Here is a 114746-nt window from a genome sequence, read left to right as displayed (position 1 = left end):
CGGCGACGGCGAGGGCCGCGGCGCGCAGGGCCGGACCGCGCTCCCCCTCGGGCCGGTCGCGGTCGCCGCTGCGCCAGGCGCGGAGCAGGGCTGGCACCGCCGCGGCGAGCAGCGTGCCCATCAGGGCCACCGTGAAGCTCACCAGCGGCACGCCGCCGTAGGCGGCCAGCGACAGCAGTGGCCCCTCGGTCTGGCTGAAGCCGAGCCGCCCCCACGGGAAGCCCCCGAGCGGGAAGCGGCCGCGCAGCGCCTCGTCGGCGACCCACAGTGCGGCGCCCCAGAGCGGCCACAGCGGCAGCCGGGAGGTGGCGGCGAGGGCGGCTCCCAGGAGGCCGATGTTCAGCGCCTCGAAGACGGCGAGCGCCAGCCACGGGAAGGGGCCGACGTAGATGCCGGTCCAGGACAACAGCGGAACGAAGAAGGCCAGCCCGAACACCAGGCCCAGCCACAGCCCGGAGCGCGCCTGTTCTCCGCGGACGGCGATCGACAGCAGCGCCGGGCCCAGGAACGCGAGCGCGGGCAGGTCGTGGCCGGGAAAGGCGAGGACGAGGGCGAGCCCGCCGAGGATCGCCAGCGCTGTGCGCCAGGGCAGCCGACGGCCCGGCCGACGCGACGGCAGAGTGCCCGAGGCCGCATCTCCGGCAGCGGTCGCCCTCGGCAGGGTGCCCGTTCCCGGCCCGCTCTCGCCTGCAGGCACGCACTGCCTCCCGGATGCTGCCGCCCCGGCAGGAGCGGATCGTCCCCGCACCGCTCGGGCGGGGTCCGGACCGCCGGTGGTGCGCGGTCCCGACCCAGCATCCCATTCCGTCCCGCCGGACGGTCGGCCGTACGCCGACGTCGCCCGCACGGGTTGCGGACCTCCTGCTGGACGGCGCCGGCGAAGGCCCTGCGTGGTCGGCGCGCCTTCGGGCCGGACGGCCGCTCACCGGGTGCGAGCGGCGCGACCGTTGTCTGATGGCGCGGGTCCACGTGGGCTCCGCCGGGGGCTCGCGGCCTTCTCCTCCGGGAACCCGCCGCTCCTCCTCGGCCCGGTTCGCCACGGGCGGCCGGAGCCGCGCCGCATCGACCGGGAGGATCGACGCGCCCGCCGGAGAAGCACGGTGCGGTGCTTCCGGTCAGGAACTCCAGGGACTGTAAGAAGTGCGCGCCGCGGAATCGAGACCCGGGAGGGCTGCGAGCCGGAGTGTGATCGGATCGTTACTGATCGTTTCCGTCACCCGAGCTGAACGCCGTCCACCACCAGCAGCCGGCACTCCGGCCGTGCCCGGTCGGCCAGGATCCGGGACAGCCCGTCCGGCGTCGCCCAGAGCGCCAGGTCCGCGGGCGCCCCCGCGGCCAGCGGACCGGCGGGATGCTCGGCCCGGGCGGCGTACCAGCCGCCGTGCGTGGCGGCGTCGAAGGCGTCGAACGGGCGCAGGCCCGAGCCCGGGGTCCGGTGGTCGACGGCGGCGTGCACCCCGCCCCAGGGGTCCAGCGGGGTCACGGGGACGTCGCTGCCCAGGGCCAGGACGACGGCGCCGTCGGCGAGGTCGGCGAACGGGTTGCACGCCAGGGCCCGGGGCACCCCCAGCCGCTCGGCGTACATCCCGGCGTCGCCGCCCCAGAACGCGTCGAACGCCGGCTGCACGCTCGCCACCATGTCCCAGGCCCGCATGCGGTCGATCACCTCGTCGGACACCATCTCCAGGTGCTCGAGCCGGTGCCGGCAGGCCCGGACGGCGGCGACCCCCAGCTCCTCGACCACGACCGCTACCGCGCCCAGAACCTGGTCGACGGCGGCGTCGCCGATGCAGTGGAAGCCGGCCTGGACGCCGGCCAGGGTGCACGCGCGGACGTGCTCGACGACGGAGACGGTGTCGAACCGCAGCTCCCCGGACGTCTCGGGCCGGTCGCTGTAGGGAGTGCTCAGGGCCGCGGTATGCGAGCCGAGGGCGCCGTCGCCGAAGAGGTCTCCTCCGGCGCCGGCCAGGCCGAGCTCGCGCACCAGGTCCAGCCCGCCGCGCTCGGAGAGCTCGCCCCAGTAGCCCAGCACGCGCGGTCCCGGTGCGGCGGCAGCGAGGGCGAGCAGTTCCCGCAGGTCGTCGGCCGAGGAGACCTCGGGTCCGGCCATCTCGTGCAGGCTCCCGATCCCCAGCGTGGCCGCCGTGCGCAGCGTCGCCTGCTGCGCGGACCTGCGCTGGACGCCGTCGACCGCGCCGTAGGCCGCCTGCCGGGCGGCGTGGTGCGCGTCGATCCGCAGGCGCCCGTCCGGCGAGAAGCCGGGGAGCTCCGCGATGCCGGGGATGCGGTCGAGCAGCGCCGTGGAGACCGTCGCCGAGTGGACGTCGACCCGCGCCAGGTAGGCGGGCCGGTCGCCGACCACCGCGTCGAGGTCGGCGCGGGTGAGGCCACGTCCCTCGGGCCAGGCGGTCTCGTCCCACCCCGTGCCCAGGACGATGCCGTCCCCGGACCGGGTGACGTGGGCCTGCAGGGCGGCGACGGCGTCGGCAACGCTCAGGCTCGAGTGGAGGTCGAGGCCGGTCAGCGCGAGGCCGGCTGCGGTCGCGTGCACGTGCGCATCCACGAAGGCCGGGGTGAGCAGCGCCCCCTCCCCCGCGATCACGCGGTCCGCACGGGGGGCGTCGGCGGCGTCCCCGAGCCAGGTGATGCGGCCGTCCTCGACGTGCACCGCCCGGCCGGGACGGTCGCCGACCGTGACGTCGGTGACGAGCAGGCTCATGCGTCGGGTTCCTCCGGTGCGGTGGGAGCTGGCTCCGAGAAGCAGACCACGGCGCCTTCCCCCGTTCCCTCCCAGCCCGTCGGGCGGCATCCTTCGCCCCATGGGCAGCGTGGTGGTTCACATGGGCGTATCGCTCGACGGCTTCATGTCCGATCCCGACGGCGGGCTGGACTGGTCGGTGATCGACGACGAGCTGCACCGGTACATGAACGCGGAGCTGAGCCGGTCGGCCGCCTTCTTCGAGGGCCGGGTCGTCTACGAGCTGATGGAGAACTACTGGCCGACCGCGGACGAGGATGCCGACGCCCCCGCGAGTCAGCGGGAGTTCGCCCCCATCTGGCGGGACACCCCCAAGGTGGTCTTCTCCCGGACCCTCGAGCGGGTGGGGCCGAACGCGGAGCTGGTGCGGGAGGTGGTCCCCGAGGAGATCCGGACGCGGGTGGCCGGGCTCTCCGGGCCGGTGGTCGTCGGCGGCGCGATCCTGGCGGCCGCCTTCGCCGAGCACGACCTCGTCGACGAGTACCGCACCTTCGTCCACCCGGTGCTGATCGGCCGCGGCCGACCGGCGTTCCCTCCCGTGGACCGGCACACCTCGCTGCGGCTGCTGGAGACCCGCAGCTTCGGCAACGGCGTCGTCCTCCTGAGGCACGGCCGCGCCTGATGTTTGTCGGGCCGGCGCGGCGGTAGCCATCGGCGATGGGTCGCGGAGGTGAGCTGCTGTGCACCGAGCGGCTGCGCCTGCGGCCGTGGACCACCGCCCCCGACGACCTCGCCCGGCTCGATGACCTGTACGGCCGCGAGGAGGTCACCTCCTGGCTCGGCGGCCCGCCGACGGTGTCGATGGCGGAGCTCGTGGGCCGCTGGCACGCCGTCCACGAAGCGGACGCCTGCTATGGCTGCTGGGCGGTCGAGCGCCCGGACGGGCTCCCAGCGGGCACGCTGCTGCTCAAGCCGCTCCCCCGCGGCGTCGGCGAGGTCGAGGTCGGCTGGCACCTGCACCCGGACTCGTGGGGTCACGGCTACGCCACGGAGGCCGCCCGTGCGGTGATCAACCGCGCGTTCGGGCTCGGGCTGCCCGAGGTCTACGCCGTCGTCCGCCCGGGCAACGACCGGTCACTGGCGGTGTGCCGCCGGCTGGGCATGGTCCCGCTCGGCCGGGTGCGGCACTGGTACGAGGTGGAGCTCGAGGCGTTCCGCCTGATGGCCCCCGTCGTCGTCGACTGACCGGTCAGCGGCGGCGCAGACGGCCGGTGAGCCTGGCCAGCGGCGACTTCTTCGGCGCCTTGACCTCCTTGCCGGCGGCCCGGATGGCGGCGGCCGACGCGGCCTCGGCCGGTGTGGGAGCGGTGCCGCCCAGGTGCGCGGGGAGCCACCAGCGGTCGTCGTCGCCGGCCGGCTGGTCGGGGTAGCTGCGCTGCGCCTCGTCGAGGAGCGCCTCCATGGCGACCCGGGTGCGCTGCATGAGCGCCGAGACCTGCTCCCCCGGCGCGGGCACGATCGGCTCGCCGAGGACGACGGTCACGGGGACGCCGCGGCGCAGCTCCACCTTGTGGCCACGGGTCGCCACCCGGTGCCCGCCCCACACCGCGGCGGGGATGATCGGGACGCCGGAGTCGATGGCCATGCGCGCGGCGCCGGCCTTGAGGTCCTTGACGGTGAAGCTGGTGCTGATCGTGGCCTCGGGGAAGATGCCGACGACCTCGCCGTCCTTGAGCGCGCGGACCGCGGCCTCGAACGCGGAGGAGCCGGCCCTCCGGTCGACCGGGATGTGCTTCATGGCTCGCATGGCGGGCCCGGCGACCTTGTTGTCGAACACGGCCTTCTTCGCCATGAACCGCACCAGCCGCTGCTGCGGGAGCGCGCCCAGGCCCAGGAAGGTGAAGTCGAAGTAGCTGACGTGGTTGCTGCAGATGATCGCGCCGCCGGTGGCCGGCACGTGCTCGGAGCCGCGGACGTCGAACCGGAAGCGGAACAGGTGGAACACGACGAGGGCGATCCGGATGATCGACCGGTACGGCCTGTCCCTCGGGTCCGGTGCGGCACCGAACAGCTTCGGACGGACCACGTCACGCCAGCTCACCGTGTCCATGCGCGGGAATCTAGCCCGTGGCCCCAACGGTCGCCCGGGCGGCGTCCTCGCCGTTCGTGACCGCCACCGCAGCGCGCACCACGGCGGTGAGGTCGCCCGTCTCCTGGTGCACCCGGCGCTGCAGGTCCGCTCCGGTGCCGCGACGCAGGAGGTTCTGCACGCCGTCGGCGACCGTCTGCTCGTCGCCGGCGTCGGCCAGGGCCGGGCGGACGGAGTCGACCAGGTCGGCGAGCACGTCGGCGGCAGGCGCGGGCCGACCGGTGAGCGGGTGGACCAGATCGCCGGTCAGCCCCGACCGCCCGGCCCGCCAGCCGGCCAGGCGCAGGACCTCGGGACGCATCTCGGGCACCGCCCTCCCGGCGCGCGCGTCGCGGGCGGCGGTCTCCACCAGCCCGCGGACCAGGCCGGCCAGCGTGACGGCGTCCTCGACGCGCAGCGCCACGTCCGCGGTGCGGACCTCGACCGTCGGCCACTTCGCCGAGATCCGGGCGTCGAAGTAGACCATCCCGGTGTCCAGGACGGTCTCGGTGGCCAGCACCTCGTCGACGAGCCGGTGGTAGTCCGCGGCGCCGGTGAAGGGGCCGTTGGGGCCGGCCGAGGGCCAGCGGTGCCACACCTGCGACCGGAAGCTCGAATATGCGGTGTCGCGCCCGCGCCAGAACGGGGAGTTGGCGGTCATCGCGGTGAGGACCGGCAGCCAGACCCGGATGCGGTTGAGCACCGCCACGCCCTCCTCGTCGTCCTCGACCGAGACGTGCACGTGGCATCCGCAGGTCAGCACGTCCCAGGCCGTCAGGCCGAAGGCCTCGTTCAGCCGCTCGTACCGCTCCCCCTCGGTGGGCACCGGCTCGACGGCCACGGGCGAGGTGGCGAGCGCCGCCACCCGGGCGCCTACGGCCGAGGCCGCGGCGTCCGCGCGGCCCCTCCAGTGCCGCAGCTCGCGGCGGACCTCGTCGAGGGTGCTGCAGACCGGAGTGCCCAGTTCGAGCTGCTGGGCCTTGAGCTCGGGCATGAGGTGCGCGGTCTCCGGGGTCTGCGCGGCGCCGCGCTCCGCCCGGTCGTGCTGCTCGACGTCCTCGCCCTCACCGTCGCGGGCGGCCACGGCCAAAGCCTCGGGCCCCTTGGGCACAGGGTTGCCGGTCGCGTCCACGACCAGCAGCTCTTCCTCGACGCCCACGGTTCTCACCGCTCCATGATCGAGACTCCGGAGCCCGGAAGCAGGGCCCTGGCGGACGGCGTCACCCCCATGGGCACTGTGACGGCCGTCTATCCCGGGTGCTGGGCAGCCGTCGAACGGGCTCCTGGGCGGCTCGTCCCTCTCCACGTTGGTGATGCGGCGCCCGCAGGGTGCCGTGACCTTGCTCTCGGCAGGTGACGACAACCAGAAGTCGTACTGTTGTTGGGGATAACGGTAGTATTCGTTCATGTCCCGTGCGTGGCAGCAGCCGCTGCCCGACATGCCCGCACCTCCCCCGCCCACGGCATGGGGGCGGATCGCCGTGCCGCGCGGCTACGAGCCGCAGTGGCGTCGGCTGATCGATGCCGCGCTCGAACTCGATCTCGGCCCCGACGACCTGGCCGCTCAGGGGCTGGACGCCCTCGCCCGGGCGCGGGACTGGAAGCCGGCCACTGTCGCGCTGTACAGCAAGGTCGCCCGTTACGGCGGCCTCGCGCTGCCGATCGCACCGACGCCGGAGCCCGATCCGCAGCAGCTGGACCTCCGGCCGCTGACGCAGCTGCGCGGCGAGGACCCGGAGCACCTCCGCTCGGTCGCGTGGTGCGCGCTGGCGCTGGGGTGGCCGGCGCCGGTCTCGGCGTTCCGCTCGCTGCGGCGCGAGCAGGTGCGCGTCACGGCCCGGCGGCTGCTCATCTCGACCGACGACGGCGAGTGGTCGGTGCCCGGCGCCCTGACGGCGTGGCACGCCTGGGAGGCATCCCGGAACCGCTTCCCCGCGCTGGCCGCGAGCCCGTGGGTGTTGCCGGCCCTGCGCCGAGGCCCGGGGCTGGACTCGCGGATCGGCGGCCGGCTCTCCACCCAGGCGCTGCAGACCACCTTCACCAAGCACGCCCGGAACACCGTGCGGCACCTCCGGGCGACGGTCGCCCCGTCCCGCCGCGAGGCGGTCGAGGAACTGGCCACGGCATACCGGGGCCTCTCCTACGACTCCTACCGGCGGCTGGCCCTGGCAGCGGGGGCTCCCCCGGTGTCGGCGCGAGGCGTCGTGCGGGCCGCACGCACGGTGCACCGGTCGACCGCTCGCGCCGCGCGGCTCGCGAGCTGACCGCCGGCGGTCACAGCAGGGTCAGCTGCTCCGCGGCCGGCTCCTCCGTGGGTACCGGTGACGGCGTCTCCCACGGCGGTCGCACGCCGGGCAGGCCCCCGGTCGGCAGGCCGGCCGTGGGAAGGCTGCCCTCGGGGAAGCCGACCTCCTCGTCGCCGGGAACGCCCGTCGCCACGGCTCCGTCGACCTGACGGGCGGCGCCGCCGGACTGCCGGTCGAGCCCGTGCCGCGCGAGCAGCGGAGCCACCCGCGCGGACAGCCAGGTGCGGTACTCGGCGGAGACGTAGGCCCGCCGGGCGTACATCCGCTCGTAGCGCGGCACGAGTTCGGGGCGCGCCTGCCGGAGCCAGGCCATGAACCACTCGCGGGCCCCGGGCCGCAGGTGCAACGGGATGACGGTGATGCCCGTCGCGCCGGCCGTCGCGATCGCGCCGATGGCCGCGTCCAGGCTCTCCTCGTCGTCGGTCAGGCCCGGCAGGACGGGGGCGAGGAAGACGCCGCACGGCAGGCCCGCATCGGTCAGCGAGCGGACCAGGTCCAGCCGGGCCCGCGGTGACGGCACACCGGGCTCGAGCGCGGCGTGCAGGTCGTCGTCCCAGATGGCCATGGATACGCCCAGGCCCAATGGCACCTGCTGCGCCGCCTCCACCAGCAGCGGCACGTCGCGGCGCAGCAGCGTGCCCTTGGTGAGGATCGAGAACGGCGTGCCGGAGTCGGCCAGAGCCCGGATCACGCCGGGCATGAGCTTGTAGCGCCCCTCGGCCCGCTGGTACGGGTCGGTGTTGGTGCCCAGGGCGACGTGCTCCCGGGTCCACGACGGGCGGGCGAGCTCCTTGCGTAGCACGTCGACCAGGTTGGTCTTCACCACCACCTGGGTGTCGAAGTCGCGGCCGGAGTCGAATTCGAGCCACTCGTGCGTGCGCCGGGCGAAGCAGTAGCGGCATGCATGCGAGCAGCCACGGAGAGTGTTGATCGTGTACGGAAATGGCATCGACGAGTCGCCGGGCACGGCGTTGAGGGCACTGCGCGCCCGCACCTCGTGGAACGTCAGCCCCGGGAACTCCGGCACCTGCACGCTGCGCAGCAGGCCGCGGATGCTCGGCATGCCGGGCAGCGAGCCGTCGTCGACATCCAGCCGTTGGGCGTCCCACCGCATGGCACCGATCCGAACACACGTTCGAACGGATGTCCAGTGCGGGCGCACGTCGTGCGCCCGCGAGCCTTAGCCGGGGAGTTCGACGAGCTCCCGCGGGCCGTTGTTGAGAACACGGACTCCGTCGTCGGTGCAGACCACGATGTCCTCGATGCGGGCGCCCACGCGGCCAGGAAGGTAGATGCCCGGCTCGACGGAGAACGCCATGCCCGGCTCGAGCGGCAGGTCGTTTCCGGCCACCATGTACGGCGCCTCGTGGGTGTCCAGGCCGATCCCGTGGCCGGTGCGGTGGATGAAGTACTCGCCCCAGCCGGCGTCGTCGATGACCTGGCGCGCGGCGGCGTCGATCTGCTCGCAGGTGACCCCGGGCCGGACCGCGGCGGTGGCCGCCAGCTGGGCGGCGTGCAGCACGTCGTACCACTCGGTGACCTCGGGGTCGGCCGAGCCGCCGACCACGTAGGTGCGGGTGCAGTCCGACCGGTAGCCCGTCGCCGTCTCGCCGCCGATGTCGACGACGACGACGTCACCGGCCTCCACCGTGCGGCCGGAGAGCTCGTGGTGCGGGCTCGCGCCGTTGGGGCCGGAGCCGACGATCGTGAAGTCCACGCCGACGTGGCCGTCGGCGAGGATCGCGGCGGCGATGTCGGCGCCCACCTCGGCCTCGGTGCGCCCGACCCGCAGCCACTCCCCCATGCGGGCGTGCACCCGGTCGATGGCTGCGCCGGCCAGCGCCAGCTCCTCGACCTCGGCCGGGGTCTTGACCATGCGCAGGCGGTCGATGACGGGGCTGGCCAGTTCCAGCGCGGAGCCCGGCAGCGCCCGCTGCACACCGAGGGCGTGCTCGGCCCAGGTGCGCGAGCCCACGCCCACGCGGGTGGGAGCCGAGCCGAGCCGGGCGGTGGCGGCGGCGGCGAGCACGGAGAACGCGTCGTCGGTCTCGTCCCAGGCCAGCAGTTCCAGGCCGAGCGCACCGGCGGGGCTGGCGTCGACCATCGGCGCCTCCAGCCGCGGCACCACGAGGAACGGCTCACCGGTCCGCGGCACCGCGAGGGCGGTCAGCCGCTCCATGGCGTGTGCGTCGTATCCGCAGAGGTAGCGCAGATCGGCGCCCGGGGTGACGACGAGGAGGTCGACGCCGGTCTCCGCGGCGATCGCCCGCGCGGCGTGCACGCGCTCGATGGTGACCAGCGGGCCGGCGGAGTCGCTCTGGGTTGCCACGTCGAAAGGGTAGCCAGCGACCCCGGCGTTCCCCGCGCGCGTGCCGGGGCGGCTAGCGTCCGCCGTCGTGACGACGATGCTCCTGGACGCGGCCAGCCTCTACTTCCGGGCCTTCTACGGTGTGCCCACCAGCGTCACCACTCCGGACGGCCGGCCGATCAACGCCGTCCGCGGCTTCCTCGACATGTCCGCGCGGCTGATCGCCACGCACGGGCCCGACCGGTTCGTCGCCTGCTGGGACGACGACTGGCGTCCGGCGTTCCGCACGGAGGCGCTGCCGTCCTACAAGGCGCACCGGGTGGCGCAGGAGGGCGGCGAGGAGGTGCCCGACGAGCTCGGGCCGCAGGTGCCGATCCTGGTCGACGTGCTCGCCGCGGCCGGTATCGCCCGGGTCGGGGCGCCCGGCTACGAGGCCGACGACGTCATCGGCACGCTGGCCACCCGCGCCCGCGGGCCGGTCGACGTCGTCACCGGCGACCGCGACCTGTTCCAGCTGGTCGACGACGCCCGGGGCGTGCGGATCCTCTACACGGCCCGCGGCATCTCCGACCTCGACTTCGTCGACGAGGCCGCCGTCGCCGAGAAGTACGGCATCCCGGGCCGCTCCTACGCGGACTTCGCCGTCCTGCGCGGCGACCCGAGCGACGGGCTGCCCGGCGTCTCCGGGGTGGGCGCCAAGACCGCTGCGGCGCTGATCAACGAGTTCGGCGACCTGGCCGGGATCCGGGCGGCCGTGGAGCGCACCGTCGTGCCGAAGCCGCCGCTGACCGCGGCGGTGCTGAAGAAGATGCACGCTGCCGCGGACTACCTGGACGCCGCGCCGGTGGTGGTCGCCGTCGCCCGGGACATCGACATGCCGGCCGTCGAGGGGACGCTCCCCCGCTCCCCCGCCGACCCGGACGCCCTCGCCGCCCTCGCCGAGCAGCACGGGCTGCAGAACTCGGTCAGCCGCCTGGGCGCGGTGCTGGGATGGCCTTCACGCTGACGCCGCTTGCTACTCGCCCCAGGTGTAGGAGCCGTCCAGCCGGTCGTCGATCTGGATCCACACGCTGATCTGCTCGCCCTCGGCCGTGACGCCGCGGCAGGAGTAGCCCTCCCCGGAAGCGACAGGCATGTCCCGCGGACAGTCGAGGTCCAGGGCGACGTTCCGCCGCTCCTCGTACTCGGCAGCGATGTCGCGCTCGACGACCTCGGGGTCCAGGGGGTCCACCTCCAGGCTCTGGACCAGCAGCGAACACCCGACGACCCCGCCGAACAGGACCGCGGCGAGCGCCCAGAGAACCCCCGTGCGAGGCCGGCGGGGCACGGTGGTCACTACTCCGTCCACGTGTAGCGGGCCTCCTCCGCGTCGGTGATCCGGATCTGGAGGGTGACCTGCTCGTCGTCGGCGGTCACGCCCGCGCACTCGTAGGTGGCGCCGTCGGTGACGGTCATCTCCTCGGCGCAGTCCAGGTCGACGGCGACGCCCTCGCGCTCCTCGAACTGCCTGGCCACGTCGCGTTCCACGGCGCTGCGGGACAGCACCGTGGACCCGGTGGTCGTCGCCATCGCCACCCCGCCCACGAGCAGGACGGCGGCGAGCAGGAGGAGCGCGACGAGCCGTCCCCGTCGCTTCCGAGGTGCCGGCTGGGGCGGCCCGTACGGGGGCTGGCCGTACGGGGGCTGGCCGTACGGGGGCTGGCCGTAGGGGGGCTGGCCGTACGGGGGCTGGCCGTAGGGGGGCTGGCCGTAGGGGGGCGGGCCGTACTGGGGCTGGCCGTATCCCGGCACCCCGTAGCCGGGGACGCCGTGCTGCGGCTGCTGGCCACCGAACTGCGGCGCCGGCTGTCCGAAGGGCTGCTGTCCGTACGGCTGCTGTCCGTACCCGGGCGGCCCGAACGGCGGCTGCTGCCCGTACCCCTGGGGCGGACCGCCCCACGGTGGCTGCGGCGTGCCCGGGGGCGACCAGGGCTGCTGCGGGCGGTCGCCCGCGGGGGGCTCGCCCTCGGGTCGCGCGCCTCGCGGTTCGCCGTCGTTCGGCGGGTTCGTCACGCGGGGAATTCTGCCCCACCCGGAGCCTCGGCGGCGTGCAGCGAACCGCTGGTCAGCCGCCGACGGCGACTGCCACGACGCCGCGCCGGATCCGCTCCACGGCGCTCCGCGCGGTGCGCGCCACGGCGTCGTCGGCGACCTTGCCCAGCTGGTCGAGGAGGTCGATCAGCTGTCGGGTCCAGCGGACGAAGTCTCCGCCGGAGAGCTCCGTGCCCGCCTGCTCGGCGCCGGCGAGCACGCGGTCCAGGCTCTGCCCGTCGGCCCAGCGGTAGGCGGCCCACGCGAAGCCGAGGTCCAAGTCGCGGGTGGCCCGCACGCCGTGGTGCAGCTCGACGTCCTGCAGCCGGGAGCGGATGCCGCGCATCATGCCGATCGCGGCCGCCACCTTGCCCGCCGGGACGGCGGGCAGGCTGGGCGTGTCCCGGCGCGCCTCGAACACCAGCGTCGACACCGCGGCGGCCAGCTCGGAGGCGTTGAGCCCGCGCCAGACGCCGGCCCGCAGCGACTCCGCGACCAGCAGGTCGGCCTCGGACCAGACCCGGGCCAGCCGGCGTCCGTCGTCGGTGACCCGGGCCTCGCCCTCGGCCGCTCCCTCGATGTCGGGCACCTCCGGCACCAGGTAGCCGAGCTCCTCGAGGACGTCGCAGGTGGCGTCGAACTGGCGGGCGAGCGAGCCGGTGCGGTCGGTCATCTTCCGGTGCAGCGACTCGGCCTCGTGCAGCGCGCGCAGCCACCGCTCAGCGGCGCGGACCCGCTCCTCGCGATCGGGCAGCTGGTGCACGGGGTGGTTGCGCAGCGCCTGGCGGAGGTCGGCGAGCACCGGGTCGTCGGCGGCGGCGGACCGGCCCTTCTTGACCCGGCGCGCGCCCAGGTCGTTCTCCACCCGGGCGCTCCGCAGCGTCGAGGCGAGGTCGCGACGGGCGTGCGGGCTGCGGTGGTTGAAGTTCTTCGGCACCCGCACCCGGGCCAGCGCCTCCACCGGCGTCGGGAAGTCCCCCGAGCCCAGCCGGCCGGCCCACTTGTCCTCGGTGAGCACCAGCGGGCGGGGGTCGTCCAGGTCGGAGACGCCGGGATCCAGCACCACGGCGAGGCCCTGGCGACGGCCCGTGGGCACCCGGATGACGTCACCGGGGCGCAGGGCGGCGAGGGTGTCGGCGGCCTCCATCCGGCGCTTGGCCTGGGAGTCGCGGGACAGCTCCTTCTCCCGGTCGGAGATGTCCCTGCGCAGCCGCGCGTAGCCGGCGACGTCACCGCGGTCGGTGCTCATCTCGGCGGCCAGCTGCTCGGCGTCCCGCTCGTGCTTGGCAGCGGCCCGGGCCAGGCCGACGACGGAGCGGTCGGCCTGGAACTGGGCGAAGGAGCTCGCCAGCAGCTCCCGGGCGCGGGCCCGGCCGAACGAGCTGACCAGGTTGACGGCCATGTTGTAGCTCGGCCGGAACGACGACTTCAGCGGATAGGTGCGGGTGCTGGCGAGCCCGGCGACGACCGACGGGTCCATGCCCGGCGCCCAGACGACGACGGCGTGCCCCTCGACGTCGATGCCACGGCGCCCGGCCCGACCGGTCAGCTGGGTGTACTCCCCCGGCGTGACGTCGACGTGCGCCTCGCCGTTCCACTTCACCAGCCGCTCGAGGACGACGGTGCGCGCCGGCATGTTGATCCCGAGCGCGAGGGTCTCGGTCGCGAAGACGGCCTTCACCAGTCCGCGGACGAAGCACTCCTCGACCGTCTCCTTGAACGCGGGGACGAGGCCCGCGTGGTGGGCGGCCAGCCCGGCGAGCAGGCTCTCCCGCCACTCCCAGAACCCCAGGACGTGCAGGTCCTCCTCGGGCAGCGAGCCGGTGCGCTCGTCGATGATCTGCGCGATCTCGGCGCGCTCGGTCTCGTCGGTCAGCCGCAGCCCGCTCGCCAGGCACTGGGCGACGGCGGCGTCGCAGCCGTTGCGGCTGAAGACGAAGGTGATCGCCGGGAGCAGCCCGGCCTTGTCCAGCCTCTCGATGACGTCGGAGCGCGGCGGCGGCCGGAAGCGAGGCTTGTGCCAGCTCTCCCCGCGCTTGCCGCTCCCCCAGCCCTCGATCCGCCGTTCGTGCTCGCGGACGAAGCGCACCAGCTCAGGGTCGACCACCGAGGCGCCGCGCTCACGGGTGGAGAGGCCGCGCGGCGTCTCCTCGTGCTCGCCGGCGTGGGCGGCCGGGCGCAGGGAGAACAGGTCGAAGACCCGGTTGCTGACCAGCATGTGCTGCCAGAGCGGAATGGGGCGGACCTCGCTGACCACCACCTCGGTGTCGCCCCGGACGGTGACCAGCCAGTCGCCGAACTCCTCGGCGTTGCTGACGGTGGCCGACAGCGAGACGAGGGTGACCGACTGCGGGAGGTGGATGATCACCTCCTCCCAGACGGCGCCGCGGAAGCGGTCGGCGAGGTAGTGCACCTCGTCCATGACCACGTAGCCGAGCCCGCGGATCGCCGGGGACTCGGCGTAGAGCATGTTGCGCAGCACCTCGGTGGTCATCACGACCACCGGGGCGTCGCCGTTGACGGCGTTGTCGCCGGTCAGCAGCCCGACCCGGTCGGCGCCGTACCGCTCGACCAGGTCGTTGTACTTCTGGTTCGACAGCGCCTTGATCGGCGTCGTGTAGAACGCCTTCCGCCCCTCGGCGAGCGCCTTGTGCACGGCGAACTCGCCCACCACGGTCTTGCCGGCGCCGGTCGGCGCGCAGACCAGCACCCCGGAGCCGCGCTCCAGCGCCTCGCAGGCCTCGACCTGGAACGGGTCCAGCGAGAAGCCCAGTTCGGCGGTGAAGTCGGCCAGGGTCGGGTGGGAGGTCCGCCTCCGGGCAGCGGCGTACCGCTCAGCGGGGCTGGACATGCCTCCACGTTAGGCGTTCGAACCGACCCTGACTCGGCGGCCGCTGATGATCAGGAGAGCTGATCATCAGGCGTCCTGGCTCAGCACCGGTGGTGAGCCAGGACGCTCAACGATCAGGTCTGCTGATCAACAAGGGACGTCGGAGGCGCCGACGACGCGCACGGCGCCGGGGACGCAATCCGTCACCGCCGGCAGGACCGCCACCGGCTCGCCGTCGGCGTAGGTCGTGACGCCCTCGCAGGCGAGCTCGACCCGCGCCGCCCGGTGCACCGACACCGACGGGTGGTCGACGTGGGTGCCATCGGCCAGTCGCGGCTTCGCGCGGATCAGCTCCAGCCGCGAGCCGGCCGCCACCACGGTGACGTCGAGCAGCCCGTCGGCGAGGTCGGCCTCCGGGCAGATCTTCATGCCGCCGCCGTACCAGGGCGTGTTGCCCACGGCGATCATCGTCGCGGCCAGCGTCCGGCTCTCGCCGTCCAGCGTGAGCGTCACCTCGTAGGGGCGCAGCCGCGCCAGCTCGACCAGGACGGCGACGTCGTACCGGCGCCGTCCGCGCGGCCACCGCAGCCGGTTGGCGCGGTCGGTGACGGCGGAGTCGAAGCCGCAGCAGAGCACCGTCGCCCACCAGCGCCCGTCGGTGCGGCCGGCATCGATCGCCCCGCTGCGCCCGGCGAGGAGGTCCGCCGCCGCCGCCCGGGCCGCCGCGACGGGGTCGGCGGGCAGACCGAGCGCCAGTGCCAGGTCGTTGCCCGTTCCGGCCGGGACGACCGCCAGCGGGACGTCCGTGCCCGCGACCGCCTGGAGCGCCGCGTGCGCCGTCCCGTCCCCACCGACCGCGACGACGGCGGCGGTGCCTCCCGCGACCGCCGCGGCAGCTTGCGCCTCGGCCTCCGCGCCGGTCGTCGCGGGCAGCACGTGCGGCGTCAGCCCGGCCTCCCGGAGAGCTGCCACGACGGCGTCGGAGCGCGACCGCGCCCGTCCGCGTCCGGCGGCGGGGCTGACGAGGACGGCGACGTCCACCCGGTCAGCCGCGGCGCGACGTCGGGGAGTCCGCCGGCGCGTCCAGCGCGGAGGGCTGCACGTCCAGCGGGGAGGGGGCCGCGTCCAGCGGGGACGCCGCGTCGTCGTCGACCTCGTGGAAGGACTCCACGGCCTCGCGGCGGGCCCGGCGGCGGTCGACGAGCCGGGTCACCTGGATGGCGATCTCGAAGAGCACGATCATCGGCCCGGCCATGAGCAGCATGGTGAACGGGTCCTGCGTCGGCGTGACGAACGCGGCGAAGACGATGGTGAGGAAGAAGATCCAGCGCCGGCCCTTGGCCAGCACCTCGTGGCTGAGCACTCCGACGAGGTTGAGCGCGACGGCGATGAGCGGGACCTCGAAGCTGACCCCGAAGGCGATCAGCAGCGAGAGCAGGAAACCGATGTAGTCCGGCGCGGTGAGCGCCACGACCACGCCGTCGCCGGCCAGGGAGAGCAGCAGCTCCAGGCCCTTGGACAGCGAGACGTAGGCGAGCACGGCGCCGAGGACGAACAGCGTGGTGGAGACGAGGACGAACGCGACGCCGTAGCGCTTCTCGTTGCGCTTCAGCCCCGGGGTGATGAAGGCCCACAGCTGGTAGAGCCAGAAGGGCGCGGACAGCACCGCCCCGGCCAGCAGCGACACCTTGAGGCGAATGAACACGCCGCCGAAGACGTCCAGGATCAGCAGGCCGCACCCGGTGTCGGAGTCGCCGTAGCGGAGGTCGGGCTCGAGGTTGCAGTACGGCGCCCGGATGAAGTCGCCGAGCCCGTGCTCGTACCACCAGAAGGAGACGGCGGTCCCGATGAAGAGGAACAGCAGCGCCTTGCCGATGCGGTTGCGCAGCTCCGCGAGGTGGGAGACGAGGGTCATCGTCGCCTGCGGATCGCGCGGAGCGCGCCGCCGCCGTCCGCCCCGGGTCGCCTCGCTCACCGCCGTCCTGCCGGGTACGGGGTGGGTCAGCGGGAGCCGTCGGCCGAGCGCGCCTGCTCGGCCCGGGCCCGCAGCTCGGCGGCGCGCAGCTCGGCCTCGCGGGCCTCGGCGTGCAGCTCGGCGCTCAGGTCACCTGACGCCGACGTCGTCGTCGCGGGCGGCAGCACGTCACCGCGGAGCGGCGAGCTCGTCTTGGCGGCGTCCTTGGTGCGGAGTCCCCCGCCCACGGAGTCGTCGTCCTTCATGCCCTTCATCTCGCCCTTGAAGATGCGGAGCGAGCGGCCGAGGGAGCGCGAGGCGTCCGGCAGCTTCTTGTAACCGAAGAGCAGCAGGATGGCCAGGATGATCAGGCCGATCTCCAGCGGGCCCAGGGAACCCATGGCACGTCCTCCAGATGTCGAGACTTTCGACGATGCTACGCCGGAAGGGATTCGGTTCCTGACCGTCGATCGGTTCGCCGACCGGTGTTCACCAATCGTTCGCGCGGGCCTGCCTGTCCGCCTTGGTCTGCTCGGCGACGGCGACGGTGGTCTGCACCTGCTCGAGAACCGGGCGCAGGTCCCGCGCACCTGCGTCCAGCTCGCGGCGCAGCCGACCGAGGCCACCGAGGACGCCGTGCACGAGCACGGCGAGGGCGACGAGCGCGACGACGGCCACGGCGAGAGCGATCCAGAGCACCACGGGACCGACCCTAGCCGTCGGCCGACGGGGCCTGGACGCCGTAGCGGCGCAGCGCCTCCCGGGCCTCCGCCGCGACCTGCGCGCCGAGCTCGGCCGGCTCGTCGACGACGGCGTTGCCGCCCAGGGTCGCCACCAGCCGCCGCGCCCAGGCGAGGTCGGCGGTGCGCACGGTGACGGCGAGGCCGCCGTGGGGCTCCTCGACCGGGACGACGTCCTCGACCGGGTAGTAGTCGGCGACCCAGCGCGCGGCGCGGGCCAGCCGCAACCGGACGGCGGGCGCGCCCCCGTCGGGCCGGTAGACGCCGTCGTCGAGGTTCCGGGTGGTCGCTTCCGCCGGCGCGGCGGCGGGCTCGTCCAGGACTCCGACGTCGTCCACCCGGTCCAGCCGGAACAGCCGCACGCCCTCGGCCCGGCGGCACCAGGCCTCCAGGTACCAGCGGCCGTCGACCAGCAGCAGCTGCATCGGGTCGACGGTCCGCTCGGTGCGCTCGTCGCGGGTCGGCACGTAGTAGTGCAGGTGCAGCGCGCGGCCCTGCTCGAGCGCCGACCGGACGACGGTCAGGGTCTCCTCGCGGGCATCGACGCTCACCGCGACCGGGGTGGCCCGCTCGGCGGCGTCGCCGGTGGCCGCCGAGACCTTGGCCAGGGCCCGGCTCACGGCATCCCGCTCGGCCAGCCCGGGCAGCTCCAGCAGCGTGCGCAGGGCCACGACCAGCGCCACGGCCTCGTCGGTCGTCAGGCGCAGCGGCCGCACCATGCCGGCGCTGAAGGTGACCGTGACGCGGTCGGCCTCGAACGAGACGTCGATCAGGTCGCCGGGGCCGTAGCCGGGCAGCCCGCACATCCACAGCAGCTCGAGGTCGCTGCGCACCTGGCGCTCGGTGACGCCGAAGTCCCGCGCCGCCTCCGACAGCGGGACGCCGCCGGGCCGGGCCGACAGGTACGGGACGAGGGCCAGCAGCCGGGTCATCCGGTCGGTGGTGCTCACGCGGTCTCCCCCATCGCGGCGAGGCGGGTGAGCCGCTCGACGACCGCGTTCCGCATCTCCGTCGGTCCCTCGACGACGACGTCCGCGCCGTAGGCGGTCAGCTCGTCGGCCAGCGCCCACGGCTCGGTTGTGCGCAGCTCCAGCCGGTCGTCGCCGTCGTCGGCGGGGCCCAGCGAGGTGGCCCTGCGGCGCAGCCCGACGGCGGTGCCGGGGCGGGCCCGGACCACCACGAGGTGCTCCTCTCCCCCGACCTGCCCGGCGACGACGGAGGTGAGGTCGAGGTCGGCGGGCGGGGTGAAGGCGTCGGCGGGCCCGGTGGCCTTGGGCGTGCCGACGACCCGCGACAGCCGGAAGACCCGGTCGGCCTTGCGGTCGAGGTCGTGGCCCACGAGGTACCAGCGGCCGTGCCAGGCGACGACGCCCCACGGCTGGACGTGCCGGCGGACGGCGGCGTCCTCGTCGGGACGGCGGTAGTCGAACTGCAGGAGCCGGCGGTCGCGGGCGGCGGCGTAGCAGGGCTCGAACGCCGCCTCACCGCGGTCCAGGCGCGGCTGGATGGGCAGCGACCGGTTGGTGTCGACGTCGACCCCGGCGGCCTTGAGCTTCACCAGGGCGCTCTGCGCCGCGCCGGCCAGCTGCGCGGACTCCCAGAGGCGCAGCGCCAGGCCGACGGCGGCCGCCTCCTCGCCGGTGAGATGGATCTCGGGGAGCTCGTAGTCGGCCCGCGCGATGCGGTAGCCGTCCTCGGTGTCGAAGACGCTGGTGCGGCCGGTCTCCAGCGGCACGCCCATCTCGCGGAGGTCGGCCTTGTCGCGCTCGAACATCCGCTTGAACGCCTCGTCGGCGCGGTCGCTGCCGTCGTCGGCCTCGTATCCGGGAACGGTGGCGCGGATGCGCGCGGCGGTGACGAACTGCCGGGTGCTGAGCAGCGCGATGACCAGGTTGACCAGTCGCTCCGCACGCTTGGCCGCCATGTCCCACAGGCTAGAGGAAGGACCCCCTGCCCCCCGCCACTCGCATGCTCGCCGCGGGCCCCTGCAGGGGGCCTGTCGCCCGGCCGCGCGGCGGGACGCTCGTTAGCCTGCCGGTATGAGCAGTTCTCCCGCCGCCGCGCCCGTCTCCCGCATCCGCTGGCGACGCGGGAAGGTGACCGCAATCGGGCGTTCGTGGCGCGACGCGCTGGAGCTGACCGTGGAGGTCGACGGTGACGGCGAGCTCTCCGCGCTGGCCTACCCCTCGCTGGTCGGCGTCCCCGAGGTCGGCGACGAGGTGCTGCTGAACACGACGGCGCTGGCAAGGGGCCTCGGCACCGGCGGCTACGCGATCGTCGTCGCCGTCCCCGACCGGCTGCCCGCGGACCCGGAGGGGCCGGGGCACCTGGTGAAGGCGCGGTACACGCCGCTGCAGGTGCTCGTGCAGGGCGTGGACGAGCAGGAGACCGAGCACCACGAGACGATCGCCGCCGCCGAGGACCTGGCCAGCATGCCGGTCGTCGTCGCCGACCTGCACTCGGCGCTGCCCGCGATCCTCATCGGGATGCTGGCCACCGACCCCGACCTCAAGGTCGCCTACGTCATGACCGACGGTGGAGCACTGCCCGCAGCGTTCTCCCGGACGGTGACGGCGCTGAAGTCGTCGCTCGCCGGCGTGGTGACCGTGGGCCAGGCCTACGGCGGCGACCTCGAGGCCGTCACGCTGCACACCGGGCTGCTGGCCGCCAAGCACGTGCTGGGCGCGGATCTCGCGATCGTCACCCAGGGCCCGGGCAACCTCGGCACCGGAACGCCGTGGGGCTTCTCGGGGGTCGCCGCGGGCGAGGCCTGCAACGCGATCTCCGTGCTGGGCGGGCTGCCGGTGGGTGCGCTGCGGATCTCCGACGCCGATCCCCGCCCGCGTCACCGCGGCGTCTCCCACCACTCGCTGACGGCGTTCGGCCGGGTCGCGCTGGGCGGCGTGGCGCTGGTCGCGCCGCGCGGGCTCTCCTCCGAGCTCGGCGGGCAGGTGGGCGAGGACCTGGCAAGCCAGCCGGAGCGCAACGTCGTCGTCTGGGTGGACACCGACGGGCTGGACGTCGCGCTCGGCCTCTCCCCCGTGCCGCTGCGCACGATGGGGCGCGGACTCGAGGAGGAGCGCGCCTACTTCCTGGCGGCCGCTGCGGCCGGTCGGTACGCCGCGCTTCAGGTGCCGGTTCTGGAGGACGCCGTGGGCGACGAGACCGGCACCGAGACCGCGCCGGCCGACGCCTCGCCGGACGAGCCCTCCGCCTGACCGCTCAGCCGACCGGATCCCACCGGTCGTCGGTACGTCGCCAGTCGGTCGGCGCCCCAGGACCGGGGACGACGTCGGTCAGCCACCAGGTGGTGCCTGGGTCCCAGCCGGTCCGGGATCGCCCACCCCCGGTTCCAGCCGGTGACCCGCCACCACTCGTGCCGCCGGGACGCGGTGACGACGAGCGGGAAGCGCTCGACCAGGTCCACCCAGCCGGCCGGGTCGGTGACCTCCAGGACCCGGGCTCCCGGCGGCGGCTCGGCCGGCCAGGATCGGCCGCTCTCCCAGCCGAAGCCGTCCTCGACCCAGCTCAGCGCCTCCGGCAGCGGCCCGGTGACGACCAGGCCGGAGAGGTGCGGCAACGACCACCAGGGGCCGCCCCAGTTCGCCCGGGGATCCACTGGGAGCTCCCGGGAGGCTCGTCGCTCGTCCTCCAGCGTCTCCTCCCGCCACGCGCTGAGGCCGGGCCGCCTGCGGAAGAGCCGAGGTGTCGCGAGCACGCCGTCGGAATCGGGCCAGGCGACGACGTGCTGCGCGCGGGCGTCGTAGGGGCTCGGTCCACCACCGGGTCGCCGGCGCGTCGGCGGCCGCCACCGCCAGCGGGAGGAGTTCGCCGGCGACCTCGTCGTCGGCGAGCACCGTGTCGACGTCGTCCGGCTCCTGCCAGTAGGCGGACCGGTCGACCGCCTCGGTCACCGCAGTGGCCAGTCGGCCCTCCTGGACCGCGGCCTCCAGGTCGGTGGCCGCCACCCGGCGCCGCACCTCGGCCCGCCAGTCGACCGTGCGCTCGGGATGGACGAACAGCGGGTCGTCGAGGATTTCGGCGACGAACCGCCGACCACGCGGCCCGGAGAGCAGTCGTCGCGCGCGGTCGTCGTCCACCGGCGCAGTGTGCCCCGGAGGGTCACATGCTGGCGATCAACTTCTCCACCCGCTCGTCGACGGCCTTGAACGGGTCCTTGCACAGCACGGTGCGCTGGGCCTGGTCGTTGAGCTTGAGGTGCACCCAGTCGACGGTGAAGTCGCGGCGCTTCTCCTGGGCGGTGCGGATGAACTCGCCGCGGAGCTTGGCGCGGGTGGTCTGCGGCGGCACGTTCTTCGCCTCGAACACCCGGGGCTCGTGCGTGACCCGGTCGACCTGACCGTTGCGCTCCAGCAGGTAGTAGAGCCCGCGGGTGCGGCTGATGTCGTGGTACGCGAGGTCCATCTGGGCGATCCGCGGGGAGCTCAGCGACAGGTCGCGCTTGGCCCGGTAGCGCTCGAGCAGGCTGAACTTGGTGGCCCAGTCGATCTCGCGGTCGATCAGGCCGATGTCCTCGGTGTCGACGGCCTTGAGCACCCGGCCCCACAGCTCGAGCATCCGGCGGTGGGTCTCCCCCATGCCCTCGCGGTCGAGGAACTCCGACGCGCGGGCGTGGTACTCGGCCTGGATCTCCAGGGCCGACATCTCCTTGCCGTTGGACAGCCGCACCTTGCGCCGGCCGGTCATGTCGTGGCTGATCTCGCGGATCGCCCGGATCGGGTTCTCCAGCGTCATGTCCCGGATCGGGACGCCGGCCTCGATCATGCGCAGCACCAGGTCGGTCATCGTGACCTTGAGCAGCGTCGTCGTCTCGTTCATGTTCGAGTCGCCGACGATGACGTGCAGGCGCCGGTACTTCTCGGCGTCGGCGTGCGGCTCGTCGCGGGTGTTGATGATCGGCCGGCTGCGGGTGGTGGCGCTGGAGACGCCCTCCCAGATGTGCTCGGCCCGCTGGCTGACGCAGAAGATCGCCCCGCGCGGGGTCTGCAGCACCTTCCCCGCGCCGACGACGATCTGCCTGCTGACCAGGAACGGGATCAGCACGTCCGCGAGGCGGCTGAACTCGCCGTGCCGGCCGACGAGGTAGTTCTCGTGGCAGCCGTAGCTGTTGCCGGCGGAGTCGGTGTTGTTCTTGAACAGGTAGATGTCGCCGACGACGCCTTCCTCGGCCAGGCGCTGCTCGGCGTCGACGACCAGGCCCTCGAGGATCCGCTCCCCCGCCTTGTCGTGGACGACGAGCTCGTTCACGTCGTCGCACTCGGCGGTGGCGTACTCGGGGTGGCTGCCGACGTCGAGGTACAGCCGGGAGCCGTTGCGCAGGAAGACGTTGGAGCTGCGGCCCCAGGACACCACCCGGCGGAACAGGTAGCGCGCGACCTCGTCCGGGGAGAGCCGACGCTGCCCCTTGAAGGTGCACGTGACGCCGTACTCGGTCTCGATGCCGAAGATCCGTCGGTCCACGATCCGAGACTAGGCCGATGGAGTGACAGTGCGCTCTGTGGCGGGTCCGTCACCTGCGGCGCGTCACGAACGCTTCGCGTCCAGACGCTGCAGCAGGTCGTCGAACGCCTTCTCGACCTCCGGGTGGTCGTTCTGCGAGGCGCGCTGCTTGCCGTGGATCAGAGCGGCCCGGTTCACCTTCCGGAAGTCGCCGTAGGGGAACTTGTAGCGGCCCTTGGTCTCCTCGTTGGCGTCCGGGTCGATCGCGAGGTGCCAGGCGGCGTAGGAGTCCCAGCCGTTCTCGTCGAGCTCGGCGTTGCCGTCGTCGGCCGACGGGGCGGCGTCGGACCACTCGGTGGTGTCGTCGTACGTCCCCGCGTCGATCAACTTGCGGGCCTGGGTGACGGCGGCCTTGTTGACCTCGTAGTTCGGCATGCCTGCTCCCCTACCCCGTGGTCGGGGCGGGGAGTCAGCCTGCCGTCAGCCCTCGCCGCCGTCCTCTGCGTGCTGGGTGTCGTAGTCGCCGCCGGTGCCGCCGGCGGTGTCGGGCGCCGCCGGGTCGCCCAGCCCGGCCGGCGTGCCCGGCGCAGGGTGGCTGGGGGTGTGCGCGGTGGTGGGGGCCTCGGGCGCCTCGGGAGCGGTCTGGCCGTCGCCCAGGAGCGTGTGCAGCGCGGCGCCCACGACGCGGCGGAAGGCACGCTTGGGGCGGCGCCGGTCCAGGACGGCCACCTCGAGCTGTTCGGCGCTCAACCGGGTGTGACCGCCCTGCCCGGTGCCCGCCGTGGCCGGGCTGACGGCCGACAGCGCGTCGATGCCGACCTTGAGGGCGTCGGCCAGGCCCATGCCGACGTGGAAGTTCTCCCGGAGGTGCCCGGTGACCGCCTCGGCCTGGCCACCCATGACGACGAAGTTGGGCTCGTCGACCACGGAGCCGTCGAAGGTGAGCCGGTAGAGCTGGTCGCGCTCGGGCGTCTCCCCCACCTCGGCGACGCAGAGCTCGACCTCGTAGGGCTTCATCTGCTCGGTGAAGATCGCGCCGAGGGTCTGCGCGTAGGCGTTGGCGACGATCCGGCCGGTGACGTCCCGCCGGTTGTAGGAGTAGCCGCGGACGTCGGCCAGGCGGACACCGGCGACGCGGAGGCTCTCGAACTCGCTGTACCGGCCGACGGCCGCGAAGCCGATCTTGTCGTAGATCTCGCCGAGCTTGTGCAGCGTGGAGCTGGGGTTCTCGGCGATGAGCAGCACGCCGTCGGCGTAGGTCAGGACGGCGACGCTGCGGCCGCGGGAGATGCCCTTGCGGGCGTACTCCGAGCGGTCGCGCATGACCTGCTCGGCGGAGGCGTAGTACGGCATGGTCATGGCTCAGGCCTCCCGGTCCATGGTGCGGCGGTCGGCGTCGGCCCGTTCGGTGACGATCGTGTCGGCGACGGCGGCGATCTCGGCGTCGGTGAGCCGGACCGCGCCCTCGGCGTCCACCCGGTAGACGATCGGGTAGAGCCGGCGCACCGGGTCGGGACCGCCGGTGGCGGAGTCGTCGTCGGCGGCGTCGTAGAGCGCCTCGACGACGGTGCGCGTGGCCTGGTCGGCGGGCAGGCCGGAGCGCCAGGTCTTCTTCAGCGAGTTCTTCGCGAACAGCGAGCCGGAGCCGACGGCGGCGTAGCCGCGCTCCTCGTAGTTCCCGCCGGTGACGTCGTAGCTGAAGATGCGGCCCGGAGCGCTGCCCGCCGCGGCGTCGAGGTCGAACCCGGCGAAGAGCGGGACGACGGCGAGGCCCTGCATGGCGGCCCCGAGGTTGCCGCGGATCATCTGGGCGAGGCGGTTGGCCTTGCCGTCGAGGCTCATCGTGAGCCCCTCGATCTTCTCGTAGTGCTCGAGCTCGACCTGGTAGAGCTTCACCATCTCGATGGCGATGCCGGCCGCACCCGCGATGCCGATGACGCTGTAGGAGTCGGCCGGGTAGACCTTCTCGATGTCGCGGCTGGAGATCAGGTTGCCCATGGTCGCGCGCCGGTCGCCGCCCATGAGGACGCCGCCCTCGAAGGTGACGGCGACGATCGTGGTGCCGTGCGGGGCGATGTCACCCATCGGCACCGCCGGAATGGGGCGGCGGCCCGGGAGCAGGTCGGGCGCGGTCGAGCCGAGGAAGTCGGTGAACGAGGAGCCCACCCGGTCCAGGTAGGCGGGCGGGAACCCGCTCCGACCAGCTGACGACTCGTTCACTCATCCGCCTCTCCCGCCTGCTCCCGCCGGCGTGAACCTGCTGCTCTGCCGGGCGCCGCACGTGCTGCTCGGGCGCGGTCCCGGACGTCGCTGCGACCCTACTGGCAGCCGCTGACGTCGGCTGGCCAGTCCGGATCGTCGGCCCAGTCAGCGATGAGGCGATCGAGCGCATGCGCCTCCCGGTGGCCTCTGACATACAGGGCCGCCGCGTGCATGAGGTCCGGCTCGTCACGGAAGAGGCCAAGTCCGTGATTGCACCGCTGACACAGCAATGCCCGGATCCTTCCGCTGTCATGATCATGGTCGAGGTGCTGCGGAGCCGCGTCGCCGCAGATCGCGCACCGGTCCCCCTGTGAAGCTCGGATGCGGTCGACGACGGCCTTCGTGATTCCGTAGCGTCGGCGCCAGTACGCCTCTTTGCTCTCTGCGTTGTGGCATGGCTTGCAGCGAGTACCGAACCCCGACACAAGCGCGGAATTCTTCGTGAAGTCTTCGACGGCGACCGCCTGCCGACAGGCCGGACACCATCGAAATCCGGCGGGTACCCACGAGTGGTCTCGCACGTCATACCCGCTTGCCCGGCGATGGTTCCGATACCAGGCATTGCTGCGGCTGCGGTTGCACGAAAGGCAGTAGAACGAAAGGCCATCGCCTCGGGTGCGATTGCGACCGAAATCGCTCGGTTCTTTCAGCTCATCGCAGGCGGGGCAGACTTTGGCGTTCATGACTTTGTGTAGTCAGGGAGTCACTCTCCGCCCTTCTGTACGTAGGCCCTCACGAAGTCCTCGGCATTCTCCTCGAGCACGTCGTCGATCTCGTCCAGCAGAGAGTCGACGTCCTCGGTCATCTTCTCGTGGCGCTCGGCGATGTCGGAGTCGACCGAGGCCTCGATCTCCTCGTTCTCCTCGCGCGACCGCGTGGCCTTCTGCTGCCCGCCGGTGTCCTTCGTGGCCATGCCTTGCCCTCCGGTCCGTGGAACTGATCCTGATCAGGAAACTACTCGCAGACACCGACATCCGGCGTCCGCCGACAGGGTGCCGTGGACGGCCCCTGCGTCTGTGGACGAGGCGGTCAGGGCCCGGTGATCGTGTCGACGAGCTCCTGCGCCGTCGCCGAGGCCTCGAAGAGCGCGCCCACGTGCTCCCGCGTCCCGCGCAGCGGCTCCAGCGTCGGGATGCGGACCAGGTTCTCCCGCCCCAGGTCGAAGACGACCGAGTCCCACGAGGCGGCCGCAACCTGTGCCGGGAACCGCCGCAGGCACTCCCCGCGGAAGAACGCCCGGGTGTCCCCCGGCGGCGACGTCATCGCCCGGGTCACCTCGTCGTCCGTGAGCAGGCGCTGCATCGCCCCGCGCGCGACCAGCCGGTTGTAGAGCCCCTTCTCCGGCCGCACGTCGGAGTACTGCAGGTCCACCAGCCGCAGCCGCGAGTCGCCCCACTCCAGCCCGTCACGCGAGCGGTAACCCTCCAGCAGCCGCAGCTTCGCCGGCCAGTCCAGCCGGTCGGCCAGCCGCATGGGATCGGCCTCGAGGTCGTCGAGCACGCTCGCCCACGTGGTCAGCACGTCGGCGGTCTGCTCGTCGCCCTCCCCCTGCCGCTCCACGAAGCGGACGGCTGCCTCCAGGTAGATCCGCTGCAGCTCGATCGCGGTCAGTTGCCGTCCGTCGCGCAGTCGCACGCGGTGGGTCAGCGACGGGTCGTGGCTGACCGCCTGCAGTTCGCGGACCGACTCCTCGAGGGAGAGGTCGCTGGGCAGGGCGCGCGCCTCGATCATCGCCAGCACCAGCGACGTCGTCCCGACCTTCAGATAGGTCGCGAGCTCGGCCAGGTTCGCGTCGCCGATGATCACGTGCAGCCGACGGTACTTGTCCGCGTCGGCGTGCGGCTCGTCGCGGGTGTTGATGATCGGCCGCTTGAGCGTCGTCTCCAGGCCGACCTCGACCTCGAAGAAGTCCGCCCGCGAGGAGAGCTGGAAGCCTGGGGTCCGGCTCTCCACGCCGATGCCGACCTTGCCCGAGCCGGCGAACACCTGACGGGTCACGAAGAACGGGATCAGGCCGCGGATGATGTCGATGAACGGCGTCTTCCGGTCCATCAGGTAGTTCTCGTGAGCGCCGTAGGAGGCGCCCTTGCCGTCGGTGTTGTTCTTGTAGAGCTGGATGGGCTGCGTGCCGGGGATGCGCGCCGCGCGGCGGGCCGCCTCGGCCATCACCAGCTCCCCCGCCTTGTCCCACAGGACGATGTCCCGCGGGGACGTGACCTCCGGCGTCGAGTACTCGGGGTGCGCGTGGTCCACGTAGAGCCGGGCTCCGTTGGTCAGGATGACGTTGGCCATCCCGTGGTCCTCGTCGAGGTCGTTGTGGTCCAGCGCCTGCGCCGGGGTGAGGTCGAAGCCACGGGCGTCGCGCAGCGGCGACTCCTCCTCGAAGTCCCACCGCGCGCGACGCGGGGTCGGCGCCTCGGCCACCGCCCAGGCGTTCACCACCAGGCTCGACAGCGTCGTGGGATTCGCACCCGGCTGTCCCGGGACCGAGATCCCGTACTCCACCTCGGTGCCCATGACCCGCCGGACGCTCATGGCCCAACCCTAGGCGGGCGCGGTGCGCCGCCGCCCACCCCGCTAGCCGACCGAGACGACCGCCTTGCCGCGGATGCGCCCCTCCCGGAGGTCGCGGATGGCCTGCGGTGCGTCCGCCAGGGGGTACACCCGGTCCACGGCCGGCCGCACGGCGCCGCTGCCCACGAGCTCGGCGAGGGTCTCCAGGTCCGGCGTCCGGGTGAGGGCGAAGAAGAACCGCAGACGGTGGCGGACGACCGTCGACAGCAGTGCCGCCCGGAGGTTCCGGCCCATCCCACCGGTGAGCCGGTCCCCGCCCTCTCCCCCGACGATGACGAGCGTGCCGCGAGTGGTGAGCACCCGCCGCAGCCGGCCCAGCGGGCGGTTGCCCGCGATGTCCAGGACCAGGTCGTAGCGCTCCGGGGCGTCCGTGGGGTCGGTGACCGTGTAGTCGACCACCTCGTCGGCCCCGAGCGATCGGACGACCTCGACCTTCGAGGTGCTGCAGACCCCGGTGACGTGGGCCCCGAAGGCCTTGGCCAGCTGGACGGCGTAGGACCCCACCCCACCGCCGGCGCCGATCACGAGCACCCGCTGACCGGCCTGCACGCGCCCCTGGTCCCGCAGTGCGCGGAGGGCGGTGACGGCGGAGGTCGGCAGCGCCGCGGCCTCCTCGAAGGTCGTGCCCGCCGGCTTGCGGGCCAGCCGGTCCTCCCGGACGGCGGCGTACTCGGCGAACGTGCCGTTGCCCGTGCCGAAGACCTCCTCACCAGGCCGGTACGCGGTGACCTCGCTGCCGACGGCCACGACCACCCCGGCGACGTCCATGCCCCGCACCCGCGTCCGGGGCGCGCGCAGCCCCAGACCGAGGCGGGCGAGGTACGGCAGCCCGGTCATCGCGTGCCAGACGCCGAGATCCACACCCGCCGCCCGGACCCCCACGAGCACGTCGCGGTCCCCGAGGACGGGCCGGTCGACGTCCTCGAACCGCAGCACGTCCGCCGAGCCGTAGCTGTCCTGCACGATCGCCTTCATCGGTCTTCTCCGTCCGGGTACTGGAACACCTCGTCGAGCGGAGCGCCCAGGGCCTGGGCGATCCGGAATGCCATCTCCAGGGACGGCGAGTAGCGGCCCTGCTCGATCGCGATGACCGTCTGCCGGGTGACCCCGACGCGGTCGGCGAGCTCCGCCTGGGTCATCTCCTCGCGCGCGAACCGCAGCGCACGGATCCGGTTGGTGACGCTGGTCGGCTTCACCACGGCTGGAACCCCCACCGGTAGGCGGCGATCTTCGCGACGGAGCCGAGCACCGCCGAGAGCACGAAGGCCAGGTAGATCGCATTGGCGATCCAGAAGTGGTCGGCCTCGACCATCGACAGCACCAGCGCGCCCACTCCGCCGATGACCAGGAAGGACTGTCCGACGTACTCGCCGAACCGGTGGATCTCCCGGTCACGCTGGTCCTTCGTCCCGGCGTCCTGCCGAGCGGTCATGGCCAGCGGGATCTGCAGCACGATGTTCGCGACGATCGCCGCGCCGATGCTCCAGAGCAGGGCCGCCACGTACGGGGCGCCGGCCACGTCCCCGGCCCCCGTCCCGCCGAGCACGACGATCACGTAGGCCGCGTAGGCGCCGATCGACACCAGGGCCATCAGCCAGGCCCGCTTCTCCTGGAACGCCACGTCGACCTCCGATGTCAAAGATGTTGGACATGGGAAACGTAAGCCAGACCTGACATCAGGTCAAGGATTTTTTACACGTCGCAGGAGTCGCCGAGCCTTCGTCGGCACCAGTCCGGGAAGGATGGACGCATGCGGCCGCCCCTGGGACTTCTGCTCGACGTCGACGGGCCGATCGCGAACCCCGCCACCCGCACCGTGGCCCCGGAGCTGCTGGACCACCTCGCTGCGCTCCTCGCCGCCGGCGTCCCGGTGGTCCTCAACACCGGCCGCTCGGTCGACTTCGTCCTCGAGCACGTGCTCGGGCCATTGGTCGCGGCCGGGCTGCCGGAACGGGCCCGGCTGCACGCGGTGTGCGAGAAGGGCGGCGTCTGGACGATGGCCCACCCGGACGGCGTGGACGCACCCCGGACCGACCCCTCGCTACGGGTTCCGGACGCCGGCCACGCCCTGCTGCAGGCGCTCGCGGCCAGCTACCGCGACGCCCTGTTCGTCGACGTCAGCAAGCAGGTCATGGCCACGGTGGAGGCGCGCAGCGACATCCCGCCCGGGCACTTCCGGGTGCGGCAGGCCGCCTTCGAGGCGGAACTCCTCGCCGGCCTCGTCGACGCCGGCCTGGGGGTGCGGCTGGGCGACGATCGGTTCCCCGACCGCACCGGCGAGACGCCCTGGCGGATCGACGCCACGGTCATCGCCACCGACATCGAGGCGTCCTCGTCGGGCAAGGCCCTAGGCGCGCGACGGGCGCTGGACCTGCTCGCGGCCGACGGGCCCCTGCCCACCGCCTGGCACTCGGTCGGGGACTCGCGCTCGGACTACGACATGGCCGACCACCTCCACCGGCACGGGCACGCGGTGACCCACGTCCACGTCGGGGCCGTGCCCCCGCTGCGCGATCGCCCCTATCCCGTCGTCACCGTGCCGGGCATGGTCGACGACGAGGCCGGCGCCGCCCACCTGCGCGCGGTCCTCGCCGGGCTCTCCCGCTGACGCCGAACGCCCGGCCCCGCGGGTGCGGGACCGGGCGCTCAACTGCCTCAGACGTACGGCCTCAGAGGTACTGGCCCGTGTTCGTGGCGGTGTCGATGGCGCGGCCGGACTCGTTGCCCTTGCCGCTGATGAGCGTGCGGATGTAGACGATCCGCTCGCCCTTCTTGCCCGAGATCCGCGCCCAGTCGTCGGGGTTGGTCGTGTTGGGCAGGTCCTCGTTCTCCTTGAACTCGTCCACGCATGCCTGCATGAGGTGGCCGACCCGCAGACCCGACGTCCCGGTCTCCAGGTGCTCCTTGATGGCCATCTTCTTGCCGCGGTCGACGATGTTCTGCAGCATCGCGCCGGAGTTGAAGTCCTTGAAGTACAGGACCTCCTTGTCACCGTTGGCGTAGGTGACCTCGAGGAAGCGGTTCTCCTCGCTCTCGGTGTACATGCGCTCGACGGTGCGCTGGATCATCCCGGCGATGGTGGCCTCGCGGCTGCCGCCGTGCTCGGCCAGGTCGTCGGGGTTGATCGGCAGCGACGTCGTCAGGTACTTGCTGAAGATGTCGCGCGCCGCCTCGGCGTCCGGACGCTCGATCTTGATCTTCACGTCGAGCCGGCCGGGCCGCAGGATCGCCGGGTCGATCATGTCCTCGCGGTTGGAGGCGCCGATGACGATGACGTTCTCCAGGCCCTCGACGCCGTCGATCTCGCTCAGCAGCTGGGGCACGATCGTCGACTCGACGTCGGAGGAGACGCCCGACCCGCGGGTGCGGAAGATCGAGTCCATCTCGTCGAAGAACACGATGACCGGCGTGCCCTCGCTGGCCTTCTCGCGCGCCCGCTGGAAGACCAGGCGGATGTGCCGCTCGGTCTCGCCGACGTACTTGTTGAGCAGCTCCGGGCCCTTGATGTTGAGGAAGTAGGACTTCCCCTGGCTCCGGTCGGAGTCGCCGTTGAGTGCGGCCACCTTCTTGGCCAGCGAGTTCGCCACCGCCTTGGCGATCAGCGTCTTGCCGCACCCGGGCGGGCCGTACAGCAGGATGCCCTTCGGCGGCCGCAGCTCGTAGGTGCGGAACAGGTCCGCGTGCAGGAACGGCAGCTCCACGGCGTCGCGGATCTGCTCGATCTGCCGGGACAGACCCCCGATGTCCTCGTAGTCGATGTCAGGGACCTCTTCGAGGACGAGCTCCTCGACCTCGCTCTTGGGGATCCGCTCGTAGACGTAACCCGAGCGGCTCTCCAGCAGCAGCGAGTCGCCGACGCGCAGCGGCTGGCCGGCGAGGGAGTCGGCGAGGTAGACCACGCGCTCCTCGTCGGTGTGGCCGATGACCAGCGCGCGCTGGGTGACGCCGTCGACCGGCTCGAGCAGCTCCTTGAGCATGACGACGTCGCCCTGGCGCTCGAAGGACCGCGCCTCGACGACGTTCATCGCCTCGTTGAGCATGACCTCCTGGCCGGGGCGCAGCTCGGCGACCTCGACGTTCGGCGACACCGAGACGCGCAGCTTGCGACCACTGGCGAAGACGTCGACCGTGCCGTCGTCGTACCGGGTCAGGAAGACGCCGTAGCCGGACGGCGGCTGACCGAGCCGGTCGACCTCCTCCTTGAGCGTGATCAGCTGCTCGCGGGCGTCCCGCAGCGTGCTGGCCAGCTTGTCGTTGCGCTCGGACAGGAAGGCCGCTCGCCCTTCCGCCTCGCCGATCCGTTCCTCCAGCGCGCGCACCTGGCGCGGGCTGTCGGCCACCTTGCGGCGGAGCAGTCCGATCTCCTCCTCGAGGTAGGAGATCTGAGTGAGCAGCGCAGCGACATCACGCTCGCGCCGCGCGTTCGTCTCGTCAGGACCCAGGCCCATCACGCACCTCCGGGCTTTCGGGGGAGCCAGGACGCAAATCTATACACGCGCGACGACAGTTCGCCGTCGCCTCGCCAAGCCCGTCCCCGGGTGCTAGGCCCCCGGTTCAGTGCTTCTGGGCGCGGCGCTGGCGGATCGGGGCGACGGTGCCCTCGGCCAGCCGCCGGGCGGTGACCAGGAAGGCCGTGTGGGCGACCATGCGGTGCTCGGGGCGCACCGCGAGGCCGACCGCGTGCCACGGGCGCAGCAGCGACTCCCAGGCGTAGGGCTCGGTCCAGACGCCCTGCGCCCGCAGCGCCTCCACGTACGTCGACAGCTGGGTGACGGTGGCGACGTAGCCCACCAGCACCCCGCCCGGGCGCAGCGCGGCAGCCACGGTCGGCAGCACGGCCCAGGGCTCGAGCATGTCGAGGACGACGCGGTCGACGGTCTCCTCGGCCGGGTGGTCGGCGAGGTCGCCGAGACGCAGGTTCCAGTTGTCCGGGACCTCGCCGAAGAAGGCGCCGACGTTGCCCCGTGCGACGTCGAGGAAGTCCTCGCGGCGCTCGTAGCTGGTGAGCGAGCCCTCCGAGCCGACGGCGCGCAGCAGCGAGCAGCTCAGCGCGCCCGAGCCGGCACCGGCCTCCAGCACCCGCATGCCGGGGCCGACGTCGCCGAAGCCGACGATCTGGGCGGCGTCCTTGGGGTAGATGACCTGCGCGCCGCGCGGCATGGAGAGCACGTAGTCCGCGAGCAGCGGGCGCAGGGCCAGGTAGCCGGTGTTCGCCGTCGAGTGGACGACGGAGCCCTCGGGGGCGCCGATCAGGGCGTCGTGCTCGATCGCGCCGCGGTGGGTGTGGAACTGCTTGCCCGGCGTCAGGACGATCGTGTGCAGGCGCCCCTTCGGGTCGGTGAGCTGCACCCGGTCGCCGACGACGAACGCGCCCTCCACCGGCTCGGCCCGCTGGGCCGGGACCTCGTCCTCCAGGTCCTCCGGCGCGGTGGAAGGACCCTCCTGCCCCCCACCGCTCGCAGGCTCGCGGCGGGCCCCTGCAGCAGGGCCGTCGGCGGTGATGTCGAGGTCGGGATCGGGTTCGGGCTGGGTGTCCACGGACGGTCAGGGTACGGACGGCGCAGATGTGACCCGGGACGCCGATACGGCGCGGGCGCTCGGAAGTGTCACTGGTGGGATTTAGCCTCGGGCTCATGACGGCGATGGTGCACACCGAACCCCGGGCCGACGGCTCTGCAGCAGCGGTGGAGTCGCCGGTCCTGGAGGCGCAGGCGCCGCGTCGTCCGTCCCTCTCCCCCAGCCGTGCGGCGGACTTCAAGACCTGCCCGCTGCTGTACCGCTTCCGCACCATCGACCGGCTGCCGGAGAAGAAGAGCCCGGCCGCGGTCCGCGGCACGCTCGTGCACTCGGTGCTGGAGCGGCTGTACGACCTGCCGCCCGCCCAGCGGACGCCGGAGGCCGCGCTGGAGCTCCTGGAGCCGGCGTGGGCCGAGCTCCGCGAGGAGCCGGGCGTCGCTGAGCTCTTCGAGTCCTCCGGCGAGGCCCCGGGTGAGGCCGGCGGCAAGGCTCCCGAGCCGCTGGAGTCCTGGCTCGCCTCGGCCGGCAAGCTGGTCGAGAAGTACTTCACGCTGGAGGACCCGCGCCGGCTCCAGCCCGAGGCCCGCGAGGAACTGGTCGAGGTCACGCTGCCCGACGGGCTGCTGCTGCGCGGCTTCGTCGACCGGCTCGACGTCGCCCCGAACGGCGCGCTGCGGGTGGTCGACTACAAGACCGGCTCGATGCCGCGCGAGGCTTTCGAGTCCAAGGCGCTGTTCCAGATGAAGTTCTACGCGTTGGTGCTCTGGCGCACCCGCGGCGTCGTGGCAGCCCAACTGAAGCTGATCTACCTGGGTGGCGCGGGTGACGCGCTGACCTATGCCCCGGACGAGGCCGAGCTGATCCGCTTCGAGCGGACGCTGCAGGCGATCTGGTCGGCGATCGAGCGCGCCGTGGAGACCGGCGAATTCCGGCCCAACAGGTCCCGGCTCTGCGGCTGGTGCGACCACCAGGCGGTCTGCCCGGAGTTCGGCGGCACTCCCCCGCCGTTCCCGGCCGAGGCCGCGGCGGCCGTCGGCTGGCGCACCAGCCTGCAGGTCACGCCCGTCTGAGGCCGCCGATGAGTGTCTCGGGTCGGCGGACGCGCTCGCCGTACGCGCAGCTCGACGTGCTGGTCGAGGCGGTTCGAGCGATGGTCCTCGATGTCGCAGCCGATCTCCCTCCGACGGCCGTCGCCGTGACCGAGCGGGCTGAGCTCTCGGCGTCAGGCACGACGGTGGCCTTCGAGATGCAGCCGCGTACGCCCGGTGCCGCTCGGGTGGAACTGACACCGGACGACGGTGACACAGTGTTCGTCGCCATCGGTGAGCACGGGTGGCTCGAGGTCTTCTTCGGCGAACACGAGTGGTCCGAGCTGATCCCTGCCGTGCGAGACCTGGTCTCTGCCGCCGTGGAGGGGCGGGTTCGTGAGCGTCGTTGGTCTCGGCGCGGCCGAGTGTCGGGCGCGCGCACCGAGCTGCTCGAGGGGACACGCTGGCGGGCTGTCGGGGACGCCGGCCGCGTGCGCCTACGACGCTCCAACCGAGCGGACGTGCACCGGTGCGTGCCGTGGGCCTTCACCGATTCCTGACCCAGAGAACGCGACATTCCCTCGGTCCAGAGCCACTCGACAATGAGGTGATTGACGATGCCGAGCAGCAGGTTCGGCAGTTGCTCAGGGATCCGACGGTCAGGCCGGCGAGAACGCGTGCTCGCCCGCCGCCAGCACCTCGGCAAGAGTGCCGACGTCCGTGCCGGCCAGCGTCTCCACCAGCGTGAGGCCAGGTGCGGGCGGAACCGGCTGCAAGGCCGGCACCCCGAGCACCGCCATCCCCGCCCCGAGTCCCGAGGTCACGCCCACCAGGGAGTCCTCGACCACCACGCAGGACGAGCGGTCCACGCCCAGCGCCGCGGCGGCCTGCAGGTAGGGCGCCGGGTCGGGCTTGCGCGCGGGCACCTCGTCGCCGCAGACGGTGAGGTCGAACGGGTCTCCTTCGAGATCGCGCCGGATGCTGTCCAGCACGATGTCGGCCAGGTGCCGGGGCGTCGTCGTCACCAGAGCGGTGCGGAGCCCGGCCTCGCGAACCGACTCCAGCAGCTCCCGCGCTCCCGGCCGCCACGGGATCCCGGCGGACATGAGCTCACCCGCCCGGTTCTCCACCCAGGTCGCGTCGGCCAGCAGCTGCTCCTCGGTGCGCTCGACGCCGAGGTCGGCGTAGAGCACCTCCATCGAGCGGCGCATGGACGTCCCGACCGTCGCCGCCCGCGCCTCGGGCGACATCACCCCGCCCAGGGAGGCAGCGAGCTCGAAGAGCGCCTCACCCCAGTACTCCTCGGTCTGGACGAGCGTGCCGTCCATGTCGAACAGGACTGCGGCGAGGGTGCTCGGCATCGGGACGGTGCTCTCCTGGAGTGTGCGTGGCCCGGGGGCCGGGGGTGCCAGGCGGTGCGGTCCCCGGCACCCGAGTGTCCCAGCCCGCTCGGGGCGCGAACCACGGCAGCCCCCTCCTGAGGGGTAGGTGCACCGGAAACTGCGGCCGCGCGCTCCAGCACTCCCGGCGCCGGGCCGATTCCGGGCTCGTGAGCACTTCGACGACCGGCACGGCGGCGCGCGACTTCGCGTCCCCGCGGGTCATGGCGCACACCCTGGCGCTGTTCTTCGCCGCCGGCGGGTGTGCCGCCCTCCTGGCCGCAAGCGGCGGGAGCGACGCCGCAGGTCGGCGCTGGGTCGTCGCCGCCGTCGGGATCCTTGCCGTGACGGTGGGCGCTGCCGTGTTCCGCTGGGGCGTCTCCCAGCCGCGCGTCGTCCTGGGCGGTCTGGTCACGCTGGGCTGCATCCTCATCAGCACGATCGTGTGGGTCAGCCCCGACTCGGCCACCGCCGTCGCCTGCGCGTCGATCAGCACGTTCGTCGGGGTCATGGCCTGCTTCTTCGCCGACCGCAGGATCGCCGTGGCCCACGTCGCCACCGCCGTCGGGAGCACTGCCTCTGCACTCCTGCTCCGCGGCGACACCCCGGTCGCGACCGCGGGAGCCCTCGCGGTCGTGGTGGTCACCCTCGCCTCGGTGACCCGCACCCTGGTGATCCGCGCCTCCGACGCCGGAGCCGACGCCCTCACCGGATTGGCGAACCGGCGCGGCTTCGACGAGGCGCTCGATGAGCACACCAGACGCGCAGGCGTCGTCCTCTCGGCCGCTCTGCTGGACCTCGACCACTTCAAGCGCATCAATGACACCTCCGGCCACGAGGCAGGCGACCGTCTGCTGCGCCGGGTCGCCGACAGCTGGCGCGGATCGCTGCCGGCGGGCGCACTGCTCGCCAGGCACGGCGGCGACGAGTTCGCGCTCGTGCTGCCCGGCATGTCCGGCCCGGAGGCCCTGGAGGAGGTGCGCCGGCTGTGCCGCCTGGTCCCCGACGTCAGCGTGTCGGTCGGAGTCGCCGAGCGCTGGGCCGGCGACAGCTCCGCGCAGCTGATGCGCCGCGCCGATCTGGCGCTCTACCGCGTCAAGGCAGACGGGCGCGGCGCCGCGGCTCTGCACACCGAGGCTGCCCGCAACGACGCATGAACCGGCGTCAGGCCGCGCGCGTGTCGACGAGCCGGGCGAAGGCGATGACGTTGTCCTCATAGCTGCGCACCCCGGCGTCGAAGTCGCCACCACAGGTGATCAGCCGCAGCTGCGCGTCGTCGGTGTTGCCGTAGACCTCGATGGTCGGGAACTCGTCCTTGGGATACGTCTCCACGCGGTCGACGGCGAACACCGCCACGGAGCCGTCGGCGCGGGTGACCGTCACCTCGGCACCGGGCTCGAGGGCGCCGAGGTCGAAGAAGATCCCGGGTCCGTGCTCGGCGGAGTCCACGTGCCCGAGGATCGCCGACGGGCCCAGTGCGCCCGGAGCGGGACCGCGCTCGTACCAGCCGGCCTGGTCGTCGGGTCCGAGGGGCGGGACCTCGACGGTGCCGTCGTCGTTGAGCCCGAGGCGCAGCAGGTCGCTGGTCACCCCGATGGACGGGATGCCGATCGACACCGGCTCCGCCACCGGCTCCTGCGCGGGCGCCGCCTCGGTCGCAGGCGCCTCGGTCGGGGTGGGCCCGGCCGGCACGCGGTCAGCGGGTGTCTCCGAGCCGGTCGACGCCGCCGGGCGCGGGGCCTCCTGCTGCCCGGTCACGGCCACCGCGATGGCGACCACCGCCACGAGGACGAGGGCGACGGCCAGCGCCGCCCAGGTACGGGTGCTCGGCCGTCGGCCGCTCTGCTCGCTCACGGGGGTCCTTCCTGGAAGTGGTGGTGCGGGTCGGGGGGCCGGGGGGGGGGGGCCCCCCCCCCCCCCCCCCCCCCCCGCGCCGGATCAGGCCTGCTCGGCCTGACGACGGCGGTAGGCGAGCGCACCAGCGGCAGCCGCACCGGTCAGCGCGACGGCGCCGATGCCGAACGCCGCCTGGTTCTCGGTGCCCGCGGTGCTACCGGCACCGGTCTCGGCGCCGCCCTTGGGCGCGGTGCCCATCTGAGCCGCGGCGAGCGGGCCACAGGCGGCCGGCGCGGTGGCCTCCATGGGCAGCGAGCCGTCGAGGTCGCTCTTGACGTTGCCGTCGTAGGCGCCCGAGCCGTCCTTGTCCACACCGTGGAGCACGATGACAGCGGTGCCGGCCTCGAACGCCGCGTGGACGTCCGGGGTGACCTCGAAGGTGCGGTTGTAGCTGACCGAACCGCCCTCGGCGGCCGGGAAGCGGTCGACGGCCAGACCGCTGTCGGGGCTCGTGTCACCGGTGAGGGTCAGCGAGGAGCCGATGGCGCCGTAGTACTTCGCGGCCTCGCTGACGCTCACGAAGCCGTCGCCGTCCGCGTCGTCCTCGAGCCCGTTGCCGGGGCAGGCGCCCTGGGCGGCGATGTGGAAGTGCTGGGCGTGCGGGGACCCGGCCAGCAGCCCCTTCGCCTCGATCATGACCGTCGCGGTGTTGCCGTCCAGGGTCACCATCCCGGTGCCCGAGGCGCCCGAGGCGTTCACCGAGTTCAGCGTGGCCTGGTAGCTGGTGCTGCCCTCGTGGGCGGAGGCCGTGGACATGGCCATGAGCGGGAATGCCGCGGCGGCGATGGCGACGGTCGGAAGTGCGAATGCCTTGCGCATGGAGTGCTCCTAAGGGGTGGAGGGACCGGGTCAGCGGACGGCTCCCCCGGCGGGAACCGTGTCCCGCCGCCGCTGTGACCCGCCCCTCATTCGGCACCGACCACGGGTTCGGTTCAGTCACGGCTGAAAAAGATCGACAACCGCCCGATCCCAACCGGGATCGGGGTCGGTTCCGAATGCCTGGCATGACCGTTCCGCCCGCAACCGGTGCCGCGCCCGTCCGTCGAGCGATCACGGCCCTGCTCGGCACGGCGGCGAGCCTGCTGCTGCTGGGCATCGGAGCTCCTCCGGCAGCGGCGCACGACGGGCTGGTGAGCAGCAGTCCGGCCGCGGAGGACGCGCTGGCGTCGGGACCGGCCTCGGTGGACCTGACCTTCAGCGCCGAGCCCCTGCCGCTGGGCACCGAGGTCCTCGTCGCCGGTCCGGACGGCGGCACGGTGTCCGATGGTCCCGCCGAGATTCGCGGAACCACCGTCGTCCAGCCGCTGAGCGACGGCCTGCCGGCGGGGGGCTACACGGTCAACTGGCGCAGCACGTCCTCGGACGGGCACCCGCTGTCGGGGGGATTCGGCTTCACCGTCACCGAGGGTTCCGCTGCCGCCCCGTCGCCCGCTGCCGTCGAGGCGGCCGGCGCCGGGTCCGACGCCGGAGCGGGAAGCGGCTTCCCGGCCTGGCCGGTCGCGGGTGCGGCCCTGCTCGCCGGGGTCGCGGTCCTGGCCCTCCGCCGAGTGCGCAGGGCCGCGTGAGCGTCCGAACGCCGGACGTCGCGGCTCCGCAGACCGCCCCGACCCCTGCCCCGTCGGCGTGGGCCCGGCGCCCGGTGCTCGGAGTCGTCGCCGGAGCCGTGGCGCTGATCGGCGTCCTGCTGTGGGCCTACGCCGTCGGTGGCGCCGGTCCGGCAGAAGCATCCGGTCGATCGACGGCCCGGCTGGCCGCCGTGGCCACCTTGGCGTCCCGCGTCACCGCGGTGGGAACGGTCGGCGCGCTCCTCGCGGCCGCGGTGCTCCTGCCCGCTACGGGCGGCCGCCTCTCGCTGGCGGCCCGCCGCGCCTCTGCCGCCGCCGGTGCCTGGGCCGCGGGCTGGGCGGTGGCGACCGGGATCGGTGCCTACCTCAGCACCTCCGTGCTGGTCGGCGTGGCACCGACGTCCCTGCCGTGGACCTCCCTGCAGGTGTTCCTGCTCGACACCGGCGCCGGTCGGTCCGCGCTGGTCGTCGTGGTTCTCACCGCCCTGCTCGCCGCCACCGCCGGCCGTTGCACCACGTCCGCGGCCGCCCGGGTCCTGCTGGCCGGCGGCCTGCTCGCGCTGGTGGTCCCGGTCGTCCTCAGCGGCCACTCCACCAGTGCCGACGACCACCTGGTGGCGGTGACGACGCTCGCCGTGCACGTCACGGCCGCGACCCTCTGGATCGGTGGCCTGCTGGCGCTGCTGGTGCACGGCCGGGCAGAGCCGGCCCGGGCCGCAGCCCGGTTCAGCGGGCTGGCACTGATCTGCTTCCTGGCCACCGCCGTCACCGGCGTGCTGGCTGCGGGGATCCTCCTCGGCGGCACCGGAGAGGTGCTCGCCGCCCTGGGCACGGGCTACGGATGGCTGCTGCTGGCCAAGACGGCGGGGTTGGTCGTGCTCGGGCTCCTCGGCTGGCAGCACCGCCGGCGCACCCTGCCGGAGCTCCGTGCCGGGCGGCCCGGCAGCTTCCGCCGATTCGCCGCCGTCGAGCTGCTGGTCATGCTGGCCACCGTCGCGGTGGCGGTCGCTCTGGCCGCCTCGCCGCCCCCGGCGGCCGGCGCAGCCGGCCCTGGGAGCTCTGCCTCTCCGGCGGCCGCGGTCGGCCCCTCCGCCGACCCCATGGCCGGGCACGACCACGGAGAGCTCTCGGTGGGCGTGCTCGTCGACGAGGAGCGCTTCCACGTCGCCGCGCCGGTGGCCGCCGGGTCGCGGGTGAGCGTGTTCAACGGCACCGATCAGCAGGTGACCATCACCGCGGAGGACGGCTCGTTCGACGTCGTCGTCCCCGGTGGCAGCCTGCTGACCTTCCAGGCCCCGGCGGACCCGGGCGAGTACGGCTTCACCAGCCGGCACTCGCCCGAGTTCACCGACGTCCTCCTGGTGAAGTGAGGGAACGGCCCCGGTGACGGGATGGAACGGCCCGGGTGCAGGGCCCCGCGGTGAGCTTGCGAGCTGCGGGGGGGCACCCGGGTCCTTCTATTCGTTCTCGGTCCGGTAGCCCAGGTTCGGCGAGAGCCACTTCTCCGCCTCGTCGACCGTCCACCCCTTGCGCCGCGCGTAGTCCTCGACCTGGTCGCGCCCGACCCGGCCCAGGACGAAGTACTTCGACTCGGGGTGCGAGAAGTAGAAGCCGCTGACCGCGGCCCCCGGCCACATGGCCAGGCTCTCGGTCAGCTCGATGCCGGCGGTGGCCTCGACGTCGAGCAGGTCCCAGATGGCCAGCTTCTCGGTGTGCTCCGGGCAGGCCGGGTAGCCCGGGGCCGGCCGGATGCCGACGTACTTCTCCGCGATCAGCTCATGGTTGTCGCGCGTCTCGTCCGGCGCGTAGCCCCAGAACTCCTTGCGCACCCGCTCGTGCATCCGCTCGGCGAACGCCTCGGCCAGCCGGTCGGCCAGCGCCTCCAGCATGATCGCGCTGTAGTCGTCGTTGTCCTTCTTGAACGCGGCCACCCGGTCGGCCGAGCCGAGCCCGGCGGTGACGGCGAAGGCGCCGACGTAGTCGGCCAGCCCGGTCTCCTTGGGCGCCACGAAGTCCGCCAGCGACTTGCGCGGCGAGCCGTCGCGGCCCTCGGTCTGCTGCCGCAGCTGGTGCAGCGTGGTGCGGACAGCGCCGCGCGACTCGTCGGTGTAGACCTCGATGTCCTCACCGCCGACCCGGTTGGCCGGGAACAGCCCGAAGACTCCGCTGGCCCGCAGCCACTTCTCCGCCACGATCCGGTCGAGCATCTCCTGGGCGTCGTCGTAGAGCCGCCGCGCCGCCTCGCCGGTGGTCGGGTTGTGCAGGATGTCGGGGAACCGCCCGCGCATCTCCCACGCGTTGAAGAACGGCTGCCAGTCGATGTAGCCGCGCAGCTCCTCCAGCGGGTAGTCGTGGAAGTGCCGCACGAACTGGGTGGCCGCGCCGTCGAGCGCCACGCCGCAGTCCGGCCCGGAGCAGACGTCCTTGGCCTGCTGGAGCAGCATCCGCGGCCGCGGCGGCGTGTAGCCCTCCCAGTCGATCGGTGTCGCCGCGGCGCGCGCCTTGTCGATCGGCAGGAGCTTCCGGCTGTCCTGGCGGGCGGCGTGCCGCTCGCGCAGCTCGGCGTACTCCTGGTCGGTCTTCGCGACCAGCGCCGGGCGCTGCTCGTCGGACAGGAGGGCCGCGACGACCGGAACCGAGCGCGACGCGTCCTTCACCCAGATGACCGGGCCGTGGTACTTCTGCGCCACCTTGACGGCGGTGTGCGCGCGCGACGTCGTCGCCCCGCCGATCAGGAGCGGGATGTCGAAGCCCTGCCGCTCCATCTCCGAGGCCAGGTTGACCATCTCGTCCAGCGACGGCGTGATCAGCCCGGAGACGCCGATGATGTCGGCGCCCTCCTGCTTGGCGGCGTCCAGGATCTTCTGGGCCGGGACCATGACGCCGAGGTCGACGACGTCGTAGTTGTTGCACTGCAGCACGACGCCGACGATGTTCTTGCCGATGTCGTGGACGTCGCCCTTGACCGTGGCCATGACGACCTTGCCGTTGCTGCGCTCGGCGTCGCCGGGCTTCTTCTCCGCCTCGATGAACGGGATCAGGTAGGCGACGGCCTTCTTCATCACGCGGGCGGACTTCACCACCTGCGGCAGGAACATCTTCCCGGCGCCGAACAGGTCGCCGACGACGTTCATGCCGTCCATCAGCGGGCCCTCGATGACCTCGATGGGCCGTCCGCCGCGGGCGGCGATCTCGGACCGCAGCTCCTCGGTGTCGGACTCGACGTCGGCGTCGATGCCCTTGACCAGCGCGTGGGTAATCCGCTCCCCCACCGGCAGCGCCCGCCACTCCTCGGTGGCGACCTCCTTGGCCGAGCCGTCGCCGGCGTAGTCCCCGGCGATCTCCAGCAGCCGCTCGGTGCTGTCGGCTCGGCGGTTGAGGATCACGTCCTCGATCCGCTCGCGCAGCTCCGCCGGCACCTCGTCGTAGACCTCGATGGCGCCGGCGTTGACGATCGCCATGTCCAGGCCGGCCTGGATCGCGTGGTAGAGGAAGACCGCGTGGATGGCCTCGCGCACGGGGTTGTTGCCGCGGAAGGAGAACGAGACGTTCGAGACGCCGCCGGACACCAGCGCGCCGGGCAGGTTCTGCTTGATCCAGCGGGTGGCCTCGATGAAGTCCACGCCGTAGTTCGCGTGCTCCTCGATGCCCGTGGCGACGGCGAAGATGTTCGGGTCGAAGATGATGTCCTCGGACGGGAAGCCGACCTGCTCGGTCAGCACCTCGTACGCCTTGCGGCACACATCGATCCGCCGCTGCAGGTTGTCGGCCTGCCCGTCCTCGTCGAAGGCCATGACGACGACGGCGGCGCCGTGCTTGCGGCACAGCCGGGCGTGCTCGACGAACTCCTCCTCGCCGTTCTTCATCGAGATGGAGTTGACGATCGCCTTGCCCTGGATGTTCTTGAGGCCGGCCTCCATCACCTCCCACTTGGAGGAGTCGACCATCACCGGGACGCGGGAGATGTCGGGCTCGGCGGCGATCAGCTTGGTGAAGCGGTCCATCGCCTCGACGCCGTCGATCATCCCCTCGTCCATGTTGATGTCGATGACCTGCGCGCCGGCCTCGACCTGCTGGCGGGCGACGGCGAGGGCGGCCGGGTAGTCGCCGGCCTTGATCAGGTTCCGGAAGCGGGCCGAGCCGGTGATGTTGGTGCGCTCGCCGACGTTGACGAACAACGACTCCTCGGTGACCGTCAGCGGCTCGAGGCCCGACAGCCGCAGCGCGGGGCGCACCTCGGCCGGAGTACGGGGCGCCTTGCCCTCCACCGCGCCGGCGATGGCCGCGATGTGCGCCGGGGTGGTGCCGCAGCATCCACCGACGAGGTTCACGAAGCCGCTGGTGGCGAACTCCTCGATGATCTCGGCGGTCTCCTCCGGCGACTCGTCGTATTCACCGAACGCATTCGGCAGCCCGGCGTTCGGGTAGCAGGAGATGAACGTGTCGGCGACGCGCGAGATCTCGGCGATGTAGGGCCGCATCTCCTTGGCGCCCAGCGCGCAGTTGAGCCCGACGAGCAGCGGCTTGACGTGCCGCACCGAGTGCCAGAACGCCTCGGTGACCTGGCCCGACAGAGTGCGGCCGGAGGCGTCGGTGATGGTGCCGGAGATGAGCACCGGCCAGCGGCGGCCGCGCTCCTCGAACAGCGTCTCCAGGGCGAAGATCGCCGCCTTGGCGTTGAGGGTGTCGAAGATCGTCTCGATCAGCAGCGCGTCGGAGCCGCCGTCGACCAGGCCGTTGGCCTGCTCGAGGTAGGCCTCGACCAGCTGGTCGTAGCTGACGTTGCGGGCGCCGGGATCGTTGACGTCGGGCGAGATGGACGCCGTGCGGCTGGTCGGGCCGATGGCTCCGACGACGAAGCGCGGCTTGTCCGGCGTGCGCGCGGTCATCGCGTCGCACTCGGCGCGGGCGAGACGGGCCGAGGCCACGTTCAGCTCGTAGGCCAGCTCCTCCATGCCGTAGTCCGACAGCGAGAGCGTCGTGGAGTTGAAGGTGTTGGTCTCGATGAGGTCGGCGCCGGCCTCGAGGTACTCGCGGTGGATCCCGGCGATGATCTGCGGCTGCGTGAGGCTGAGCAGGTCGTTGTTGCCCTGCACGTCGCTCGGCCAGTCGGCGAACCGCTCGCCGCGGTAGCCGGCCTCGTCCGGGCGGTCCCGCTGGATCGCGGTCCCCATGGCGCCGTCGAGGACGAGGATGCGCTGCTGCAGGGCAGCGGTGAGCGCCGCGGTGGCGTCAGGCCGGAGGTTGGGTGAATCGGACACGGCAGATCCCCAGTGGCTCTATCTCGTTGGGCGTGCGGGCTGCGTCCCGGGTGTGGGAGCTCCGTCACCCCGGCGGGCTGGCCCAGGCCTGGGCGTCCCCGATGTCGCGCCCATGGTCTCACCTCCGCCCGCGCGAGCCCAGCAGGCGTGGTGCAGGCGGTCCCCGCGCACCGTCCACCGAGGGCCCGACGCAGGGATCGACGTAGGCTCGCAGGGGTGACCGACCCGATGTCCAGTACCGACGACCTGCCGCAGCTGACCGATCCCGTGGTCGTCGTGGCCTTCGAGGGCTGGAACGACGCGGGCGACGCCGCTACGGGCGCCATCGAGCACCTGGAACTGATCTGGGACGCCAAGCCGCTCGCCGCGCTGGACCCCGAGGACTACTACGACTTCCAGGTCAACCGGCCCACGGTCTCCCAGGTGGGCGGCATCAACCGGCGCATCGAGTGGCCGACCACCCGGATCTCCGTCGCCCGCCCCGAGGGCATGGACCGCGACGTCGTCATCATCCGCGGCATCGAGCCGAACATGCGCTGGCGCGGGTTCTGCGAGGAGCTCATCGAGATCATGGAGGAGCTCGACGCGGCCATCGTCGTCGCCCTGGGCGCGCTGCTCGCCGACACGCCGCACACCCGGCCCACGCCGGTGACCGGCTCGGCCTACGACAGCGAGTCGGCCCAGACCTACGGCCTGGAGGCCAGCCGCTACGAGGGCCCGACGGGCATCCTCGGCGTCTTCCAGGACGCCTGCGTGCAGGCCGGCATCCCCGCGATCAGCTTCTGGGCCGCGGTGCCGCACTACGTCTCGCAGCCGCCCTCGCCGCGGGCCACGGTCGCGCTGTTGCAGCGCCTCGAGGAGGTCCTGGAGATCGCGGTGCCGCTGGGCGCCCTGCCGGTCCAGGCCGACGAGTGGGTCAAGACCGTCGACGAGATGGCCAACGAGGACGAGGAGGTCGTCGAGTACGTGCGCTCCCTCGAGGAGCGCGCCACCGAGGTCGACCTGTCCCAGGCCAACGGCGACACCATCGCCAAGGAGTTCGAGCGGTACCTGCGCCGCCGCGGCGGTACCGCCGGCGGCGCCTGACCCCCATCGACTGTCGGCCTACCGTCGTCTCGATCCGCCTGAGACGACGACATGCCGACACTCGCCGGCGCGGTCAGCGCTCCCCCAGCAGCGGCCGCATCTGCGCGGACGCGTCGGCGTCGAACAGCCGGTCGTAGGTGGTCAGCGCGAAGCGGTCGGTCATCCCCGACACGTAGTCGACGACCTGGGTGAGCACCGGCGCCTCGGTGTCGCGGTAGGTCGCCGGCATCAGCTCCGGGTGCGCCAGGTGGTGGTCGACCAGGCGGCGGATGACGTCGACGGCGACGTGCTTCTGCCCGGCGGCGACGTCGGAGGCGTAGACGCGGGCGAACATGAAGTCGCGCAGCTCGTGCATCGCCTCGAGCGCGTCGGGCGCCATGACCACGCTCGTGCTGCCCGGAGCCAGCGAACCCGCGACGACGGCGTCGATCATCGCCCCGACCATCTCGCTGCCCGGCTGCCCGAAGACGGCGAGCGCGCGGGCCGGCAGGTCGCCGGCGCGGATGACCCCGGCGCGGGCGGCGTCCAGCGCGTCGTGCGAGAGGTAGCCGATCCGGTCGGCGTAGCGGACGCACTCGGCCTCGCGGGTCGCCGGCGGCGGGGAGATCTTCCAGCTGTGCGCGCGGATGCCGTCGCGCACCTCCCAGGTGAGGTTGAGGTCCTCGAGCACCTCGACGATCCGGACCCCCTGGGCGGCGTGGTGCCAGCCGCCTTCGACGTAGGGGTCGAACGCGTCCTCGCCGATGTGGCCGAACGGCGAGTGGCCGACGTCGTGGCCCAGCGCGATCGCCTCCGCGAGGGACTCGTTGAGCCCCAGCGCCCGGGCCAGCGACCTCGCCACCTGGTTGACCTGCAGCGTGTGCGTGAGCCGGGTGACGAAGTGGTCGCCGTCGGGGTTCAGGAAGACCTGGGTCTTGTGCTTGAGCCGGCGGAAGGCCTTGGCGTGCAGGATCCGGTCGCGGTCGCGCTCGAAGGCGGTCCGCAGCGGGTCGTCCGGCTCCGGGCGCGCCCGGCCACGCGTGGCGACGGCGCGGGTGGCGGCCGGTGCCAGCTGCTCCTCGGCCCGCTCGCGGGCGGCGCGGTCGGCCAACCGGAACGGGGCGTCGGGGGCACCGGTCATCCGCAGTCCCCCAGGTCCACGCCCAGCAGCGCGTCCACGGCGTCGCAGATCACCCGGGGTGCCTCCTCCTCGAGGTCCGCTCCTCCGGCCAGGGTCTGCCGCGCCCACTCGTCGACCAGCGCGATGGCGCCGGGGCTGTCCAGGTCGTCGGTCAGCCGCTCGCGCAGCCCGTGCAGCACCGGGCCGGCGGGCGCGCCGGCGTCCAGGGCGACCGCCCGCCGCCAGGTGGCCAGCCGCCCCTCGGCCTCGGTCAGCAGATCGGCGGTCCACGCACGGTCGGTGCGGTAGTGCCCCGACAGCAGCGCCAGCCGGATCGCCATCGGGTCCGTGCCCTCGCCGCGCAGCTTGGAGACGAAGACCAGGTTGCCGCGGCTCTTGCTCATCTTCTCGCCGTCCAGGCCGATCATCGCGGCGTGCACGTAGGCCTGCGCGAACGGCTTGGTGCCGGTCAGCGCCTCGGCGTGCACGGCGGAGTACTCGTGGTGCGGGAAGACCAGGTCGCTGCCGCCGCCCTGCACGTCGAAGGCCATGCCGATGGTGTCCAGGGCGATGCAGGCGCACTCGATGTGCCAGCCCGGCCGCCCGTCGCCGCCGTGCGGGCCCGCCCACGACGGCTCGCCCTCACGGCGGCCGCGCCACAGCAGCGGGTCCAGCCGGTTGCGCTTGCCGGAACGGTCGGGGTCTCCCCCGCGCTCGGCGAAGAAGCCGAGCATCGTCTGCTCGTCGTAGCGGGACTCGCTGCCGAAGCCCGGGGCCTGCGAGATGTCGTGGTAGATGTCGCCGCTGCCGTCGTCCAGCACGTAGGCGAGGCCCGCGTCCAGCAGGCGCTCGATCTGCGCCACGATGCCCGGAATGGCCTCGACTGCGCCCACGTAGTCCTCGGGCGGGAGCACCCGCAACGCCGTCATGTCCTCGCGGAACAGCGCCGTCTCCCGCATGGCGAGCACGACCCAGTCCTCGCCGTCGCGCTCGGCCCGCTCCAGCAACGGGTCGTCGATGTCGGTGACGTTCTGGACGTAGTGCACGGCGTGGCCGGCGTCGCGCCACAGGCGGTTGATCAGGTCGAAGGCCAGGTAGGTGGCCGCGTGCCCGAGATGTGTCGCGTCGTACGGGGTGATGCCGCAGACGTACATCCGCGCCGTGCGGTCGGGGCTGGTCGGGACGACCTCCGCGCGGGCGGTGTCGTAGACCTTGAGTACGGGGCCGGTGCCGGGCAGGGTCGGCAGCAGCGGAGCGGGCCAGGAGAGCACGACACGAGCCTAGAGGCGAGGTCCGACGCCGTCGGCCCGCATGCCCATGCGGGTCATCCGGTCGGAGGGGGCACGATGGAGATCGACGAGTACCTACCTGCCCTGCACCGGGTGGACGCCCGCTTCTCCGACGCCGCGGCCGAGGCCGTCCTGGCCCGCGGGTGGGCGGCGCCGGTGCCCGCCTGCCCGGGGTGGTCACTGGCCGATCTCGTCTGGCACCTCGCCGAGGTCCAGCACTTCTGGGCGTGGGTGGTCCGCACCCGGGCGCAGGACCTCTCGGCCTACACCCAGCCAGTTCGGCACCCCGACGACGAGCTGCTCGGCTACGTCACGGCCCGGAGCGCGGAACTGGAGACGGCGCTCACCGGCGCCGACCCCGCCGAGCAGGTCTGGACGTGGGCGCCGCGGAAGGACATCGGCTTCGTCCTCCGCCGGCAGCTCCAGGAGGCGACGGTGCACACGGTCGACGTCGAGCAGGTGCTGGGCGACGTCCGCCCGATCCCACCGCGCGTCGGCCTGGACGGGATCGACGAGTGGCTGGAGCTGATGGTGCCGGGGGCATTGCCGGACGGGCCGCCCGAAGGCGCCCATCCCGTCGTCCTCCACGCCGTGGATGCCGACGCCGAGCGGACCCTCTTCCCCGGCACCCAGCCCTTCCCGGTCGCCACACTGACCGGCACCGCCGGCGACCTGCTCCTCGCCGTCTGGCATCGGCTGCCGCTCGACGCGCTCACCGTCGACGGCGACGCGGCGCAGGCCGCGGCGATGATCGGCTCGATCCGCCTGGAGTGACTCCCCGGTCCCCCGACGGCGAAAACGGGTTGGACCGCGGGGGCTCCGCACCGACACTCGTCGCGTGCGCATGACGTTCCGGCGGATGGCCGACCGGCGGCCGGTCGAGACGCTGGTCGAGCGGGACGACGGCGTCGTCTTCGCCATGCGCGGCGCCGGCGGGGGCACCGACCTGCCGCACGACCTGGTCCACGCCGTCGTCGAGGCGGAGCTCCAGGTCCGCGACGGCATCTGGGGCTGCGTCGCGGACGGCGTGGTGTGGCGGAGCATGCGGCACGTCTCCGGCCGGCAGCCGCCGCACGCGGCCGAGCGGTCGGAGCAGCTGAAGCGGGAACGTGCAGCCGCCATCCAGCGCGCCGAGGCTCTCGCCGATCTGGTGGGCCGGCTGGCCACCGGGGCCGAGGTGCTGCCGCACGAGGTTGCCGCGGCCAACCACCCGGCAGCGGGCCTGGACGGGGCGGCCCGGGCCCTGCGCGAGGCGTCCGCGCGGTGGACCGCTCTCGCACCCGGGCAGGTGGAGGTGGTCACCTGGACGTCGCTCCCGAGGCGCGCCGCCGGTCGTCGCAGGAGTGGGCGCTGAGCTAGGGCCAGCTCACCGCGTGGCGGTCGAACTCGTCACCCGTCTGGATGCCGATGACGCAGAACACGAGCCCGGCTGGGTCGAGCATCTGCCAGAAAGGGCCGTCCTCGACGTACCGGTGCCGGGTGGCACCCAGCGCCTCCAGCCGGGTCACCTCTGCCTCGATGTCGTCGCTCTCGACGTCGACGTGCCAGCGCGGCGGCGTCCCCTCGCCCGTCCGCTGGATCTCCACGTGCCAGCCATCGGCGAACGAACCGAGTGACGCCCACTTCTCGTCGTCGGCGTCGGGTGTCGCCGGACGACCCGTGGCGCCGGCCCAGAACGCGCTCCCGGCGGCGTGGTGCTCCGGCGGGAGGTCGAGCAGCAGGATCGAGAGGCGGCTGCGATGCGGCATGGCGGCACCGTAGGACCGGCCACCGACACGGTCACACCGCACCCGTCCGACGCACCCGCCCCAGCCGCTGACCGGCACGCGTGTCGCGCCCCGGCGCCCCTCCGCCGGGCGGTGAGCATGCAGGCATGGAGTACGCCGAGGTCCTCGACCTGACCATGGACCTGCTGTGCTCGATGCAGCCGCACATCGCCCTCCCCATCTGCGAGGAGGTCATCCCGCAGCTCGCGGACGACCGCTGGTTCCCCCTGCTGGCCGAGGTCGCCCGCGTCATGGGCGGGGACGGCGACATCGAGGCGCTGCGCATGGCGGAGCGCCGCCTCCCCGGCGCCCGCGCGGCCTTCCTCGCCGACGTCGCCACCGGTGACGAGGCGCGGCTGCGGCGGCTCCGCGCGGCACTGGCCTCGTCGGCCAGGAACGTCGAGGGCAGGGCGCGCGTCAGCCAGCCGACGGTCCTGCACGGCGCCGGCCGGCTGGTGTTCGGGGAAGCGTGCGAGTTCGGGTACGCACGTTCCAAGGGCGCGCTCGACGGGAGCATCACCATCGACTGCCGCGACCCGCGGGCGACCATCAGCATCGGTGCCCGCACCACGGTGAACAACAACTGCGCGATCGTCTCGGAAGGGCCGGTCGGCATCACCATCGGCGAGGACTGCCTGATCGGCACCGAGGTGTCGGTCTACGACTCCGACTTCCACGAGATGGATCCGGCTCTCCGCCGGAAGGCCTCGACGTCCACGGCGCCGGTGGTCATCGGGGACAACGTCTGGCTCGGTGAGCGCTGCATGATCATGAAGGGCGTCACGATCGGGCGCGACGCCGTCGTCGGCGCGTACTCGGTGGTGAACCGGTCGGTGCCGGCCGGCGCGATCGTCGCCGGGATCCCCGCCAAGATCGTCGGGTCGGCCTACCCGGAGAACGCGCTCGCCGAATCCGCTCGCTGACCGACCGGTCAGCGGCTCAGAACGGCGGCCAGGGCAGCGCGGGCCACTCGCCGCTGGGCTCGGGATGCAGCTTGGTGCGCAGCAGGTCGGCCACCCGCCGCTGGGTGCAGCGCACCTCGGTGCGGGTCAGGTGCTCGTGCAGCTGGTCGCCCAGGTCGCCGCGCAGCTCGTCGGACAACCGCTCCAGCACCTCGAGCGCGGCTCCCGGCAGCGGCCGGCCGGCCCAGCGCCAGAGCAGGGTGCGCAGCTTCGGGTCCACCGAGAAGCAGATGCCGTGATCGACGCCGTACACGTGCCCGTCGGTCATCGGGATGATGTGCCCGCCCTTGCGGTCGGCGTTGTTGACCACCGCGTCGAACACCGCCATCCGGCGCAGCGCGGGATCGTCGCGCCGCACGAACTCGGCGAGGTCCACCGACTCGTCGCCGTCCATCCAGAGCTGGACCATGCCGGGACCGAACGGTCCCTCGCGCAGCACGGTCGGGGGCACGACCCGCCAGCCCATCGCCTCGGAGACGAGGTAGGCCGAGATCTCGCGCCCGGCGAGGGTGCCGTCCGGGAAGTCCCAGAGCGGCCGCTCCCCCGCCACCGGCTTGTAGATGCACTCCGCGGTGAATTCACCGCTGCGGATGGTCCCCACCAGCGTCACGTTCGACGCGTCGAGCATCCGGCCCTCGAGGTCGATCTCCCCGGTGCGCAGCAGGTCCAGGGCCTCGGCGTCGTCCGCCGGCGGCCGCAGGTCGGGCTCGGCCGGCTGCTCGCTCACCGAAGCGTCGCCGTTCAGCGGCGGTAGCCGTTCTGCCGGGGGCACACGTGGCCGACCGGGTCCAGCGGCAGCGAGCACAGCGGGCAGGCGGGGCGGCCGGCGGCGACCACCCGCAGGGCGCGGGCGATGAAGGCACGCGCAGCCATCGGCGTGATGGTCACCCGGAGCGCGTCGGGGCCCTCGTCGCTGTCGGAGAGGATCGCGTCCTCCTCGATCGGTTCCTCGCCGGCGGCGACCGCCTCGACCACGACGGCCTCCTCCGCGGCGTCCCATGCCAGGCCCATGGCCGCCACGCGGAACTCCTCGTCCACCGGGGCGGTGAGCGGCTCCAGGTCGTCGACGTCGGCGTCGGCAGGGATGTCCGCGTTCGCGCGGTTGCTCACCTCGTCGAGGAGCTCGTTCATGCGGTCGGCGAGGACCTGCACCTGCGACTTCTCCAGGGCCACGCTGACCGTGCGGCCGGCGTCATCGGAGGCCTGCAGGTAGAACGTCCGGTCGCCTGGCTGGCCCACCGTCCCCGCGACGAAGCGGGTGGGGCGATCGAAGAGATGGACCTGGCGGGGCACGCGGCCCAGGTTACGCGGGCGTGCCCGCTCCGCCGCCCACCACGGCGTCGGAGGAGGCCTTGCGGCGCCGCCCCTTGCGCGGCGGCGGGATGAGCGCGGAGACGTCGCCGCCCGTGTCGTTGATCCGCGCCACGAACGGCCGGGTGTCGGTATAGCTCACGACCGAGATCGAGGCGGGGTCGACGACGATCCGCTGGAAGGAGTCCAGGTGCAGGCCGAGCGCGTCGGCGAGGATCGCCTTGATGACGTCGCCGTGGCTGCAGGCCAGCCAGACGGCGTCCGGACCGAGCTTGGCGTTCCACTCGCGGACGGCGGCCACCGCACGCGCCTGCGTCTGCGCCAGCCCCTCCCCCTCCGGGCCCGGGAAGACGGCGGCGGAGGGGTGCTGCTGCACGACCTTCCACAGCGGCTCCTTGACCAGCTCCTTGATCGTGCGCCCGGTCCAGTCGCCGTAGCGCGCCTCGCCGAGCCGGTCGTCGGTCTGCAGCTCCAGCTCGCGTCCGGCGAGGACGGCGCCCGCGGTCTCCTGGCAGCGCTCCAGCGGACTGCTGACGACGGCGGCGAGCGGCACCTTCGCCAGCCGCTCCCCCACCGCCTGCACCTGGGTCTGGCCGGTCTCGTCGAGCTGCACGCCCGGCATCCACCCGGCGAGCACCCCGCCGGCGTTCGCGGTCGTGCGGCCGTGCCGGAGGAGGATGACGGTGGTCACCCGCGGAAGCCTAGGCGGCGAGGACCTCGCGGAGTCGCGCGGCGAAGGCCTCGGGCTTGCCCGCCTGGCCGTACTCGTCCCCGAGGAAGCCGCCGTGCCCACCCGGGAAGGCCACCGTCTCCGTGCCCAGCGCCTCGGCGACGGCGGCCGCCGTCCGGCCGGTCAGCAGGTCGCGCGACTCCTCGCCGACGGCGATCACCACCCGCGTGGGAGCCGCGGCGAGCGCGTCGACGTCCGGCCGGTACTCGGTGACCGGGTTGGAGTCCCCGGAGAGCAGCGGGTCCTGCCGCGAGCCGTCGTCGTCCGCGGGCAGGCCGAAGGCGGCCGGGTCCGGGGTCGGACGGGCGAGGAAGTCGTCGGTGAACTCGCCCGACCACGACGTGAGGGCGATGAAGGCCGCCATGCCGGCGCCCCAGCCCTTGTCCCGGTAGGCGGTCTGGACGGCGCGCTCGGCCGCGACGGCGCGGTCGGCGTCCGGGAGCAGCGCGAGCAGCGGCGGCTCGTGGGCGACGACCGTGGTCACGTCCTGCGGGTGCGCGGCCACGAGCGCCAGCGCCGTCACCGCTCCCCCGCTGCTGGCCAGCATCTCCACCGGCCCGCCGACGGCCTCGATGATCCGGTGCACGTCCTCGGCGTTCTGCTCCGGCGTGTGGTCGGTGCGGCCGTCGGAGCGGGTGCTGCGGCCGAGCCCGCGCGGGTCGTAGGTGACGACCGTGCGGTCGGCGAAGAAGCGGGCCAGGGTGCGGAAGCCGTCGGCGCCCATCGGCGCCGCGATCAGGAACAGCGGCGGCCGGCCGTCAGCGGTGGGCAGCGGCCCCCGGACGTCGTAGGCGAGCGTGGCCTCGGGCGTCTCGAGCGTGCGCGCAGTGGTCATGGCGGGTAGACCTCCGCGACGCCCGGAACTCATCGGAGGGTCAGGCGCCGGTGGGGTCCAGCACGCCGCCGAACACCAGCGCGAGGATGAGCAGCCCGAGCAGGATCCGGTAGACGACGAAGGGGGTGAAGCTGCCGCGGTCGAGGTAGCGCAGCAGCCAGGCGATGACGGTGAGGCCGACGCCGAAGGCGATGACCGAGGCCAGGATCGTCGGCCCCCAGGAGACGGCGACGCCCGTGGTGTCACCGCTGAGCTCCTCGTAGACCTGGTAGAAGCCCGAGGCCAGGACGGCGGGAACCGCGAGCAGGAACGAGTACCGCGCGGCCGCGGACCGCGAGTAGCCGAGGAACAGCCCGGCGGTGATCGTGCCGCCCGAGCGCGAGACGCCGGGGATCAGCGCCATCGCCTGGGCGAAGCCGTAGCCGATGCCGTGCGGCACGGTCAGCTGGTCGAGCTCGCGGGTCTTGGCCCCGATCCGGTCGGCGGCGTAGAGGATCAGCGAGAAGAGGATCAGCGCGGTGGCCACGATGCGCAGGTCGCGGAACGTCGTCTCGATGTCGTCCTGGAACAGCAGGCCGAGGATGCCGATCGGCAGGCTGCCGATGATGATCAGCCAGCCCATCCGCGCGTCCGGATCGCCCTTGCGGCGGCCGCCCAGCGAGGCGATCCAGGCGGTGATGATCCGCCAGATGTCGTGCCGGAAGTACAGCAGGACGGCGGCCTCGGTGCCGATCTGCGTGATCGCGGTGAACGCCGCGCCCGGATCACCCCAGCCGAACCCCTCGCCGACGACCCGCAGGTGGGCGCTGGACGAGATGGGCAGGAACTCGGTGAGCCCCTGCACGATCCCGAGGACGACGGCTTCGAACCATCCCATGTCAGCGGCCCACGGGAAGGTCGTCGGCGGCCGGACGGCAGAGGGATCGTTCGGTCACGGATCGCAACCCTAGGCGGCGGGGCCCGGAGCCGCGGCGCGGCGCCCTGGCGCTCCGGTGCCTGCGGGTGGACGTCGTCGGACGACGGTAGGTTGGCCGGTCGTGGAGCAACGGGCGCTGGGTCGCAGCGGACTGGTCATCTCCCGGCTCGCGCTGGGCACGATGACGTGGGGCGGCGACACCGACGAGGACGAGGCCGCCATGCAGCTGACGGCCTTCGTCGACGCCGGCGGCACGCTGGTCGACACTGCCGACGTCTACTGCGACGGCGAGGGCGAGCGGGTCCTCGGGCACCTGCTGGCCGACGTCGTCCCGCGGGCGGACGTGCTCGTCGCGACCAAGGCCGTCGGCCGCACCGGCAAGGGGCCGATGGGCCGCGGTGCCTCACGCGGCCACCTGATCTCCGCCCTGGACGCCTCCCTGGACCGGATGGGCCTCGACCACGTCGACCTGTGGCAGCTGTCCGCCTGGGACGAGGCCACGCCGCTCGAGGAGACCCTCGCGGCCTGCGACCTCGCGGTCTCCTCCGGGCGGGCCCGCTACATCGGGGTCAGCAACTTCACCGGCTGGCAGACGGCGCAGGCCGCCACGTGGCAGAAGGCCTGGCCCGGGCGCACCCCGATCGTCAGCACTCAGGTCGAGTACTCGCTGTTGCAGCGCGGCGTCGAGCGCGAGGTCGTGCCCGCGGCCGAGGCGATGGGGCTCGGCGTGCTGGCCTGGTCCCCGTTGGGCCGCGGCATCCTCACCGGCAAGTACCGGCACAGCACGCCGTCGGAGTCGCGCGGCGCCTCCTCCCAGTGGCAGGGCTTCATCGACGGGCTCCGCTCGGCCAAGTCCGACCGGATCGTGGAGGCGGTGATCACCGCCGCCCAGGGGCTGGGCACGACGCCGCTGGCCGTGGCGCTGGCCTGGGTGCGCGACCGGCCCGGCGTCGTCGCCCCGGTGGTCGGCGCCCGCACGGCGGCCCAGCTGCAGGCGTCGCTGGACGCCGACCAGGTGCGGCTGCCCGCGGCGATCCGCACCGCGCTGGAGGACGTCTCGGCCCCGCCGTTCAGCTACCCCGAGCGCCGGTCCGACCGGTGACCACTCCCCCCTCCCCCGACGGCGACCAGATCTTCGCGGCGTTCTGCACCGCAGGGCTGTGGCCCGGACTGGGCAAGCGCGCGGCCGCCGAGCTCCCCGGGGCCGGCATCACCGGGCCCGACGACGTCACCGCCGACAAGCTGATCAAGCTCCCCCGCGTCGGCCGGCAGCGCGCCGAGCGGCTGTTCTCCAGCTTCCTGGCCGCCGCGCCCACCTACGAGGTGGTCGGGCTGCTGGTTGCGGCCGGGCTGCCGGCGAAGCTGGCCGCGGGTGTCGCCGACGGGCTGGGACCCGACGCGGCGCGCCGGCTGCGCGACGACCCGTGGGCGCTGCTCGGGCTGCCGGGCGTGACGCTGGGCGACGCCGACCGGCTGGCGATCGCCGTCCTCAAGGGCGCCGACCGCCAGGACTCCCGGCGCGGCCGCGCGATCGTCGGCCTCACGCTGCGGACGGCGACCCGCGACGGGCACACGGTCCTCCCGGCCGACCTGGTCATCTCCGCGCTGCAGGCCGAGGGCATCAGCGATCCGGTCGCCGCCATCGTGGCCGCGGTCGACGGCGGCGAGGTGCTGGAGCACGAGCCGCCGGAACCGGACTTCGATCCGGACTCGGACGAGGAGCCGGCCGAGCCCGACCCCGCGCTCCGGACGCTGTCGCTGGCCCGGTTCGGCATGGCCGAGGAAGCAGTCGCCGAGAACGTCGCCCGGCTGGCCGCAGCGGCCGAGCAGATCGCCGACCCGGCGTCGGTGCGGTCGGTGGCCAAGGGCCTGGACGACGCGCAGAAGCAGGCGGTCGCCCAGGTGCTCACCGCCGGGGTCAGCCTGCTCACCGGCGGCCCGGGCACGGGCAAGAGCCGCACGGTCGCCTCGATCGTGAAGCTGCTGCGCGCCAAGGGCACCGACATCGCGCTGGCCGCGCCCACGGGCCGGGCCGCCAAGCGCCTGGAGGAGTTCACCGACCACCCGGCGACGACGGTGCACCGGCTGCTCGGCGCGCAGGGCGCCTCGGGGGGCTTCTCCCGCAACGAGGAGTGGCCGCTGGACGCCGACGTGATCGTCGTCGACGAGGCCTCGATGCTCGACGTCGAGCTGACCGCGGCGCTGCTCGAGGCCTGCCCCGACGGCACCCACCTGCTCCTGGTCGGCGACCCGGCCCAGCTGCCCTCGATCGGCCCCGGGCACGTGCTGGGCGACCTGATCGACTCGGGCGCCGTGCCGGTCACCGAGCTGAAGACGCTGTACCGCCAGGCCGAGGGTGGCGCCATCGCCCGCCTGGCGTCGGCGGTGCGCGAGGGCGAGCTGCCGCCGGTCGACTCCCCCGACCGCGAGGTCGTCGTCGTCCCCGCCGCGGGCAGCGCCGAAGCCGCCCGCCGCGTGGTGCAGCTGGTCACCGACTCCATCCCCCGGGCGCTGGGCATCGACCCGGGCTCGGTGCAGGTGGTCACCCCGGTGCACCGCGGCCCCGCCGGCACGATCGAGCTGAACAAGGCCCTCAAGGCCAAGCTCAACCCGGGCGAGGGAGTCGTCTTCGGCTTCGATCCCGGCGACCGCGTCGTCGCCACGGCCAACCACCTCGACCTCGATCCCATCGGCTTCGCCAACGGCGAGGTCGGCGTGGTCACCGGCACCGGCGAGGGCTCACTGACGGTCGACTTCAGCTCCGGCCCGGTCACCTGCACCGGGCAGGCGCTGTTCGACCTGCGGCACGGCTGGGCCATCACCGTCCACCGGGCGCAGGGCTCGGAGTGGCCCGGCGTCGTCGTCGTGCTGCCGCCGGAGGCCGGGGGCATGCTGTCGCGCCCGCTGGTCTACACCGCCCTCACCCGGGCGCAGAAGCACCTGTCGATCGTCCCGGCGAGCGGCGCCGCGCTGGCCCGCGCGGTCCGGGACGTCGCGGCCCGGCCGCGCCGGACCCGGCTGGCGGAGCTGCTGCGCGAGATGGCCGGCTAGGCCGGCTGCGCCCGCCGCGCCGCGCAGAGCACCTGGCCCACAGCGGCGCCGAGCTGGGCGGCGCAGGTCAGCGGCCGAAGAAAGGGCACCCGCACGTCGGTGTGCCCGAGCGGGCGCTCGATCCGCAGCCGGAAGCCGTACCGGTCCAGGCCCAGCGGCCGGACGACGTCGCTCACCCCGACCAGCCCGCAGGGCAGCCGGCTGGCCAGCAGGTCGAGCACGTCGGCGTGGTCGTGCGCCAGGTGCCGCAGGTGGTCGGCCTCGAGACCGGCCAGCGGATCCGGGCGGGCGGCGAGGAAGTCCGCCGGGCCGACGTCCACGCTGGCTCCGCCCTCCCCCAGGACGACCTCGGCGAGGTCGAGCCGCAGCAGTTGGGCGGTGCGGCCCACGTCGAGCAGTGCGCCGTCGGGGCGGGTCTCGGCGAAGGCGAGCGCGGCGGCCCGCTCATCGGCGGGGCGGACCGGCGTCAGCCAGCCCGACAGCCACAGCTGCGCCCGGACCGGCCGCCGCACCGGCACCGGGGCGTGGTCGCTGACCAGGACGAGGGCGGAGAGGTCCTGGTCCGGCGCCTCGCGGACGGCGGTGGCGAGCTCACCCGCGCTCGGGACGACGAGCAGGACCTGCCCGGCGGCGGTGACCGTGTGGGCGAGCAGGCGGCTGCCCTCGACGCCGCTGGCGCAGACGGTCGCCGCGGCGCGGGTCGCGACGGTGCGGGCGCGCTCGGCGGGGTCGGGACGCAGGGTGCCGTCCTCGGGACGACGTTCGGGCGCGGGCTGGCTCGGTCGGCTCTGCATGACCCCTCCTCGGCTGGTTAGGGCAGCCTAACCATAGGGGTCGTTGCAGGGCCAGGGGTCAGCCGGCGGAGGCGCTCCGCTGCCGGGCGATCTGCACACCGAGGACCAGGACGCCGAGGACGAGGACGAGCCACAGGGCACCGGCCTGTGCGGCCCAGCCGAGCGCCGTCACGGGCACCAGAACCGCCAGGCCCAGCAGGAACCCGCGCAGCACTTGCCGGCCGGACGACGGCCGCGGGTCGGAGCCCGAGGCGACCGACGGATCCACCCCTGCCGCAGCGGCCCAGCGGGCCACGGCCTCCGTCTCGGACGCCGAAAGGGTGCGACTGCCCCGACTCGGCCTGTGCTCCATCGACCCACGATGACGCAGAGCAAGGCCGACGGCAGACTGGGGCGGGGAATTCACCCGCCCGGCGGACTCAGCGGTCGTCGTCCTCGTCGAGCGGCACGTCGGCCGCCTGCTCGAGGACGTCGGCGTCGTCGGCCTCGCGACCGCCCACCGGAGCGGGCGGGGTGCCGGCCTCACCCGGGCGTGCGGACAGCTGCTGCTCCAGCGCGTCGGCCTCCGTCGCCTCGCCGGCGGTCAGGTCATCGGAGAAGCCGGGCTCGGTCACGTCGTCCTCCCTCGGGGTGCAGGTCAGGTCGTCCCCATCGTGCCCGCCCGACCGCCGGCCGGCAGGCCGGGGCGTGTGAGAGAGGCGACGATCCCGTGACGGTCCGCCGAACTCCTGGCACGATCGAGTCGATGGACACGCCCGGGGACTACGAGTTCGCGCCGCTGCGCATCCCTCCGGGCACGTCCCGGTCGGCGGCCGCGACCATGCTGAGCCTGCAGTCCGACATCGGCGGCTGGGAGCTCGCCCGCCTCCAGTTGCACGCCGACGGCACCCGCAAGGTGATCATGCGGCGTCGCGCCCGACTGTCCTACCTGCCCAAGCCGGTCGTCTGACCCGACCGTGCGGCCCGGGCCAGGAGGCGCGGGGCGAGCGCACGGTGCACCGGGCCCACCAGCCTCCAGACCGGCCGGGCCGCGGGACGTGAGAACCGCAGAGCCGTCGTGAGGACCACGGCATGCGCATCCGTCCGCCGTGCCACGAGGACGCCGCCGAGCAGGGGCGAGCGGGCCTCGAGCCGCACGACCTCCGGCGTCGACGTCACCACCCGCCAGCCGAGCACGTGCCCGGGCTCGTCGAGCGGCGCGAGGCGGAAGCGCAGCAGGCGGCCCTGGGCGAACCTGATGACCCGGCGCACGATCCAGGGCGCCTGCTCGAAACCGGCCCGGACCCACTCCTCCGGCGTGCGGTCGTCCGGGCGCGCCACGACCGCGCGGAAGGCGTCGGCGTAGTCGTGCTCCAGGGGCTCGGACACGGGCACCCGCGACGTGCGCACCCCGTTCCCGGCCATGGGTCAGTGAGACAGGCCTGCGCGGCCCCGCGCAAGGGCCTCGGCCGCGCCGGTCAGCCCCAGGCCGGCGGGCGGTCCAGCACCGCGGGCAGCCGGGTGGTCCGGTCCCCCCGGGCCGCGGTGACCTGCGGCCGGGTGAGGAACAGGCACCGGCTCAGATCCGCGCCCCGGACGTCGGCGGCCCGCAGGTCGGCTCCGAGCAGGTCGGCGGCGCCCAGGTCGGCTCCCCGGAGGTCGGCGCCGATCAGGTAGGCGCCGCGCAGGCCCGCGCCGCGGAGGTTGGTGCGGCGCAGGTCCCTGCCCATCAGGTCGGCGCCCCGCCGGTCGGGTGCGCCGGTTCCGCGGACGAGCTCGCTCGCCCGTCCCAGCAGCTCCCCGACCTGCCCGCGGACTCCTGAGACGTCGAGTGCGGCGAGGGCGGCGGCGTCGAGCCCGGTCAGCGCGTCGATCTCCCGCTGATAGCCCGTCGCCGCCTCGTGCACGGACGCCGCGGCCCGCAGCGAGAGCACCTCGGCGAGGTGCCAGAGCATCTCGTGCAGCTGGCGCATCACCGGCAGAACGGCGAACTGGCCGCGAGCCAGCTCCGGCGACTCCCGCCAGCTCCGGCCGCCGAACGTGTCCTGGGTGATCCGCTGGCCGGCGCCGAAGCAGTCGAAGACCGTGCATCCGGGGAAGCCGCGCTCGGGCAGCTCGGCGTGGATGCCGCAGCGGAAGTCATCGGCCAGGTTCGGGCAGGCGACCCCGGCCGGCTTGTCGATCGCGAAATCGGCCGAGGCGGCGAAGGCGGGGGCGACGCAGCAGAGCCCGGCGCAGCGCGAGCAGTCCGCCCGGAGGGAGGACCGGTCGTCGACGAGGGGCAGCGGATCCGAGGGCATGGCGGGGACCAGGCTAGGCGCCCCGCCCGGCCGGCTCAGGGAACGAGCACGACCTTGCCCACGGTGTCGCGGCTGGCCAGCTTGAGCAGCGCCTGCGGCGCCTGGTCGAGCGGCAGGACCTCGCCGACCAGCGGGTCGACCTTCCCCTGCTCGACCAGTTCGATCAGCCGCTGGTGGGTCTCGGTGAAGACCGACGTGTCGTACTTGCGGTACAGGCCCCAGTGCAGCCCGACGACGCTGTAGTTCTTGACCAGCAGGTGGTTCGCCGGCGCCTCGGGGATCCGGCCGCTGGTGAAGCCGACGACGACGATCCGGCCCTCGAAGGCCACGCACTTGCGGGACTTGTCGAAGACGTCGCCGCCGACCGGGTCGTAGATGACGTCGGCGCCGCGGCCGCCGGTGACGTCCTTGACGATCGAGACGAAGTCCTCGCTCGTGTAGTCGATGACGTGGTCGGCGCCCAGGTCCGTGCAGACCTGCGTCTTGCGGGGGCCGCCCGCGGTCGCGATGACTGTCGCGCCGGCGGCCTTGCCCAGCTGGATCGCCGCCGTGCCGACGCCACCGGCGCCGGCGTGCACCAGGAGGGTCTCCCCCGCCTGCAGGTGCGCCCGACGGTGCAGCCCGACGTAGCCGGTCTGGTAGGTCAGGTAGAGCGAGGCGGCCTTCTCGTCCGACAGGGAGTCCGGCACCGGGAAGGCGGACGCGGCGTCCATGAGGGCGTACTCGGCGAAGGCGCCCGGCCCGCCGGCCGGCGACCCGATGACCCGCTGGCCGGTTCCCACGATCTCGCCGCAGAGCTCGACGCCAGGGGTGTAGGGCAGCGGCGGCTTCTCCTGGTACGTGCCCATGGCCATGAGCACGTCGGGGAAGTTCAGCGCGGCCGCCCGCACCTTGACCAGCACCTGGCCCTCACCGGGGGTGGGCTGGTCGACCTCGTCGAAGGACATGACCTGAGAGGGGTCTCCGAGCTCGTGGACTCGCCATGCGCGCATGTTCCTGACCTTGCCAGATGCGGCGTGACCGTCGTCACCGGGGCTCGGGCCTGCCCTCGCCACGGCGGCTCCGGCGTGTCAGTGTGCGCACCGAACGGTCACCCGCCCCGCGGTGACCCGGGAAGGGACCCGATGCTCCAGCAGCTCACCGACCGCCTCCGCTTCCTGGGGGCGTTCGTCGCCAACCCGCGGCAGGTCGGCGCCGTGCTCCCGACCTCCCGGACGGCGGTGCGGGACATGCTCGACCTCGCCGACGTCCCCGCTGCTCAGCTCGTCGTCGAGCTCGGCGCCGGCACCGGTGCGCAGACCCAGGAGATCCTGGCGCGCATGAAGCCGGGCGCCCGGCTGGTCACCTTCGAGATCGACCCCCGGCTGGCGAAGCTGCTCGGCGAGCGGTTCGACGACCCGCGCGTGCAGGTGGTGTGCGACTCCGCGGAGAACGTGGCGGACCACCTCGACGGCGCCAAGGCCGACGTCATGGTCTCCGCGCTGCCCTACACTTCGCTGGAGCAGCGCCTGCGGCAGCGGATCCTCGACGTGCTGCCGGGCGCCCTCGCCGCCGACGGCACCGTCGTCGTCATCCAGTACTCGCCGCTGATGCTGGCCGACTTCCGGAAGCGCTTCCGCACCGTGACGTGGCGGATCACGCCGTGGAACGTGCCGCCGGCATGGCTGTTCTCCTGCCGGGGGCCGGTCGCCGACTGACGGTCAGCGCGCCGGCCGCGACTCCTCGTCGTCGCCGGACACGAAGGCGCCGGGCATGAGGACCCCCATCGAGCCGTTCTTCGAAAAGGCGGCCCACACTTGCAGGCCGGTGACGGCCACGACCATCAGGCACCAGAAGACCAGGAACGCTCTCCCCCCGCCCCCGGCGTCCCAGAAGTTCGCGATGCCGAAAACCAGCAGACCGACCCCCATCACGATGCTGAGGACGGCGACCGGCTTGCTGGGCTTGTAGCGCATGGTTCTCATGGAGTGCCCCTTCCCGACGTGGCCGTGACCTGTCCAGGCGGGTACTGCACTCCCCCTCCCACCGGCGGCCATCCTGGCGTGGACGGCCGCCGGGCGCACCTCAGCGCATCGACGGCGGGCGCAGCGCCTCCGGGACGACGGCGGTCTCGCCGGCCGCGTTGCGCGCGGCGGGCACGCCCTTGAACTTGTAGGGCACGGTGCCGACGCCGGGCTGGATGACGTAGGTCGCGCCCGGCTCGCCCGCCTCCCAGGCCATGATCATCGAGTCGGCGACCTCCTCGGCGCTGAGCACCGGGAAGTCGGCGGCGGCGAACTGGTCGCGGATCCGGTCGATGATCGCGGTGTCGGCGAAGCCGGGGCAGATCGCGGTGATCGTCGTCCCCTCGGCGGCCAGGCGCGGCGCCATCGAGCGCACGAAGGCGATCGCCCCGCCCTTGGCCACGCTGTACCCGGGGTCGGTGGCCATCGGCGAGAGCCCGGCGAGCGACGCCGTCACCACGATCGCCCCTCCCCCGGCCCGCTTGATCGCCGGGCGGGCGGCGGCCGCGCCGTACACGACGCCGAACAGGTCGATCTCCACCACGCGCATGAACTCCTCGAGATCGAGGACGTCCTCGCTCTTCGCCGCGGAGATGCCGGCGTTGAGGTAGGCGGCGTCGAGCCGGCCGTGGTCGCCCTCGATGCGGGCGACCAGCTCCTCGTTGGCCCGCCGGTCGGTGACGTCGAGGACAGCGAACTCGCAGCCGAGGTCGGCCGCGATCTGCCGGTTGCGCTCGTTGTCGAGGTCGGCGAGGACGACGACGACCTCGCGCTCGCGCAGCTTCTTCGCCAGTGCTCGGCCGAAGCCACCGGCCCCTCCGGTGATGAGGGCGACGGATCCGGGGCCGGGAGTGTTCTGGGTCACCCGCGCATCAGATCACGCGTTGCGGAGGAAGCGGTCGAGCACCCGGATGCCGAACTTCAGGGACTCCACCGGGACGCGCTCGTCGATGCCGTGGAACAGCGCGGCGAAGTCGAGGTCCGGCGGGAGCCTCAGCGGCGAGAAGCCGAAGCAGCGCATGCCGAGACGCTGGAAGCTCTTGGCGTCGGTGCCGCCGCTCATCGTGAACGGAACCGGCCGGGCGCCGTCGTCCTCCGCCTTGAGCGCGGCGACCATCTGGTCGACCAGCGGGCCGTCGAACGTCGTCTCCACGGCGGGGTTGTGCACCAGCCACTCCCGACGGACCCCCTCGCCCATGAGCGAGTCGAGCTGGCGCTCGAACTCCTCCTCCTGGCCGTAGAGGAAGCGTCCGTCGACTGTGGCGCTCGCGGTGCCGGGGACGACGTTGGCCTTGTAGCCGGCCTCGAGCATCGTGGGGTTGGCGGTGTTGCGCAGGGCGGCGCCGATCATCCGGCTGAGGCCGCCGAGGCGGGCGAGGGCCACCTCGGGCTCAGCGGCGTCGATCTCGATGCCGTAGGCGTCCTCGACGGCGGCGATGAATTCGCGCATCGGCGGGGTCAGGGTGAGCGGGAACTTGTGGTTGCCGATGCGGGCGACGGCCTCGGCGAGCCGGGTGACGGCGTTGTCGTCGTGCACGAAGGAGCCGTGTCCGGGCTTGCCGCCGACGGTGAGCCGCATCCAGCCCATGCCCTTCTCCGCGGTCTGCACGAGGTAGAGCCGCAGGTCGTCGTGGACGGTGATGCTGAAGCCGCCGACCTCGCTGATCGCCTCGCTGCAGTCCGCGAAGAGGTCGGGGTGCTCGTCGACCATGAAGTGCGCGCCGAGCGCGCCGCCGGCCTCCTCGTCGGCGAGGAAGGCCAGCACGATGTCACGCGGGGGCTGGACGCCGGTGCGGGCCCAGTCGCGCACGAGCGCCAGGACCATCGCGTCCATGTCCTTCATGTCGACCGCGCCGCGGCCCCAGATGTAGCCGTCGCGCTCCTCGCCGGAGAACGGGTGCACGCTCCACTCGGCCGGGTCGGCGGGGACGACGTCGAGGTGCCCGTGGACCAGCAGCGCCGGCTTCGACCGGTCCTGGCCCGGGATGCGGGCGACCAGGCTGGCGCGGCCGGTCTCGGACTCGAAGATCTGCGAGGGGATGCCGACCTCGTCGAGCTTGGCGGCCACCCACTCCGCGGCTTTCCGCTCGCCCGCGCTGGTCGCGGTGCTGCCGGTGTTGGTGGTGTCGATCCGGATCAGGTCAGAAAGCAGTTCGGCGACCTCGGCCTGGGCCTGGACGAGGGGCTCGACGAGGGGCTGCGCGGTCGGCTCGGACATGCCGGTGATCGTGCCACCGGGGGTGCGTGAACGCCGAGGACGGCTCCGTTATGCTTCTCCCCGACGCCCTCCGGGGCGGCGCACCTTGTCCGGGTGGCGGAATGGCAGACGCGCTAGCTTGAGGTGCTAGTGCCCTTTATCGGGCGTGGGGGTTCAAGTCCCCCCTCGGACACCACATCGCCCCGGTGTTCCTGCAGGTCAGGGACCCGGGGCGTCGTCGTGTCAGGGCTCGGAAGGGTCTTCTGATACCCGCGTGATACTTCGCGCCTCGGATCAGCCCTCGAGCAGGGCCGCGAAGCGGTCGGCCGCCTCGCGACCCATACCGGGGTGCACGTGCTGGTAGACGGTCAGCGTGATGGTGGCGCTGGCGTGGCCGAGGCGCTCCGAGACGACCTTGACCGGCACGCCGTCGGCCAGCAGCAGGGTGGCGTGCGTGTGGCGGAGATCGTGCAGCCGGATCACCGGTAGCCGCTCCTCCCCCAGCGCTTGGCGCGCTCGGGCGATGTGGCCGGTGAAGCGGCGGGAGAAGCGCTCAGGGTGCCGATGGGTGCCGTCCAAGTTGCCGAGCACGAGCGCCGAGTCACGCACAAGATCGAGCGCCAGCAGTCCGCGAGCGGCCCGGTAGGCACGCAGCGCGGCCACGGTGCCGGCGTCGAGGTCGACGACGCGTGCCCGGCCCGTCTTGGTGGGGCCCTCGACCAAGCGTTCGCCGGCGCCTTTGGTCTTCACGACACCGACGCTGCGGCGGACGGCGAGGCGGCCGGCGTCCAGATCGATATCCCGCCAGCGTAGGGCCAGCGCCTCTCCGCGGCGCATCCCGGTGGCCGCGAGCAGCCGCCACCCCATGGCGAGGTCCTCGTCGTAGGCTTCCGCCCAGCCGAGGAACCGGCCCAGCTCGGCCGCGGTCCACGCCTGCATCTCCGGCGGCCGGGCCTCCGACGGACTCGGCGGTGTCGACCGGTCGGTCGGGTTGACCGAGAGCCGTCCCTGTTTGACCGCGTCGCCCAGCGCCGACCGCAGAATGGTGTACACGTAGCGCACCGTTCGGGCGGAGAGACCGCCCTGACCATCCGCGCGGCCGGACTCCTCCAGTGTGCGCATCCATGCGTCCACCGCCGGACCGGTGAGCCGGGCGACCGACTGTGCACCGAGGTACGGATCGATGTGCAGCCGGATGTTCTTCCGGTAGGAGGCCAGCGTTGAGGGGCTGAGCCGCTGGCCCTGGATCCACTCGGCGAGGTAGGCGTCGAGACGCTGCTTCGACGGCTCGACCCACTCCCCCACTTCGGCCTTGCGGACCTCCGCGCGCAGTGCCGCAGCGGCGTCCTTCCTGGTCTTGAACCCGCGCTTGAGGACGACGCGCCTTGTACCGTCCGGTCGCTGAGCAGTGAACTTGATCAGGAAGCGCGGACCAGCCTTGGTCATGTACTCGCTGATCCCGCCCTCGCCCGCCTGCCGTCTCCGCGGCTTCACCATCGCAGACCTCCATCGCTCGACCCCGCGACTCCGCTGTCAGCCGGATGACTGCTTCAGGCAGCCACGGCAACGACTACGGAACGCCCAGCGGTAGTCGACCGGCCGGCACCGGCAGCCATCTGTGTACGCAAGCCGACGCTGTGGACCACGGTCAGCACGCGACCGAGCATCTGAACGCCCACACCGTGGGACTCTTCACGAGCGACCTACCGAGCCTCTCCAGTACTTCTCCGGTAGGCCGCCCTACGGAGAGGTACCGCGTGGAAGTACTCGATCCTCGGTCTCGGACGTCGATGACGCGACGAAAATCACGGGACATGAAAGAGCGCGGCGCGATACCCGGACTCCAAGCTGGCCATGCCGGTTCGATCCCGGTCACCCGCTCCACGTCCAGACCAGCAGATTTGCTCGTCTGCGCAGCTCAGCGCGGCTTCGACGCAGCTCCCGTGCCGTAACGGTGCTGCCCCCTGTTGACCGCTGACCACCGGCTTTGGCCGATGCTTAAGGCACGGATAAGGCACGGCCTGAGCGCTCGTCGGCGTGGAAATCGCAGCGACCGGGGCCTGAGCGGACAGACGAAGACCCGTCGAGTCGACCTTCGCCGATGTCGCGCGAGTCAGACGCGCGTGGGACGCCGTCCCTGAATTTCTCAGGATGGTGCCGAACCACAAGCGTGGCCACCACCGTGGCACCACGCTTGCGAACCATCGAATGGGACGCCGAAGCCCGCAACGACGTCGCCCACCGCGTCCCCGCACAGCGCGCCTCCTGTTCAGGAGGACAGCGCACGCGCTGACGCTAGGGTCGCTGGGACATGGACCGATGAGGACGGACGGCGCGAGTGGATGTGGATCTGAGCGCAGACACAGCGCTGACCACAGCGCTGATCGCGCGCCCGCTGGACTGGCGAGTTCGCATCGTCGAGCACGTCGAGATCGACACGGCGACGAGCTGTCTCCGACGTCGCTCACTGCAAGCTCTCCCACTCCGCACGCTCCTGCCATCGAGCGCCGCCCAAGCCGCACAGGACGCGACGACCGCCCTCGTAGTGCTGAACGTTGCCTCGGTGCCACGTGGTGCACTACTGGATCTGGACGTCAACGGCCCTGAGAATGCTCCCGCGTTTCTCCTACCTCGAGCTGAGATAGCAAGCCGCGAAACCGATTTCCTCCTTGCCCTTGTTGAGGACTCGGGCCTTGGGTCGGTCGACGAGGACGTGCGTCAGCTGATGGAGGCGGTCCTGGGCTACACCAGTACCGGTTGGGATCTTGCCGATGCGGAGGATCTTGCGAAGTACGCGAACAGTTACCTGGAAGACGGCTTCGGGCGACCACTGCCAGAGGCGGTGGTCGCCGGTTGGCTGGATGTAGACGGCCGGATCGCGTCTCGACTAGCCGGATACGGCGAGGCCGGTGCAGGCCTGAGTCCGACAGAACACCCCTTACTGGCGCTCCCGTCCTTCGCCGACGCCATCGACTACGAATCCTTGGATTGGCACGAGAGAATTCAAGCACTACTGACAAAATACTTGACCTTGCTGGAAGAAGCCGTGGCGGATGCTGCCAGTAGCGCGCAGAGCGCAGCCGGCGACTTTCTGAGCTCGTTGGCGGACTATGGTCGCAACTACGACATGCTTGTTGCTACAACTGTCCCCCTGGACGAACCCTTTCTCCTGAAGTACTCCGAGCGACGCGCTCTATCGTGGGCCCACAACGAGACCCAGCAGGACCTCGTCATCAGTGATGCGCTAAGTAATCACGTCGTCCTGTCGGTCGACGACCCCAACGTCCGCATCACGTCCGTCCGAGCCCGGACAGCCGGTCAAGACTCCGACGCGTTTGGCGCCTTCACCACTCGTCAGAGCCAACAGACCTACGCGGTCTACGCCCACGACCCAGACCGGGACTACCGCATCACCCTCGACTTCACGCTGGCTCCGCTACGCAGACTCCAGTTCGTTATCAACACCACCACGGTGCTCCTGGTACTGCTAGCTACGGCCGTCGCCATCGAGCACCCGAGTCAACTGCGTGACCTTGCGTTGATCATCGGACCGAGCGCACTGGCCGCGTCTGTGTTGCTCAACCGGGAGCCCAGCACCCTGGGCTCTCACCTGCGACGGCGCAGTACGGCAGCTCTCGGCATCGCTCTCGTGCTCTTGCTCGTGGCCGGCGTCGGGTCTTATCTCGCTCCTCACCTACCGGACTGGCTCATCGAGCGTTGATTCCGCTATGTCAGCCGCGGCCGCTAGGTTGCGGGAGCACAACACGAAGAAGGGCGCTATGGCTAAGAACACTGGCCGAGGCTCGCGTGCTGGCGCCGTCACGGGCCGTTCGCAGGTCAAGAACGCTAAGACTGGAATGTGGGTCAAGCGCGACACCACGACGGGCCGCTTCCTACAGGCCAAGAAGAGCGGCGGGTCCTTCAAAGGCGTCAAGAAGGAGAAGTAGCGCGATCGCGCATAGGGCCCACGCGGAGCGAAGACCAGACTGAACAGCCAGGGTGGCGACTACGGACCTGCCCGCCCCGCACTGCCAGGCCGTCATGATCACGTTCGCGGGCGTCCGGCGAAGTCCACAACAGGCCTCTGAGCAGGAGGTTCACGCTGTTTCGATACAACTGCGGACGTACTTGAACGGCCACGGATTCACCGCGACTGCAACCAGAACTTCCCCCACCGGGAGCCCCTCCGCATGGTTGCGGCCGATCCTGACGGCGCGCATAGCTTCTTGGTCAAGAGCTCGCCACGGGCCCCTAGGGCGGGCTTCAGGCGGGAATGGGATGCGAAGGGCACACGGCTGACCCGTGCCGAGCTCGAGGCCGGCATCCACTGCCGTGGCTGCGGCGAATCCAGCATCGACGGGCTCGGTGACTGGCGGCCGCTCATAAGACTAAATCAGCAGGAGAAGCGTGAACACGAGGACGCCCAGGCCGACTTCGTCGCCCGCCACCCGGACTGCCGTGGTCACCGTTCAAGCATGCGGGCTCCCGATCCTTACACCTGCGGCTACTGCTGCCCTCCTTCGCCACTCAGCGAACGACAGCTGGACGAGATCACGAGAATTCTTGACACCAGTCGGCCCAGCCCGTCAGACCTTCGGACATGGCGCGTGACATCGACATGCGGCCATGTCAGCGACGTGCAGCAGCACAAGCCGCACGGACAGTGGACGACCGACATGCGGCATTGCCACGACTGCGACCAGACCCGCGGGGTCGTCGCCGTCGAGCTGCCTCAAAATCGAAGGGCACCGACCCAGCTCAGAAGCCGTACTTCTCCTTACGAAGCTTGAATGCCTTCTCGCCACCTTCCATCACTTGCGTGATTTCGTCCCGCACTGCAGGGACGTCGATCGCGCCTTCAAGCTTGATGCGACCTCCCGACTGGTCGCCCGCCTTCCGATATCCACAAGCCACGACCAGTTCCGCATCCCCATTGACGACCAGGTTTGCGTTGTGGCTGACGAACAGCAGTTGCCGGCCCTTCTTCGCCGTCCAGATTCGCTCGACGACATCTTGAATGACCTGGCTATCGAGATCCTCTTCGGGCTGGTCGATGATCAGCGGCATGCCGGTCTGGGCGAGGAGAATCCGCAGCAGAGCCGTCGCCTGCTGTCCAGCGGACGCCGAACTGAATGCAATGAATTCTCGCTCCCGCGTTTGGTACTCAAAGACCGGTTCATCGTTAAGCGGTGTCAACGCCAGGTCAAGCCATCCATCCGGGGTGATCCGTCCTCGGATACGCACTTGGTCTGGGACGGGCAGTCCAAGGCGGGTCAAGTTCGGCGTGATTTCGGACGTGTGCTCTCCCTCTTCCCCGATAAGCATAAGCCACTCTAGTTCCACGAGAACCTGCTCCCAGGTCCCGATCGGGTCCGAGTCCTTTCGGAGTTCGGAGAACAGCTGCTCGACGCGTGCGCCGCGGACACCAGATCCTTGGATTAGATTCCTGAATCTCTGTTCCACGCCATCGAGGCCTCGACCGCGACTCATAGAGGCCCGCAGTAGGCCACCGGAAAGCTCCGTGAGGCGTTGGCACTCGCGTGCCATACGCTCCGACCGTTGACCGTACTGCTCGATCAGCTCTTGGCGAAGGCGGGAGTGAGTTGCCTCGGGGTCATCAAGGCCTGAACGGTCGCGTTGCTGGCGCTGCAACGTCTCTGCCGCCACCTTGCGCCGCTCTTCAATCTGCGCGAGTTCGGTTAGCTTTACCTCATGAGCAGACGACCTTGACTTAACTTCCTCGTAGCGCGTCTCAAACGCCGTCAGGCCCTGAGAAAGACTAGCGTCGTTAGCTTGTAGTGATGATCCCGCAGCTGAAGCCTGCTCCAGGTTCGCGAGGGCATCTGAAACGTTACGACGCAACTCGGTGAAAATTAACCGCCTCTGGCGCTGCGTCGCCTCGGCCAATTCCCGGAGTTCCTCGGGGACGTCCTCGGGAACTTTGAGGCCACGGATTGAACGGTCGATCTCTGCGACGTACGCCGCACCCGATTCGCTCAACGCCTCTTGGTCCCGACGCCAGTCACCCAATGCATCGCGCACCCGGTCGACTGCCGGCTTCCGATCCAGGACCTGTCGATCTTCGTCGGATAGTCCTCCGAGAGATCGACGGAGGTTTGCCGCTTGTTCCGCCAAGGACTTCTCGGCCAAGATGGAACGAGCAATCCTCCCGTCAAGATCGCGAGCGCGCTGGAGTACGGCATAGTTTTCGCGAAGGCGCCCAGAAACGTCCATTACCTTCGCGTCGAGAGCATCTAGCGTTTGCTTGATCGGTGCGGTGACGAATCGAGTCAGCTCATCCAAGCGAAGCGATACGCTACTCAGCTGTTTCTGACTGTAGGCGTGCACAGGCAAGAGCGCTCGGATGTCGGCCTCGCGTGCTGGCGCAAACTCCTCAGAGCCGACCTTGAGGAGTATGTCACCCGTGGCAGCGTCCCGCCTCACTACATGCGGGATTTCATTGATCGTGAAGTAGACCTCAACCTGTCCACTCACGGGCGTCAACGTGGCTGCGATCAGATGGCGGCGCCGAACGCTTGGGTTTGCAAGCTCTTCGTCTCCGGCATCCGCAGCCTGGTCGCATAGCGCCCAGCGAAGATAGTCGAGCAGTGTTGACTTTCCCGTTCCGCGCCCGCCTATGATCGCGTTGTACTGTGGATTGAACGAAACGTCGGCGGGGCCCAAGAACTTGCTGTTGGAGACCGATAGTCGCGAGATATAGACGCTCGGCAACTGTGGTTCCGACTGAGCTATCCGCGACTCCCGGCCTAGACATGCTTGTCGCAGAGCCTCTGCGGACGGCTCGGCCCACTTCACCCAGGTCGAGTGCCTGCCCAAATCCTGGAAGGTTTCGCTACGGCTGTCCGATGTCTGGAAGAGGGCGAGCGCCTTGCTCCCCCAGTTCGGATCCTTGCCATCAAGAATCGTCCGGTTGCCGGTCCCAATCTTCTCAATAGAACCGTCCAGATAGCCGCCGACACAGGGCATCTCTTTGTACTCGGCCTGCATACCCTTGCGCATAACTGACTTGTGGCCAGAGTCAGTAACATTCGGAAGTACGATATAGCGCTTCTTTAGCCAGTCCCTCTGGTCAAGGATGTCGTGGAGTTGCCCCAAGGAGGTGATGTGGTCCAACGCAACGACGTCCGGGAGCTTGGGGGCAGTTGGGTCGTGCGGCGTGACCGCCAGCGCTTCAAGCACCAGAGGCAGGCGGTCTGTCGGGAAGTCCGCGTCCAAGATGAGAAGCGCCTGTCGGGAAAGCGCAAGGGTTAGCTCTATTCCGGGGAAGACAACCAGCTGTTCTTCCGGTGGATATCGGTCACCGTCCGGATCGATCTCATCGCTTGCGGCTTCTCGTATGAGCGGGGCGAAAAGCAGGTCATGGTGATCGGTGATCGCTACCGCCTGTAGGCCGATGCGGCGACATTCGGCTACAAACGCCCCCGCATACGCCTTGCGGTCGTCGACTGAAACTGGGCGCTTACCTTTCCACGCTGCATCGCGCGGAGTATGGACCTGCAAGTCACTGCGGTAGAAATGCGCTCCGCGGTCGCGGCCATCAGACATGATCGCCTCCCCGGCGAGCCACTTCGATCCGCAAGCCCGTCTCATCGGTCGTGTGCATTTAGTCGACCGGTCCCGTCGGGGCAGCGGCCAAGTGCTGCTTGGCGAAGCGAATCCGCATCTCGTCGTGCCTATCGGCTTGGAGGGCGTGCATCCGCGACGCGCCCGTCGACGCTCTGATCACAGAAGCATCCCCTGCATCGGAGTGTCGGTCCGCCTCAGCCGCGCGTAGTCGAGAAGCTCAGTCGCACGGACGTTCTTTGCATGCCACTCCCGGACGATCGATTCCCCCAGCAGGACGTAGTGCCAAGACAGTTCCGCACGCTGGTGACTCGGCAGCTGGTTGAGCTGTTCGCACCAGGCCAAGGCTGCACGCTGCTTGCGTTTGACGTTCTCGTCGCTAAGAGCTGACTGCGCCTTGGTTTCGACTACGTACACATCCACGTCCGTACGGACGATAAAGTCCGGCGAGTACTGCGCCGGCATACCGTCAGCCTTGAGGTACGGGCGTCGGAGGAAGTCGTGCCGGTACTCGTGGATCTTGAGTAGGGCCTCGATCCGGCTGTCCTTATCGGCCCACTCGATGAACAACCGCTCCAGACCGCCGCCCTGGGAGGGCACGGGGAGCTTCGGATAGATGCACTTCTTGACATCTACGCTGGCACTGGCGCGGACCGGGATGGTCTTGACCTCGGACAGCAGGCGGTACTGGATGATCGCCTCGGCGACGGACTGAGTCTCCTGCACGTCGGTGAGCTTGCTGGCGAACACGCCTGCCATGTCGTGCGCGACGTCATCCAGCAGCAGGACGCGCCAGTTCTCCCCCTCGAGGGGGTCGAAGTCAGGGCCGAACATCCGGTGCCGGATGTAGGTGTCGAGCCAACTGGTCAGCAGTGGCTTGTACGCCTGAAGGATCGGGTACTGGCTGATCTCCTTGTACTTGCCCGCGCTGCTGGTCAGGCTTCGCCCGAGCGCCTCGGTGATGCGCGTGGTCATCCGGGAGAGGTAGTCGTTGTATCCGGTGGCTGTGAGGATGCCGCCGTCGACCCTGTAGTCGCCGTACTGAGTGCCCGTCTGCGCATCTTGGGAGACGAACCGGTCACCCTTGCCGATCTGCTTGAGGAGCCAGTCGATCTGGTACTTGCTCGGGGTGAGCGCCAGCGGGTCGAGACTCGGCTGCTTCAGCTCTTCATCCGCGTCGCGGATAATGATCGGCACTTCGAAGTCGTACGCCGGGTAGCCGGGGCGCAAGTCAACATGCTCAAGATCACCGGTTGCATCTGTGGAGTCGGCCTCATCGCCAACCTCACCGACGAGATCGCCACCCAGCAACTCCTCGTAGAAGCGAGAAAAGGCCGGGTGCTCGACGATGAACAGCACGTCGAAGTAGTTGGTCGGCTCCTGACGCTTGGCGATCCGCTCGCGAGTCTCACGCTTGAGCTGGTCTATCGCATCGTTGCCGCGCCACATCAGTCGCAGGCCCCGGCCGATGGTCTGCTCCAAGAGGATGGACGCCTCGGACGAGCGCAGAGGGACGATCACGCAGATGTTGTTGACGTCGAAGCCCTCGCGCAGCATGAGCACCGAGACGATGACTTTCGGATGCTTGTGCCGGTCAACGTCGAAGAGGCGCTCCCGGATCGGCTCCCAATCCTTCGGGCCAAGCTCCTGCTTGCGACCGGAATCCACTCGCAGGATGTCGTCCTCGGCTAGCCCCGTGCCTTGCAAGAACTCCACGACATGCGGGGAGACGTTCGTGTCCTCGCAAATCACTAGCAGCTTCGGGTGCTTCTCCGGGTCCGTGTCGGTGAACTGCTGCTCCAGAATCTGAAGCTTTCTCAGGCCAGCCCGCAGCATGACCCGCTGGCCCTGTGACAGGCCGGTGACGCGCCTCTGCTCGTCGCGCTCGGCCTTGAAGTCCAACGGCAGGGAGGCGACGTCCTTGCGCTTGTCCAACGCGAGCGCCTTGACGAGCCCTGCCCGCATGGCCGAGTTCAGGTCGAAGTCGACCACGATGTGCGGGAACCACTGACGACCCCGCTTCGCGCCGGAACCGACCTCGTTGTACGGGGTCGCAGAGAAGTCAACCTGGATGAAGCGGGAGCCCTTGGTCGAGGCAATCTCCGTCAGCGACTTCTGCCACTCGACGTCAGTGACCTGGTCGGCCCTGCGGACCTCGTGGATGTGATGGGCTTCGTCGTTGAACACCATCAGGTCCGGCAGGTCCTTCAACGCCTCCAGCGGTCCCCCGCGGAGGAAGCGGCGGTCCAACACGTCGAGGGCGTTGCCGGTAGACGTGCCGGGAGTGAGAGGGAAGAAGCTCTCCACCGCTGCCCGGGCGTCGATCTCGCCGCCTGGGGCCTCCACCTCATCTTCGTAGTCGGCAACGAAGTCGGGATCCTCCTCGCCAGCGAGCAGGTGCCAGTTGGTGATCGCCACGAGCCCCGAGCCGGTCACCTTGCGACCGATATCGGTCTTGGTGACCACGGACGACTGCAGGAAGCCGAACACCTGGGTCCGGTAGTTCTCCGGGACAAACAAGTCCCGCTGTTGGTAGATGTCGCTGGTCGTGAAGTCGCGCTCACCACCGACCGTCTTGCCCTGGAACGAATCGAGCAGGCGGTCGTAGACGATCAGGCCGGGCGCAACAAGGAGAAAGTTGCTGGTGAAGCGCTCGTCGGTCGGGTTCGCCAGCTTGTTGAGGTGCTGCCAGACCAGCAGGGCGTTCAGGACCCACGTCTTGCCGGTCCCGGTGGCCATCTTGGCGGCGTACTTCGGATGGCCGTGGCGGTCGCGGCTGACCTCGCCCAGCACCCCTCCATCGAGCATCGCGTCGCCGGCCACTGCCTCATACAGCTCGCGCAGGCTCCGCGCCCCGATGACCTCATGGGCGTAGATGATGTGCAGGATGGCGGCGCGCTGGCCCTCGTGGAAGTTCAAGACGCGCAGGTCGCAGTAGTCCATCTGAAACCAGAACCTGAGCAACTCCGCCGTCGTCGGCGTCACCTGTTCCAACAAATCCGGCGACAGACCCGCGATGAGGTCCGGGATTTGGCCGTCGACCAGCTTTGACAGGCCCGTAGCGAGGGGAAACCGGTCCTGTTGCCCAGTCATCACTCGACCTCCACACCGTCGACAACGACCTCGGACTCGAACCCGAAGACATCCACGGCCCTGACGCACACTCGCCGAGCTCCCTCTCTGCGGGGCAGCTGCAGCTGCGCCGATGTCACCACACGCAGCGGGTCGTTATCGTTCTCGGTGTTGCCTCGGTAGTCCTGCCATACCGACCGGAACACCTCGCCGTCGTAGTCGGGGTCAACCGCCCAGTACTCGATCAAAGCAAGCGGCTCGGCGTTCATGACGTGCCGCAGCGAATCGCGGTTCCTTTCATCCAGGTTGATCGCCTCGGGCGACAGCAGCACGTAGTTGCACAGGTCAACCCGCAACTCTTCTCCGTCACCAACCGACTTGCGCGACGCAATGCTCGCCTGCAGATACTGAAGGCTTGCGAACCTCACCTTGCTAGCGAGTTTGTCGGCGCCCTTCTTCTTCAAGCGGTCCAGCAGGTCCGGTGGGATGACCAAGACCTCGAGGTGTGAATCGTTAAGGGCGGCGATGTCTTGCCCTATTCCGGCTGAGAAATTCCAACCCAAAACGATAACCTTGTCGAAGCCGCCGAGCTTGCTGTCTCGGTAGCCCTGCGCCCGCCGCAAGGTCGACACCGTCGTCAGCTTCGACGGGCTGTCAGCGAACACCAGCGTCCGGGAGCTCGGCATCCGCCCAAGGCTCCCGTTGACGTTGTCCTCCGGCGGCAACGGCAGCGCCCCGAACAGGTCGAGCACGACCTTGGCCAAGTCGCCAACACGGAACGATCGGCCGAGGGTCGAGCGAGCTTGCTCCACCTGGTAGTCACCGATGGCCTGGTACAGGAACGGTTTCGCGTCCTGATCGATGAGCCGCTTGCGGGTGATCATGGCGGCTGGCTTGCCGAGGTCACTGACCACCCAGCGGCGGCCCAAGCGCTCCGCAGCGGCGGCTGTAGTCCCCGAGCCGCCGAAGAAGTCAGCGACTAGGCCGCCAGTCGGACACGAGGCAGCGATTATCCGCTCCAGCAAGACGAGTGGCTTCTGCGTCGCATAACCCATACGTTCCTTTGCCATAGGGTTAGCGGCATTGACGTCCTCCCAGACGTTTTCCTCGTCGGCGTCCGCATCCAGCAGCTCGAACTCTTCACCCCAGATGTCTTCTAGTTGTTTCCCCTTAGACTCGTGCAGGTACTGCTTGTACGACGGGTACGCGCCAGGCTTGATCGGGTCGATCCAGCGCCCCTCTTCCTTCAAGCGCGCAGCTGTCGCTGCCGAGTAAGTCTTGAGCAAGGTCTTGCGGTAGTAACCGACCCCATCGAAATACTTGAATCGCGCCTTGTAGTCCTCCGAATACTCTTCGTACTGATGCTGGAAATGGTACCCAGGGCCCTTGGCGTAGGAAAAAATAAGATCATGATTCACCGGCAATTTCTTAGACCTGGCCTTGCTACTTCCAGCAAACGGAGACCTCTTCCAGACGATCTCGTTCAAGAAGGTTGATCGCCCGAAGACCTCGTCCAGGACGATCTTCACGTAATGGGCGACGTGCCAGTCCAAGTGGACATAGATGCTTCCGGTGTCGGCAAGCAGCTCTCGCATGAGAACAAGCCGCGGCGTGATCATTGCCAGATACGAAGCTGTGCCGTCAGCCCACGTGTCGGAGTAAGCAAACTGCTCCAGCACGGTCGGGCGTTGCTCGATCGTGGTCCCCGGCAGTGTGATCTTCGTGCGGTAGTCGGCCTTCGAGTCGAACGGCGGGTCGATGTAGATGAGGTCGACCTTGCCGCGAAGGCTCGGCGTGTCTTCGTCGCCGGCGAGAAGCGCGGCCATGGCGAGCAGGTTGTCGCCGTAGATGAGTCTGTTCAACTGGCCATCGTCGGCGATGTCGCCGCCCTGCTCATGCGCCGCCTGCCGGAAGATGTCGATGCCGGCTGTGTCCCTGGACGGGATCACGAGCTCGCGGGTCTGCAACGTCACCCTGTTGCGCCCCTCAAGCTGCTCCAAGATCTGCGCAGCTTGGCGCTTGCCAGCTGCGACGATGCCCGGCAACTGCTCAAGCAGAGACTTGCTCATACGCCCCGTCCGTTCCGTGTCACTACGCCGCCTCACCGTGGACATTCCAGGCTCGGGGCTGCTACCAGCCGACTCTAGAAGCGCACAGCGACAGTTCCGTGACCCAACGCGCCCGCGACCAACCGACGGCGGGTGCACTGGCATTGGGGGAGGCGGGCTCGGCATCAAACTGGTCGTGGAGCCGCGCGGCGAACGGCCGACGGAGCCGGTGGGATACAACGACGATGGGTTCATCGGTCAGGCAGCTAGGACGCTGCCTGTTGATCATGACGAACACCCCGAGCGACTGAGCCGACACGAGTACAGCCACAAGCAGGCGGTGGGCATCAGGGTCGACGAGCACAGTTCACCTGCCACCTGCAGCGTTGCCCGGATGGCCGCGGCACCGAGAGCCAGCTATTGGGCGCTCCTCAGCGCGAGCGCCCTATCGACGTCGAACGCGAGCGCTCCACTCCACACCCGCGAGTTGATCAGCCAGCTGGCTAGCCCCTTCACTCAGCCCGAGCTGACCGCAAGATCAAGACGGACACACGTCTTGCATTCCGGCCAGCGGGGCCCCGTCAGCGCTCGGTTGGACAGGAACCGACGGCGCCTTCCGGTGTTGGGCTGAGGTTTCCTGAGCGAACCGCTCGTCGTTGCGCCTTAGGGCTCAGCGTTGCGTGCCCATCTGAGCGAGCGACGCGGCTCCGGCCCGGGACTCTGCGGCACCGGGCTACTGGAGAAGTGCGGCAGCCGTAGTGGAGTCCGCCCTCCTACGGTCCGCGGCCGTGATGACGCTGCACAAGCTGACGGCCGGGGACGGCTACACGTACCTGACGCGGCAGGTGGCAGCGTTCGACGCGACGGAGCGGGGTCACGCCGGCCTGGGTGACTACTACTCCCAGCGCGGAGAGTCCCCGGGGAGGTGGACCGGCAACGGCCTGGCCGGGGTCGGCGGAGTAAGCGCCGGTCAGCCCGTCACCGAGGAGCAGATGAAGTCGCTCTTCGGGGAGGGGCGCCATCCCGACGCCGATCGGCTCGAGAAGGAGGCCCTGGCCCGGGGACAGGCACCTCAGGAGGCGCGGGCGGTGGGAGCCCTGGGGCGGGCCTTCTACGTCTTCGCTCCTCGAGCCGACGGCTTCCGAGCCCGCTGCGCGGAGGAGTTCGCCGCCTTCAACACTGCCCGCGGACAGCCGGCCACAGCCCCGGTTCCGGACGACGACCGAGCGAGGATTCGCAGCGACCTGGCCCGGGCCATGTTCGCCGAGGCCTACGGCCGCGCACCGCACGATGCCCGCGAGCTCTCAGGGTTGCTTGCCCGGGTCTCGCGGCCGGCGACGACGGCGGTGGCCGGCTACGACCTCACCTTCTCCCCCGTCAAATCCGTATCGGCGTTGTGGGCACTGGCCCCGCGGGCGGTGGCCGAGCAGATCGAGGCCGCCCACGCCGCCGCGGTCGCCGACGCCCTGGCCTGGCTGGAGGAGAACGCGTGCTTTACCCGGCTGGGCACCGACGGGGTGCGACAGGTGGAGACCACCGGGTTGATCGCCGCGGTGTTCACTCACCGCGACTCCCGCGCCGGCGATCCCGATCTGCACAGCCACGTGGCGGTGAGCAACAGAGTGCAGACCCGCGACGGGCTCTGGCGGGCGCTGGACGGGCGGGTGCTGCACAAGGCCGCCGTCGCCGCCTCCGAGCGCTACGACACCCGGCTGGAGGCGCACCTGGTCACCCACTTGGGGCTCCGGTTCGCCGACCGGCCTGGGCCCACCCCGGGACGGCGGACGGTGCGCGAGATCACCGGCATGGAAGAGGGACTCCTGACGGCGTGGTCGTCGCGGCGTCAGGACATCGACGTCCGCCGCGCGGTGCTGGCCGACGGTTTCCAGCGCGACCACGGCCGGCCGCCCACGGCGGTGGAGGCGATCGCGCTGGCGCAGCAGGCGACGTTGGAGACCCGCGGCCCCAAGCACGAGCCTCGCTCGCTCGCCGAGCAGCGGGCCACATGGCAGCGGGAGGCCGCCGCCGTCCTCGGCGGCACCGACCGCATCATCCGGATGCTCGGCCGCGTACTGGGCGCGCGCGGATCCCCGCACCCGGGGATCACCGAGGCCTGGGTCCGGTCGGCCGCCGTCCGGGTGCTGGACACCGTCTCTGCTGCGCGGGCCACCTGGCAGGTCTGGCACGTGCGCGCCGAGGCCGAGCGGGTGGTGCGGGCCGCCGCCCTGGCACCGGACGACGTGGACGCCGCGGTCACCCGGGTCACCGAGGGGGTGCTCTCCCCCGCCCTGTCCGTTCCGCTGGGTGAGTCGGATCCGGTGGTCGAGCCGGCGGAGATGCGCCGCTCGGACGGGGCCAGCGTCTACACCGTCGCCGGTGCCCGGCTCTACACCAACGAGGCGGTGCTGGACGCCGAGGCGCTGCTCCTGGGAGCCGCCGGCCGCCGCGACGGACGACGTGCCGATCCGGCCACGGTGGAGCTGGCGCTGCTGGAAGCCACCGCCAACGGCGCCGAGCTCAATCCAGGCCAGGCGCAGTTGGTGCGCGAGCTCGCGGGCAGCGGCGCCCGGGTGCAACTGGCCCTCGCCCCGGCCGGCGCGGGCAAGACGACCGCGCTGGCGACCCTGGCCCGCGCCTGGACCGCCGGCGGCGGAACGGTGCTCGGCCTGGCGCCCTCCGCCGTGGCCACCGCCGGACTGCGCGACTCCGTGAGGGCTCCGTGCGACACGCTGGCCAAGCTCATTTGGTGCCTCGACGCCGGGCAGGCACCCGACTGGGTGGCCGGCATCGGGCCGACCACGCTGGTGGTCGTCGATGAGGCCGGCATGGCCGGCACCCGCGAGCTGGCGCGCGCCGTCGAGTACGTCCTGGGGCGGGGTGGATCGGTGCGGCTGGTCGGCGATCACCAGCAGCTGACCTCGGTCGCCGCCGGCGGCGTGCTGGCGGAGATCGCCGCCACCCACGGCGCGGTCACCCTGACCCAGTTGGTGCGCTTCACCGACCCGGCCGAGGCCGCGGCCACCGTCGCCGTCCGGGACGGCGACACCCTCGGGCTGGGCTTCTACCTGGACTCCGGCCGCGTGCACGTCGGGGACCTGGCTGCCTGCGCCGAGCATGCCTACACCGCCTGGGCCGCCGACGCCGCCCGCGGTCTGGACGCACTGCTGCTGGCCGCCACCCGGGACCTGGTCACACAGCTGAACCAGCGGGCGCGGGCCGAACGGCTGGCCCGCGTTGCCTCCTCCCCGGGCGCGGAGGTCGAGCTGGCCGACGGCACCCGCGCCGGGGCCGGGGACCCGGTCATCACCCGCGCCAACAACCGGCGGCTGCCGATCACCGCCACCGAGTGGGTGAAGAACGGTGACCGTTTCACCGTCCGGGCCGTCGGCCGGGACGGCGCCCTCGACGTCGTCCACACCAGCACCGGACGGCGGATCACCCTGCCGGCGGGCTACGTCGCCGAGCACGTGCAGCTCGGCTACGCGACCACGGTGCACGGCGCCCAGGGCGTCACCGCCGACGTCTGCCACACCGTGCTCACCGGCGGCGAGTCCCGGCAGCTGCTCTACGTCGCGCTCTCCCGCGGGCGCGCCGCCAACCACCTGTACCTGACCACCGTCGGCGACGGCGATCCGCACAGCATCGTCACCCCCGCCGCCGTGTCCCCGCCCACCGCCACCGACCTGCTGGCCGGCATGCTGGCCCGCGACGGCGCCCAGACCTCCGCGGCCGGCGCCCGCCGGGCGCTGGCCGACCCGGCCGAGCAATTGCACTCCGCCGCCACCCGGTACGCCGACGCGCTGCGCGTCGCCGCCGACCACCGCCTGGGTGCCGCGACTGCAGAAGAACTGGAGAACGCCGCCGAGCGCCTGCACCCGGGGCTGACCAGCGCGCCGGCGTGGCCGGCGCTGCGCGGGCACCTGGCGCTGCTCGCGCTCACCGGTGCCGACCCTGTCGCCGTCTTGAGGACGACGGTCGAAGCGCGGGAACTGGAGACGGCGAGTGACCCGGCTGCCGTCCTCGACCACCGGCTGCCCGTGTCCGGCCCCGCTGGCCCGCTGCCGTGGCTGCCCGGCATCCCGGCGGCCCTGGCCGACGATCCGCGGTGGGGTCCCTACCTGGCCGCCCGCGCGGATCACGTCACTACCTGCGCGGCCCGTGTTGCCTCCGCCGTCGTCGAGATGACCGCGGCCACCGCACCGACCTGGGCTCAGCGACTGCTGGGCCCGGACCACGAGGCACTGCGGGCCGACCTCGCCGTCTGGCGCGCAGCACTCGCCGTTCCCGACAGCGACCGGCGCCCCACCGGACCGCCCCGGCGGCCGGCTGCGGAACGCCGATCCCAGACGCGACTCGACGAGGCGGTGACCGCCGCCGCTCCCGCCCGGGACAGCTCGGTGTGGGCAGCGCTGGCCGACGGCATCGACCCCCGCATCCGACGCGACGAGCACTGGCCGGTCCTCGCCGACCGGCTGGCCGCCGCCGACCGCGCCGGTCTCGATGCCGCCGGCATGCTCGCCGCCGTCGCCGCACGGCGTCCGCTGCCCGACGACCTGCCCGCCGCGGCCCTGTGGTGGCGGCTGTCGCCCCACGTCGCTCCGGCCACCGTGCCCGCGGCGGGCTCGGCCGGACCGCGCCCGGACTGGTGCGCCACCCTGCTGGGCCGGCTGCCCGTCGAACAGGCCGAACGCGTGCTGGCCGACCCCGCATGGCCGGCGCTGGTCGCCGCGGTCGCCAACGGCATCCGCACCGGCTGGTCCCCCGCCGACCTGCTCACCGCCGCATTCGCCGGGCTGCCACCCGCGGTGACCGGCGACGTGACCGGGCTGGCCGAAGCGCTCGTCTTCCGGGTCGCCGCCCTCACCGACCCAACCCCCGCGCAGCACCCCGAACCGCTGCCGGCCGATCTGCAGCCACCCGACGACGCGCACCTGCTGCCGACCGTGCCCGCGCCAACCACCGCCGCCGACCCGGCGGACGTGCCGCCCGGCGACGAGGACGCGCCGTTCGACCCTGACTACGACACCCATCCCCCGGCGTCGCCGCCGCGGTACCTCACGCCGGACCCGTTCACCCTGACCGGCGCGGTCGAGGCCGCCGACGACGCGGACTACCTGCTCGAGCAGCACTTCTGGGCCACCGCCGTGGTCGGCCGCGATCGGCTCATCGAGCTCAACACCCAGACCGCCGCCTTCTTCACCGACCACTACCCCGACTCCTGGGCGCCGGGCTACCTGCGCGACCGGCTGGGCACCGACCTCACCGCCGATGCTTGCTTCACCCCCGGCTACGCCTCGGCCGGCTGGACGGCGCTCGTCGACCACCTGCGTGGCCTCGGCGCCACCGATACCGAACTGGTCACCGCGGGCCTCGCCCAGCGCGCCCGCACCGGCGCGCTGATCGACCGGTTCCGCGACCGGCTCACCTTTTCCATCCACGACCTCGATGGCGCGATCGTCGGCTTCATCGCCCGCCGCCACCCCACCGCAGCCGACGACGGACGCGCCGGACCCAAATACCTCAACACCCCGGGTACCGACCTGTACCGCAAGGGCGAGCACCTGTTCGGGCTCCACGAAACCCGATCCACGCTCGCCGCTGGAGCCACCCCGGCTCTCGTCGAGGGACCACTGGACGCCATCGCCCTCACCCTGGCCGGTGCCGGGCGGACCGTCGGCGTTGCCACTCTCGGCACCGCCCTCACCGACCGGCAAGCCGACCTCCTCGGCCGCTACATCCGCACCGACGGTCCCGGCATCCTCGTGGCCACCGACAACGACCTCGCCGGGCAGCGCGCCGCCGAGCGCATCTACTGGCAACTCACCAGCCGCGGTGACGCCCCGCGCCGCCTCGCCCTACCCGAGGGGCTCGATCCCGCCGACCTCGTCCACCGCGACGGCGCCACCGGGCTGCGGACGGCCATCGACTCCTCATGCAGCCTCGCCGACATCCTGCTCGACGCCCGCGTGACGCTGGCTTTGTGCAGGCGGAGCGTTTTGGACATTCATGCGGCACTGCGCGAGGCCGGCGCGATCATCGTTGCCCTGCCACCCTGCCGGTGGCTGGCGCACATCGATCGGGTCACCGAGGCACTTGGCGTGCCACCCGGCACCGTCCACAGGGCCGTGCTCGACGCCGACTCGAACACCTCGGCGCTTAGCAGAGCCACGGCTGATCCCCCACGGGCGTCCCGCTCGATGCCCCCAACCGAGGATCCTCCGCGGGCTGCCCATACGGGACAGCCGCCGAGAGCCAACTCTCCCGACCTGCATCTCGCCCGATAGTCGGTCCCTGAAGGAACATCAGAGGTCGAACCCGACTGCAGGGCGGGAACCGTATTGAGGCGGCGCTCCGGCCCGCAGGCCGGGGCGTAGGGACGGGTCAGTGGAGGGGCGCGCCCGCCAGCCAAGCTCGAGCGGCGGCTGTGGCGTCGGCGACCAGTCGCTCGGCGATGCCCTCGGTGGTGGAGTCCCACGCGAAGTCTCAAGTACACCGGGGAATAGGGCGATCTGCTCCCAGCCCGCGCCGCCGCGCTGCGCCGCGGGTTCGCCGATCACCTAGCTGAGGAGTACCTCGGCCTCTGTTGAGGCGCGGAAGTTGTCGCGGCGCCGAAGTACCGTCCGCACCCGTGGCACCGACGAGAAGGCCTCCTTGGTCTGAAGGCGTAATCGACTCGCTGAGTGCTGTACTGGCATCGACAGAGTGGCCGGGGCTTAAGGGTTGGGAAATCGCCCGCTTGCTCGATAGCGTCCGCATCCAAGACCCCTTCCCTACGGGGACCAAGCGGCATCGGCTCTCAGCGGCACTCGTCAATCGGCAGGTGGCTGACCAGTCGAGCCATCGCCTCCTGACCTTCGTGGTTGCTGCGCTCGACCCCGCTCGCTACATCGCGGACCCCGGACGCTTCGAAGCTCTGCAGCAGGGCGTCAACGAGGTCCTGTCGATGGTCGGACTTCGCATCACCGACCAAGGCAAGCCAACCACCGCCAAGCAGGCTCGGACGCTCGACGAGGTTGCTGAGTTGGCCGGTCGGCTGCGCGGCGAGATGAACCGCCGGGGCGTGCACCCGCAGGTTCTTGCCTATTGCCAAGAGGAGCTGCTGCGACGCTCGGTCTTCCATGCCGTGTTCGAGGCGACCAAAGGCCTGGCCGAACGACTGCGTCAGATCAGCGGCAGCGTGCTCGACGGCGCTCATCTGGTCAACGCCTGCTTCGCCAAGGCCAATCCCGTCATTCGCATCAACGCTCACCGAACCTCTAGTGAGGTGAGCGAACACAGCGGCTTCGCCAACGTGTTGCGGGGCGTGTTCGGAACGTTCCGCAATCCAACGGCGCATGCTCCGCGCACCGAGTGGGCGGTCAGCGAGGCCGATGCCCTAGACCTGTTTTCGATGCTGTCGTACCTGCACCGCCGCCTCGATCGAGTGACGGTCGACCGCCGGATCTGAGCCCGGGCCGCGGCGCGGGAGGCAGCGTCAACCGACTCCCGCGCCGCAGTTGCTACTTCCCCTTGCGCTTGGCCGGGGTCTGGGACAGAGCGCTACCGGCGGCTGTCTTGGAAGCCTTCGACGTGCGTCCGTCACGCAGCACCTTGGACGCCGCCTTGGCGGCCTTAGCGCTGGTCTTGTTCTTCGCTGCCATGGTGTCCTCCAACAGGGACGGCCGTGGGGAGGGGTAGGCGCTGACGCCCCCGGCCAACAGGCCGGCGGCGGAGGCGTCAGGCCAACTTCAGCTGCTCAATCGCGACGAGGCGCGACGAGTCAGCGGGGCTTGACCGTGATGGTGACGGTTCGAGTCACCTTGACGGGCACACGGACGACCTTGGTGGTCCGCACGACACGGCGAGGGGGCACGGTCGTCTCCTTCCCGACAGCTTCTGGTCCGTCCGCCCGAGCGTGGCGCTGGCCGCGCCGAACTCGACGACCTGTAGCGTCGCGATTTCCTCCTGCCCAGAGGACTCGCGAGGCCCCGGACTGGTCCCACCCCGGACCTTCCGGGGCTTTGTGCTGTCTGTAACTAGAGGAACACGCGGACACGACAAGTTGGGCGCGACACGCTCAAACCAGCACTACATCTAGCTCTTGGACTGTACGTAGCTACCAGATGTAGGGGTTGTGGCCGGACGATCGAAGCTAGTGGCCACCACTGACAGTTTCGTCGTCGAGGGGTGAGCGGGCGCCGGCACGAGAGGGTGACGCCAAGGGAAGGTGCACCCACAACGCGCTGGCCGTAAGGGCGAGACCAGCTCGCTGTGACGCTGGGCGGGAGCTCGGTCGCATAGGGATCGACTATCGGGACGGCGGGATCTGTCGCGGTGCGTGGAGCACCCGGATGCCCTCGCTCTCGCGGTCGACGGCGTGAGCACGACTGAGCACGCGCTCGGCGTTGCCCGGCACCTTCGTTCCTCGGTCGCGCCGGTCGGTTCGGTGCTGTTGCGCCCGTGGCCCTGTGCCGGCCGCTCGGTGCAGCACGTCGGCCAGTCCGGTCGACAGATCAGCGGCCCGACCGACGACCTGCCGAAGACCGTCAAGGTCGGCGCCGCTGGCCCGCACGTGTCGTCCTGCGATCACCGCCTCGATCCGGTCCTGGGGCATGGCCTCCATGCGTGGCAGGTCTCGGGCGTTCGCGAACAGCTGGCCGGTGCGGGACCAGCGCTCGACCGCCATGGTGAGGTGGTCGGCGAGAACCGGCATGTGGCTCGCGACCTGCTGGACCGCTGCTGCCGCGTCCGCGGCAGTCCTGCGGTCGTGCTGCTCCCCTATGTCGGCGGGCGCGCCGACCTCGTTGCGCAAGGCGCGGACGAGCGCCTGCGACGACGCGACGACGCCTCCGCGGTCGTCGTGGGCTCCTCGGCGTCCGTCGTGGAAGACCATGCTGGCGCGGCCGGCGTGTTGCCAGGCGAGCCCGGCGACCAGCAGCGGTCCGGCGTCCCTTCCGGTCATGCCCGCCGCGACGGCGGCGTAGCGACTGGTGAGCTCGGCGGCGGCGACGGCGGCACGGAAGTCCCGCAGTGTCAGGTCGTCGGCTCGCTGTGCTCGGTCGAGCGCGGCCAGGAGGCCGGCGGCGGCGTCCAGGACGGTCACCTCGGCCTCTCCGGACGGCGGTCCTGGCAGGGGAACCAGACGGTCGAGCACCACGGAATCCGCGCCGGTGGGCGGATCGGCCTGCGCGTCACGCTCGATGGTGACGGCCAACTGGCGGACGACGTCCAGCTCCGGAGCTGCCGCCTCCGGCAGCAGACGGCGACCGAGCCGTGCGCAGTGGTCAGCGACCTCGGCCACCTCGACGGTGGCCGCCCAGCGGTGGGAGCGGCCCATGACCGACCGGTCGAGGCCGATGAGGTCGGCGGCGGCGCCGGCGAGATCGGTGAGCGGCCCGCCGCTGTGCGGCCACAGCCGGCCGGCGGTCGTGCAGGCGGCAGCGAGCGCGGTGACGTTGCGCTGCCGGTGGCTGTCGCCGGGGGTGAGCCCGTCCTCGGCAAGCCCGGACAGCGCCCGGCCGAGGTGGGCCAGTGCTCCGCTGACGTCCTCGATGGCCGCCACCGCCGGGCGGGCACCGGCTCGGTCGGTGAGGTCGTCGAGCAGCTGCCGCAGGGTGGTGACCACCGTTCAGCCCAGCCGTCGCAAGGCGTGGCGGGCGGCGCGCGCGGCGTCGAGGACCGGTGTGCTGGCGAAGGTGTGCTCGTCGAGGAGGCCGAGTGCGCCCATGGCTGCGCGGATGCTGGCGGCGGGGTCGCCGTCGATCAGCGGGACCGGTTCGGTGCGTCCGCCGGCGAGCTCGAGGAGCTCGGCGGCGTAGAGGCACTCCAGGGCGATGTCGGCAGGCACTTGCTCCCGGTCGGCGCCGACGGCGTCGAGCAGGGAGGCGGCGTAGCCGAGGGGGTCGCTGACCGTGTCGACGGTCATGAGGCACGTCCTCTCCTCAGGGGTTGGTTCTGTCGACGCTTGCGTCGCCGCGGTCGGCGGCGGGGGTGTTGCGGGACATCTGTGGAGGACCGACCGGGCTGTGTGTGGTCGAGGAGCGGTGACCGGTGGCAGCGCGCGTCGGAAGGGCGGCGGCGCAGTCGTCGAGCAGCCGCCAGTGCAGCTCGCGAGCGGGGTGCCGGTCGGGCAGCGGAGCGGCGGCGGCCAGCGCAGGCAGCCGGGCGGCGACGTCGTAGCCGGCGGTCGCGGCGCGGGCGAGCGCGGCGGCCAGCGGCAGCCAGTCCGGGCCGCGAACGAGGCGGGCGTCGATGACGGCCACGAGCTGCCGCCAGGCCGGGTCGGTGGCTGCGTCGTCGTCGCCGTGCCCTGGTTCGCTCTCCAGGTCGGCGGCGATCTGCAGGATGCGCGTGGCAATCGCGCGACGGCCCTCGTCGGTCGCGGCGTCGCACCAGGCGGCGAGCAGGTGTGGGGTGTGCCGGACCATCCAGGCGCGGCTGATCCGCACGCCGGCGAGCAGCGACACCCAGTCGCCGCGGTCGGACCGGAAGGCGCTGGGCATCACTTGCCTCCTGCCGCTTCGGGGGTGTGGCCGGTCGGGGTGGCGCCGAGGTCGCCGTCGAATAACGCTCGACGCGTCGCGGTCGCCTGCGGGCTGTTGTATTCGGCGGCCCAGGAGCGGGCGGGCCAGTCGGTGTGCCGGCCGGGTGGGCAGCCGATGCCGAGCCGCTCGGCCAGGCGGGCGTGGAAGGCGGGAAGCGCGTAGCGGTGCCACTCCTCCAGCGCGTGGGGAGCCGCCGCGTCGGCGGCGGTGGCACGCAGGCAGGCTAGGACCGCGAGTTCGTGCACGAGGTGGGGGTGGGCGGGCCAGCAGGAGGGGATCGCCTGGGTGGTCTGCCAGGCGTAGCTGTGGTTGAGCCAGGCGGCGACGTCGTCCAGCCACGGCCACAGCCGGGTGCGCACCGGAGCCGAGCAGGTCGCCGGGTCCCAGGGCCGGTCCAGCAGCCGTAGGCCGGCGGGGTCGAGGCCGGCGTCCTCGGCCTGCCGGAGCTGCTCGATGGCCCGGCGGATCTCCCGCGGCGGCGGCGGGAACGGCACGGCCACGTGGGAGGCGGTCATCGCAGGCCCCGCTCGACCGGGGTGAGACCCGCGCGGGCGGCCGCGGCGTGCGCGCGACCGGTGCGCTCGAACATGCTGGCGGTGTGCTCGCGAGCAGCGGCGACGCGATCGCGGGCCGAGGCCTGTGCTGCCAGCAGCTGCGCGCCGCGGCGTCCGGTGAGGCAGCGGGTCAGCCCGGCGATCAGCGGTGGGGCGTTCTCTGCGACCACGAGGGCCCGGCCAGGCGGCAGTTGGCGGATCTCTTCCGGGCGCAGCACTGGCACGGTTTCGCCGTGGGTGGATCGGGACCATCCGGTGCCCCGGTAGTTGTAGGAGGTGCGTCGGACCCGGGTGCTGCCCAGCAGCTCGGAGAGTTCGCGGTAGAAGCCGCCGTCCTTGCCGCCGCCGAAGGCGACGAGCACGTTGGTGAGCCCGAACAGGGCGCGGGCCTCGTCCTCGCCGTAGATGAGCACCAGCTGCCGCCACGTCTGTGCGGCGTAGAGGAAGCTGATCCCGAGGGCCCGGTCGTTGGCCATCCGGGTGCGCAGGGTGGGCAGCGGCGCGGTGGAGGGCAGCTCGTCCAGGCAGGCCAGCAGCGGTGGGCACAGCCGCCCGGTCGGGGCGTCGCCTGCCAGTTGCAGGGCGGTGTCGAGGACGTGCTCGGCCAGGGCCGTCATCAGCGGGGCCGCCGAGGCGTAGGGATCCTCGCGGCCGAGCAGGTAGACGGTGCCGCCGGCGGCGAGCAGCGCGGCGATGTCGGTGGCCGGCCGGCCGGGCCCGGGGGTGCAGCGGCGGCGGATGTCGGCCTGGAAGAACAGGGTCAGCGCCTGCTGCACCGTGGTGGCGGTGTTCCCGGCGGTGCGCGGGTCGCCGTGGAGAGCACCGTGCAGCAGCCCGTCCCAGAAGGGCGCGGCGTGCGGATGGGCGCGTAGGACGTCGGCCGGCTGGGTCGCCGCCTGAGGGTGGGCGGCCCACTCCAGGACGTCCTCGATGGTGCGGCCGGTCAGCGCGGCGGCGTGCAGGTAGCCCTGGAGGACCTTGGCGGCTTCGAAGGCGTAGAAGCGGGCCGCCGAGTCGGTGGTGCCGCCGGTGACCGCACCGGGAACGGTGCCGGCGGTGAAGGCCTTGGCGCGGCGCTCGGCCGTCATGGGGTCCACGCAGCCGGCGACGGGGTCCCATACCAGCTCCGGCAGTCCAGGAACCGCGCCGAAGGGGTCGAGCACGGCGACCGGGCGGTCGCCGGCGGCGCGGGCGTCGAGGGTGAGTAGCAGGTCCTCGGCCTTGGTCAGGGTGACCAGCGCCGCGCCGGGCGCGTCGAGCAGGGCAGGGGCGAGCAGGTCGAGGGTCTTGCCAGACCCCTGCGGGCCGTAGACGCCGGTCGTGCGGTCGAAGGGCACCCACAGCTGCCCGGCGGCGGGGACGGCGGCGTGGCCCAGCCGCCATCCCACGTCCGTGTTCACGACGCGGCGAGGCCGGCGAGCCGGGGACAGATCGGGGCGGACGACGGGTCCGACCCGCCGCAGCCGCTCGCTGCCGAGCACGTCGGCGACCTGGCTGCGGGTGGCCATGCCCGATCGCCCGGTCAGCCATCGGTGCCCGGCCCAGGCCGCTCCCCCGCTGGCGGCCAGGAAGAGTGCGAGGCACCCGGCGATGGCGGTGTAGACAACCGCGGGCGGCGGCAGCGCCGCCGTCTGCGCGGCGTCCAGCCCGGCGGTGGGCTCGGCGGTGAGCAGGCCGCCGACGGAGGTGACCAGGGCGGCCGACCCGTGCGGCCACACCCAGCCGCCGCCGGACAGCAGTGCCGCTGCTGCGCGGGCGGCCGGCAGCAGCACCGCGGCGGCCGTCAACCACACCAGGACGGCGGCGAGCGGGATCTCCCAGCTGGCCGGGCCGACGTCGGGCCGCGACTGGCCGACGTTCACCGCCGACCGCCTGCGTTCGCGTGGTGCATGGCTTCTCCCTCGTTAAGGTCCAGGCGGCTCATGCGGCATCGGAGGAGCGCAGGTCGACGCCGCGGTCGGCCAGCCACGGGACGGGGTCGACCGGCACGCCGTCCTGGCGGACCTCGAAGTGCAGGTGGACACCGGTGCTGTTTCCGGTCGAGCCCTGGAAGCCGACCAGCGTTCCGGCGGCGACGTGCTGGCCTGCGGTGACCGTGTAGGCGGAGAGGTGCCCGTAGCGGGTGGTCACCCCGCCGCCGTGGTCGAGCTCGACGAGGTTGCCGTAGCCGGCCAGGCTCGGGCTGCCGTCGCGGTCGCAGTAGTCGCTGGTGCACTCGGCTCGGAGCACGGTGCCGTCGGCGGCGGCGTAGACGGGCGTGTTGCGGGGGCTGGCGATGTCCACGCCGGCGTGCAGCGTTCCCCAGCGGGACCCGTAGCCGGAGGTGACCGTGCCGGCGGTGGGCCGGATCCACGACCCGGCGGCCACCGGCAGGCCCGGGCAGACGGCGGGCGCTGCGCCGGCGGGGGCGGCCGCTGCGGCCCGGGCGGTCGGCCACAGCATGGCGGTCAGCTCCCGGGCGAGCGGCGCCCAGCGGGCGTATGCGTCGCCGGCGGCGGAGATCTGCACGGCCTGGGCCGCCTGCGTGAGCGGGATGGTCTGCCAGTTGGGAATCTCGACCAGCCGGGCGTAGAAGGCCTCGGCGGCGTAGACGGGGTCCATCAGCTCGGCGACGGTGCCCCAGCCGGCGAGCCAGCGCTGCTGGAAGGTGTTGACGCTGTCGTGGTCGGAGCCGAGGCCGTCGTGCGGGTACTGCAGGCTGGTGGCGGTCACCGTGGCCTGCTCGCCGGTGAGCTCGGGGCTGCTGCCGTCGTTGGCCAGCATCCGGATGCGGGACTCCTGGTAGGCCGTGGCCAGCGCCACCGTGGCCGCGTACGCATCCAGCCCCCGCGCGGCGGCGACGTCGGCGATGGTCTGCGCGTGGCCCATCTGGACGGCGTCCAGCTCGATGCCGGCGACGGTGGCGCCGGTGCCGCCGATCGAGCAGGCCGAGGACGCGGTCGGCGTCGGCGCCTCGTGAGCACCGATGACCGCGAGGGGGATCAGCAGCAGCGTGAGCCCCGCGAACACCGGGAGGGCGCAAGGAGCGGCGGCCTGCCACAGCCACGCCCGCGCGTACGAGTGCGCCATGCGCGCCGCCGTCCCGCTCACGTCGGGCCTCCGGCGGCGAGCGCCTCGTTGGTGTAGGTCAGCCGCAGCTCCGGCCCGGTGAGGACGGTCTGCACCTTGAACGCCCGGTCCCCGACCAGCCACAGCGCCCGGCCCTTGCCGGCGACCGCCCAGCCGGTGACCAGCCGCTGGGCGGTCGGCGTCAGGCCGAGCATGCTGCCCAGCTCGTCGCCGACGGCCTGGTCCTGGCCGTGCAGCACCTTGACGTCGCACAGGTGCAGCAGGTCGCGGGCGATGGCGACCGCCTGGGACGTGGCGTCGCCGGCGGTGAGCATGTCCGACGGCTTGTGGGCCAGCAGGACCTGCACGTCGGCGTCGCGGCGGGACAGCCGCAGGTTGGCGTCCAGGCTCTTCATCGCCTCGGCGCCCAGGCGCATCTGCCGCCATGTCTCGTCGCGGACGACGATGCGCAGGTCACCTGGGTCGGCGATCTCCCGCATCGCCTGACCCCAGGAGTTGAGGCAGGTCAGCGCGATGCCGACGGCCTGGTCACCGAGCGGCTCGAGGCGGGACAGCGACAGGGACTGGATCGGGGCGCGCCAGTCGACCTCGATCGACGTGTGGTCGTCGAACAGCCCGGCCAGGGAGCCCTTGACCAGGGAGCCGAGCGCGTCGCGCAGCGTTCGGGTGGCGTCGAGGAAGTGCCGCCGGTCGGCGTAGCGGCAGCCGCTGACCAGCTCCGGCGGAGGCTCGTCCAAGGCCTGCCAGAGCTGCGGGATGGTGGGCTCGGTCAGCCGGGTGGCTCCGCTGCGGTATCCGGTGAGCAGGCGCAGCGCCGCACCGACGGCGGTCTCCTCCACCGGGCCGAACGGCACCGCCTGGGAGGCGACCAGCCCACGGAGCAGTAGGAGCCACCGGGCGAAGACGAGCGCCTCGCGGCGGCGGGCCTCGGCGGCGTCGAGTCGCTCCCAGCCGTGCCCGAGCGGACCGAAGGCCAGCGGGTTGACCCGGGCGGGCAGGCCGTGGCCGATGACGAACGGCTCGACGCCGAGCGCGCGGCACAGCGGCTCGTACTCGTCCTTGGTGTCGCCGAGGACCAGGGTGCGGTAGCCGTAGGCGAGCATGCGCAGCGCGAAGGCCTTGACCGTGGCCGATTTGCCGCGGCCGGGCTTGCCGAAGACGACGACGTTCGGGTTGGTGACCGGGATGTCGTCGTCGGTGACCCACCCGACGGGGTCGCAGTAGAACGCGCCGCCCGACAGCAGGTCGAGTCCCATCTGCGCGCCGGTGGGTGGCAGGCCGGAGGTGGCGATCAGCGGCCACACCACCGGCGTCTGCTCCGATGTCATCCGCCACACCGACAGCGGGGCGAGCGCCGCCGCCCGGCCCCGGCCGCGCCCGCGGATTCCGCGGCGGGGCACCAGCTGGGTGAACGGGCCCCGGTCGCGCGGTGCTGCATTCGCCGGAGGCTGAGGAGGCAGCCGGTGGCCGAAGTCGTCGAGCAGGACGGCGACGTCCCGACCTCGGCGGGTCCCGCGGCCGTTCACCGTCGGCTCCGGCGGTCGGGCAGACCGACGCCGAGGGGAACGGCGGCGGCGGCGAAGCCGGAGTCTTGCGCCAGGTCCAGCCGCAGCGGTACGTAGCCGGCAGCGCGGATGGACGCATCCAGTCGCCGGCCGTGCTCGGCCACCGGCCACGTCGCGGGGACCGTGACGCAGGCGGCGACGGCGGGGCGGACCAGTGCCCGTCCGGCCGCGAGCTTCTCGTCCGCCGCGCCTATCCGCTCGGTGTCGCGCCGTTGCCGGGCCCGCTGCCGGAAGCCCATCCGGGCGCGCAGCTCGTTGCCCGTGGTGGCACTCATCTCCTCCCGGCCGACCAGGCGGGTGGCCCGGTCCAGCGGCATCGGGGCCAGGAAGACGGTCAGGCAGCGCCGCTCCCCCGCCACCGTCGGCACCAGCACCGGGGCCAGCGCGCCGAGCACCGCTCCCGAGTCGGGAAGCAGGACGGTGTCGGTGACCGACGCCCACGCGTCGTGCGCGTAGTGCCGTACCTCGGCCCGGGCGTGGCTGGGGCCGGCGGCGGCCATCGGCACCCCGGTCGTCAGCTGGGCGCCGTCGGCGGCGGCCAGGTCGGCGGCGATGAGCTGGCCGCGCTCACCCGGGGCGAAGCCGGTGCGGACCGCGGCGGCGAGGGCAGCGGAGTCCAGCCAGGTGACCGCGGTGCAGCCGACCGCTCCGCGAAGCGCCCCCTCCACCTCGGCCATCACACCGTGCAGGACCCGGGCGCGGCCGTCCACACCCCCGCCGGACTCCCGCGCGGCGCGGCTCATCCGCGCCTCGCCGACGACCACGGTGACGAAGGCCTCGGTGCGCACCGCGGCCGGGGTGAGGGTGGCCCCGAGGAGCGCGTTGATCCGGGCGGCCAGGGGTGCGGCGTCCGCGCGGGTGTGGGCTCGTTCCCAGGCCGCGCGCTCGGTGCCGTCGTCGGGCACGGTACGTACCTGCAGGGCCAGGACGTCGACCAGCTCGGTGCGGGCAGCGAGTTCGCATAGCTCGGCCAAGCCGGCGCCCATCCGGTTGCGCTCGTCCGGTTCGGCCAGGCCGATCCCGGGATGGGTGATCGACGCGACGGCCGCCCAGGTCCGGGCCGCGCAGTTCTGCACGATCACCGGGCGGGTGAACAGCTGACCGAAGGGCGGCCCGTCGTGGGTGCGGATGCCGGCCAGGACGCCCGGCAGATCCGCCTCGGCCAGGTCGTCGGCCGTGCCGGACACGGCCCGGGAGCCGAACACCGTCCATCCCATGAGTGCTCCGATCGCGTGCAGGAAGAGATCAACCAGCCAGCGGCCGGCCGAGCGCCCGCGGACCGGCACCAGCAGCACCGCGGCCAGCAGCGCCCACACCGGCAGCCAGAGGACGAACAGGCCCCAGGCCTGGGCGTTGAGGGCGAGCAGCGCCGGAACTCCGGCGAGGGTGACCAGGGCCAGTTGGGCGCCGGTCATCCCGAGGAACCAGCCGGAGACGTCCTTGGCGTAGTCGCCGTATCGGGCGGCGCTCACCGCGCACCGCCGTCGCCGGGTCCGTGCTCGGTCCGCGCCGCCCGGGCGGCCGGCGGATCGGTCTCGTCGGCATCGCCGAGCCCGCTGCCGTCGAGGTGCTGCGACGGCCAGGTCGTGGCGACCGGGCCGTTGCCTCCGTCGGTCCCGTGCAGACCGGGCGTCGAGCCGCCCAGCGATCGGGAGCCGTCCTCCCGGCCGGGCGGCCGCCCGAACCGGGACGGTCGTCCGGCTCCCGAGCTCCCACGTCCGCCCGTAGGCGCCCCCTTCGGTGTCGGCTGCCCGTAGTAGGGCGCGGAGTGGCCGACGCCGACGCCGGAGAGCACGTCGGCGGCCGAGGCAGCCACGCCGGCCGCCAGCCGGCCGGCGGCGGAGGTACCGGCGGTCACTGCCTGGAGTGCCCCGGCGAAGCGGCCGCTGGTCGCCGCGTCCGCCGTCGACTCGCCCTGGGCCCGGTCACCGGCCAGCTGTGCCGCGGCTCCCGAGGCGGCCACCCCGCCCGAGGCCGCGGCCACTGCGGCGCCGGCGGCCCGACCACGTCCGCCGCCGAGGTTGCTCAGTGCACCCACGGCTCCACCGGACGCGGCCAACGAGGAGCGGAGCGCGGCCCCGCTCGACGTGCCCGGATCGACGAAGGCCAGCAGCCGGAACAGCGCCAGCGGACAGATCGCGCCGAGCAGGATCAGCAGGCAGCCGACCACCGCCATGCCGATCGCGGATTCGGTGCTGGTCTCCTCAGCCCCGGTGACGATGCCCTCGGTGATGGTCACTCCCACCCCGAGCACGAGCACGGCCACCGGGGCGACCAGCAGCGCCGCCAGGAACCAGCGCAGGCTGCGCCAGAACCAGGTGCTCGAGGACTGCGCGAGCAGGCCGCCGGCCGAGATCGCCGAGGTCGCCGCCAGCACGATCAGCGCCGCCTCGCGAACCAGCATCACGAGCAGGTAGCCGACGCTGGCGGGCACCAGCAGGAAGATCGACGAGACACCCAGCACGGTGGCGACCGTTCCGTCGACCAGGTCGCGGCCCACGCTGATCGACGGGTCGAAGGCGGCCATCGTGTCGATGCCCAGCAGGCTGCGCAGCAGGGCGGTGGTCAGTCCGGAGACGCCGGTGACCAGCAACGCCGCCACGCCGACGTAGCCGGCCCACACCAACCCGAACTGCACCAGCCCGATCAGCAGCCGGCCCAGGGTCTGCCCGTCCCGGCGCACCGCCGCGGCCCCGAGCTGCACGAGCGCCATCAGTGCCGCGACGGTGGCACCGATGCCGAAGGTCACCGGATAGATCCCGGCCAGCGGGCCGTCGGCGGACAGGTCCGGGGTCGCCAGGGCGTCGATGACCGAGAAGGCCAGTCCCAGCAGCCAGAGCCCCGCCTCCCACAGCGACAACATGGCGCTGACCCACACGTCGGCCACCACCGCTCCGGCCGCCTCGCCGATCACGCAGAACGGGTTGATCGGCAGGCACGGCAGCGAGACGTCGTCCGCCGCGGGAGCTGCGGGGAACGCCACGACCGTCGAGTCAGCCGAGGCCGGAGACGCAGTCGTCAGCCAACCCACCACCGCTAGCATCAGGACGACGACCAGCATGAGCGGACGCGGCGATCGGCCACCTCGATCGAGCTGGGGCCTAGCCATGACGCAGGTCCCGCCAGCCGACGGCGATCGCCGCGTCGGTGCCCGGCCAGACCGAGGGAGCCGGCGCGGGCTCCGCCCCCGCTCCGATCAGCCACCGGTCCCCGGTCCAGGCCATGCGCTGGCAGTCGGCGATCGCGATCCGCGAGGTCTCCTCCACGGTGACGGTGAACTCGAAGTTCACGCACACCACCGCGAAGTCCTCACCGACCGTGCCCTTGATCAGTCCCATGACCGGGCGGACCACGATGGCCAGCTGCGGTGACCCGGCACCGGACAGCCCCGCCGCCGACAACAGGCTGGCCATGCCATGCGCCCCGGACCAGGTCTGCGGGGTAGGGCCACCTGGCGCGGCCCACTCGGCGATCACCTGCCGCACGCCGTCCATCGAGCCGGTCTGCATCGCCGTCACGTCGATCGCCGCCAGCTGCGCCAGCGCGCCTTCCGGAGTCCGGGGGAAGCCGGTGGGCACGTCGGCCGGGCCGGCGCCCGTGGCGCGGGGTACCTCGAGCACGCCCGCGGCCCGGTTGGACAGCGGGCCGGGCAGCGCGTCGTCCGGGTCGGCGCTCGGCATGGGCGCGGCGGCGAGCGCGTCCTGCTGCGACAGATCGGTGGCGGGAGCGGCCGCCCGCGGTGCGGCGCCTGCGCCGTCCCGCCGTTCCCCGGTCAGTGCCCCGACGACCGCCAGCACCAGTCCGGCCAGTACCGCCAGCGCCACGAGGGCGCTGACCACGATCAGCAGGAGGAGGCGGGCGGGCCCCCACGTCGACGTCTCCCCCACCGGGCGTTCTGCGCGGCGGCGCATCAGGTGCACCCGCTGCCGGTGATCGAGCCGATGATCGTCAGGATCACCGTGTACGTGATGGCCACCATCACCACGACCGCGACGCCCATGGCGCCGTACCGGGACGCGTGCGGATGGGAGAAGATCCGCCCGACCAGGATCGACCCGAGGGACGCGACCGCGCCGATGCCGATCAGCGCCAGCACGCCCCACTTCACCCAGGCGGTCACGTCGTCGGCGAAGGCCTGCATCCCGGGCGGTGCGGCGGGGCAGACCGCCGCGGTGATCTCCGGCGCCGCGCTCGCCGGTCCGCTGCTCAGCACCACCAGCCCGGCGAGAACGAGCGCGACGGTCGACGCCGCCCGCACCGCCGCGCTCGCTTGCCCGACCGTCATCGGGTCGCCCCGGCCCGCCCGGTCCGCGCTGCCCGGCGCCGGTGCCGGGGTGGCGCCGCCGGGACCACGAGCGCAGCCAGCGCCCGGCCGGCGGCGGCCACCGGCTTCGGCAGCCGGTCCCCGGTCAGCCCGGCGATCTGCAGACGCCGGTCGAGCGGCACCGGGACCACTTGGCCCGTCGACCGCGCCTCACGGAGCCGGGGACCGCAGCTGGCCTCTACCAGCCGTGGCCACCGCGCCGGGCCCACCGCGGCGACCGCCGCGTCCCCGCCGACGGCTGCCAGGACGTGCTCGGTCTGCCGGACCGCTGGAACCGTGACCCGGGTGACGACCACCAGAGCGCAGCCGACGAGCGACCTGGGCGAGTAGAGCAGCGCACCGGTCGTCGACCACCCCGTGTCCACCACCACCGTGGCGTCCGCGTCGGTCTCCGGGAGCGGTGGGAGCGCTCCGTCGGCTGGGTGCTGAGCGAGCCGGACGAGATCGAGTCGACCGCGGCGACCGCACCGCCACCCGGCGCTGTCGGTGCCCAGCTCGATGGTCGGGGCCGCCGACAACCCCGACCGGGCCGGCTCGGAGTAGTCGACCAGCTGCACGCGCCGGCCCTCCGCCAGCCCCTCGGCCAGCGCCAACGCGACGGTGGAAGCGCCGGCCCCCGCGTGCCCGGCCACGACGAGGACGACACGGCCGCCGACGCCCGCTCGCGTCCACTGGATGGGTGAGTCGGGTTGGCCGGCACGGCTGCGGACTGCGGCCCCGAACGCCTGGTCGCCGTGCGCGAGGACGTCATCGGTGACGTCGTCGAAGACACCGGCGCGGATGGCCACGACGGCCGCGCGCATGGCAGGCACGGTCATCGACCGTGCCTGGTGAGGATTGGTGGGGCTGGGAGGCGCCGTCGCCGCCGACGGCGGCGCGTCACGGCTCGGCCGGCCGCGCCTCGATCCCCGATGCGGGGTTGTCGTCTGCATGCGCCGACGGTGGCGACCGGATCTCCAGTAGTTCTCCAGCCGACCTAGGCTCGCGGCCTCCCGCGGTCTCGGGCACTCCGGCGCGGTCTGCCCATTTGCGGTGACGTTCGGGCCGGAGAACGACTGGTGGAGTAGCGGAGAACCCGTGCCGTGGACCGGCGGATGCTACCGGTCAGGGGCGCGCGTCGAGTGCGGTGCGGACGCGGTTGTGGCTGTCCAGCCAGGTGCGCAGCTGCGGGTGGACGTACCCCACGACGTCGAGCAGGTCGATGTAGCGGTCGATGAGGGGCTCGGACAACAGCGGCTCGTGGTGGGCCACCCGGTTGCGCAGCACGTGCAACCGGGCGACCGGGGCCTCCAGTAGGCGCCGGTCAGATCCGGGCAGGTACTGGAACGCGGGCCGCAAGGCCGGCCACAGGGTGGCCGTGTAGCGGCGGGCGAGCAGGAACCGCCAGAAGCCGAAGTTGAGCTCGGCGACGATCTTGCCGGGCAGGAGCGGGGCGCCGGCCCGCTGCAGCCGCTGCTTGGCTCGGGTGATGTCGTCGCGGGCGTGCTGGGCGAGCTCTTGAGCTGGGTCGTCGTACCACTGTCCGGCGCGACCCAGCCGCTGGTGACGGGCGGTCAGGGCATCGTGCAGGACGTTGCGCAGCACGACTTCGACGTGGCCGAGCACCTCCCACAGCGCGCCGGCGACCGCCGCGTTCCAGAGGTAGAGCTCGACCGCGCGGTCCAGGTCGCCACCCACGGCGCGCGCATAGGTTCCCAGCCGGGGCGCGGACAGGTGCCGTTGGACGAGCAGCGCGGTGGGTGAGGGATGACCGATCGGCTCCGGCGCGGATCCGCCACCCGGCGGGGACGTGGACATGTCAGTCCGGCGCTCGTAGACTCGCCGGTGAAGACCCCGGAGCGATCCCTGGCCTCGGCCACATCGCCGGGGTTTCGTCTTGCTCGGGCCGCTTCTCCGAAGCCCCGCGACCGTGCCACGTCCAATCGATGACGCGGGTCCGCCCTGTCATCGCCACGAGCGTCGACCCGCGCGCGGAACGGCGTCCGGGTGCGGGATCACGTCCGGCCCCCTCATGGGGCGGGGTCACCTGCCGTCCATGTGCCGTGCAGCGCCGACGGCGTGCCGGAACGGGTAGGGCATGGCTGGTCAGTCCCGCACCGGCCAGGCGACCAGCGGTCCGAGCCGCACGCCGGCACCGGCGCCGGAGCCGGCCGGAGAGGCGTCACGGTGATCGTGGCTGCCGGCGGCGTGGGCCAGCGCGGCCAACACCAGCTCGAGCGCACGGCGGCCCAGCGCCACCGCCACGTCGGCGAGGTCGACCGGTCGTCCGTCGGCGAGGCTGACCGCCACCCGGAGCACCGCCAGCTCCTCCTGGCTGCCGTGCAGGCGTCCCTGGGCGAGGGCGGGGTCGAGCTCGGGCCATTCGACGCGCGCCCACAGCTGACCGCCGACCGGCTCGGCTTCGATCGTGACCAAGCCGGCGGCGCACAGCCGAGCCGGCCAGTACCCGTCGTTGGCCAGCAGCAGCACGGCAGCCTCGGCCGCGTAGTCACCGACCGCGGCATGCAGCAGCGCGGCCTCCACCTCGTCGAGATCGAGGTCGGCGGCGATCGGCTCCACGCTCACCAGCGTCACTCCTTTCCTCCCCAGGTCCCCCGCTCGCGAGTGTGGCCAGCCGGTACGACATCTCCAGGAGACGGATCCCCGCACGCCCCAGGCTGCGGCCCCGTGTGGGCGGGCCGCTCCCTGGTCATGGGGTATGTGCGGCGGCCTCACGACGCGCGGTCGAGGAACTGCCGGCGGGCGCGGTTGATGGTCTCCGCCGTGCTCATGGGCAGGTCCATCTCGTCCTCACCGTCGTGGACGGCCACGATGCGCCCGACGTAGGTCTCGGCCTCGGCGCGGTGCCCCTGGTGGAAGGCCACCCACATTGCGTCGATCAGTACCTGCTCGTCGTCCGGCGCGACGAGCAGGGCGGTGGCCGAGGCGGTTGCGGCGGCGGCCAGGTCGCCGTCGGCGAGTGCCGTGGCGACGACCTGGTGGGCGACGTCGCAGACGGCTGCGGTGAGCGTCAGGTCCAGGCCGTCCAACCACTCGTAGCCGGCTGGACGTTGGGCGAACGGCGGGCCGGACACCAGCCGCAGAGCGGCCAGCAGGTCGGGCAGGCCGCCGTCGCCGCGCACTGCGGCCCGGGCGCGCAGCTGGCGGAACAGGTCGGCGTCGACGAGCACGCCGGTCAGCGTGTAGCGGCCGCGGTGACCGGAGCTGAGGTGCTTCTGACCGGTGGCGGGGTCGGTGCCCAGCCAGGCGCGAGCGCCCGCGGCGACCCGGTGGACGTAGGCGCGGGCGCTGACGGGGTCGGTCCTGCCGCCGCGGGCCGGCTGCAGCGCGGTGGCGGCCTCGTCGGCGGTGGCTCCGTGCGGGCGGGTGGCGAGGTAGGCGACCGTCTCCTCGTAGCGGCGCCGCAACCCGGACCTGGCGACGGCCGCCTCGTCACCGTGCGCGCGCAGGGCGACCGGTCCGAGCAGGGTCAGCCGCGGCCGCGCGCAGTCCGGCGACCACCAGTCGGCGAGATCGCGGTCGAGTTGGGCGAGGTCGTCCTCGACCTCCCTGCGTACGTCGGCCGGCGCTGCAGACCCCGGAACGTCGGAAGCACCGCTGGTCGTCCACGACGTCCGCGCGCTCGTAGGAGCGCCGGTCGGCGTGGGTGGCGTCGAGTGCGGGACGGCCTCGGTGATGGAGCCCCGTCGGAGCCGTGGGGACGGGGCGGAGGTCGGTGGTGCAGCGGTGTCCGGACCGGTCAGGTCGCCGTGGAGCGCGCCGGCGGCGTCGGTGTGCACCTGCCAGGGGCGGTCGCCGTCGGCGGCGGGAATCGGGGCGTCCTCGGAGTCGCGCTCGAAGGCCAGCAGCGTGGCGATGTCGCGGGCCTGCTGGACGGTGAGCTGTGGCGCCGGCAGCCGCAGCCCGAGTGCGGGGACGAGCAGCGACCCGTCGTCGGTCAGCGTGAGCAGCCACTCGTCGCTGACCTGCTCCGGCTCGGCGCCGAGCACCAGGGCGACCGTTCCGCGTCGCTCGCGGGCCCGCAGGACGGCGACGGCCTCGGCCAGTGCGCAGTCCCGATCCGGCGGGGATGGGGCGAGCACGACCTGCGGCATCCAGCCGTCTCCGGCTCCGGCCCGTAGCCGCCCGTCCAGCACGTCGTCGTCGGACTCGGCGGCTTCCGCCAGACCGGCATGCAGGCCGGCATCATCGGCGCTGTCGACCGGGCGGATCCTCCCGGGGGCCAGGTCGACCAGATCGTCGCCGAAGCCGACGGGCGTAACGGTGAGCAGGTCCGACCAGCCGTTGACGGCCAGCTCGGCGGCCACATGCCGGGCGAAGTCCTCGCGACGGTCGGCCGGTCCGGTCACGTACACCCCGCCGAGCCGTTCCACGTCCAGCAGCCAGCGGCCTGCGGTGTCGGTGCCGATGGTGACCAGAGTCGGGTACGGCGCCAGGCGGGTGCGGGCCACCTGGGGATCGACGCCGGTGTCCTGGTCGAGCCGTGCCGACCACCGGAGGCCGGTGTCGTCCGCGATCCACGGTTCCGGCGGAGGACGGTCAGCCGGAGCGTGCAGACGCAGCTCGAGCCGGCCGCCCTGGAGTCGGGCGGCGACGACGTCAGGGAGCCGCCCGTCCGGATCGGCGGAGATCCGCACGGCGAGGCCGCGCAGCGCCAGGTCCAATGCGGCGTAGTCGGCCGTGCCCTCGTCGGCCGCCGATGCCACGACCGTCTGGGTGGCCGACTGCGTCCTCGGAACGGGGGCCAGCCGTCGGCCGGGCCGGCGGCGGCGTAGCCGCTGGCGGCGATGCGTCAGCCAGGCGGCGCCCACACCTGCGGCGAGCAGCGCCCCGCTGCCGGCGAGCACGGCCGCCAGCTCCGACGGACTCTCGGCGGCATCCCCACCGTCGGCGTCGGCGTCGACCGCCGCCTGCTCCGATTGCTCGGGCATGCCTTCCGGTGTCGGCGAGGCGACCGGGGTCCGGGCGGGCTCCGCTGGGGCAGCCGGCTCGTCCTCGTCCGGCGCCGGCTCGTCGGCCGGGGGCTCCGGACCGGTCGGCGGCGGAGAGGCGGCGGCCGCGGGGGCGGCCGGCGGGAGGTCGAGAACCTGCCCGGGGCGGATCAGGTCGGGGTCGGTGAATCGACCGCCGCCGGGCAGCGGTCCGCCGGCATTGAGGTCGAAGATCGGTTGCCAGTGCTCCAGGCCGTGCTGCTCGGCGAGGTCGGCCAAGGTGTCGCCGGGCTGCACCGTCACCTCGCCGGCGGTCGCGCCGGCTTCGGGAAGGCGTGCGTCCGGTGGAAGGACCAGCGTCCAGCCAGGGCGGATCAGCCCCGGGTCGGTGAGGAGCGCGCCGTCGGGCTGGGGCCGGCCGCGGTTGAGCTCGAGGATCTCCTCGAACCGGGTCCAGTCGCCCAGGTAGCGGGCGGCGATGCGACCCAGGGTGTCGCGCGGGGCCACGGTGTACGTGGGACCGGCCGCTGCAGGCCCGGTCGGCCGGGTGTCCACGGGCGGTGCAGGGGCTGGCGCCGGCTCCTCGTGGCCGACCGGCTGGTCGGCCACGATCGGGGGGCCGGCCAGGGCGGGAGCGGCCAGCAGCGGTCCGCTGCCGACACCGAGGACGGCAGCCACGAGCAGGCCGGCCATCTGCTGCGGCGCCGCCAGGCCGGGCAGTCGCATCGGTGGCAGGCCGCGCAGCTGGCTGGCGAGCTCGACGGCCACCGAGAGGGCGAAGCAGGCCCACGCGACCCAGCCGATGACCACGAGCAGGCCGAGGAAGAGCGCGCCGGTGTCCGGGCGGCTCAGCGCGGTGGTCACCTGTTCCCAGGAGGGCAGCTCGTCGGGCAGGTAGGCGCCGCCGAACTCCCAGAGTGCGACCGGGACGCCGGCGACCGCGGCCGCCAGCAGGACTCCGGCGATCAGCCGGCGCAGCAGCTCCTGCGCCGACAGTGGTGTGGTCATGGGCCCTCTCCCCCGCGCTGGTCGGTGATCAGGTCGGCGGTGCCGGTGCCCTCCACGGTGAGCGTGGAGATCCCGATCAGGCCGAGGAAGGTCGTGGGCTCGGAGATCGTGGTGGTCACCTGCAGGGTGTCGCCGTCGACGACGGTCACCGCCCCGGCCACGTCGTTGCGGTCGAGGTAGTCCTGCGCGGCGGCGACCGCAGCGGCCGGATCCACGCGGACCTGCCCGCTGAGGGCAGCGGCGACGTCGAGCGCCTGTCCGCCGGCCCGGGCGGCTTCGTCGGCGATGGCGTTGGCGCGCTGGGTGGCGGCCACCTTGGCGCCGCCGTCGACGGCCAGGCCGATGATGAGCAGCAGCCCGGGGACGAGGACGACGAGGAAGACGCCGATCGCGCCGCGCTCGGCGTCCGACTGCTGACGGCGTCGCTGGCTGGTCATCGTTCGCGGTAGGCGTCGACGGGGCTGGTGAAGGACGCCTCGACGGTGACCGATCCGGGCAGGCCCGGCGCGAGCAGGTCCGCCATGCCGACGACGCAGGTGATCGACACGGTGACGTCGCCGGGCTGGCCGGGCGGAGTCTGGAAGCCGGTGGTGTCGATGTCGACGCTCGTGCTCTGGCAGCGCAGGTCCTGGGCGGCCAGGGTGCGGTCCGCCTGGGCTCTGGCCAGTGCGGCGGCGGTGACGTCGTCCCGGGCAAGTGATGCCTCCCGGGCGGCCGCGCGGGCGGCCTCGGCGACGGCGCCCTCAGCGACCTGGGTACGTCCGGCCACGACGGCGAACGACAGCAGCAACAGCAGCGCCGGGGTCAGCAACGCCAGCTCGACCGACACCGAGCCCTGATCCCCCGCCCGTCCGTTCATGGCGTGGGCCGTTCCACGGGGCCAACGGCGCTCTGGGTGACCGCCCACCCGGACAGGCCGGGGAAGAGGCTGATCGACGTGCCCGTCACGGTCACTTCGATGCTGCTCGGGGAGCCCGCCACGGTCACGTCCCGGCCGGTGAGCAGATCCTCCGCGGTCTGGTCGAGGAAGCCTTCGGCCGCCGACTGGGCGCGTGCGGTCGACGCGGGCTGCACCCGACCCTCGCGGGCGCCTTCCTGGGCCGCGCCCAGGGCGACCGAGCGGGCGTAGAACCACAGGGCCGCCTGGATCAACGTCATGACCAGCAGGAGCACGACGGGGAACGTGACCGCCAGTTCCACCGACGCCGCGCCGCGTTCCCCTGACAGCTGCCGGCGCGCCACGCCGCTGGTCCGGCGGCCACGGACGTGGCACAGCCGGGACAGCGGTGTGGGGCCGCGTGAGCTGGCGGAGCGGGCCACGGGCGGGCTACTGGATCTCGGCTGAGCGGGAGGTGACCGCGTTGGCGATGATCGCGACCAGCGCGACGGCGATGCCGATCAGAGCCACCGTGATGATCACCTGCTCCACCGACAGCGAGCCGCGTTCCGGCTCGCCCCGCAGATCGCGGAGCCGGTCGCGCAGTGCTGCGGCGAGGATGGTCAGGGTGGTCATCAGCGGCATCATCGGACTCTCCTTCTGAGGGGCATGGCGGTCAGGTGGCCATCAGTCGGGCCAGGGCGGGATAGAGGAAGAGCAGCAGGAAGGCGATCGACAGCAGCGCCACCGGGGCGGTGAGCTTCTCGCTGGCGGTGTTGGCCGCCGCCTCTTCGTCGGCCAGCAGCTGGACGCGCAGGGACTGCGCACGGGCCCGGAGCGTCGGGGCGATCGACGCGCCCTCCTGGGCGGCAACCGCCGCGATGTCGGCGACGTCGGCCAGCTCCCCGACACCAGAATCCGCGGCCAGCCGGCGCAACCCCTCCCACGGTGGGTCGCCTGCGAGCCGGGCCGTGACCAACGCGTCGCTGATGCGGCCGAACACCCAGCCGTCGCCGATCGCGGCGGCACGCTCCAGAGCCATGGTGGGGCCCTCGCTGGCGTCCCGGCGGAGGCTGACCAGGTCGAGGTAGGAGCAGAGCGCCCGGCGCATCTGGCCGCGCGCCTCGGCGGCCTGGTCCCGCACGACCAGGTCGACGACGAGGAACAGGCCAACGGCCAGCGCTAGCGATCCGGCCACCGGAACCACGACCGGCAGGTGGACGCCGACGATGCCGAGGACGGCCGTGAGCAGCGGCACAAACGCCGCGCCGAACAGAGCCATGCCGATCTTGCGGACGGCGTACCCCGCCGGCGTCCAGCCGATCAGCGCCAACGCCGATCCCGGCGCCTGCAGACCGGTCGTGGGCAGCCGAGCGGCGGCCCACGACCCGGTCCGTCCTGCCGCCTGCGCCCAGCGGTCTCCCACCTCCCCGACAGGTCGCACGGAACCGATCGGGGCGCGCCCGTCCAACCGGGCCAGCGCGTCGGACAGCCGCGGCTGCTCGATCACGAGCGCGGTCCGTAGCAGCAGGAACAGCCCCAGCCCGACGGCTGCGCCGCAACCGATGAGGAGTACCTGCGCCGCGCTCACCGGGCCGGCACCTCCTCCGGGTCCCGTGCCGCCCCGCCGCGCGTCGTCGGGTCGACGAGGAAGCGGACCGTCGGCGCCGCCGCCGTGAGCCGGCGCATCCACAGCAGGCAACCGACCATCAAGGCGGCGATGACGGCCAGCACCAGCTGCCCGAGCGCGGTGCCGTAGGGAGCCAGGTAGTCCCCGTTCAGGGCGGCCAGCCCGGCGGCGGCGACGGTGATGAGCAACAGCCAGCGCGCGTTGGCCCGGGGCTTGGCGCGGTCGGCCTCCACCTTGCGGCGCATGGTGACCTCCTCGGTGAGGCTGTGCGCCAGCTCGGTCAGCACCCGGGCCAGCCCCGGACCGCGCAGCTCCGCACCGAGCAGCAGGGCGGCGACCACCAGATCACCGGCGGCGTCGTCCAGGTCGTCGGCGAAGGCCAGCAGCGCACGGGACGTGGACCAGCGCGCCTGCAGCCGGGCAGCCAACGTCGCGACCTCGACCTGGATCGGCTCCGGTGCGGTTCGCGCCGAGCGGATCAGCGTCTGCTCCAGCCCTCCGCCGGCGGCCAGGACATCGGAGGTGCGCCGCACCCACTCCTGCAACGCCTCGAGCCGCTCCACCGCCGCATTCCCGGCGGAGAACTGCGTCAGCAGCCACGGCACCCCGACTACCGCGAGCCCGGCCAGGACCCCGCCGACCGGCCACCCCGAAGCCAGCCACACGACAGCGGCCGCTGCTGCACCCGCCGCCCACAGCGCTCGCTGCCGGCGCGTCGTAGGCCCGTCGGCCCACGCCGCCGGGCGGCGTCGGCGAGGAGGCCGCGCCGGCCGCTTATCGGCGGTGAGCGCATGCGCGGCGAGGAGGGGGCCACCGACCACCAGCGCGCCGCACACGCCGGCCAGCAGCACCACGCCGGTCACCGCCGTCCCCCGGTGGCGCTTGCCCAGTGCTCCTGGCCGGGGCGGAGCCAGCCGGGATCGAAGCCGACCCGCACGTAGTCGGCCAGGTCGACCGGATCGTGCGCGGGCGTCGCCCGCCCATCCGGCCCGGCGGCGAAGACCTCCGTGACCGCCGGTCGCCCGCCCTCCCCCATGCCGTTGCACTCCACGACCTGGCTGACGAAGCGGTGCCGCTGCCCGCCGATCCACCGCTCGTCAACCGTGGTGATGTGCACGATGAGGTCGATCGCCGAGGCGCAGGACCGGTAGGCGTGCTCGGGGGTGACCGAGCCCCGGCCGCGCATGCACAGGTTGGCCAGTCGTTCGAAGGCGTGGTGGGCCGACCGGGCGTGCAGGGTGCAGGCCGAACCACCCTCGCCGGCCTCCATGACCTCGATCAGCGGCCAGGCCTCCTCGCCGCGGACCTCGCCCAGCCACACCCGGCTGACGTTCATCACCAGGGCGTGCTCGACGAGTTCGGTCAGGGTCACCTCCCCGAGGCGACGTCCGTCCGGGCCGCGCTCGCCGGTGCCCTCGCGCGCCTCGAACGGCACCACCCGAGGGTGGCGGTCGGGCAGCTCGTGCAGCAGCAGTTCGAAGTGCTTCTCGATCGTGGCCAGGTTCTCCTCGATCGGGAGTTCGTTGGCCAGCGCCCGCAGCAGCAGGGTCTTGCCGGCGCCCTGTCCGCCGGTGACCACGATGTTCTTCCGGGCCCGCACCGCAGCGCGCAGGAACTCGGCCAGCGGCTGGTCGATCGCGCGCAGCCCCACCATGTCGTCGAGGTCGACGTCGCGGATCCGGTGCCGCCGGATCACAAGCTGCGGGCGGGGCACGGTCTCGATCACCGCGGCCAGCCGGGAGCCGTCAGGGAGGCGCATGGTCAGCAGCGGGCTGGCCGTGGTCAGCGTGCGCTCGGCGCGGCCCAGCCGGGCGGCGATGTGCTGCAGCTGCCGGACCAGGTCCTCGTCGGAGTCGGCGATCGCGTCGACGCGGACGTCGCGGCCGTCGGCGTAGCCGATCCACACGTTGTCGAAGCCGTGCGCCTCGATGTTCTCGACCTGCGCATCGTCGACGTAGGGCTGCAGCCGGCCCAGCCCGAACTGGGCGGCGAACACGGCCTCGGCGATCGCCAGCTCCTCGTCCGGGGACGGCACCGCCTGCCCCGCGCGCATGCGCTCTCGGACCAGCGCGTCCATGCCGTCCTGGATGAGCGTGCGAGCCAGCTCCTGCTCCGCGGCCGAACCCAGGGAAGGACGTCGCTTGAGCTCCTCGGCGAGCGCGGTCGCCGTCGTCTCGTGCAGTCGGCGCACCAACGGCCAGTCGACCTGCGGCCTGACGGCGGGCAGGGACCGCCCCAGGTCGAGCTGCTCAGCGGACATGCTCGTGTCCGATCGGGTGCACCGGTGCGGGGACCTGGGCCGGCGGGCTGAGTATGGCCTCGTGCCGGGCGGCGAACTCTGCGACGCGGGCGGCGACCTCCCGCGCCCCTCTCAGCAGCGCCGATTGGTGGAAGGAGCGACCGGCCGGTACGCCGTCGCTGAGCACCGACGCTGCCTTGTCGTCGCGGGGCAGCGCGCCGAGGACCGGGATGCCGAGAGCGTCGCCGATCTCGCGCTCGCCGTAGGGCTCCCCTGCTGCGACGACGACCGCGGCGAGCGCACAGACACCCGCCCCCGATGCTGACTCGGCCTTCAACGCGGCGACCGCGTGGGTCGCGGCGCGCACGGCGCGCAGCGACGACCGGGACACGACGATCACGGCGGCCGCCCGCCGGACGGCGTCCCGGGGGAAGTGCTCGGCGCCGAGCCGGCCGCAGTCGGCCAGCGCGTCCGTCGTGCCGCCGTCGATCGCGGCGAGCGCCCCGGCCAGGCGGTGCCAGTCCACGTGCCGCGCGCCGATGGGGTCGGTCAGACCGGGCAGCAGCCGCACCCGCGCGCCGGCGTCCAGTTGCAGCAGGTGCGCCTCCAGGTGCCGTGCCGGTCCGCCACGCCGCGCCGCCAGCTCCAGCTCGGCCAGCCCGCCTGCGGAGACTTCGCCGCGGCCGTAGCCGGCCAGGACGTCGCCGCCGGCCGGATCGAGCTCGGCGAGCACCGTGCGGCGGGGCCAGGACAGGGCGAGGGCGAGCGCGGCGGTGGTCACGCCGGGGGCTCCCTTGGCCGAGGTCATCGCGATCAGCACGGTGGGTCGCCTACTCCCCTGCGACCACGACGAGAGCGACCAGCCCGGCGGCTGCGCGGGCTGCCACGTCTGGGCCGTCGGCTTCGTCGACGAGGACGTCGACGACACGCCGCCCGTCCGTGCCCGGCTCCCCTGCGCGGACGACGGTGGCCGCCACGGTGACCGAAGAAGCGGTGGGTGCCGCCTGACCTTCGGTCGGCAGAGGCACCAGCAGCACGTCGTCCCCCGGTCGCAGCGGCGTGCCCGGAAGCTGCACGGCCGGCAGTCCGATGCCGACGAGTTGTTGACCGGGCGGAGGAAGCCGCTGATCGGTGGTCGCGTCGCGGGTGAGGAGTGTTCCGGGTAGGAGGTCTGCTGTTGCTGTTCGGCCGATGACCCGCTCGCGGTCGGTGTACGGGACCGGGGACAGGGCCGGGTCGGCGGCGATGCGTGCCTCCACGAGATCGGCAGCGGTGATCGTCTGCCCCCAGGCGACCGGCTGAGCGACGGCGATCACCGACGTCGTCTGGCCGAGCGAGGTGGCGAGGTAGGCGGCACCGAGTGCACCGAGCACGACCATGGCGACCGCCAGGGCCAGCAGGGCGGGGCGCCGGCGGCGTCGTGGTGGCGGGAGCACCGGAGCCTGGGGCAGTGGTGGGGGCACCCAGCCGTTGCCCTCGACGACGTCGTCGGTGGGGGCTGTCCGCATCCTGGCCATCAGCGCTCCTCGGCCTGGTTGAGCACGTGGAGCTCGCCGACGAAGAGCTCGCCGGTCGAGGACAGCTGCACCGTTTCGGTGCCGGTGCGACCTCCACCGGACCAGGTGACCGTCCACGTGGTCGTAGCGGTGATCGGCCACGGTCCGCCGCCGGGCACGTGGTTGGCCGATGCGCGGTCATAGGTGTGGCCGCAGTCCGGGGAGGGGCCGTCGGCACCCGGGGAGTGAGGCGTTCCGAGGCCGCAGGTGACGGTGGTCCCGTCGCCCATGTCCCAGGCGATGCGGGAGACCACGCCGGTCGCTTCGACGGCGACCGGCCCTTCGGTAGCGGAGCGCGTGATGGGTCCGGAGACGTTCTCCGCGCGATCGGTCCACATCCACATCGGGAGGCCGACCAGTCCGCTGGCCGACGCCTGCGGGGGTGCGGTGCGCAGTAGCGGCGGCTGCAGTTGCATGGCGGCGATGGCGCGCTGTGCGAGGACCTCGGGGTCGATGACTGCGGCCGGTGGCCCGCGACGCCAGGCGATCCCGGTGGCCGTGGAACCGAGCGAGCCGCCGTCCGCCGCACCGCAGTTGGCGATGTAGAGGGCACCGCCGTCCCCTGGCGTATGCCCTTCCCACAGCGGCGAGCCGGGAGGGGGTTGGGGGTCCATCAGCTTGAGGTAGCAGCCGCTGGATGACTCATACCAGCCAAGGTTGTCCTGGTAGCAGGGCACCGCAGCACCGTTCGACGAGGTGCACTCGGACGGTGCCGGCGCCGCAGCCCGGGCGGGGACGGTGGAGGGCGAACTGGGCACGGCCGGCCGGATGTCCTCGATGTAGCAGAAGCCGGAGGGCAGGCAGATCTCCTGGGGCGCGGCGGTGGCGACCGCGGCCGGGACCTGGAGGAGGACGGTCGCCAGGACGCCGGCGGCCGCACGCGCCCAGGAATGGGTCAGCACGTCTCGTCCTGCACGTCGACGGTGGCGACCAACCAGCGGTCCTCGGGTGGCGGGTAGAAGACAACCGTGGCAACGGCGACGTGCGGCGGTCGATCGACGCTCACGACGTCACCAGTGGCCTTGACCGTGGCCGGGAAGTCTCGGGTGTCGACGCAGTCCTGGATCGTGACTGTGCGGAGGGTTCCGTCTGTGCCACCAGCAAGGTCGACAGCGAAGACGTCGGGCGTGTGGATCACCTCGCCGGTGTGGGCGATACCGCGATCCCGGAGAGCCGAGATCTCGAGCAGCTCGGCGGACCGATAGGGGTCTGCGGTCAGCTGCGCGTAGGCCGGCAGCCAGTCCTGCGTCGGGTCGCGGCGCGCATCCTGGACCAGCCGAGTCACATCCCGGTAGACGGCCATCGCCGCGTCGGCGGCCGCCGCCTCGTCAGGGTTCATCGACGGGCCCGAGCTGGTGGACGCCGCACTGGTCTCGGAGGCCGATGCCTGGGGCGAGGTCTGCTCCGTGGCTTCCCCGTCCGTTCCGCATGCGGCGAGTGCCAGCACCGACGCGAGAGCGACGATGCGGCCCCGTACCCCATCGACCGCCCGCGAAGCGGTGCCGTGCAGCGCGGCCGGCGAGCTCGCCGGTCCAGTCTCCAGGACCGCGCCGAGGCCAGCCGCCATCGCACAACGCGACTCTGACCTGCGGATCACGGGCGCCTCCCGGACGAGGTTGCGGGAAATTACCACCAAAGACCGTCAGAAGGGAAAGCCCCAGATCTCCAGTAATCCTCCGGTCAACCTCCAGTTGACGCCAAGGGCGCGTGGTCACGGCGCGCGCGACGGATCGCGGCCTGGACGCGGGACTCGTCCACACCCAGCAATCCGGCCACGGCATGGACGGCGTCCGCCGTCGGCTCGGTACCGGGCCTGCCGTCCTCCAGTCGCACGTACGTCATGACGGACACCCCCGGTGCGCCCATCTCGTTCGTCGCCAGGCCGGCCGCCAGCCGGAGCGCCGCCAGCGGTGGATCGTCGGGATCGACGTCGAGCAGGTGCAGCGGATCGATTCCCACCGCGGCGGCCAGTCGGGGCACGAAGCGGGGCCGCGGACGCTCCAGGCCTAGCTCCCACACGCGGACTCTTGCGGGGCTCGACAGCTCGAGGCGTTCGGCGAGGTCGTCCCGGCTCAATCCCGCGGACTCCCGGGCGGCCTGCAGGCGATCGCCTCGAAGCAGCGGCCGCGCCACGGCAGCCCCCCATCACTCGTTCGGTGGACACCCGTTCGTGGCGTAGGACCCTAGCGCTCACCGTCCGCCTCGGTCGCACGACACCTCATCGTCCGGCGCGGGGTACGCGGCCGACGAGCGTTCGAGCGCCAGGGCTGACCTTTGAGCAACCGTGGCGGCGGAGGGGGTCCGGTCCCCTGACGGCTTTCCATTCACTGGAGAACGTCTCCAGGCTTACAGCGGGCTGCGCAAGCCTCCTGGCACAGGGCTGGGAAGGCCCGGAGGACGGCCGGACCATTACCCCGGAGCTCCCGCGCGGCAGCCGAGGGCGCCTGCACCGTCGTGGCAGAGCATCGAGACGAGGTCTCAGCGACTGCAGGAAGACCGGGTTGGTCTTCGTAGCGCCCAGGGGTTGGCCGATCCGGCGGAACAACGTTTCCGCACGGGTTCGGCCACCTCATCGGGCGGTGGCCGTCGCTGGCGCCCGGCTTCCGAGGGGCCGTGACGGGTCACTCGCTCAGTGCGGTCACGAAAGTGAGCAGCGCCGCGTAGAGGGTGAGGCCGGTGAGGAACCAGCCGAAGCTGGACCTGCGGGTCGAGGGCAGCTCTTCCTTGAAGACGTTGAGCAGGATGGAGCCGCCCAGCAGAGCGGTGAGCAGCGCGACGACGAGGGTGCTGGACGGCGCGAACAGTGCCGCGACGGCCCAGCCGCCCAGGAGGGCAGCGGCCAGTGCCAGGCGTCCGCGGGCGGTGAACCGGGTCGGGTAGTGCTCCTCCAGGCCGCGGTCGGTGAGCACGAAGTGCAGGCCCATGGCGATGGTGAACAGGACTGCAAAGGCGATTCCGGTGCGGAGCCGGAGCGCCATCGTGTACGTGATCAGGGCGTTGTAGACCATGAACGAGGAGAGGTGGAGCAGGTACACGCCGCGGCTGGGCTCCGTCCCCGGATCGCGGTCGTCCTTCGTCGCCGTGCCGCCCTCCGGCGAGCCGGCGCCACCGCTGCTCCGTGAGACGGCGTGGACGGGCGCTGCGCGGTGCTGGCGATCGGCCAGTCGTTCCAGCCCGTAGAAGACGGTGAAGCCGAACAGCGCCACGAGGAAGATGCCGAGGTCCATCAGCGGTGTGGGCCGCACGACGTCGGACAGCGCCTCTCCGATGGCTTCGTTGCCCTCGGCGATCTCGGGCAGGAGGTGCAGGAACACGTAGGCCACGGCGAGCCCACCGGCGAAGGAGCCGGTGGCCCGTTCCGGGACGAGGGGGAGCTTGCGGATCCGCGGGGCTGCCAGGTGCAGCGCGGCGAGTGCCAGGGCGATCAGGAAGGCGCCGATCACGCTCTGCCCGGTGGTCAGCTCGACGTCCACAGCACATCCGTCCTGAGTCGCAGGTCGCGCGGCCGACGTCGCCGCCCACGCCCCCGGTGGAGCGCCACACGGACAACGGGTCCACCGGCAGGCGCCCCACTCATGCCCGGGCAACCGCCGACTACTCCCGCTCCAGCACGGACGGCCTCTGATCAGCGTGCCGGCATGCATGGCGGCGCACTGTGCGTGCTGCGGCTGATCCGTTCGTCCCGCCGAGTGCAGGGCCCGCTACCGGGTACCGGTCGCGGATGGCACTTGACGAGGACACTTTCCACCCCGGTCAGATGGTTCCCCGCAGCGGGATTTACCGCTGTTCGGAGGGACACGGCGACCATGCCTACGAGTCCACCGACGTCAAGGGGCACCGCTTCCCGCCGCTGCCGGACGGGTGCCGTGGAGAGGGCTGGCGGCTGGAGCGGGCGGCCGATCACCACTGAGGCCCAGCCAGCCGCCTCTCGTCGTCACGAGGCTGGGCCGACACCCCGCCGGCTCAGTGCCCACCCCTCAGTTGTCAGACCGGGTGGTGCGTGCTCCGCCGGGCGATGCACGCACGAGCCTCCACCCGTCGGCCGCTCAGTTCAGAGACGACTGCATGCGTACCCCGTCCCTCACAGCGGGGCCTGCCGGTCGCCAGTCGGGCGCACGGAGGGGCCTGGATGGCCTGAGAGGGTCATGCTTGGACATGGCCTAGCTGAGTAGCAGCACATCGGCGCACGACCGCCTCGCCGCGTCACTTGCGGGACCGGCGCATGGCCGGGATGAAGCGGGGGGTCGTCGCGGCGTATGACGGGTAATCCGGAAAGCGAGTGCTCATGAGGCGCTCCTCCCATCGTGCCTTGGCGGCCAGGAGCAGCGTGAGTGCGACCGCCGGAGCAACCCGACGACGGCCTGCGGTCAGGAGTCGACCGGCGCCCAAGAGGAGTAGGCCGCTGTAGATCGGATGCCGCACTCGCCCGAACATTCCATCGCGCCGAAGCTGCGCTTGCGTTGAAGGCAGCGGAGAGGGAGTGAGCGCCGGTCCCAAGCCGGCCGCGGCCACCCCTGCTATGACGAGTCCCGCCCCACTCATGACGCGACCGATCCACCGGAGGGTCCGTGGGTGGGGAGGCGGGCGGACGGGCCACGCGAGCCCAGTGAGCAGAATCGCTTGGGCGCTGACCGCCGCGACTGCCGTGCACGGTTGATGCCTTGAACGCTGGTCCATCGTCGACCCCTCCCCTCAGCCGCTCATCCCACCTCACGAGTCGGCGCGTGGCGAACCGGTCCCCCCAACGACGACCGGTCTCGAAACCGGTGCCGCGAAACATCCACCGGCTCGACAGGGAACCTCTCGAGACCCGGCTACCTGTTCGCCCTGAAGAGGGCTCGCGGTTCCGCCCACAGGCATACCCATGGACACGCACCGGTCAGCCCACGGCGAGGTTCGTATCGCGGAGGCGCTGAGCCGCCGCAAGGCCGGTTGCCGATACCCCCCGGGGTATGTACGGTAGTGCCGTGGACATCCCCCAGGGCGAACTCGCCGACGTCGTCAAGCGCCTTAAGCGCATCGAGGGCCAGATCGGCGGCATCGTCCGCATGATCGAGGACGGCCGGGACTGCTCCGCCGTCGTCACCCAGCTCGCCGCCGCCTCCAAGGCGCTGAACAAGGCTGGCTTCGCCGTCGTCTCCACCGGGATGCGCTTCTGCTCGACCAACGAGGACAGCGAGACCCGCGAGATCGACCTGCGCGAGCTCGAGCGCCTCTTCCTCTCCCTCGCCTGACCAATCTTTCTTGGAGTCACGATGACCCAGCAGATTCCCCAGCTCACTCCAGCTCAGGCCGCCGACCGCACCGAGGCGGTTCTGCTCGACGTGCGGGAGGCCGCCGAACTGGCCGAGGGCCGGATCGCCGGCAGCACCCACATCCCGCTGGGCCAGCTGCCCGCCCGCGTCTTCGAGCTCGACCGGGCCCGCCCAGTCATCACTGATTGCCGTAGCGGCGGGCGCAGCTCCCAGGCCG

General features: G+C 72.3%; 105 protein-coding genes and 1 tRNA gene (2 of these 106 running past the window's edge). 25 read left to right on the top strand and 81 right to left on the bottom strand.

Annotation, left to right across the window (positions count from 1 at the left end; translation table 11 throughout):
- Together lnt and LBW97_RS11425 are read right to left on the bottom strand one after the other, a co-directional pair.
- Positions 1–697 carry the 5' end (the start) of an apolipoprotein N-acyltransferase gene (lnt, locus tag LBW97_RS11430; protein WP_224499496.1) on the bottom strand. Its footprint begins 971 nt before the window's first position, so the window shows 697 of its 1668 coding nt (coding positions 1–697); it begins with the start codon at positions 695–697; its stop codon lies beyond the left edge, outside the window.
- A gap of 516 nt (positions 698–1213) precedes the next feature.
- Entirely contained in the window at positions 1214–2719 is a 1506-nt protein-coding gene (locus tag LBW97_RS11425) for an amidohydrolase (RefSeq protein ID WP_224499495.1), read from the bottom strand.
- Between the two features lie 121 nt (positions 2720–2840).
- Here LBW97_RS11425 and LBW97_RS11420 point away from each other — a divergent pair, with 121 nt between their 5' ends.
- Both LBW97_RS11420 and LBW97_RS11415 read left to right on the top strand, forming a co-directional pair.
- Positions 2841–3380 (top strand): dihydrofolate reductase family protein, encoded by a 540-nt coding sequence (locus LBW97_RS11420; protein WP_255600763.1) that lies wholly within the window; start codon positions 2841–2843, stop codon positions 3378–3380.
- A gap of 35 nt (positions 3381–3415) precedes the next feature.
- Positions 3416–3943: a GNAT family N-acetyltransferase gene (locus LBW97_RS11415; protein ID WP_224499493.1), complete on the top strand. Its 528-nt coding sequence runs from the start codon at positions 3416–3418 to the stop codon at positions 3941–3943.
- A 4-nt stretch (positions 3944–3947) separates the two neighbouring features.
- On the opposite strand, the gene LBW97_RS11410 is transcribed toward LBW97_RS11415, so the two are convergent.
- Positions 3948–4808: a 1-acyl-sn-glycerol-3-phosphate acyltransferase gene (locus LBW97_RS11410; protein WP_224499492.1), complete on the bottom strand. Its 861-nt coding sequence runs from the start codon at positions 4806–4808 to the stop codon at positions 3948–3950.
- A gap of 10 nt (positions 4809–4818) precedes the next feature.
- On the bottom strand, positions 4819–5994 hold the full coding sequence (locus LBW97_RS11405) for a glutamate--cysteine ligase (protein ID WP_224499491.1): 1176 nt from the start codon (positions 5992–5994) through the stop codon (positions 4819–4821).
- Positions 5995–6232: 238 nt separating this feature from the next.
- On the opposite strand from LBW97_RS11405, the gene LBW97_RS11400 reads away from it, so the two are divergent.
- Positions 6233–7090, top strand: coding sequence for a hypothetical protein (locus LBW97_RS11400; protein ID WP_224499490.1), 858 nt, complete (start codon positions 6233–6235; stop codon positions 7088–7090).
- A gap of 10 nt (positions 7091–7100) precedes the next feature.
- On the opposite strand, the gene LBW97_RS11395 is transcribed toward LBW97_RS11400, so the two are convergent.
- Together LBW97_RS11395 and LBW97_RS11390 are read right to left on the bottom strand one after the other, a co-directional pair.
- Complete coding sequence (locus LBW97_RS11395; protein WP_224499489.1) at positions 7101–8246, bottom strand: Rv2578c family radical SAM protein; 1146 nt, start codon at positions 8244–8246, stop codon at positions 7101–7103.
- Between the two features lie 66 nt (positions 8247–8312).
- A complete protein-coding gene (locus tag LBW97_RS11390) occupies positions 8313–9461 on the bottom strand; it encodes a Xaa-Pro peptidase family protein (RefSeq protein WP_224499488.1) in 1149 nt (382 codons plus the stop codon).
- A 76-nt stretch (positions 9462–9537) separates the two neighbouring features.
- Here LBW97_RS11390 and LBW97_RS11385 point away from each other — a divergent pair, with 76 nt between their 5' ends.
- Positions 9538–10446 carry a 5'-3' exonuclease gene (locus tag LBW97_RS11385; protein WP_224499582.1) on the top strand — a complete coding sequence of 303 codons (909 nt, stop codon included), beginning with the start codon at positions 9538–9540 and terminating at the stop codon, positions 10444–10446.
- A gap of 9 nt (positions 10447–10455) precedes the next feature.
- Here the strand turns inward: LBW97_RS11385 and LBW97_RS11380 are convergent, their stop codons facing one another.
- The 9 genes from LBW97_RS11380 to LBW97_RS11340 all read right to left on the bottom strand — a co-directional run bounded on the left by LBW97_RS11380 (position 10456) and on the right by LBW97_RS11340 (position 18958).
- Entirely contained in the window at positions 10456–10776 is a 321-nt protein-coding gene (locus LBW97_RS11380; protein WP_224499487.1) for a DUF4333 domain-containing protein, read from the bottom strand.
- Positions 10776–11492 carry a DUF4333 domain-containing protein gene (locus LBW97_RS20460; RefSeq protein WP_224499486.1) on the bottom strand — a complete coding sequence of 239 codons (717 nt, stop codon included), beginning with the start codon at positions 11490–11492 and terminating at the stop codon, positions 10776–10778. The genes LBW97_RS11380 and LBW97_RS20460 overlap by 1 nt, the downstream gene beginning before the upstream one ends.
- Positions 11493–11544: 52 nt before the next feature.
- Positions 11545–14361, bottom strand: a complete 2817-nt coding sequence (locus tag LBW97_RS11370; RefSeq protein ID WP_224499485.1) for an RNA helicase — start codon at positions 14359–14361, stop codon at positions 11545–11547.
- 126 nt (positions 14362–14487) lie between these two features.
- Entirely contained in the window at positions 14488–15381 is an 894-nt protein-coding gene (locus LBW97_RS11365) for a diacylglycerol kinase family protein (RefSeq protein WP_224499484.1), read from the bottom strand.
- A 4-nt stretch (positions 15382–15385) separates the two neighbouring features.
- Entirely contained in the window at positions 15386–16315 is a 930-nt protein-coding gene (tatC, locus tag LBW97_RS11360; RefSeq protein WP_224499483.1) for a twin-arginine translocase subunit TatC, read from the bottom strand.
- Positions 16316–16341: 26 nt separating this feature from the next.
- The gene (gene tatA / locus LBW97_RS11355) at positions 16342–16695 is read right to left on the bottom strand and encodes a Sec-independent protein translocase subunit TatA (RefSeq protein WP_224499482.1); all 354 of its coding nucleotides are present in this window, start codon (positions 16693–16695) and stop codon (positions 16342–16344) included.
- An 88-nt stretch (positions 16696–16783) separates the two neighbouring features.
- A complete protein-coding gene (locus LBW97_RS11350; RefSeq protein ID WP_224499481.1) occupies positions 16784–16996 on the bottom strand; it encodes a hypothetical protein in 213 nt (70 codons plus the stop codon).
- Positions 16997–17006: 10 nt separating this feature from the next.
- Positions 17007–17984: a YafY family protein gene (locus LBW97_RS11345; protein ID WP_224499480.1), complete on the bottom strand. Its 978-nt coding sequence runs from the start codon at positions 17982–17984 to the stop codon at positions 17007–17009.
- The gene (locus LBW97_RS11340; protein WP_224499479.1) at positions 17981–18958 is read right to left on the bottom strand and encodes a YafY family protein; all 978 of its coding nucleotides are present in this window, start codon (positions 18956–18958) and stop codon (positions 17981–17983) included. Before LBW97_RS11340 ends, LBW97_RS11345 begins: the two co-directional genes overlap by 4 nt.
- A 115-nt stretch (positions 18959–19073) precedes the next feature.
- Between LBW97_RS11340 and LBW97_RS11335 the strand changes: the two genes are divergently transcribed.
- Positions 19074–20252, top strand: a complete 1179-nt coding sequence (locus LBW97_RS11335) for a DUF3866 family protein (protein ID WP_224499478.1) — start codon at positions 19074–19076, stop codon at positions 20250–20252.
- On the opposite strand, the gene LBW97_RS11330 is transcribed toward LBW97_RS11335, so the two are convergent.
- The 11 genes from LBW97_RS11330 to LBW97_RS11280 all read right to left on the bottom strand — a co-directional run bounded on the left by LBW97_RS11330 (position 20162) and on the right by LBW97_RS11280 (position 28951).
- Positions 20162–20653: a hypothetical protein gene (locus LBW97_RS11330; RefSeq protein ID WP_224499477.1), complete on the bottom strand. Its 492-nt coding sequence runs from the start codon at positions 20651–20653 to the stop codon at positions 20162–20164. The two genes, LBW97_RS11335 and LBW97_RS11330, sit on opposite strands and share 91 nt — an antisense overlap.
- A gap of 503 nt (positions 20654–21156) precedes the next feature.
- Positions 21157–22515, bottom strand: a complete 1359-nt coding sequence (pafA, locus tag LBW97_RS11325) for a Pup--protein ligase (RefSeq protein ID WP_224499476.1) — start codon at positions 22513–22515, stop codon at positions 21157–21159.
- Positions 22516–22578: 63 nt separating this feature from the next.
- Positions 22579–22929 carry a hypothetical protein gene (locus LBW97_RS11320; protein ID WP_224499475.1) on the bottom strand — a complete coding sequence of 117 codons (351 nt, stop codon included), beginning with the start codon at positions 22927–22929 and terminating at the stop codon, positions 22579–22581.
- A 45-nt stretch (positions 22930–22974) separates the two neighbouring features.
- Positions 22975–23853: a proteasome subunit alpha gene (gene prcA, locus LBW97_RS11315; RefSeq protein WP_224499474.1), complete on the bottom strand. Its 879-nt coding sequence runs from the start codon at positions 23851–23853 to the stop codon at positions 22975–22977.
- Between the two features lie 3 nt (positions 23854–23856).
- On the bottom strand, positions 23857–24714 hold the full coding sequence (gene prcB, locus LBW97_RS11310) for a proteasome subunit beta (RefSeq protein ID WP_224499473.1): 858 nt from the start codon (positions 24712–24714) through the stop codon (positions 23857–23859).
- Between the two features lie 98 nt (positions 24715–24812).
- The gene (locus LBW97_RS11305; protein ID WP_224499472.1) at positions 24813–25439 is read right to left on the bottom strand and encodes an endonuclease domain-containing protein; all 627 of its coding nucleotides are present in this window, start codon (positions 25437–25439) and stop codon (positions 24813–24815) included.
- 20 nt (positions 25440–25459) lie between these two features.
- Positions 25460–25669 (bottom strand): ubiquitin-like protein Pup, encoded by a 210-nt coding sequence (locus tag LBW97_RS11300; protein ID WP_224499471.1) that lies wholly within the window; start codon positions 25667–25669, stop codon positions 25460–25462.
- 116 nt (positions 25670–25785) lie between these two features.
- Positions 25786–27291: a depupylase/deamidase Dop gene (gene dop, locus LBW97_RS11295; RefSeq protein WP_224499470.1), complete on the bottom strand. Its 1506-nt coding sequence runs from the start codon at positions 27289–27291 to the stop codon at positions 25786–25788.
- 42 nt (positions 27292–27333) lie between these two features.
- Positions 27334–28305, bottom strand: coding sequence for an NAD(P)-dependent alcohol dehydrogenase (locus LBW97_RS11290; RefSeq protein WP_224499469.1), 972 nt, complete (start codon positions 28303–28305; stop codon positions 27334–27336).
- Positions 28302–28529: a helix-turn-helix transcriptional regulator gene (locus LBW97_RS11285; RefSeq protein ID WP_224499468.1), complete on the bottom strand. Its 228-nt coding sequence runs from the start codon at positions 28527–28529 to the stop codon at positions 28302–28304. Before LBW97_RS11285 ends, LBW97_RS11290 begins: the two co-directional genes overlap by 4 nt.
- Complete coding sequence (locus LBW97_RS11280) at positions 28523–28951, bottom strand: hypothetical protein (protein WP_224499467.1); 429 nt, start codon at positions 28949–28951, stop codon at positions 28523–28525. The genes LBW97_RS11285 and LBW97_RS11280 overlap by 7 nt, the downstream gene beginning before the upstream one ends.
- A gap of 129 nt (positions 28952–29080) precedes the next feature.
- Here LBW97_RS11280 and LBW97_RS11275 point away from each other — a divergent pair, with 129 nt between their 5' ends.
- A complete protein-coding gene (locus LBW97_RS11275) occupies positions 29081–29938 on the top strand; it encodes a hypothetical protein (RefSeq protein WP_224499466.1) in 858 nt (285 codons plus the stop codon).
- A 61-nt stretch (positions 29939–29999) separates the two neighbouring features.
- Here LBW97_RS11275 and arc read toward each other — a convergent pair whose 3' ends face one another.
- Positions 30000–31778 (bottom strand): proteasome ATPase, encoded by a 1779-nt coding sequence (arc, locus tag LBW97_RS11270; protein ID WP_224499465.1) that lies wholly within the window; start codon positions 31776–31778, stop codon positions 30000–30002.
- A gap of 106 nt (positions 31779–31884) precedes the next feature.
- The gene (locus tag LBW97_RS11265; protein ID WP_374489798.1) at positions 31885–32868 is read right to left on the bottom strand and encodes a tRNA (adenine-N1)-methyltransferase; all 984 of its coding nucleotides are present in this window, start codon (positions 32866–32868) and stop codon (positions 31885–31887) included.
- A 95-nt stretch (positions 32869–32963) separates the two neighbouring features.
- Here LBW97_RS11265 and LBW97_RS11260 point away from each other — a divergent pair, with 95 nt between their 5' ends.
- Together LBW97_RS11260 and LBW97_RS11255 are read left to right on the top strand one after the other, a co-directional pair.
- On the top strand, positions 32964–33917 hold the full coding sequence (locus LBW97_RS11260; protein WP_224499464.1) for a PD-(D/E)XK nuclease family protein: 954 nt from the start codon (positions 32964–32966) through the stop codon (positions 33915–33917).
- A 56-nt stretch (positions 33918–33973) separates the two neighbouring features.
- Complete coding sequence (locus LBW97_RS11255) at positions 33974–34435, top strand: hypothetical protein (protein ID WP_224499463.1); 462 nt, start codon at positions 33974–33976, stop codon at positions 34433–34435.
- A 99-nt stretch (positions 34436–34534) separates the two neighbouring features.
- On the opposite strand, the gene LBW97_RS11250 is transcribed toward LBW97_RS11255, so the two are convergent.
- The gene (locus LBW97_RS11250) at positions 34535–35236 is read right to left on the bottom strand and encodes an HAD family phosphatase (RefSeq protein WP_224499462.1); all 702 of its coding nucleotides are present in this window, start codon (positions 35234–35236) and stop codon (positions 34535–34537) included.
- Between the two features lie 188 nt (positions 35237–35424).
- Between LBW97_RS11250 and LBW97_RS11245 the strand changes: the two genes are divergently transcribed.
- Entirely contained in the window at positions 35425–36411 is a 987-nt protein-coding gene (locus LBW97_RS11245; protein ID WP_224499461.1) for a diguanylate cyclase, read from the top strand.
- Between the two features lie 7 nt (positions 36412–36418).
- On the opposite strand, the gene LBW97_RS11240 is transcribed toward LBW97_RS11245, so the two are convergent.
- Both LBW97_RS11240 and LBW97_RS11235 read right to left on the bottom strand, forming a co-directional pair.
- Positions 36419–37108: a class F sortase gene (locus tag LBW97_RS11240; RefSeq protein ID WP_224499460.1), complete on the bottom strand. Its 690-nt coding sequence runs from the start codon at positions 37106–37108 to the stop codon at positions 36419–36421.
- A gap of 84 nt (positions 37109–37192) precedes the next feature.
- Positions 37193–37969 carry a hypothetical protein gene (locus tag LBW97_RS11235; protein WP_224499459.1) on the bottom strand — a complete coding sequence of 259 codons (777 nt, stop codon included), beginning with the start codon at positions 37967–37969 and terminating at the stop codon, positions 37193–37195.
- A 185-nt stretch (positions 37970–38154) separates the two neighbouring features.
- Here LBW97_RS11235 and LBW97_RS11230 point away from each other — a divergent pair, with 185 nt between their 5' ends.
- Both LBW97_RS11230 and LBW97_RS11225 read left to right on the top strand, forming a co-directional pair.
- Complete coding sequence (locus LBW97_RS11230) at positions 38155–38715, top strand: copper resistance CopC family protein (RefSeq protein ID WP_224499458.1); 561 nt, start codon at positions 38155–38157, stop codon at positions 38713–38715.
- Positions 38712–40085 carry a copper resistance D family protein gene (locus LBW97_RS11225; protein WP_224499457.1) on the top strand — a complete coding sequence of 458 codons (1374 nt, stop codon included), beginning with the start codon at positions 38712–38714 and terminating at the stop codon, positions 40083–40085. The genes LBW97_RS11230 and LBW97_RS11225 overlap by 4 nt, the downstream gene beginning before the upstream one ends.
- An 87-nt stretch (positions 40086–40172) precedes the next feature.
- Here the strand turns inward: LBW97_RS11225 and metH are convergent, their stop codons facing one another.
- On the bottom strand, positions 40173–43976 hold the full coding sequence (gene metH / locus LBW97_RS11220) for a methionine synthase (RefSeq protein ID WP_224499456.1): 3804 nt from the start codon (positions 43974–43976) through the stop codon (positions 40173–40175).
- A 216-nt stretch (positions 43977–44192) separates the two neighbouring features.
- On the opposite strand from metH, the gene LBW97_RS11215 reads away from it, so the two are divergent.
- A complete protein-coding gene (locus tag LBW97_RS11215) occupies positions 44193–45062 on the top strand; it encodes a PAC2 family protein (RefSeq protein ID WP_224499455.1) in 870 nt (289 codons plus the stop codon).
- A 73-nt stretch (positions 45063–45135) separates the two neighbouring features.
- Here the strand turns inward: LBW97_RS11215 and LBW97_RS11210 are convergent, their stop codons facing one another.
- On the bottom strand, positions 45136–46182 hold the full coding sequence (locus LBW97_RS11210; RefSeq protein WP_224499454.1) for an HD domain-containing protein: 1047 nt from the start codon (positions 46180–46182) through the stop codon (positions 45136–45138).
- On the bottom strand, positions 46179–47432 hold the full coding sequence (mshC, locus tag LBW97_RS11205) for a cysteine--1-D-myo-inosityl 2-amino-2-deoxy-alpha-D-glucopyranoside ligase (protein WP_224499453.1): 1254 nt from the start codon (positions 47430–47432) through the stop codon (positions 46179–46181). The genes LBW97_RS11210 and mshC overlap by 4 nt, the downstream gene beginning before the upstream one ends.
- A 75-nt stretch (positions 47433–47507) precedes the next feature.
- Here mshC and LBW97_RS11200 point away from each other — a divergent pair, with 75 nt between their 5' ends.
- Positions 47508–48224 (top strand): maleylpyruvate isomerase family mycothiol-dependent enzyme, encoded by a 717-nt coding sequence (locus LBW97_RS11200; protein WP_224499452.1) that lies wholly within the window; start codon positions 47508–47510, stop codon positions 48222–48224.
- A 64-nt stretch (positions 48225–48288) separates the two neighbouring features.
- Positions 48289–48804, top strand: coding sequence for a hypothetical protein (locus LBW97_RS11195; RefSeq protein WP_224499451.1), 516 nt, complete (start codon positions 48289–48291; stop codon positions 48802–48804).
- Position 48805: 1 nt separating this feature from the next.
- Here the strand turns inward: LBW97_RS11195 and LBW97_RS11190 are convergent, their stop codons facing one another.
- Positions 48806–49198 (bottom strand): VOC family protein, encoded by a 393-nt coding sequence (locus LBW97_RS11190; RefSeq protein ID WP_224499450.1) that lies wholly within the window; start codon positions 49196–49198, stop codon positions 48806–48808.
- Between the two features lie 125 nt (positions 49199–49323).
- Between LBW97_RS11190 and LBW97_RS11185 the strand changes: the two genes are divergently transcribed.
- Positions 49324–50139, top strand: a complete 816-nt coding sequence (locus tag LBW97_RS11185; RefSeq protein ID WP_224499449.1) for an acyltransferase — start codon at positions 49324–49326, stop codon at positions 50137–50139.
- Between the two features lie 16 nt (positions 50140–50155).
- Here LBW97_RS11185 and LBW97_RS11180 read toward each other — a convergent pair whose 3' ends face one another.
- From LBW97_RS11180 to LBW97_RS11160, 5 genes are read right to left on the bottom strand one after another with little or no spacing between them, the layout of a single operon-like run.
- A complete protein-coding gene (locus tag LBW97_RS11180; RefSeq protein ID WP_224499448.1) occupies positions 50156–50905 on the bottom strand; it encodes an SCO1664 family protein in 750 nt (249 codons plus the stop codon).
- A gap of 14 nt (positions 50906–50919) precedes the next feature.
- Positions 50920–51471 carry a DUF3090 family protein gene (locus LBW97_RS11175; protein ID WP_224499447.1) on the bottom strand — a complete coding sequence of 184 codons (552 nt, stop codon included), beginning with the start codon at positions 51469–51471 and terminating at the stop codon, positions 50920–50922.
- A 10-nt stretch (positions 51472–51481) separates the two neighbouring features.
- The gene (locus LBW97_RS11170) at positions 51482–52180 is read right to left on the bottom strand and encodes a histidine phosphatase family protein (protein WP_224499446.1); all 699 of its coding nucleotides are present in this window, start codon (positions 52178–52180) and stop codon (positions 51482–51484) included.
- Between the two features lie 10 nt (positions 52181–52190).
- The gene (locus LBW97_RS11165) at positions 52191–53054 is read right to left on the bottom strand and encodes an alpha/beta fold hydrolase (protein WP_224499445.1); all 864 of its coding nucleotides are present in this window, start codon (positions 53052–53054) and stop codon (positions 52191–52193) included.
- A 40-nt stretch (positions 53055–53094) separates the two neighbouring features.
- A complete protein-coding gene (locus LBW97_RS11160; RefSeq protein ID WP_224499444.1) occupies positions 53095–53931 on the bottom strand; it encodes an undecaprenyl-diphosphate phosphatase in 837 nt (278 codons plus the stop codon).
- A 160-nt stretch (positions 53932–54091) separates the two neighbouring features.
- Between LBW97_RS11160 and LBW97_RS11155 the strand changes: the two genes are divergently transcribed.
- Positions 54092–55072 carry an aldo/keto reductase gene (locus LBW97_RS11155; RefSeq protein ID WP_224499443.1) on the top strand — a complete coding sequence of 327 codons (981 nt, stop codon included), beginning with the start codon at positions 54092–54094 and terminating at the stop codon, positions 55070–55072.
- Entirely contained in the window at positions 55069–57021 is a 1953-nt protein-coding gene (locus tag LBW97_RS11150; RefSeq protein ID WP_224499442.1) for an AAA family ATPase, read from the top strand. Before LBW97_RS11155 ends, LBW97_RS11150 begins: the two co-directional genes overlap by 4 nt.
- On the opposite strand, the gene LBW97_RS11145 is transcribed toward LBW97_RS11150, so the two are convergent.
- The 3 genes from LBW97_RS11145 to LBW97_RS11135 form a co-directional block, all read right to left on the bottom strand.
- The gene (locus tag LBW97_RS11145; RefSeq protein WP_224499441.1) at positions 57018–57815 is read right to left on the bottom strand and encodes a DUF2470 domain-containing protein; all 798 of its coding nucleotides are present in this window, start codon (positions 57813–57815) and stop codon (positions 57018–57020) included. The two genes, LBW97_RS11150 and LBW97_RS11145, sit on opposite strands and share 4 nt — an antisense overlap.
- Positions 57816–57873: 58 nt before the next feature.
- Positions 57874–58110: a hypothetical protein gene (locus LBW97_RS11140; RefSeq protein ID WP_224499440.1), complete on the bottom strand. Its 237-nt coding sequence runs from the start codon at positions 58108–58110 to the stop codon at positions 57874–57876.
- Positions 58111–58234: 124 nt separating this feature from the next.
- Positions 58235–58429: a hypothetical protein gene (locus LBW97_RS11135; protein WP_224499439.1), complete on the bottom strand. Its 195-nt coding sequence runs from the start codon at positions 58427–58429 to the stop codon at positions 58235–58237.
- A 131-nt stretch (positions 58430–58560) separates the two neighbouring features.
- On the opposite strand from LBW97_RS11135, the gene LBW97_RS11130 reads away from it, so the two are divergent.
- Complete coding sequence (locus tag LBW97_RS11130) at positions 58561–58764, top strand: DUF5703 family protein (RefSeq protein WP_224499438.1); 204 nt, start codon at positions 58561–58563, stop codon at positions 58762–58764.
- On the opposite strand, the gene LBW97_RS11125 is transcribed toward LBW97_RS11130, so the two are convergent.
- From LBW97_RS11125 to LBW97_RS11115, 3 genes are all read right to left on the bottom strand, one after another.
- Positions 58740–59183 (bottom strand): hypothetical protein, encoded by a 444-nt coding sequence (locus tag LBW97_RS11125; RefSeq protein ID WP_224499437.1) that lies wholly within the window; start codon positions 59181–59183, stop codon positions 58740–58742. The genes LBW97_RS11130 and LBW97_RS11125 overlap by 25 nt on opposite strands.
- An 89-nt stretch (positions 59184–59272) precedes the next feature.
- Positions 59273–60094: a pentapeptide repeat-containing protein gene (locus LBW97_RS11120; RefSeq protein WP_224499436.1), complete on the bottom strand. Its 822-nt coding sequence runs from the start codon at positions 60092–60094 to the stop codon at positions 59273–59275.
- Between the two features lie 35 nt (positions 60095–60129).
- Positions 60130–61086, bottom strand: coding sequence for an NADPH:quinone oxidoreductase family protein (locus LBW97_RS11115; RefSeq protein ID WP_224499435.1), 957 nt, complete (start codon positions 61084–61086; stop codon positions 60130–60132).
- Between the two features lie 132 nt (positions 61087–61218).
- On the opposite strand from LBW97_RS11115, the gene LBW97_RS11110 reads away from it, so the two are divergent.
- Positions 61219–61791, top strand: coding sequence for a class I SAM-dependent methyltransferase (locus LBW97_RS11110; RefSeq protein ID WP_224499434.1), 573 nt, complete (start codon positions 61219–61221; stop codon positions 61789–61791).
- A gap of 3 nt (positions 61792–61794) precedes the next feature.
- Here LBW97_RS11110 and LBW97_RS11105 read toward each other — a convergent pair whose 3' ends face one another.
- The 3 genes from LBW97_RS11105 to LBW97_RS11095 form a co-directional block, all read right to left on the bottom strand.
- The gene (locus LBW97_RS11105) at positions 61795–62058 is read right to left on the bottom strand and encodes a hypothetical protein (RefSeq protein ID WP_224499433.1); all 264 of its coding nucleotides are present in this window, start codon (positions 62056–62058) and stop codon (positions 61795–61797) included.
- A 100-nt stretch (positions 62059–62158) separates the two neighbouring features.
- The gene (locus tag LBW97_RS11100) at positions 62159–62962 is read right to left on the bottom strand and encodes an SDR family oxidoreductase (protein WP_224499432.1); all 804 of its coding nucleotides are present in this window, start codon (positions 62960–62962) and stop codon (positions 62159–62161) included.
- Between the two features lie 12 nt (positions 62963–62974).
- The gene (locus LBW97_RS11095; RefSeq protein WP_224499431.1) at positions 62975–64315 is read right to left on the bottom strand and encodes a M20/M25/M40 family metallo-hydrolase; all 1341 of its coding nucleotides are present in this window, start codon (positions 64313–64315) and stop codon (positions 62975–62977) included.
- An 87-nt stretch (positions 64316–64402) separates the two neighbouring features.
- Here LBW97_RS11095 and LBW97_RS11090 point away from each other — a divergent pair.
- Positions 64403–64490 (top strand) — tRNA-Leu (locus LBW97_RS11090).
- A 98-nt stretch (positions 64491–64588) separates the two neighbouring features.
- Here the strand turns inward: LBW97_RS11090 and LBW97_RS11085 are convergent.
- Positions 64589–65791 carry a tyrosine-type recombinase/integrase gene (locus LBW97_RS11085; protein ID WP_224499430.1) on the bottom strand — a complete coding sequence of 401 codons (1203 nt, stop codon included), beginning with the start codon at positions 65789–65791 and terminating at the stop codon, positions 64589–64591.
- A gap of 841 nt (positions 65792–66632) precedes the next feature.
- Between LBW97_RS11085 and LBW97_RS11080 the strand changes: the two genes are divergently transcribed.
- Positions 66633–68015 (top strand): hypothetical protein, encoded by a 1383-nt coding sequence (locus tag LBW97_RS11080; RefSeq protein ID WP_224499429.1) that lies wholly within the window; start codon positions 66633–66635, stop codon positions 68013–68015.
- A 1037-nt stretch (positions 68016–69052) separates the two neighbouring features.
- Here LBW97_RS11080 and LBW97_RS11075 read toward each other — a convergent pair.
- The 3 genes from LBW97_RS11075 to LBW97_RS11065 form a co-directional block, all read right to left on the bottom strand.
- Positions 69053–71860 (bottom strand): TrlF family AAA-like ATPase, encoded by a 2808-nt coding sequence (locus LBW97_RS11075; protein ID WP_224499428.1) that lies wholly within the window; start codon positions 71858–71860, stop codon positions 69053–69055.
- Between the two features lie 177 nt (positions 71861–72037).
- Entirely contained in the window at positions 72038–74971 is a 2934-nt protein-coding gene (locus LBW97_RS11070; protein ID WP_224499427.1) for a DEAD/DEAH box helicase family protein, read from the bottom strand.
- Entirely contained in the window at positions 74971–77019 is a 2049-nt protein-coding gene (locus LBW97_RS11065) for a site-specific DNA-methyltransferase (protein WP_224499426.1), read from the bottom strand. Before LBW97_RS11065 ends, LBW97_RS11070 begins: the two co-directional genes overlap by 1 nt.
- A 770-nt stretch (positions 77020–77789) precedes the next feature.
- Here LBW97_RS11065 and mobF point away from each other — a divergent pair.
- Complete coding sequence (mobF, locus tag LBW97_RS11060) at positions 77790–83282, top strand: MobF family relaxase (protein WP_207168329.1); 5493 nt, start codon at positions 77790–77792, stop codon at positions 83280–83282.
- Positions 83283–83818: 536 nt separating this feature from the next.
- Positions 83819–84445, top strand: coding sequence for a TIGR02391 family protein (locus LBW97_RS20455; protein WP_200493000.1), 627 nt, complete (start codon positions 83819–83821; stop codon positions 84443–84445).
- Between the two features lie 840 nt (positions 84446–85285).
- On the opposite strand, the gene LBW97_RS11050 is transcribed toward LBW97_RS20455, so the two are convergent.
- From LBW97_RS11050 to LBW97_RS10915, 28 genes are all read right to left on the bottom strand, one after another.
- Complete coding sequence (locus tag LBW97_RS11050) at positions 85286–86602, bottom strand: hypothetical protein (RefSeq protein ID WP_200491664.1); 1317 nt, start codon at positions 86600–86602, stop codon at positions 85286–85288.
- A 3-nt stretch (positions 86603–86605) separates the two neighbouring features.
- On the bottom strand, positions 86606–86902 hold the full coding sequence (locus LBW97_RS11045) for a hypothetical protein (RefSeq protein ID WP_200491663.1): 297 nt from the start codon (positions 86900–86902) through the stop codon (positions 86606–86608).
- A 16-nt stretch (positions 86903–86918) separates the two neighbouring features.
- Positions 86919–87479, bottom strand: a complete 561-nt coding sequence (locus LBW97_RS11040) for a hypothetical protein (protein WP_200491662.1) — start codon at positions 87477–87479, stop codon at positions 86919–86921.
- A complete protein-coding gene (locus tag LBW97_RS11035) occupies positions 87479–88036 on the bottom strand; it encodes a hypothetical protein (RefSeq protein ID WP_224499425.1) in 558 nt (185 codons plus the stop codon). Before LBW97_RS11035 ends, LBW97_RS11040 begins: the two co-directional genes overlap by 1 nt.
- On the bottom strand, positions 88033–89937 hold the full coding sequence (locus tag LBW97_RS20450; RefSeq protein ID WP_224499424.1) for a type IV secretory system conjugative DNA transfer family protein: 1905 nt from the start codon (positions 89935–89937) through the stop codon (positions 88033–88035). The genes LBW97_RS11035 and LBW97_RS20450 overlap by 4 nt, the downstream gene beginning before the upstream one ends.
- A gap of 58 nt (positions 89938–89995) precedes the next feature.
- A complete protein-coding gene (locus LBW97_RS11025) occupies positions 89996–91165 on the bottom strand; it encodes a M23 family metallopeptidase (protein WP_224499423.1) in 1170 nt (389 codons plus the stop codon).
- Positions 91162–92670: an ATP-binding protein gene (locus tag LBW97_RS11020; protein ID WP_091379080.1), complete on the bottom strand. Its 1509-nt coding sequence runs from the start codon at positions 92668–92670 to the stop codon at positions 91162–91164. Before LBW97_RS11020 ends, LBW97_RS11025 begins: the two co-directional genes overlap by 4 nt.
- Positions 92667–94181, bottom strand: coding sequence for an SCO6880 family protein (locus LBW97_RS11015; RefSeq protein WP_374489782.1), 1515 nt, complete (start codon positions 94179–94181; stop codon positions 92667–92669). The genes LBW97_RS11020 and LBW97_RS11015 overlap by 4 nt, the downstream gene beginning before the upstream one ends.
- Positions 94178–95692, bottom strand: coding sequence for a hypothetical protein (locus LBW97_RS11010; RefSeq protein ID WP_224499422.1), 1515 nt, complete (start codon positions 95690–95692; stop codon positions 94178–94180). Before LBW97_RS11010 ends, LBW97_RS11015 begins: the two co-directional genes overlap by 4 nt.
- 118 nt (positions 95693–95810) lie before the next feature.
- Complete coding sequence (locus tag LBW97_RS11005; RefSeq protein ID WP_200493002.1) at positions 95811–96620, bottom strand: hypothetical protein; 810 nt, start codon at positions 96618–96620, stop codon at positions 95811–95813.
- Positions 96620–96994 carry a hypothetical protein gene (locus LBW97_RS11000; protein ID WP_200491658.1) on the bottom strand — a complete coding sequence of 125 codons (375 nt, stop codon included), beginning with the start codon at positions 96992–96994 and terminating at the stop codon, positions 96620–96622. The genes LBW97_RS11005 and LBW97_RS11000 overlap by 1 nt, the downstream gene beginning before the upstream one ends.
- Positions 96991–97836 carry a hypothetical protein gene (locus tag LBW97_RS10995; protein WP_224499421.1) on the bottom strand — a complete coding sequence of 282 codons (846 nt, stop codon included), beginning with the start codon at positions 97834–97836 and terminating at the stop codon, positions 96991–96993. The genes LBW97_RS11000 and LBW97_RS10995 overlap by 4 nt, the downstream gene beginning before the upstream one ends.
- Positions 97837–98137: 301 nt before the next feature.
- Complete coding sequence (locus tag LBW97_RS10990) at positions 98138–98830, bottom strand: hypothetical protein (RefSeq protein WP_224499420.1); 693 nt, start codon at positions 98828–98830, stop codon at positions 98138–98140.
- 288 nt (positions 98831–99118) lie between these two features.
- Positions 99119–99598, bottom strand: coding sequence for a hypothetical protein (locus tag LBW97_RS10985; RefSeq protein WP_200491655.1), 480 nt, complete (start codon positions 99596–99598; stop codon positions 99119–99121).
- A gap of 146 nt (positions 99599–99744) precedes the next feature.
- Entirely contained in the window at positions 99745–102972 is a 3228-nt protein-coding gene (locus LBW97_RS10980; protein WP_224499419.1) for a LysM domain-containing protein, read from the bottom strand.
- Positions 102969–103409 (bottom strand): hypothetical protein, encoded by a 441-nt coding sequence (locus LBW97_RS10975; protein WP_200491654.1) that lies wholly within the window; start codon positions 103407–103409, stop codon positions 102969–102971. Before LBW97_RS10975 ends, LBW97_RS10980 begins: the two co-directional genes overlap by 4 nt.
- Complete coding sequence (locus tag LBW97_RS10970; protein WP_231486908.1) at positions 103406–103801, bottom strand: TadE/TadG family type IV pilus assembly protein; 396 nt, start codon at positions 103799–103801, stop codon at positions 103406–103408. Before LBW97_RS10970 ends, LBW97_RS10975 begins: the two co-directional genes overlap by 4 nt.
- Before the next feature lie 26 nt (positions 103802–103827).
- On the bottom strand, positions 103828–104292 hold the full coding sequence (locus tag LBW97_RS10965; RefSeq protein WP_224499418.1) for a TadE family protein: 465 nt from the start codon (positions 104290–104292) through the stop codon (positions 103828–103830).
- A 7-nt stretch (positions 104293–104299) separates the two neighbouring features.
- Positions 104300–104485: a hypothetical protein gene (locus LBW97_RS10960; protein ID WP_224499417.1), complete on the bottom strand. Its 186-nt coding sequence runs from the start codon at positions 104483–104485 to the stop codon at positions 104300–104302.
- Between the two features lie 40 nt (positions 104486–104525).
- Entirely contained in the window at positions 104526–105440 is a 915-nt protein-coding gene (locus tag LBW97_RS10955) for a type II secretion system F family protein (RefSeq protein WP_040339416.1), read from the bottom strand.
- A complete protein-coding gene (locus LBW97_RS10950; protein ID WP_200491653.1) occupies positions 105437–106342 on the bottom strand; it encodes a type II secretion system F family protein in 906 nt (301 codons plus the stop codon). The genes LBW97_RS10955 and LBW97_RS10950 overlap by 4 nt, the downstream gene beginning before the upstream one ends.
- Positions 106339–107739 carry a CpaF family protein gene (locus tag LBW97_RS10945; RefSeq protein ID WP_040339418.1) on the bottom strand — a complete coding sequence of 467 codons (1401 nt, stop codon included), beginning with the start codon at positions 107737–107739 and terminating at the stop codon, positions 106339–106341. Before LBW97_RS10945 ends, LBW97_RS10950 begins: the two co-directional genes overlap by 4 nt.
- Positions 107729–108526, bottom strand: coding sequence for a hypothetical protein (locus LBW97_RS10940; protein ID WP_207147024.1), 798 nt, complete (start codon positions 108524–108526; stop codon positions 107729–107731). The genes LBW97_RS10945 and LBW97_RS10940 overlap by 11 nt, the downstream gene beginning before the upstream one ends.
- 22 nt (positions 108527–108548) lie before the next feature.
- On the bottom strand, positions 108549–109235 hold the full coding sequence (locus tag LBW97_RS10935; RefSeq protein ID WP_224499416.1) for an SAF domain-containing protein: 687 nt from the start codon (positions 109233–109235) through the stop codon (positions 108549–108551).
- On the bottom strand, positions 109235–110176 hold the full coding sequence (locus LBW97_RS10930) for a hypothetical protein (protein WP_051515983.1): 942 nt from the start codon (positions 110174–110176) through the stop codon (positions 109235–109237). Before LBW97_RS10930 ends, LBW97_RS10935 begins: the two co-directional genes overlap by 1 nt.
- A complete protein-coding gene (locus LBW97_RS10925) occupies positions 110170–110841 on the bottom strand; it encodes a hypothetical protein (RefSeq protein ID WP_040339419.1) in 672 nt (223 codons plus the stop codon). The genes LBW97_RS10930 and LBW97_RS10925 overlap by 7 nt, the downstream gene beginning before the upstream one ends.
- 113 nt (positions 110842–110954) lie before the next feature.
- Complete coding sequence (locus LBW97_RS10920; RefSeq protein WP_040339420.1) at positions 110955–111407, bottom strand: helix-turn-helix transcriptional regulator; 453 nt, start codon at positions 111405–111407, stop codon at positions 110955–110957.
- A gap of 488 nt (positions 111408–111895) precedes the next feature.
- On the bottom strand, positions 111896–112747 hold the full coding sequence (locus LBW97_RS10915) for a hypothetical protein (RefSeq protein WP_051515984.1): 852 nt from the start codon (positions 112745–112747) through the stop codon (positions 111896–111898).
- Between the two features lie 1494 nt (positions 112748–114241).
- Between LBW97_RS10915 and LBW97_RS10910 the strand changes: the two genes are divergently transcribed.
- Together LBW97_RS10910 and LBW97_RS10905 are read left to right on the top strand one after the other, a co-directional pair.
- Positions 114242–114508 carry a metal-sensitive transcriptional regulator gene (locus LBW97_RS10910; protein WP_224499415.1) on the top strand — a complete coding sequence of 89 codons (267 nt, stop codon included), beginning with the start codon at positions 114242–114244 and terminating at the stop codon, positions 114506–114508.
- Positions 114509–114529: 21 nt separating this feature from the next.
- Positions 114530–114746: the 5' portion of a rhodanese-like domain-containing protein gene (locus LBW97_RS10905; RefSeq protein ID WP_040339423.1), read on the top strand. Its footprint extends 89 nt past the window's final position; the window shows 217 of its 306 coding nt (coding positions 1–217); the start codon lies at positions 114530–114532; the stop codon falls past the right edge of the window.

The sequence above is a fragment of the Blastococcus sp. LR1 genome, assembly GCF_020166105.1.
Classification (GTDB): domain Bacteria; phylum Actinomycetota; class Actinomycetes; order Mycobacteriales; family Geodermatophilaceae; genus Blastococcus.
The sequence above is the reverse complement of the archived record's forward strand: the minus strand, read 5'-3'. Positions and strand labels throughout refer to the sequence as shown.

What these genes read in the sequence shown, in the direction of transcription:
- LBW97_RS11075 (WP_224499428.1), bottom strand. Translation starts at nt 71,860, where the DNA reads ATGTCTGATGGCCGCGACCGCGGAGCGCATTTCTACCGCAGTGACTTG.
- LBW97_RS10975 (WP_200491654.1), bottom strand. Translation starts at nt 103,409, where the DNA reads ATGACCAGCCAGCGACGCCGTCAGCAGTCGGACGCCGAGCGCGGCGCG.
- mobF (WP_207168329.1), top strand. Translation starts at nt 77,790, where the DNA reads ATGACGCTGCACAAGCTGACGGCCGGGGACGGCTACACGTACCTGACG.
- LBW97_RS11250 (WP_224499462.1), bottom strand. Translation starts at nt 35,236, where the DNA reads ATGCCGAGCACCCTCGCCGCAGTCCTGTTCGACATGGACGGCACGCTC.
- LBW97_RS10960 (WP_224499417.1), bottom strand. Translation starts at nt 104,485, where the DNA reads ATGACCACCCTGACCATCCTCGCCGCAGCACTGCGCGACCGGCTCCGC.
- LBW97_RS11340 (WP_224499479.1), bottom strand. Translation starts at nt 18,958, where the DNA reads ATGGCGGCCAAGCGTGCGGAGCGACTGGTCAACCTGGTCATCGCGCTG.
- LBW97_RS11145 (WP_224499441.1), bottom strand. Translation starts at nt 57,815, where the DNA reads ATGCAGAGCCGACCGAGCCAGCCCGCGCCCGAACGTCGTCCCGAGGAC.
- LBW97_RS11185 (WP_224499449.1), top strand. Translation starts at nt 49,324, where the DNA reads ATGGAGTACGCCGAGGTCCTCGACCTGACCATGGACCTGCTGTGCTCG.
- LBW97_RS11385 (WP_224499582.1), top strand. Translation starts at nt 9,538, where the DNA reads ATGCTCCTGGACGCGGCCAGCCTCTACTTCCGGGCCTTCTACGGTGTG.
- LBW97_RS11305 (WP_224499472.1), bottom strand. Translation starts at nt 25,439, where the DNA reads ATGAACGCCAAAGTCTGCCCCGCCTGCGATGAGCTGAAAGAACCGAGC.
- LBW97_RS11415 (WP_224499493.1), top strand. Translation starts at nt 3,416, where the DNA reads ATGGGTCGCGGAGGTGAGCTGCTGTGCACCGAGCGGCTGCGCCTGCGG.
- LBW97_RS11210 (WP_224499454.1), bottom strand. Translation starts at nt 46,182, where the DNA reads ATGACCGGTGCCCCCGACGCCCCGTTCCGGTTGGCCGACCGCGCCGCC.
- LBW97_RS11045 (WP_200491663.1), bottom strand. Translation starts at nt 86,902, where the DNA reads ATGACCGTCGACACGGTCAGCGACCCCCTCGGCTACGCCGCCTCCCTG.
- LBW97_RS11235 (WP_224499459.1), bottom strand. Translation starts at nt 37,969, where the DNA reads ATGCGCAAGGCATTCGCACTTCCGACCGTCGCCATCGCCGCCGCGGCA.
- LBW97_RS10940 (WP_207147024.1), bottom strand. Translation starts at nt 108,526, where the DNA reads ATGACCTCGGCCAAGGGAGCCCCCGGCGTGACCACCGCCGCGCTCGCC.
- LBW97_RS11065 (WP_224499426.1), bottom strand. Translation starts at nt 77,019, where the DNA reads ATGAGCAAGTCTCTGCTTGAGCAGTTGCCGGGCATCGTCGCAGCTGGC.
- LBW97_RS11095 (WP_224499431.1), bottom strand. Translation starts at nt 64,315, where the DNA reads ATGTCCGAGCCGACCGCGCAGCCCCTCGTCGAGCCCCTCGTCCAGGCC.
- LBW97_RS10945 (WP_040339418.1), bottom strand. Translation starts at nt 107,739, where the DNA reads ATGTCCGCTGAGCAGCTCGACCTGGGGCGGTCCCTGCCCGCCGTCAGG.
- LBW97_RS11335 (WP_224499478.1), top strand. Translation starts at nt 19,074, where the DNA reads ATGAGCAGTTCTCCCGCCGCCGCGCCCGTCTCCCGCATCCGCTGGCGA.
- LBW97_RS11420 (WP_255600763.1), top strand. Translation starts at nt 2,841, where the DNA reads ATGGGCGTATCGCTCGACGGCTTCATGTCCGATCCCGACGGCGGGCTG.
- LBW97_RS11160 (WP_224499444.1), bottom strand. Translation starts at nt 53,931, where the DNA reads ATGGGATGGTTCGAAGCCGTCGTCCTCGGGATCGTGCAGGGGCTCACC.
- LBW97_RS11120 (WP_224499436.1), bottom strand. Translation starts at nt 60,094, where the DNA reads ATGCCCTCGGATCCGCTGCCCCTCGTCGACGACCGGTCCTCCCTCCGG.
- LBW97_RS11260 (WP_224499464.1), top strand. Translation starts at nt 32,964, where the DNA reads ATGACGGCGATGGTGCACACCGAACCCCGGGCCGACGGCTCTGCAGCA.
- LBW97_RS10935 (WP_224499416.1), bottom strand. Translation starts at nt 109,235, where the DNA reads ATGGCCAGGATGCGGACAGCCCCCACCGACGACGTCGTCGAGGGCAAC.
- LBW97_RS10995 (WP_224499421.1), bottom strand. Translation starts at nt 97,836, where the DNA reads ATGCGCGCGGCCGTCGTGGCCATCCGCGCCGGTGTCTTCGACGACGTC.
- LBW97_RS11200 (WP_224499452.1), top strand. Translation starts at nt 47,508, where the DNA reads ATGGAGATCGACGAGTACCTACCTGCCCTGCACCGGGTGGACGCCCGC.
- LBW97_RS11400 (WP_224499490.1), top strand. Translation starts at nt 6,233, where the DNA reads ATGTCCCGTGCGTGGCAGCAGCCGCTGCCCGACATGCCCGCACCTCCC.
- LBW97_RS11040 (WP_200491662.1), bottom strand. Translation starts at nt 87,479, where the DNA reads ATGCCCAGCGCCTTCCGGTCCGACCGCGGCGACTGGGTGTCGCTGCTC.
- LBW97_RS11275 (WP_224499466.1), top strand. Translation starts at nt 29,081, where the DNA reads ATGCGGCCGCCCCTGGGACTTCTGCTCGACGTCGACGGGCCGATCGCG.
- LBW97_RS11300 (WP_224499471.1), bottom strand. Translation starts at nt 25,669, where the DNA reads ATGGCCACGAAGGACACCGGCGGGCAGCAGAAGGCCACGCGGTCGCGC.
- LBW97_RS11370 (WP_224499485.1), bottom strand. Translation starts at nt 14,361, where the DNA reads ATGTCCAGCCCCGCTGAGCGGTACGCCGCTGCCCGGAGGCGGACCTCC.
- LBW97_RS11110 (WP_224499434.1), top strand. Translation starts at nt 61,219, where the DNA reads ATGCTCCAGCAGCTCACCGACCGCCTCCGCTTCCTGGGGGCGTTCGTC.
- LBW97_RS11320 (WP_224499475.1), bottom strand. Translation starts at nt 22,929, where the DNA reads ATGCCGAACTACGAGGTCAACAAGGCCGCCGTCACCCAGGCCCGCAAG.
- LBW97_RS11070 (WP_224499427.1), bottom strand. Translation starts at nt 74,971, where the DNA reads ATGACTGGGCAACAGGACCGGTTTCCCCTCGCTACGGGCCTGTCAAAG.
- tatA (WP_224499482.1), bottom strand. Translation starts at nt 16,695, where the DNA reads ATGGGTTCCCTGGGCCCGCTGGAGATCGGCCTGATCATCCTGGCCATC.
- LBW97_RS10990 (WP_224499420.1), bottom strand. Translation starts at nt 98,830, where the DNA reads ATGTCCACGTCCCCGCCGGGTGGCGGATCCGCGCCGGAGCCGATCGGT.
- LBW97_RS11395 (WP_224499489.1), bottom strand. Translation starts at nt 8,246, where the DNA reads ATGCGGTGGGACGCCCAACGGCTGGATGTCGACGACGGCTCGCTGCCC.
- prcA (WP_224499474.1), bottom strand. Translation starts at nt 23,853, where the DNA reads ATGACCATGCCGTACTACGCCTCCGCCGAGCAGGTCATGCGCGACCGC.
- LBW97_RS11230 (WP_224499458.1), top strand. Translation starts at nt 38,155, where the DNA reads ATGACCGTTCCGCCCGCAACCGGTGCCGCGCCCGTCCGTCGAGCGATC.
- LBW97_RS11165 (WP_224499445.1), bottom strand. Translation starts at nt 53,054, where the DNA reads ATGACCACTGCGCGCACGCTCGAGACGCCCGAGGCCACGCTCGCCTAC.
- LBW97_RS11190 (WP_224499450.1), bottom strand. Translation starts at nt 49,198, where the DNA reads ATGCCGCATCGCAGCCGCCTCTCGATCCTGCTGCTCGACCTCCCGCCG.
- LBW97_RS11425 (WP_224499495.1), bottom strand. Translation starts at nt 2,719, where the DNA reads ATGAGCCTGCTCGTCACCGACGTCACGGTCGGCGACCGTCCCGGCCGG.
- LBW97_RS11105 (WP_224499433.1), bottom strand. Translation starts at nt 62,058, where the DNA reads ATGAGAACCATGCGCTACAAGCCCAGCAAGCCGGTCGCCGTCCTCAGC.
- LBW97_RS11410 (WP_224499492.1), bottom strand. Translation starts at nt 4,808, where the DNA reads ATGGACACGGTGAGCTGGCGTGACGTGGTCCGTCCGAAGCTGTTCGGT.
- LBW97_RS11035 (WP_224499425.1), bottom strand. Translation starts at nt 88,036, where the DNA reads ATGACCGCCTCCCACGTGGCCGTGCCGTTCCCGCCGCCGCCGCGGGAG.
- LBW97_RS11130 (WP_224499438.1), top strand. Translation starts at nt 58,561, where the DNA reads ATGGACACGCCCGGGGACTACGAGTTCGCGCCGCTGCGCATCCCTCCG.
- LBW97_RS11000 (WP_200491658.1), bottom strand. Translation starts at nt 96,994, where the DNA reads ATGACGGTCGGGCAAGCGAGCGCGGCGGTGCGGGCGGCGTCGACCGTC.
- LBW97_RS10980 (WP_224499419.1), bottom strand. Translation starts at nt 102,972, where the DNA reads ATGACCACACCACTGTCGGCGCAGGAGCTGCTGCGCCGGCTGATCGCC.
- LBW97_RS11085 (WP_224499430.1), bottom strand. Translation starts at nt 65,791, where the DNA reads ATGGTGAAGCCGCGGAGACGGCAGGCGGGCGAGGGCGGGATCAGCGAG.
- dop (WP_224499470.1), bottom strand. Translation starts at nt 27,291, where the DNA reads ATGAGCGTCCGGCGGGTCATGGGCACCGAGGTGGAGTACGGGATCTCG.
- LBW97_RS11290 (WP_224499469.1), bottom strand. Translation starts at nt 28,305, where the DNA reads ATGAAGGCGATCGTGCAGGACAGCTACGGCTCGGCGGACGTGCTGCGG.
- LBW97_RS10925 (WP_040339419.1), bottom strand. Translation starts at nt 110,841, where the DNA reads ATGGCGGCTGGCCTCGGCGCGGTCCTGGAGACTGGACCGGCGAGCTCG.
- arc (WP_224499465.1), bottom strand. Translation starts at nt 31,778, where the DNA reads ATGGGCCTGGGTCCTGACGAGACGAACGCGCGGCGCGAGCGTGATGTC.
- LBW97_RS11005 (WP_200493002.1), bottom strand. Translation starts at nt 96,620, where the DNA reads ATGCGCCGCCGCGCAGAACGCCCGGTGGGGGAGACGTCGACGTGGGGG.
- LBW97_RS11115 (WP_224499435.1), bottom strand. Translation starts at nt 61,086, where the DNA reads ATGCGCGCATGGCGAGTCCACGAGCTCGGAGACCCCTCTCAGGTCATG.